This window comes from Gordonia liuliyuniae (assembly GCF_021738805.1).
Taxonomy (GTDB): Bacteria; Actinomycetota; Actinomycetes; order Mycobacteriales; family Mycobacteriaceae; genus Gordonia; species Gordonia liuliyuniae.
The window spans coordinates 1-114,837 of record NZ_JAKKOR010000009.1; the positions used below are offsets into that span (position 1 = coordinate 1).

Sequence of the window (114,837 nt, forward strand, 5' to 3'; positions counted from 1 at the left end):
AAAAAATACAAAAAAATGTGGCACAAGAAAAAATCCATCACACACTATCGAGTTCTCAAAGAACACACACCCACCAGCACCAACCCAAACAAATCAGGCCGAACTCCAGCGAACATATACTGTTGTACTGACCTGCAAGAGGCCAACTCCCCCAACCTACCAGGCCGAGGACCGCTCCGCAATACCGAATTTCTGGTCCGTAGATCGGATACGAAAGAAGGTTTGTGCCGAAGCGGCTTCCTACTGTACCTCACCGGCGTTGAGTCTTTCAACTCGCTGTCCGGCGGGGGACGGTCGGTGTCGTTGCGGCGGTGCCGCTCGGACTCGAAGAAAGTTACCCGACCGGCACCGCCGAAGACAAATCACCTGGTCGTCAGCCAATTCGGGCGCCCGCAAAGGTCTTCTTGCCCCGACGCAGAACCAGCCACCGCCCGTGCAGGAGGTCGCCGGTGGCCGGCTCCCAGTCTGCATCGGTGATCTTGACGTTGTTCACGTACGCCCCGCCTTCGTCGACGGCGCGTCGCGCGGCTTTGTTCCCCGTGGCCAGACCCGACGCGACGAGGAGTTCCACGACGGTCGGTGCCGCGCCTGCGTCGAACTCGGCGATCCCGGTCTCCGCCAGCGCTGCCGACAGGGTGCCTTCGTCGATGCCGTCGAGCTCGCCCCGACCGAAGAGCGCCTGGCTGGCCTGCTCGGCGGCCGCGGTCAGATCCGCGCCGTGGATAAGGGTCGTCAGTTCCGCGGCGAGACGCTTCTGCGCGAGACGCAGATGAGGTTTCTCCGCGGTGACCTCTTCGAGTTCGACGATCTCCGCACGCGAGAGGAACGTGAACCACTTCAGGTAGTTGACGACATCCGCGTCGGCCGTGTTCACGAAGTACTGGTACCACGCGTAGGAACTGGTCAGCTCGGGGTCGAGCCATACGCTGCCCCCACCGGTCGACTTGCCGAACTTCTTGCCGTCGGCCGATGTGACGAGCGGGACCGTCAGTGCGTGCGCCGACCCGCCGTCGACCTTCCGGATGAGATCGGCACCGCCGACGATGTTGCCCCACTGGTCCGAGCCGCCGATCTGCAGTACCGCTCCGTGCCTGCGGTACAACTGGAGGTAGTCGTTCGACTGGAGCAGCAGGTAGCTGAACTCGGTGTAACTGATGCCGTCGGACTCGAGACGGCGTTTGACCGTCTCTCTCGCGAGCATGACGTTGACCGAGAAGTGCTTTCCGACGTCACGCAAGAACTCGATGGTGCTCATCGGGCCCGTCCAGTCCATGTTGTTGACCAGGACGGCTCCGGTCGGTGAGTCATCGATGTCGACGAATCGTTCGAGTTGGCCGACGATACGCCCCGCCCAGCCGGCCACGGTGTCGGCGGAGTTCATCATCCGCTCGCCGACATCGCGCGGATCCCCGATCAGACCGGTCGCTCCGCCGGACAGGACGATCGGGCGATGGCCTGCCAATTGGAACCGCCGCAGAGTGAGCAGTGGCACCAGGTGGCCTGCGTGCAGGCTCGACGCCGTCGGGTCGAAGCCGGCGTACAAGCTGATCGAGCCGTCGTCGAGCGCGGAACGGAGAGCGTCGATGTCGGTCGTCTGCGCGATGAGTCCCCGCCACGCCAGGTCATCGAGGATGTGGTCACTCACGCGTGCTCACTCCCCCGCCGCTGCGGTGAAGGCGCGGTGTTCGTCATCGGACACGCTCCGCGCATCGTCGATGAGCATGTCGGGGATCCCCAATTCGTCGATCGCGTACGCGACACGCAACCGTGGGTTGTAGAGCTCGTCTCCCGCGTCGATCAGTTCACCGAGGTCTTGCGGGCAGACGAGCCGGTCGCGGACGACCGGGTCGAGGCGTTGGGCGCGTGTGCTCATGGGTCTCGAGATTACTCGGGGCACCGCGTCACTCGGGAGCCTGGGCGGCGGCGTGTGGCGTGCGAGACGACCAGTCGACCGACTTCGCCGCCTTGGCCGTGTACCGGCGGTAGCGCCCTTCGCCGTCGCGGTACCAGACGCGCGCGCCCGGCTTCGGTATGCCCGCGGCGACGAACCCACTGGTGATCACGCGGAACGACTCCGAGCGCGGCATCTCGTCGACGACCCAGATCAGGTCGGGACGTTCATCCGACGACAGTTCCCCGAGTCCGACGCGCAGTGCCGTCGGGGTCACCGACGACGAGCCCGCGCGGAGACTGATCACGGCGACAGCCACCTGGGTCCCCGGCTCCCCCACCCCGTAGACGGCGACCTGGTCGACGGCCGCGACCTGCGACAGCGCCTGCTGGATCGGGACAGGGTAGGCGATCCCGTGCGCCGTGCGGATCACGTTCTGCGACGAACCCACGAACCACAGGTCGCCGTCCGCGTCGGCACGGAAGAGACTCCCTGCGACCTCCCACCGATCATGCGGACGGAACACGTCGCGAAGGACGAGCCCATTGGATCCGAATCGCTGCGCCGCGTGTGCGACGAGCATCCCGACCTCGCCGACGTCCGCCTCACGGATGAAGCCGGTGTCGCCGTCCACCAGCAATTGCTCGGTCTCCGGGTCGTAGGCTGCGATCCGGACCGAGTTCGTCTCGGGCAGAGCCCGTCCCATCGAACCGACCTTCGTACCGTCGACGTTCGCCAGAATCGTCGAGCCGTCCGCCGTCGCAAAGAATTCGAGGATCCGGGCCTTCGGCAACACGTCGTCAATCTCGGTCCACAGGCCCGTCGACAGACCCGATCCCATGAACAACCGGACGGTGCTGAGCTGGGCGGGATCGAACGTCTCGCCGCGGAGGATGTCGGCGAGCATCGACCAGGTATAGGAGACGACGGTGACGCCGTAGTGGCGGACCTCGAACGCGAACGTCTCCGGGTCGATGCCGTTGGAGAGCGCGATTCGTGATCGGCCGACCACCGTCGCACCCAACGTGGTCAGCAGACCGGATGCGTGGTGCAGCGGCGGCAGGCAGTACACGGTGTCTCGGTTCGACAGGCCCGCGGCCGCAGCGGCGCCGAACGCCGACATCGCGAAACGGTGATTGGTGATCGCCCACTTGGCGATGCGGCCCTGCGTCTTTGTGAAGAGAATGAACGCGAGATCGCCTGCGAGGCCGGGATCGCGCCGATACCAGACCGGCATCCGCACGCTCTCGGGGTCGATCTGCTCCATGTCGACGACGCGCTCGCCGTCCGCGCGTTCGATGACGCGAGCGTCTGGGCTACCACCACCGAGCACCAGCACCCGATCACTGGCCGCCGAGGCGACGTCGAGGTGTGTCGGGTCGGTGATGATCGAATGCGTGTCCGAGAGTTTCAACATCTCGGGCAGGTCGTCACCGGATGCGAGGATGACGGCGACCGCGCCCAACCGTGACAGCGCCGCGACAACGACCAGCGCAGACGGCCGGGTGTGCATGAGGACGCCGATGTGTTCGCCTGGGCGGATTCCACACGAGATCAGTCCGGCCACGACGTAGTCGATACGAGTGTTGACCTGCTCATGTGTGAGGACACGGTTCTCGAACAAGAACAGTTCGTTGTGCGGGGTGCGACGTTCGTTCTCGCTCATCAGCTTGCCGAGAGAGATCCGCGTCGACGGCTGGATCTGGCCGAGCCGCAGCAGGCGCGGCACGGTTCGCACCGATTCGCTCGCGACGGCGGTAGCCGTGCGCTGGATGGACGAGACCGCGTCGATCAGTTCCTTCGACACTGCGGTGCCCGCGCCAGCCACCTGGCCGACCCCGTAGGTCAGGCGGTTCGCCCAACTGATGCCCGACCCGGTCGCCGCCGACGCGTCCATCGGCGCGGTGGTCTGTGGTTTCGGGCCGCGCCCGTCTCGCCACAGGATCCACTCGGCCGTCGTGGGCCACGACAGCCGCCCGGCCGTTGAGCCGACGACGAGACCGAAATGGCCTGCCGGGACCGGAGTCTCGTAGACGTCGGCATCCGGCGCAGCACGTTGGATCCCCCGAACGGCGACCGGCTGGCCGATGTCGTCGGTTTCGCCAACGAACGCGAGCACCGGGCACGTGATGTCGGTCATCGACACGACTTCACCGTCGATGACGAATCCGCCGGACACCATCCGGTTGTGCACGACGAATTGTCGGAGGAGTTCGGCGACGGCGGGGCCGGACCACGCAACCCAACCCTCCTGTTCGATGAATCGACGCTGGTCTTCACGGGGCAGCAATGCGTCGCGATCATGGAGCCGGCGAAGGAAGTCGATCCGACTCCTCGCCGTCTTCACCGGGTCGGCGAGCTGGAAGCCGGTACGCGCCAACCAACTCGGGACCCAGACGTTGGAGAAGAACCGGTCACCCAGGAACTCGACGCCCGGGACGACGAGATTCGCCGGTATGCCCAACGGCATCGCCGCGGTGATGTCGACCGGGCTGCCGTAGGTGATGATGCTCGCCAGGCCCTCGGCCCGTCGATACGCCGCCGTCTGGTAGGCGAACATGCCGCCCTGGGAGTAGCCGGCGAGGTGGACGTCGTGTCCGACGACGCGCCGCACGAGGTCGACGACACGGCTGATGGCCACGACGTGGTCGGTGAGAGTCCGCTCCATGCCGCCCACTTCGTGGTCGGGCGACCCGAAGTCGACCACCCACGGGATGATGCCGTACCGGTGCAGGACCGAGACGGCGCCATTCTGCTCGGTCACGTCGTAGACATTGGCCGACACCATCATCGGAGGGATCAGAATGATGTGGGGCGCGTTGTCGCCGGGATCGTCTGGAAAGTACCGGCGCAACCGGAACATCTTCTCGGTCTCGACGATTGTGAAGGGCGCGGGTTCGGTGCCAGTCTCGAGACCGCCCATCCGAATGACTTCCAGCCCGTTCTGCGTCGTCGCGACGATGCGACTCACAGCGGTGCTTATGTTCGGCAGTCCGACCACAGCAGTCCCTTTCTCCCCGCCGCGGCAGTCGTCACCGTGAAACCGGTTCCGCGACGCGGATCACCTTACCTGTATCGCCCGGTTTCACTGTAGGAGACGGCTCGTTCAGATCAGCGCGGCGCGTAACTCGGCGATCGTCGCGGTCGCGACGGAGATCTGCCGTTCGACCTGGGTCGACGCGGTGCCGCCGTGCGCGTTTCGTGATTCGATCGACCCGGTCACGGTGAGTACTTCGGCCACCTCTGGCGTCAGCGCCGGATGGATTCCGGCGAGCACATCGTCGTCGAGGTCGTTCAGTCCGACACCGCGCGACTCGGCCTCCCGCACGCACGCGCCCGCCACCTCATGCGCGACGCGGAACGGAATTCCTTGCCGGACAAGCCATTCAGCAATATCGGTCGCGAGCGTGAACCCGGCGGGCGCCAGCTCGGCCATACGGTCCGGATGGAAGGTGAGCGTGGCGACGAGACCCGTCACCGCGGGCAGGAGGAGTTCGAGCTGTGCGACGGAGTCGAACACCGGCTCTTTATCTTCCTGCAGGTCACGGTTGTACGCCAGCGGCTGCGCCTTGAGCGTCGCGAGCAGACCCGTCAGGTTGCCGATCAGTCGTCCGGACTTTCCGCGAGCGAGTTCGGCCACATCCGGATTCTTCTTCTGCGGCATGATCGAACTGCCCGTCGACCACGCGTCGGCAAGAGTGACATACCCGAACTCCGGTGTGCTCCACAGGATCACGTCTTCACCGAGCCTCGACAGGTCGACGGCCGCCATCGCGAAGACGAACGCGGCCTCGGCCGCGAAGTCACGTGAGGCTGTCGCATCGATGGAGTTGTCGGCGGCCCCGGCGAACCCGAGGTCCTCGGCGATCGCGACCGGGTCGAGCCCGAGCGAGGAGCCGGCCAGCGCACCCGCACCGTACGGCGAGACGGCGACCCGTCGGTCGGCGTCCACCAGTCGCGAGACGTCCCGCAGCAGCGGCTGCGCGTGGGCGAGCAGCGTGTGTCCGAGGAGCACCGGCTGCGCCGCCTGCAAGTGCGTCTTACCCGGCATGGCGACCCCGGGGTTGGCTGCGGCCTGCGTGACGAGCGCTTCGGCGACGTCGAGCAGACCCGAGCCCACCCGTCGCATCCCGTCTCGCAACCACATCCGGAACAGGGTCGCGACCTGGTCGTTGCGGGACCGGCCCGCGCGCAGTCGTCCGCCCAGCTCGGCGCCCACCCGCTCGATGAGTCCTCGCTCGAGAGCGCCGTGGACGTCTTCATCCGATTCGGCCGCGACGAATGTGCCGTCCGCGACGTCCGAGGCGAGCCGATCCAGGCCGGCGTGCATGGCGACCAGGTCGTCGTCCGTCAGGAGACCCGCCCGATTCAACACACGTGCGTGCGCCTTCGATGCGGCGACGTCGTACGGAGCCAACGCCCAGTCGAAGTGCGTCGACTTGCTCAGCGCCGCCATCGCCGCAGCGGGACCGTCCGCGAACCGGCCTCCCCACAGAGCGCCCTCATTGGTGCCGTCTTTGCGGGCGGTTGCGTCGTTGCTGTCTGCCATGAGCTCAGGTTCTCCTTGCGGACGGATGGTCGTCGGGTTTCATTGTGCCGGTCCAGCCGGCGGACGTAGGCGGCCGGTGGCGTGTGTCGGGCAGGGCACGGCTGCCCATCGATCAACGGCGGAGGCTGCTCGGCGGGGCGCCGGTCACACCAGCTCTTCGATCTGTTGGGAGAGGTCGGCGCCCGAGAGCGGGCGGCGGGCGAGGACGAAGACCGTGTCGTCCCCTGCGATGGTGCCGACCACGCCGGGCAGACGGGCACGGTCGAGAGCGCTCGCCAGGTAGGCCGCGGCCCCGGGCGGGGTTCGCAGGACGGCGATGTCACCCGACGAGTCCGTCGACACGAGCAGGTCCGCGAGTAGGCGGGACACGCGTCCCGTTCCACCGGACACGCCCCGGACGGGGGTGCCGTCCTCGGGCACCACGTAGACGCCCGCGCCCCCGTCTGCGGCGCGCAGCTTCACCGCGCCGAGTTCGTCGAGGTCGCGCGACAGAGTGGCCTGGGTGGCCTCCACACCGATGTCGGCCAACCGCTGCTGCAGGTCGGACTGGCTGCGCACATGATCGGCCGCGAGGATCTCGACGATCCTCGCGTGCCTACCCGCGCGGGTCGCGGCGAGGCGGGACGACTCCGCGTCGGTCACTGGTTCTCCAGCAGCCACGTCAGGAGCGCCTTCTGCGCGTGCAACCGGTTCTCGGCCTCGTCGAAGACGACACTCGCCGGTCCGTCGATCACCTCGTCGGTGATTTCCTCACCGCGGTGTGCCGGCAGGCAGTGCAGGACGATCGCGCCGTCCGCCGCATGCCCGAGCAGGTCGGAGTTGATCTGGTACGGACGGAACGGGCCGACCCTGTCGAGACCGTCGTCCTCCTGACCCATCGACACCCAGGTGTCAGTCACGAGCACGTCAGCGCCGCCCGCGGCTTCGGCCGGGTCGTCGATCACGCGCACGCTGCCGCCGGTAGCCTCGGCCTGCTGCTGCGCCTGCGCGACGATGTCGGCGTCGGGGCGGAAGCCCTCCGGCCCGCTCACGCGCACGTGCATCCCGGCGACGGCGCAACCCAGCATCAACGAGTTCGCCATGTTGTTCGCGGCGTCGCCGAGGTAGGTGATCGTTAGCCCGGCCGCGCGTCCCTTGTGCTCGATGATCGTCTGCAGGTCTGCGAGTACCTGGCATGGATGGAACGAGTCGCTGAGCGCGTTGACGACCGGCGCCGTCGAGTACGCCGCGAGATCGTCGAGGCGGTCCTGCCCGAACGTGCGCCACACGATGGCGTCGACGAACCGAGACAGCACTCGCCCGGTGTCGGCGAGCGACTCGTCGCGCCCCATCTGCGTCGTCGTGCCATCGACGACGACGGCGTGGCCGCCGAGTTGGACGATGCCGACCTCGAACGAGAACCGCGTACGCGTCGAGTTCTTGTCGAAGATGACGCCGACGGCCTTCGGCCCGGCGAGCGGCTTGGCCGCCAACGGGTCGGCTTTCATCTGTGCGGCGAGCGCGAGGACAGCGGACTGTTCGGCAGGCGAGAGATCGTCGTCGCGGAGGAAGTGGCGGGTCATGTCAGTCAGCCTTTCGCATGCGCCGCGTGCGCGGCGTCGAGGATCGCAGGCAGGTCGGCGACGAATGCCGCTGCCTGATCGTCAGACAGGATCAGCGGCGGTGCGAGCCGGAGGACATCGGGAGCGGGCGCGTTGATCAGGTAGCCCGCGTCCCGTGCGGCCGCGTCGACGTCCTTCGCGGCCGGCGCGGTGAGCACAACGCCCAGCAGCAGCCCGTCGCCACGTACCCCGGCGATCAGTGGGTGGCCGAGGCCTTCGATGTCGGCGATCAACGACTTGCCGAGCGCATCGACACGCGCACACAGATCATTCGCGTCGATGTGGTCGAGCACCGCGAGGGCCGCGGCGGCGCACGCCGGGTTGCCGCCGAACGTGGTTCCGTGGTGGCCGGGGCCCAGCAGGTCGGCGGCCGGACCGGTCGCCACGACCGCGCCGATCGGCATGCCGCCACCGAGCCCCTTGGCGAGTGTCATCACGTCGGGCACGACGCCCGCCCGCTGATGCGCGAACATCGTGCCGGTCCGCGCTACACCGGTCTGCACCTCGTCGAGCACGAGGAGAGCTCCGTGCCGTGAGGTGATCTCCCGGGCCGCCGCGAGGTAGCCGGGCGGGGGCACGACCACTCCGTTCTCACCTTGGATCGGCTCGAGGACGACGGCGGCCGTCTGCTCGGAGACTGCCGCTTCGAGCACTGCGACATCGCCGTACGGCACGAAGTCGACGCCCGGGGGCATCGGCTCGAACGGTTCCCGTTTACCGGGCTGCCCGGTCATCGCGAGCGCACCCATCGTCCGGCCGTGGAAGCCGCCCTCGGCCGCGATGATCTGCGGTCGGCCGGTGCGGCGAGCGATCTTGAACGCCGCCTCGTTGGCTTCGGTGCCCGAGTTGCACAAGAACACTCTGCCGTCGTGGCCGAACGCGGCGAGGAGCCGCTCCGCGAGTTCGACGACGGGCGGCGACACGTACAGGTTGGACACGTGGCCGAGCGTCGACAGCTGGCGAGTGACGGCGTCGACGATCTCCGGGTTCGCGTGCCCGAGCGCATTAACCGCGATCCCGCCGAGGAGGTCGAGGTACGCCCTGCCGTCGGCGTCGTAGACGACGGCTCCGTCACCACGCACCAGTGCGATCGGCGGCGTTCCGTAATTGTTCATCAGCGACGCGGACCACCGCTGCTGCAAGGGTGCGGTCATTCCCGGGTTCCTTTCTCGTCGGCGATCACCGTGGTGCCCGCCGTCGATGCGGTCAACAGGGCGGCGATGACTCCGTGCGGCTCGCGGCCGTCGATGACATGGGCTGCGCCGATGCCTGCTTCGACGGCGCGCAGACACGCCTCCATCTTCGGGACCATGCCGGTGTCGAGACTCGGCAGCAGCTGTGCCACCTCACTCGCGGTGATGCTCGAGACGAGCGACGAGCGGTCGGGCCAGTCGGTGTAGAGGCCTTCGACGTCGGTCAGCATCACCAGGTGCTCGGCGGCCAGTGCGCCTGCGATCGCTCCGGCCGCTGTGTCGGCGTTGATGTTGTGGACGACGCCGTCGGCGTCCGGCGCGATCGTCGAGATCACCGGGATCCGGCCCGCCCGGATCAGATCGTCGACCGCTGAGGTGTTGACGGCGGTGATGTCACCGACGAGCCCGATATCGGTCGGTTCGGCGTCGACCAGCACGGTGCGCCGGGTCGCGGTGAACAGGTGTGCGTCCTCCCCGGTGATACCGACCGCGTACGGGCCGTGCCGGTTGATGAGGCCGACCAGTTCGCGCCCGACCTGACCGAACAGCACCATCCGCGCGACATCCATCACCTCGGGGGTGGTGACGCGGAATCCACCGCGGAACTCGCCTTCCAGGCCTAGTCGCTTCAGCATCGTCGAGATCTGCGGTCCACCGCCGTGCACGACGATCGGGTGGCTGCCGCACGCCCGCAACAGCACCATGTCCGCGGCGAACGCCTCCTTGAGCGCGTCGTCGACCATCGCGTTGCCGCCGTACTTGATCACGACGCGTTTGCCGTGCAGCGCCTGCAGAGCAGGCAGCGATTCGGCGAGGACGGCGGCCTTCTCCAACGGGGTTCCGTCGACGACGCTCATGACGAGTACGCCGAGTTCTCTTCGACGTACGCGTGCGAGAGGTCCGTCGTCCGGACGGTCGCTTCACCGTCGCCGAGGTGCAGGTCGGCGACCACGTGGATGCGATCGCCGCTCAGGTCGACCTCACGGGCTCCCGGCACACCGGTGCCCGCCTCGCAGACGGTGAACCCGTTGAACGACACCGCGATCGAGTCTGGGTCGATGATCACCGGGGTCACCCCGATCGCGGCCAGCACCCGGCCCCAGTTGGGGTCCGAGCCGAACAGAGCGGTCTTGACGAGCGAGTCGCGGGCCACGGAGCGGGCGACGACGAGCGCGTCGTCGTCAGTCTTCGCGCCGGTCACCGTGATGTCGACGCGCTTGGTGACGCCTTCGGCGTCGTTCTGCATCTGCGCCGCGAGGTCGTCGCAGACCGCGAACACGGCGGCGTCGAGTTCGTCCTGTGCCACTTCGATGGCACTGGCTCCCGACGACAGCAGCAGCACGGTGTCGTTGGTCGACATGGAGCCGTCGATGTCGAGACGGTCGAAGGTGCGCGCCGTCGCGTTGCGCAGCGCCGTGTCGAGTTGGGCGGGCGTCACCTTCGCGTCGGTGGTCAGCACGATGAGCATCGTCGCGAGCGACGGCGCCATCATGCCCGCACCCTTCGCCATACCGCCGACGTTCCAGCCTCCCGGATGGTGCAGGGCCACCTGCTTCGGGATCGTGTCGGTTGTCATGATCGCGTAGGCCGCGTCCGTGCCGCCTTCGATCCCACCGCCCATCTCGTGGACGATCTCGGTGACTCCGGCGAGGACCTTGTCCATCGGCAACCGGTCGCCGATCAGGCCCGTCGAACAGACCGCGACCTCGCCCGCTCCGGTCTCGGTGCCCCAGTTGGACAGCGCTTGCGCGACCGCCTCGGCGGTCGCGTGCGCGTCCTGGAAGCCGCCCGGACCGGTGCACGCGTTGGCGCCGCCCGAGTTGAGGATGACCGAACGGAGCCGCCCCGCGGTAAGGACCTGCTGCGACCAGAGGACGGGGGCGGCCTTGACCTGATTGGTGGTGAACACGCCTGCGGCGTCATACTCGGGTCCCTCGTTGAACACGAGCGCGAGGTCTGTCCTACCGCTGACTTTGATGCCCGCGGCCAGTCCTGCGGCCCGGAAACCGAGGGGCGCGGTGACGCCTTGGCGGCGGACCATCCGGCCACCCGACGTCGGGTCGGTGAACTCAACGGGCTCCAACGGAGTCTGTGGCTGTCCTGCGGTCACGGTGCCACTCCCACCACGCTCAGGCCTTCGGTCTCGGTGAAGCCGACGGCGAGGTTCATCGATTGCACAGCTGCGCCGCCGGTTCCCTTGGTCAGGTTGTCGACGACGCCGACCGCGGTGAACGTCCCGGTCCGCTCGTCCACTGCGATGCCGATGAGGACGGCGTTCGACCCGATGATCGAACCCGTCTCCGGGAACTGTCCGGCCGGCAGGACGTGCACGAACGGTTCGTCGGCGTACGCCTTCTCGTACGCGTCGCGTAACTGCTGCTCGGTCGCGGTGGTCCGCGCAGTGCAGGTGGCGAGAATGCCGCGCGTCGTCGGTACGAGGACCGGTGTGAAGGAGACGTCGACGGGGGTGTTGGCCGCGTCCGACAAGGCCTGCGTGATCTCCGGGGTGTGCCGGTGAGCGCCGCCGACCCCGTAGGCCCGCACCGAGCCGATGACTTCGGCGGCGAGGAGATTCACCTTGGGCGAGCGGCCCGCGCCGGACGCACCCGACATCGCGACCACGTTGACCCGGGAGTCGACCAGACCGGACGCGAGCGCGGGAAGCAGCGACAGAATCGAGACCGTCGGGTAGCAACCCGGCACCGCGACCCTGGTCGTCGAGGACAAGGCCTCGCGATTGCCCGGCAGTTCGGGCATGCCGTACGGCCAGGTCCCCGCGTGGTCGCCACCGTAGTAGTGCGTCCACTCGGCCGAGTCGCCGAGCCGGAAGTCGGCTCCGCAGTCGATGATGATCGTCGACGGCGGCAATGCGTCGGCGATGACCGCGGACTGACCGTGCGGCAGACCGAGGAACACGACGTCGTGTCCGGCCAGGACCTCCGCCGTGGTCTCCTGCAGAACACGGGCGCTCAACGGGATCAGATTCTTGTGATGATCGCCGAGTCGGGTCCCTGCGTTCCCGCCCGCCGTCAATGCACCGATCTCCAGCTCTCCCGTGGCCACGCGGGGGTGACCGCACAGGAGCCGAAGGATCTCTCCGCCCGCGTATCCGCTCGCGCCCGCGACCGCAACCTTGATAGTCATGTCAATCATTATGCATGACAACGCAAAGTAATTCAGCGAGGGGGCGCCGCCTACTCGATCAGCGGGACCGGACGGCTGGACCAGCGAGAGAGCGAGTCAGGCGGCGGGCCGCAGGGTGATCAGGGCGATCTCCGGCGGCGCGAGCACACGGACCGGCGGGCCCCACGCACCTGTTCCACGTGTGACGTAGACGGGGATCCCGTCGACGTCGCCCCAGCCCGCGGTGACCGGCTGTTCGAATCCGACCAAGTACGTCAGCGGCCACATCTGGCCGTCGTGCGTGTGGCCGGAGAGTTGTAGGTCAGCCCCGTACTCGGCCGCGTCCTCGGCTTGGATCGGCTGATGCGCGAGCAGGATGACCGGATGCGACCGGTCGCGTCCGCCGAGCGCCGCCGCGTAGTCGGGTTCGTACGGGGCGGGTGCGGTCGCGTCGTAGACACCCGCGAGGTCGACGACCCCGTCGCCGCGCCGGAGTTCGACACGTTCGTTGCGGAGAGTCCGGACACCGAGCGTCTCCCACTGGTCGAGCCATGCACCACCGTCGTCGACGTAGTACTCGTGGTTGCCGCTGACCCCGAACACCCCGAGCGGCGCGTGCAGGTCCCGCAGCGGCTCCAGGGCCGAGCCGACCTTCGCCACGGTCCCGTCGGTCAGATCTCCCCCGAGAACGATCAGATCCGGGCGCTCGGCCATCACGTCGTCGACCACCTTGCGGACGAATCCCTCGCCGCGCGCGGGGCCGACGTGGACGTCTGTGACGAACGCGATCCGGACGCCATCGAACGACGCAGGCAGTCCGGCGATGTGGGCGTCCTCGTCGACGATCCTCGGCGATGCGGCCTCGGTGAGCCCGTAACCGGTGATTGCGAGGGCCGCCACGGCGACGACGGCGCTCGCGCAGGCGATCACCCGGCGGGGCAGGCCGTCTGCGCGCCGCCGCAGAACCAGTCGCGCCAGCCGGACCACCGCCGACACGAGCGCCACGAGCACCGTGCCCAGGAGTAGGTAGAAGACGACCGCCGCCCAGGTGAAACCGACGAAGCCGATCGGCCGCGACCACGACGGGTCGAACAGGTCGCCGACGGCGAACGAGATCGTGGTCGCAACGGCGAACACGATCAGGACGGTGTCGGCGGCCGCCGCCCAGCGTCCGCGCAGCCCCGTCGCGCGCACCAACCGACGGTGAAGCCAGAACGTGACGAGCAGCGCGGCGGCCGCCGCGACGAGCAGACGGATCACCGGAGCCGGGCGCCCACCGCGGCCGCCGCCCGTTCGACCGCGGCCAGTTTCGCGGCACTCGCATCATCCTCGGTCAGCGTGCGATCGTCCGCGCGGAACGTGAGCGCGAACGTCAACGACTTGTTGCCCTCGCCGACCTGCTCACCGGTGAACACGTCGAAGAGCGAGATCGATTCGAGGAGCTCGCCCGCACCGTCGCGCAACACGTCCTGCACCTGCTGTGCGGGGACGTCCGCGGCGACCACGACGTTCACGTCCTGCAGGACAGCCGGGAACGGCGACACCGTCGGCGACGGCAGATTCTCGACGAGGGGCAGGGCATCGACGTCGACCTCCACGGCGCACAGACGTGCGGGCAGCCCGGCGCGTTCGAGCACGGCGGGATGCAACTCGCCCGCGTGACCGACGGTGACCCCGTCGACTTCCAGGCGCGCGCAGCGGCCCGGATGCCACGGCAGGGTGTCGTCTGCGACGAGCGTCAACTCGACCCCCGACGTCGCGGCGATCACGCGGGCCGCCTCGAATGCGTCGTAGGCGTCGGCGGCGCGGCCTGCACCCCACGGTCCCGCCGGGTCGCGCAACCCGGTGAGCACAGCGGCGGCGTACAGCGGCTGACGTGGCAACGACGCGTCCAGGGCTGCCAGTTCGTCGTCCGATGGCCGTCGCGTGACGTCGAGAGCGCCGACGACCGGCCCTTGAGCGCCACCGAGCACCACCTGTCCGACCGCGTACAACGCCAGGTCGCGACGTCCACGTGCGATGTTGCGACTGGCCATCTCGAGCAGTCCGGGGAGCAGTGTGGTGTTGAGTTCGGGGCGATCGGCCTCGAGCGGATTGAGAACCGAGAGGGTGGACCGGCGCGGATCGTCGTCGGTCAGCCCCCACGTGTCGAAGACGCCCGCAGGCATGAACGGGTACGGCAACACCTCGATGAAGCCGTCCGCGGCAAGCGCGTGCCCGATTGCGCGGCGACGCCGCTGGCCTGCGGTCAGACCGCGGCCGCCGGGCGCGCTGGGCACGATGGCGGGGATGTCCTCGAGTCCTTCCAGACGGAGGACCTCTTCGACGAGGTCGGCGCCTTGGCGGAGGTCGGGACGCCACGACGGCGGGGTCACCGTCAGCAGATCGTCCGTCTCGTCGACCATGCAGCCCACCTCGCGCAGTCGCGCGGCAGTCGTTCCCGTCGGATACTCGACGCCTGCCGTCGCATCCGCGAGTCCCGGAGAGATCGCGATCGGCGCAACGGGCTCGGTGTCGGTGTGCACGTCCGACAGTTCGCCCGCGACACGTCCGCCTGCCAGTTCGACGATGAGGGACGTGCCTCGGTCGGATGCGACCGCTGTCAGCTCCGGATCGACGCGGCGCTCGAATCGCTTCTGCGCCTCCGAGCTGAGCTTGTGCCGCTTGCCCGTGCGGAACACGCGAACCTGGTCGAAGTTCGCCGATTCGAGCAGCACGTTCACGGTCTCGTCGCCGACTTCGGTCGCCGCGCCGCCCATGACCCCGGCGAGCGCGATGGGACCGGACTCGTCGGCGATCACGACGTCCTCCGGGTCGAGTGTGCGGGTGACCCCGTCGAGCGTCTCCAGGGTCTCCCCCGCCCGCGCCGACCGCACCGTGATCGTGCCCTGCACCTTGTCGGCGTCGAACGCGTGCAGCGGTTGCCCGAGCTCGATCATCACGTAGTTGGTGGCATCGACGATCGCTGAGATCGGGCGGATGCCTGCCACCATGAGGCGTTTGGCCATCCACCACGGCGACTGCGCGGTGGGGTCGACACCGGCGATCACCCGGGCGGTGTAGCGGGTGGCGGCGCTGTCGGCGTCGATCGAGACCGGCCACGGCTCGCGAGCGTCGTCGGCAGGCAGTGGGGCGCCGGGCAGCCCGGCGTCGACATAGGGCACGGCGAACGCGCTCGCGAGTTCGCGGCCGAGACCGCGCATCGAGAACGCGTAGCCGCGGTCCGGCGTCACGTTGATGTCGATCGCGGTGTCGTCGAGTCCGAGTACGTCGCGGGCGTCGGCGCCCGGCTCGGCGGTGCCCGAGGCCAGCACCAGGATGCCCGAGTGGTCGTTGCCGACGCCGAGTTCGGTGACCGAGCAGATCATGCCGTCGGACGTCTTGCCGTACGTCTGGCGGGTGGCGATCTCGAACGGTCCCGGCAGCACCGTGCCGGGCAACGCGACGACGACGAGGTCGCCGATGGTGAAGTTCCGGGCTCCGCACACGATGTCGCGGGGGGCCTCTTCACCGACCTCCACCTGACAGAAGCGGATGGGCTTCTTGAACTCGGTGAGCTCCTCGATTCCGGCGACGCGACCGACGACGAGCGGGCCGGTGATCTCGGGGAACGGTTCGACGTCCTCGATCTCGAAACCGACGCGGACGAACCCCGCGTCGATCTCATTGGTGGACGCGGCCCAGTCGGGCGTGCCCTTGCGCAGTACTTCGGTCAACCAGGACTGTGGGAGTCGCACGGGGTAACCAACTTCTTTCGTGTGGAACTCGGGTCGCGAGTCATTCCGCTCGCGGACGTCGATGTGGCTGGAGGCGGTTCGAGACGGCGGCGTCTAGAAGGCCGGACCGAACGGAGCGGTGAAGCGGACGTCGCCCTCCACCATGTCGCGCATGTCCGGCAGGTCGTTGCGGAACTGCAGAGTCCGTTCCAGGCCCATGCCGAACGCGAACCCGGTGTAGACGTCGGGGTCGATCCCGTTGGCGCGAAGCACGTTCGGGTTGACCATGCCGCACCCGCCCCACTCGACCCAGCCTGCGCCGCCCTTCTTGCCCGGGAACCAGACGTCCACTTCGGCGGACGGCTCGGTGAACGGGAAGTACGACGCCCGCATCCGGGTAGTGGTCTCCGGACCGAACAGTGCCTTGGCGAAGGCTTCAAGAGTGCCGCGCAGGTTCGCCATCGTCAGGCCCTTGTCGACAGCGAGCCCTTCGATCTGGTGGAAGACCGGCGTGTGGGTCGCATCGAGCTCGTCGGTGCGGAAGGTGCGGCCAGGGCACGCGACGTAGATCGGGACGTCGCGGCTGAGCATCGACCGCACCTGCACCGGCGATGTGTGGGTGCGCAGGACGAGCCGGGAGTCGGCGTCCGACCCGTCTTCGGCCGCGACGTAGAACGTGTCCTGCATCGATCGCGCCGGGTGGTCGGGAAGGAAGTTCAGCGCGTCGAAGTTGTGGTGCTCGGTCTCTACTTCGGGGCCCTCGGCGATCTCCCAGCCCATCGCGACGAAGACGTCGGCGACCTGCTCGGCGATGACCGTGATCGGGTGGCGCGCGCCCTGTGGCCGCCGACCGGCAGGCAACGTCACGTCGATGGATTCGGCGATGAGGACCGCGGCATCGCGTTCGGCGGTCAGGACTGCGGTCCGCTCGTCGAGCGCCGCCGCGACGCGACCGCGCACCTGGTTGACGAGCTTGCCTGCGGATGACCGCTGGTCCTTCGGGATAGCGCCGAGGGCACGTCTCGCGAGGGCGATCGGCGAGCGGTCACCGACGTGCGCGATCTTCGCCTGCGCGAGATCGTCGAGGTCGGACGCGGCGTCGAACGCGGTGACCGCGGCGACGACGGCGGCTTCGAGCTGCTCGTCGGTCGGGAACTCGTTGCCCGAGTCGGGGACTTCTTTGGGGTTCTGCGCGTCGGCCACCTGGCTCGCATCTCCTGCACCTGCGACGGAAAAGGACACTCACAGCGTAATCGACCTGGCCCAAGGCTCAGAGGCCAGCCCGGATGGGGACTCGCCACGCCGACACGCGTCATTCGCGGAACCTAACGCGATACCGACATTTTGATGTGCGGCAGGATACATTTCTGTTGGTCGCACCGCCACCGCCGACGACGCCGCCCCGCAGTCGCCGACAACGAACTTCGCCCATGGAGGAACCCGTGTCAGCACAACCCGGAACCGTCATCGCTGGATACCGCGTGGTCTCCCTGCTCGGGTCGGGCGGCATGGGCGACGTGTACGTCGTCGAGAATCCGCAACTGCACCGCAAAGAGGCGATGAAGGTCATCTCGGTCGCCGGGGCTTCCAACTCGGACTTCCAGCAGCGGTTCGCCAACGAGGCCCGCACGGCCGCATCCCTCGACCATCCGAGCATCATCACGGTCCACAGCTACGGGGTCGCAGATCAGGAGGGATCGGACCAGGCGGCCGGACTCCCCTGGTTCACGATGAGCTACCTCGACGGCCCGGACATGGCGTCGACGCGGCTCACACCGGCAGAGACAGTCGAGGCCGTCGCTCAGGTCGCGAGCGCCCTCGACTACGCCCACGCTCGGACAGTCGTCCACCGCGACATCAAACCGGCCAACATCGTCATCACACGCGACAACGACGGCGGTCTCGCCCGCGCGGTGATCCTCGACTTCGGCATCGCGAAGCTCGCAGACTCCCCGCACCTGACCGCGATGAATTCGGTGGTCGGCACCATGGCCTACACCGCACCGGAGATCATCTCCGGGCAGCCGGCCTCCGCGAAGTCCGATCAGTACGCACTCGCGTGCACCACCTACCAGGTCCTGACCGGACATGCGCCCTTCGAGGCCGACACCGCGACCGCGTTGATGATGGCCCACGTGCAGAAGCCGCCGCCGCCGCTGGGGCAGGCTCGTCCCGACCTCGCGTCGCTCGGCCCGGTCCTCGCGCGCGCCATGTCGAAGGATCCGACCGCGCGTTTCAAGGACTGCCGCGAGTTCGCGGCCGAGCTCCGCCGCGCGTTCACACAGACCGCGGCGGGCACGGCGACCTCGATCGCACCGACACCGCAGCGTCCCCATACGCCGACGCCCACACCGATGCCGGGGCCGGTGCCCGGACCACCGCCGTCGAATCCCGGTTCCGGGCCGTCGAACCCGGGTTTCGCCCCGGTCCCAGGCATGACCCCGTACCCCGGCGCGAACAATCAGCCCGGGTACACCTCGAATCCGCAACAGCCCGGCTTCGGCCCGAGCGGCCCCGGCATCCCGCCGTCGGGGCCGTGGAACATCGGCCCGGGCGGAATGCCGCCGCAACCGCCGAAGAAGAACCGACGCCCCCTGTTCATCGCCCTCGCCGTCGTCGCCGTAGCGATAATCGCGGTCGCGGGCACATCGCCGCTGTGGTGGCCGTCGTCCAACGACGGGGCCGATCAGACGATCGCGACCGAGACCCTCGAGGTGTCGTTCGGCGTCGCCTGCTCGATCCGCGACAGCGAACTGTACTGCTGGGGCGGCAACGACGACGGTCAACTCGGGGACGGCACCACGACCGACCGGGCGACTCCCGCCAAGGTGAACGGGCTCACCGACGTGACCGCTGTCGCCGTCGGTGGATTCCTCGACACGGAAGATCGGATCAAGGCGACGACCTGTGCCATCGCGTCCGGCGAAGCCTACTGCTGGGGCGCTGCAGGATCGGGCCAGGTCGGGAACGGATCCGACTCGCAGGAGACGCAGACGACACCGTTGAAGGTGTCGAACCTGACGAATGTCACCGCGATCGCGACCAGCTACGCCGCGACCTGTGCCGTATCCGACGGCGACCTGTACTGCTGGGGCTACGGGACCACCGGTCAGATCGGCAACGGCGGCACCACCGAACGAGTTCTCTCCCCGACGAAGGTCTCCGGGATCTCCGACGTGAAGTCGGTGTCGATGGGCTCGGGCACGGTGTGCGCGATCGGCGGGGAATCCGACCTGTACTGCTGGGGCAGCAATCAGGACGGACAACTCGGTGACGGGTCAACCTCACAGCGAAATTCACCGGTCAAGGTGAATCTACTCAAGGACGTGGACGACGTCTCCGTCGGCATGAGCCGGGACAGTGACAAACGGCTCCACATCGAGACCTGCGCGATCGCGGACGGCAAGGTGTACTGCTGGGGCAATGGACTCGGGACCGATTCGACCGACCGCTCGGCACCCGCCGAAGTCACCGGTCTCACCGACCCGAAGCAGATCTCGGCCGACGTCGACACCGCGTGCGTGGTCGAGGAGGCAGGCGACGTGTACTGCTGGGGCAACAACACCAAGGGCCAGGTCGGCAACGGCACCACCACATCGGTCGACAAGCCGACGAAAGTCTCGAGCCTGCGTGACATCGACGTCGTGAAGACTGGTGGCAGCACGACCTGCGCGAGCACCGACGCGAATGAGGTCTACTGCTGGGGCACCAACTCCAGTAAGCAAGTCAGTTCGTCGGGGGACTCGACCGGCTCGACGACCCCGGTCAAGATCAACTTCTGACCCGTACGCGCGCCCGACGAGCTCCATGCTTGCGTCTGACCGGTCGGCAGCTGACCGGAACCGCCGCTACGCGGGCCGACCGCGGTTCTGCACGCGAGCGCTCGCGTAAAGGCAGATCGCGCTCGCGGCCGCCAGGTTGAGACTCTCGGCGCGACCGTGAATCGGGATCGACAACCGGTGATCGGCTTCGGCGAGGATCTGCGCGGGCAGACCGTGCGCCTCGTTGCCGAACAGCCAGGCGTGCGCCGCGCGCAGCGTCTCGTCGGCGTCCTCGAGCGACAGTTCGCCGTCCATCGTCGTCGCGATGAGGGCCGCGCCCGCGGCACGGATGCGGGCGAGTGCGCCGACGACGTCGGCGTCCCGCACCACCGGAATGTGGAAGACGCTGCCTGCCGAGGCGCGGACGCTCTTCGCGTTGTGCGGGTCGACGGCGTCCCCGAGCAGGATCACCGCATCGGCGCCCATCGCGTCGGCACACCTCGTCAACGTCCCGACGTTGCCGGGCTCCCGCGGTTCGACGGCCACGACCAGCAGCGCAGGTCGCCGATCGAGTACGGCCTCGAGGGTGGACGTCACGAGATCACAGACCGCGAACACGCCAGGCGACGTCGTCGCCTCCGACAGTTTCGATGCCGCACGGTCGTTGAGCAGATGAACCGGCAGGCCCGCGTCGACGGCTCGCTGCACGAGTGTCTCGTGCCGGTCGACGTCGGCCTCGCGGACGAGCAGCGCGCCCGCGCGCCCCGTGGCGAGTGCCGCGTCCACCGAGTTGAATCCTTCGACGAGGAACCGGCTCTCGGCGCGCCGCACCGACGCCCGGTGAAGCTTCGCCAACGAGACGACCCGCGACGAACGTTCGGTGAGAACGTTCGTCGCGGGTCGTTTCTCGATCATGTCTCGCTCCGCTCGGCAGGCGAGCTCATACCTCGAGTGCGCTCAACTGGTCAGGCGACCGGAGCGTTGACGTCGGCAGGCAGTGCCGCGCGAGCGACCTCGACGAGACCGGTGAAGGCCGCAGGGTCGGTGATCGCGATGTCGGACAGGACCTTGCGGTCGACCTCGACGCCCGCGAGCTTCAAGCCCTGGATGAGGCGGTTATACGTGATGTCGTTCGCGCGGGCCGCAGCGTTGATGCGGGTGATCCACAGCTTGCGGAAGTCGCCCTTGCGCTGACGACGGTCACGGTACGCGTACGTCATCGAGTGGAGCTGCTGCTCCTTCGCCTTGCGGTACAGGCGCGACCGCTGTCCGCGGTAGCCCTTCGATGCCTCGAGAGTTGCGCGGCGCTTCTTCTGGGCGTTGACCGCCCTTTTCACACGTGCCATTAGTCAGTAATCCTTTTACGTCGTCTCAGGGGAAATCAGCGGTTGAGCAGTCGCTTGATGCGCGGGGCGTCGTTTTCGCTCACCACGGTGGTGCCGTCGAGACGGCGGGTGACGCGCGACGACTTGTGCTCGAGGAGGTGGCGCTTGCCTGCCTTCTGACGAACGATCTTGCCGCTGCCGGTCACCTTGAAACGCTTCGCGGTGCCCTTGTGGGTCTTGCTCTTCGGCATGGGTTTTCCTTAAATCAGGCGAACTCCAGCCGCACCGGATCACCGGTGCCGCTCGAATCCACTTAGGTACGGAGTTCTTCTTATGGACCTATTCGGATGACTGCTGGGCCTTGGCCCGCGTCTTCGCGCCCTTGTGCGGGGCCAGGACCATCGTCATGTTGCGGCCGTCCTGCTTCGCCGATGTCTCGACAAAGCCGTATTCCGCGACGTCGTTGCCCAACCGCTGCAGCAGACGGAAACCGAGTTCGGGACGCGACTGCTCGCGGCCACGGAACATAATGGTCACCTTCACCTTGGAACCCGCTTCGAGGAACCGGACGACGTGACCCTTCTTGGTCTCGTAGTCGTGGTCGTCGATCTTCGGGCGGAGCTTCTGCTCCTTGATGACGGTCATCTGCTGGTTGCGGCGGGATTCGCGCTTCTTCTGCGCCGCCTCGTACTTGAACTTGCCGTAGTCCATGATCTTGCACACGGGCGGGCGCGCGTCAGGCGCGACCTCGACCAGATCCAAGTCGGCGTCGTAAGCCAGGCGGAGCGCATCTTCAACACGCACGATGCCCACCTGCTCTCCCCCGGGTCCGACCAGACGGACCTCGGGAACGCGGATGCGCTCATTGATGCGGGTTTCAGTGCTGATGGGGCCTCCTCGATAAATGGTTACTCACGTGGCCGGCCAGGAGAACTGGCAGCTCGAGGAGATCGAGACCGAATGAACACCGTCGTGCGCAGAGCTTCACCTCTGCGATCGCTCGCAGGTGACGCTCCGTCGTCTCGCGACGGTGTGACCGGAACCGGACAACAGCGGGCGTGTCGGCCTGCGTCGTACGGTGGGACTCGAGTTCCTCTTGCTACCCCGGCGTCAACCGGAGCGGTCATGCTGTGAAAGTCTAACAGGCGTGAGCGCTAACTCCTATTCGACCGGCGACCCCTCCTCCGACAACACGCATGCGCATGTCGCGCCGGGTGGGGCTGCTGATGACAACGTCCGCGAACTCGCGACGATTCCCGCCGTCGAGGTGACCACTCGCGCGGCGATCATGCTGATGAGCGCTGCCGCCGAGAAGATAGGCCCCGAGGCGGGCGGTGAAGCCCAGCACCAGGATCTTCCCGAAGCCCGCGCGCTCGTCACCGCGCTCGCCGGTCTGGTGACCGCCGCGTCACCCGACCTCGGCCTGCACCGAAAGCCGATCATGGACGGACTCAAGGCGCTGCAGTCGGCGTTCCGCGAGGCGTCCGCCTACCCGGACGAGCCCGGCGAGGGGCCCGGCGAGAAGTACACGGGTCCGGTCAAGGGCTGATCCGGCTAGCCTGGGGACATGACCACTCCAGGCGGGCCCGAATACATCGACGCCGAGATCGTCGAGGCCGTCTCCTCCCCCGACTTCACGCCGACCGTGCACGCACCGTCTGCCGCGGAGGTTACCGGGTACACCGACTCCGGCGTCCCGACGTTCGACTTCGTCCGCGACAAGATCGAGCATCGCACCGCCACCGCGGACGGCGGTCAGTTCCTCGCCGAGTCCGGCCAGGAGGCCGCCGCGATCGACGAGGCGATGGCCGCACGTGACGACGCCGCGAAGCGCAAACTCGACGAGATCCGCAAGTCGATGGGGCTGTAGCCTCAAACCCCCGGGCAGCCTCACCCCAGGCAGCCCCCCTGCCGGTCTCACCGCGTCCGGCACCGGCCGGCCTCACGCTCCGGTGACCGGCGGGACGGCGATGCACGGAACCGGCCTCGAATGCGCCGGGTCGAGGGCGTTCAACACAAGAGCCGCACTCCGCCGGTTCGCGACGATCGACATGTGGTCGGAATAGTCCTTCGCGCACCCGTCCTGCACCGTGATGTTCCGGACGTCCGTGCCCGCCGGACCATCGAGGAGCCCCACACTGTACGGCGTGACGATCGTGTCGTGGCTGGTGACGATGTTCGTGTAGCGCACCCCGGGCAGATACGGTGTCGGGAGCCGGACCGCACGATTGAAGTTGAGATCGGCTGGCGGCGCCGTACAGTCTCGGCAGTCGGGTCTGGGTTCTTCCTTGACGCCCAATAGCTTTCGGATCCGGGCGACCGCGTCGCCGAGTTCGTCGTCCTGGTCAGGCCCCTGCCTCCAGTACGGCGCGAGAGAGATGTACGCGTTCACGTGCCCGGCCCCGCCGAGGTACTTCATCCAGTAGGTGGGGTGCTCCGTCCCCTGCGAGTGCCCGACCACGTCGAGTTCGTCCGAGCCGGTCGCTGCCAGGACACGGTCGGCGAACGACTTGATCTGCCACGAACTGTCGACCTTCGGGCCGAGCCCACCGATCGCCGACGCCGGCCAGAGCGCGCTGAGCGCCCCGTACGTCGGCGCGAACACACAGTAGCCGTCGCCGACGAGAACCGCGGCAAGCGTCGCCCAGTTCGTCTGACGTCCCCCACCGGTCCCGTGTACGAGCATCACCGGGCGGGGATGCTTCGCTGTCGGTCGGCAACCGAAATCGTTGGTCCCCGGCAGCGAACCGCCGGGGTTCGCGAGTTCGGCGCGGATCCCGTCCAGGAAGCTGTAGGTGATCGGCGCAGCATGCGCGGGCGAGGCCACCAGCCCGGTCAGACCGAATCCCGTCCAACACAGTGCGGCGACCACGACGACGATCCCGGAGACCAGCGAACGACCCATGACGTCACGCTAGAGCATCGCGAACGGCAGGCGAAGCCTATCGCCAAGGCATGCCGCGAGAATCCCGCGCTACGAGAACGACCGTCTGCCCGTCGTCGCCGTCGACGATGCGCGTCCGGTAACCGATCTCGTCCGCAAGCGCCGCGGCCGCGGTGACCTGACCGCGATGCATCTCCAGCGCGACGGCTCCGCCCGGAACCAGAACCTCACGCGAGGCTCCGATGAGCCGTCGCACCGCGTCGAGCCCGTCGGATCCACCGAACAGCGCCGCAGGCGGTTCGTGGTCGACGGCTTCGGCGGGCAACAGCCCGGCGTAAGAGTCGGGCACGTACGGCGTGACGGCGGCGACGACAGCGACTCGTCCGAGTGTCGGCTCCGGCAGCGCCGCGAGCAGGTCGCCGCGGTGGGCGTCAGCGGTGGGGACGTTGCGGCGTGCGAAGTGCAGCGCACGCTCATCGGTGTCGGTGAGTATCACCGGCGTGCCCGGTGACGACCTCGCGACCCAGGCACCGATCGGTGCCACCCCACAGCACGCCTCGACAAAGATGCCGTCGATGCCGCGAATCAGTTCTGTGCCGAGCAGTTCTGTACTGACCAGTTTCGCGGCGACCGCCGCCAACAGCAGCGACCGCTGTCGAGGCACGAAGACTCCGGTGCCGACGTGCAGGTCGAGACCGCCGAATTCGACGCGTCCGACGATGTGCTCGAGCGGCTCCCCCGCCGCCCGGCGTCGAACCCACGCGTCCAGCTGCCCGTCATCGCGAACCCAGCGGCGCAGGACACGCGCCTCGTCGTCCGCGAACACGCAGCCCGCGGACTTCAACGCATCGACGACGGGGTCGATCAGCCGGCCTCTTCGACCGGTGGGAGGACGTCGGCGATGAATCTGCCCGTGTGCGACTCCGGAACAGCCGCGACCGCCTCCGGCGTGCCCTGTGCGACGACGGTGCCGCCACCGTTGCCGCCTTCAGGGCCCATGTCGATGATCCAGTCGGCCGTCTTGATGACATCGAGGTTGTGTTCGATGACGATCACCGTGTTGCCCTTGTCAACGAGTCCGTTGATCACCAGCAGGAGTTTACGGATGTCTTCGAAGTGCAGACCGGTGGTCGGCTCGTCGAGAATGTAGACGGTGCGGCCCGTCGACCTCTTCTGCAGTTCGGACGCCAGCTTCACACGCTGCGCTTCACCACCGGACAGGGTCGGGGCAGGCTGACCGAGTCGGACGTAGCCGAGCCCGACCTCGACGAGTGTCTTCAAGTAGCGGTGGATCGACGTGACCGGCTCGAAGAAGTCAGCGGCCTCGTCGATCGGCATGTCGAGCACTTCCGCGATCGTCTTGCCCTTGTAGTGCACTTCGAGCGTCTCGCGGTTGTAGCGCGCGCCGTGGCACACCTCGCACGGGACATACACGTCGGGTAGGAAGTTCATCTCGATCTTGATGGTGCCTTCGCCCATGCACGCTTCGCATCGTCCGCCCTTGACGTTGAACGAGAAGCGCCCCGGCTGATAGCCGCGGACCTTCGCCTCGGTCGTCGCCGCGAACAGCGTGCGGATCTTGTCGAAGACGCCCGTGTAGGTCGCCGGGTTCGAGCGCGGGGTACGCCCGATCGGCGACTGGTCCACCTGGACGAGCTTGTCCAGGTGTTCGAGGCCCTTGATCCGGGTGTGGTGTCCGGGAACCTGGCGGGCGCCGTTCAGCTTGTTTGCCAACACGGTCGCGAGGATGTCGTTGACGAGCGTCGACTTGCCCGACCCGGACACGCCGGTGACCGCGGTGACAACACCGAGCGGGAACGAGACGTCGATCCCGCGCAGGTTGTTCTCACGCGCTCCGACGACGGTGACCTGACGCTTCTTGTCGATCGGACGTCGGACGGCAGGAACGTCGAGCGCTTCCCGACCGGACAGGTAGGCGCCCGTCAGCGAAGCCTCGTTGGCCAGGAGGCCCGCGTAGTCGCCGCTGTGCACCACCTGTCCGCCGTGCTCGCCCGCACGCGGACCGATGTCGACGATCCAGTCGGCTGCCCGAATCGTGTCCTCATCGTGTTCGACGACGATCAGCGTGTTGCCCAGGTCACGCAACCGGACCAAGGTGTCGATAAGCCGTCGATTGTCACGCTGGTGAAGGCCGATCGACGGCTCGTCCAACACGTAGAGGACGCCCGCCAGACCAGCACCGATCTGCGTCGCGAGACGGATGCGCTGCGCTTCGCCGCCCGACAGCGACCCCGCCGCGCGCGAGAGCGACAGGTATTCGAGGCCGACGTCGAGCAGGAACCGGATGCGGGCCTGCACCTCTTTGAGGACGCGGCCCGCGATCGCGGCCTCACGCTCACCGAGCCGCAATCCGTCGAGGTATTCGGCGCATTCGGCCACCGACAACGCGGTCACGTCGGCGATCGACTTCGCGCCGTGCACCGGATTGTCGATGGTGACAGCGAGGATCTCGGGACGCAGCCGGGTGCCGCTGCACGCCGGGCATGGCACGTCGCGCATGTAGCCCTCGTACCGGTCCTTCATCTGCTCGGACTCGGTGGCATCGGCGCGGCGCGACAGGAACGACATCACACCCTCGAACTCGGTGTAGTACGACCGAACACGTCCGTAGCGGTTCTTGAACCGGACGTGCACCTGGTGGTCGGACCCGTTGAGCAGGGCCGAACGCGCGTTCTTCGGCAACGACCCCCACGGGGTGTCGACGTCGAACCCCATCTGTTCGCCGAGCCCCTCCATCAGACGGAGAAAGTACGCCGCGTTGTGGCCGGTGGACCACGGCGCGACCGCGCCGTCGCGCAGAGTGCTGTCCGGGTCGGGGACGACGAGCGACTCGTCGACCTCCTTCTGGACGCCGAGACCGTCGCACGACGGGCACGCTCCGTACGGCGAGTTGAACGAGAACGCGCGCGGCTCGAGGTCGTCGATGGCGATCGGATGGGCGTTGGGGCACGCCATCTTCTCCGAGAATCGACGTTCGCGGTCCGGGTCGTTCTCGTCGAGATCAACGAAGTCGAGGACGATGATGCCGTCCGCCAGTCGGAGCGCGGTCTCGATCGAATCGGTGAGGCGCTGTTTGGCAGACGCCTTGACGACGAGTCGGTCGACCACGACGTCGACGTCGTGCTTCTCCTGCTTCTTAAGCTTGGGCGGGTCGGCCAATTGGTGGACGACACCGTCGATGCGCGCACGCGCGAAGCCCTGGGTCTGCAGTTCGGCGAAGAGGTCGACGAACTCGCCCTTGCGCGTCCGTACGACGGGAGCGAGCACCTGGAACCGGGTGCCCTCGTTCATCTCGAGGATCTGGTCGACGATCTGCTGCGGCGTCTGCCGCTCGATGCGTTCCCCGCACACCGGGCAGTGCGCAGTCCCCGCGCGGGCGTACAGCAGGCGGAGGTAGTCGTACACCTCGGTGATGGTGCCGACCGTGGACCGCGGGTTGCGGTTGGTCGACTTCTGGTCGATCGACACCGCGGGCGAGAGCCCCTCGATGAAGTCGACGTCCGGCTTGTCCATCTGTCCGAGGAACTGCCGCGCGTACGCCGACAGCGATTCGACGTAGCGGCGTTGCCCTTCGGCGAAGATCGTGTCGAACGCCAACGACGACTTGCCCGAACCCGACAGTCCCGTGAACACGACCAGCGAGTCGCGGGGCAGGTCGACATCGACGCCACGCAGATTGTGTTCGCGCGCGCCACGGACGATGAGCCGATCAACCACTACTTTTCCCTTACATCTGACAACAGTTCCCCCAGGGCGCCAGAGTACGCGGCCCCTCCGACAATCTGCCGTTCGAAGTGACCACGACGGCGGCCGACGGTGTCGCACACAACAGTTAGCCTGGAGACATGAACCCGCAGATCACCGTCTCCGACCAGTACACCGGCAACGTCTCCCCGGGCGGCGACGACCAGCAGCACAAGGCCCAGCGACGTGACCTCGACAACGCGACCGTCGTGAAGCTGTCGGTCGGGCCGATGGACAACAACGCCTACGTGATCACCGACAAGGCCACCGGTGAAGCGTTACTGATCGACGCAGCCAACGACGCAGGCGTCCTGTTGGCGCTCGCCGAACAGATCCCCGGCACCATCGGGCAGATCGTCACCACGCACGGCCACCCAGACCACTGGCTGGCACTCGACGAGGTCCGCACCGGACTCGGCGTGCCGCACGCGGTCGGCGTGGAAGACGCCGAGGCCCTCCCCATCACACCCGACCGACTCCTCTCCCACGGTGACACGGTGACCGTCGGTGAGCTGAAACTGGACGTGATCGGCATCGTCGGCCACACCCGCGGGTCGGTGACGCTCGCCCTCACCGAAGACTCCGGCCGCGTTCACCTGTTCACCGGAGACTCCCTGTTCCCGGGCGGTGTCGGAAAGACGTGGGAGCCGGGTGACTTCGACATTCTCCTCAACCATGTCGAGACCAGACTGTTCGACCGCTACGGCGACGACACCGCCGTCTATCCCGGTCACGGCGTCGACACATCGCTCGGCGCCGAACGCGCGAATCTGCCCGAGTGGCGTGCCCGCGGTTGGTGATTCGTCTCGACAGACGACGTGGGATCGGTACCGTCGAAGAAGACGGCGCGTTCGGATCGATGGTCTTGCGACCTCTGATCGCTTCGAGCACGGTGTCTTTCAACTCGACGAGAAGAAAGGCAGATCTCATGTTCCTTCGACGAATCGCCCGCCCACTGCTCGGCGCAGCCTTCATCGCGTCGGGCGTCGATGCGGTGCGCACGCCGTCCGGGCCTGCTCGTACCGCGGAGCCCCTCCTCGAATCGGTTCCCGCAGATACGGAGAACGTGATCCGCGCGACCGGTGTCGTCCAGATCGGCGCAGGCATCGCTCTCGCCGCCGGTAAGGCGCCGCGCGTCGCCTCGACCGTGCTTGCCGGCACGCTCGTCCCGACCACTGTGTTCGCCAGCGACTTCTGGAACGAGACCGATCCGGACCGCAGACGGGCCAAGCAATCGGACTTCATCAAGAACATCGGCCTCCTCGGCGGCGTGTTGATCGCATCGGCGGACACCGAAGGCAAGCCGTCTCTCGGCTGGCGTGGGCGACGTGGGCTCGACCAGGCGCAAGAGCGAGTCGTCGGTGCGCTACCCGCCCGGTCTGAGGCCGCACACGCCTGGGACGGAGCCGCCGAGCGTGCCGAGCACTGGGCGCACGACGTCGCAGACCGGCTGCCACTGGACGCGGTGGCCGCCCGTGCCTCGCACGCGGCCGATGTCGCGAAGTCGCAGGCGCACGACGTCGCGGAGACGGTGGCGCACCGGGCTCCGGAAGTCCTCGACGCTGTCCGCGGCCGCGCCGAGCACATCGCGGGCGAAGTGAGTGACCGGGCCCCGGATGTCGCGGCGCACGCACGGGACGTCGCCGAGCAGACCGGCGAGAAGGCTGCTCGACGCGCAGCCACGTGGCGCAAGTCGATCGCAGGCTGACCTGTTCGGCGCGCCCCCAGTCGGATCCGAGGCCGCTGGGGGCGACGCCACTCGTCGGCGAACGTCGGTAATATGGAACGACTGTGAGCGCGCCCAAGCCCGATACCCCCAATCCCGACCCAGTTCCGCACATCCCAGTTCCGAACCAAACTGTTCCGGATCCCCGTCTGGCTGACGAACAGGTGCATCTCGATGCCGTGTATGCGCGCCTCGACCGCATGCGCGCGACCACACGCCGTCGGCTGAGCGAGACGCTCCGCGAATCAGCGGGAACCCCGCAGGCGCTGTCCGAGCGCGAATCGTACGAGCGCATGTACAGCGACGATCTGACCAAGATCGACGCAGCCGAACACAACCTGTACTTCGGTCGGCTCGACATGGCCTCCGACTCGGTCGACGACGAAGTCCGGCGCATCGGCCGTATCGGCATCCTCGACGATGACGAACGCGACACCACTCTCCTCCTCGACTGGCGTGCTCCGTTGGCGCGACCGTTCTACCTCGCGACCCCCGCAGCCCCCGAGGACGTCGAACGCCGACGCCACATCCGGACCCGCTCGCGCACGGTCCGGAGCGTCTCCGACGAGAACCTGCTGTCGGGAAGCATCGACGACGCCGCGGCGGGCGCCAACGTGGTGAACGAGTCCGCGCTCGTCGACGCGTTGAACGCCGCGCGCACCGGCGAGATGACCGACATCGTCGAGACAATCCAGCGCGAGCAGGACGAGATCATCCGGTCGACACACCGCGGGGTGGTCGTCGTCCAGGGCGGGCCGGGTACCGGCAAGACCGCCGTCGCCCTCCACCGCGCGGCGTATCTCCTGTACACGCACCGCGATCTGCTCTCGCGCAGCGGCGTGCTCATTCTCGGCCCCAACGAAGACTTCCTGCGGTACATCGGTCAGGTGCTGCCATCCCTCGGCGAGACCGGTGTGCTGTTGTCGACGGTCGGCGACCTGTTCCCGGACGTCACCGCTCGCGGACACGATTCACGTGAAGCGACCGCGCTCAAAGGCGACCAGCGGATGCTCAACGTCCTGCGCGCGGCCGTCAGGGCCCGCCAGTCGCTGCCGGGAAGAGACGTCGTCGTCCGATTCGACGGCTACGACCTGCCGATCGACGCCGAGGTCGTCAAGACGGCGCGGGCGGACGCCCGTTCGACGCGCCGGGCGCACAATCTCGCGCAGCGCGCGTTTCTACGCGCGGCGCTCGACGAGCTCGCCGACGTCCACGCCCGCCGCATCGGCGCGAGTGAACTCGACGGCTCGCAACTGCTGACTGCCGCCGACCTCGAAGACATCCGAGCCGAACTCGAAGCGGACCCGCACGTCGTCGCCGCCGTGACCGAGTACTGGCCGACGCTCACTCCGCAGGGTGTGCTGCGCGACCTGTACGACGATCCGGGCTTCCTGCGAAAGGCGACCCGCGGGTGGACCGATGCTGAACGCGACGCCCTGCACCGTCCTGCCCGGCCGCTCGCGAACGATGCCGACCTGTCGCCCGGCGATGTCCCTCTCCTCGACGAGCTCGCCGAACTCATCGGCTACCGAACCGACGAGGCGGACCGGATCAATCGCGCCCGCTGGCGTCAGAAGCTGTCCGAGGCGCAGGACGCTCTCGACATCCTCACCGGTTCCGCGCCACAGGACCTCGAGGACGACCTCGACCCTGAGATCCTGATGGCGTACGACCTGATCGACGCCGAGCAACTCGCGGAACGCCAGGTACACGTCGAACGTCGGACCACCGCCGAGCGTGCCTACGAGGATCGCACATGGACATTCGGCCACGTGATCGTCGACGAGGCGCAGGAACTGTCGTCGATGGCGTGGCGAATGGTGATGCGGCGCATTCCTAACCGGTGGATGACCGTCATCGGCGACACCGCACAGACCGGCGACGCCGCGGGAGCCACCTCGTGGCGCGAGGTGTTCGAACCATACGTCGCCAATCGGTGGCGGCTGCACGAGCTCACCGTCAACTATCGGACTCCGTCGGAGATCACGCGGTACGCCAACCGGGTACTGGCGTGGATCGACCCCGACTTGGAGGCGCCGACGTCGTTGCGGTCCAATGGAATCGATCCGTACGCCGTATCCGGCGACGACATCGCGGCGACTGTCGCTGAGCTCGTCTCCGCCAACGAGTGGGCCGGGCTGACGACAGTGATCGCGTCGGACGGGACCGCCGATGAGATCCGCGCAGGGCTCACCGACCTCGGGTCGGACGTCTCAGTCCACGCGATCACCGCGGCGAAGGGTCTCGAGTTCGATTCGGTGATCCTCGCCGAACCGGCCGATCTCGTCGCCGAATCGCCCCGTGGGTACAACGACCTGTACGTGGCGCTGACTCGCGCGACCCAGCGGCTCGTCGTCGTACACGCGAGGGCGCTGCCGCCGGACCTCGCCGACATGCCTCGTCTCCGCTAAATCAGCGGAGACGAGGCACACGGAGACGCAGTGAAGTGAACTACGTGGTGTGCACGATCAGGACGTCGCAGGCCGCCTTGCGGGCGACGTCCGCGGGGACCGAGCCAAGGAGTCGGCCTGCGATCGAGTTCAGGCCACGGTTGCCGACGACCAGCAGGTCGGCTTGCACGTCGACGATCAGCTGGAGCAGCGCGTCGACGGGCGCGCCCTGGACGGCTCGCTGCACGACGGTCGTCGCACCGGCTCCGAGCGCGCGCTCCTTCGCGGTCCGCAGGATCTCTTCGGTCGGCGATGACCCCATCACCTGGTATGCCTCGTCGCGCAGGGCGTCGGACGCTCCGGTCGCCGACTTCCCGTCGTTCGGGAAGTACGCGCACGCGATGACGACAGTCGCGTCGCCTGCGACCGCACCCGCGCGTTCGACGGCCTTCAGCGACGATTCCGATCCATCGGTGCCGACCACGATCGTCGAGTATCCGCTCATGTGTGAATTCCCTCCAGTGATGTCACAGGGGTTTGGCCGGGAAAGTCCAGGCGAACCCTTTTCCGACACCGAACATACCCTGTTGTAACCCGGAAACTCTCCTAGTTGGTAGCCACTGTCGTCGAGGAATCACCGGCGACGACGATGAAAGCGGCGTCACTTGATGCCTGCGGCATCCATTCCGCGCAGTTCCTTCTTCAGATCCGCAATCTCGTCGCGGAGTCGTCCGGCGAGTTCGAACTGCAGATCTCGCGCCGCATTCATCATCTGGTCGGTCAGTTCGTGAACCAGATCTGCGAGTTCGGCGCGCGGCATCGACGACGTGTCCCGCTGCTCGTACACTCCGGCACTGACCGCCTTGGACACTTCGCCTTGCGCTCGGCGTCCGCGACTGGAGTTGCGTCCGGACCCGCCGATCTCGACGGTGTCGTCGGCCTCGGCGTACACCTTGTCGAGAATGTCGGCGATCTTCTTCCGCAACGGCTGCGGGTCGACGCCCTTCTCCGTGTTGTACGCGATCTGCTTGGCGCGACGACGCTCGGTCTCGTCGATCGCGTTCTGCATTGAATCGGTGATCTTGTCCGCATACATGTGGACTTGTCCCGACACATTTCGGGCCGCGCGGCCGACCGTTTGAATCAGCGAGGTGGTGCTTCGCAGGAAGCCTTCCTTGTCGGCGTCGAGAATCGCGACGAGTGACACCTCGGGAAGGTCGAGGCCTTCGCGGAGTAGGTTGATGCCGACGAGGACGTCGTACTCGCCGGTGCGGAGTTGACGGAGGAGTTCCACACGACGCAATGTGTCGACCTCCGAATGCAGATACCGCACTCTGATCCCGAGTTCGAGGAGATAGTCGGTGAGATCTTCGGACATCTTCTTCGTGAGAGTGGTCACCAGGACGCGCTCGTCACGATCGGTGCGCTGACGGATCTCGTGCACGAGGTCGTCGATCTGTCCCTTCGTGGGTTTGACCACGATCTCCGGATCGAGAAGGCCGGTCGGTCGGATCACCTGCTCGACGAACTCGCCGCCGGACTGGCCGAGCTCATACGCACCGGGGGTCGCGGATAGGTACACGGTCTGCCCGATCCGGTCGACGAACTCATCCCAGGTGAGGGGCCGGTTGTCGACGGCCGACGGTAGCCGGAAGCCGAACTCGACGAGGTTCCGTTTACGAGACATGTCGCCTTCGTACATCGCGCCGATCTGCGGGACCGTCACGTGAGACTCGTCGATCACCAGGAGGAAGTCGTCGGGAAAGTAGTCGATCAGGGTGGCGGGCGCGGTCCCCGGGCCACGTCCGTCGATGTGGCGCGAATAGTTCTCGATCCCCGAACAGAACCCGACCTGCCGCATCATCTCCAGGTCGTAGGTGGTGCGCATCCGCAGACGCTGCGCCTCCAGGAGCTTGCCTTTCGCCTCCAAGTCGGCGAGCCGCTCCTCGAGTTCGGCTTCGATGCTCGCCATCGCCTTCTCCATGCGCTCTGGTCCGGCCACGTAGTGCGTGGCCGGGAAGATCCGCAACGAATCGACCCGGCGGACGACGTCTCCGGTGAGCGGATGCAGATAGTAGAGCGCTTCGATCTCATCACCGAAGAACTCAATCCGGACCGCCAACTCCTCGTACGACGGGATGATCTCGACGGTGTCACCGCGCACGCGGAATCCGCCGCGCGTGAAGGACATGTCGTTGCGCGTGTACTGCACGTCGACGAGGAGCCGGAGCAACGCGTCACGGTCGACCGTCTCGCCGACGCCGAGCTCGATCGATCGATCGAGGTACGACTGCGGCGTGCCGAGACCGTAGATGCACGACACGGATGCCACGACCACGACGTCGCGCCGCGACAGCAGGTTCGACGTCGCCGAGTGCCGAAGTCGCTCGACGTCGTCGTTGATCGAGCTGTCCTTCTCGATGTAGGTGTCGGTCTGCGCGATGTACGCCTCGGGTTGGTAGTAGTCGTAGTACGACACGAAGTACTCGACGGCGTTGTTCGGCAGCATCTCGCGCAGCTCGTTCGCCAACTGCGCGGCGAGCGTTTTGTTCGGCGCCATCACGAGTGTCGGTCGCTGCACCTGTTCGATGAGCCACGCCGTGGTCGCCGATTTGCCGGTACCAGTCGCACCGAGGAGGACGACGTCCTTCTCCCCCGCCGCCAGCCGCTGCTGGAGGTCGGCGATCGCCGTGGGCTGGTCACCTGCGGGCTCGTACTCACTGACGACCTCGAACTCGCCGTCGGTTCGTTCGATGTCACCGACCGGCCTGAACTCCGAGTGCGCGATGACCGGTTTCTCCGCAGGGAATGCCATGCCACAAGGGTAGACACCACCACCGACATTCTGCCGATCCTCGGCGCGGACAGCGTCGGGCTGATGAAATCGAAACCGCACCGTTTGACTCCGCCCCTCCACAGCCCCGAGACGAGATGACCCAGGAGACGAGATGACTCAGAACCGAACTGATCTTTCCCGCCGCACCGTTCTCATCGCGGCGCCCATCACCGCCGTCGCGCTGGGCGCGGCCGCCTGCGGCAGCGACGACTCAAGCGGGTCGGACGGCGGGTCCACCGGGCAGACCTCCACCGGTCAAATGCTGACCGAGACGTCGAAGGTACCGGTCGGTGGCGGCATCGTGGTCGGCGACGTCGTCGTCACACAGGCGAAGGAGGGCGAGTTCGCGGCGTTCTCGACGAAATGCCCCCACCAGGGGTGTGCCGTCGCACCGAAGGGCGACAAGCTCGACTGCCCTTGCCACGGAAGCGAATTCAATCTCGATGGATCGCTGGTGCGCGGCCCTGCGACGGAACCGCTGACGCCGGTCGCCGTGCAGGTGCGCGGGGTCGACGTCGTCCGAGGCTGACCGCTCAGACTCCGGTCACCTCACCGGTGTCGGCCACTCCGAACGCCGGATTGTAGACGAAGTCCCAGCGGAACCCGTCCGGGTCGGCGACGCATGCGCTCACGCCGCCCCACGGCTGCGCGGTCGGCTCGGTGATCGACACGGCTCCCGCATCGACCGCACGACGATGCCACTCCGCGACGTCGTCAGCGGCGGACACGTTGTGGCCGAGGGACACCGGCGGCGCGAGTCGGCCGTGCCCGACCTCACCGTACTCAGACGGCATCTGCTCGACGTCCCACAATGCGATCATCAGGCCGTGCCCCGCCTGCACGAACGCGATCTCGTCGGCGACACGGTCGAGCAGTACGAAACCGAGTCCGGTCGTGTAGAACGCCGCAGACGCAGCCACGTCCCGAACACCGAGAGTGATCGCGGTGACGCGCGGTCCGGCCGGCGGAGGTGACGGGGGCGGGGAGTTCGTCATGGCCCCACGATAGAGGCCGGTTCCGACGCTCGTCGCCGAGTCTGCGCCGACGCACCGTGATCGCAGACGCACCGCACTCGTCGGCGGCTGCCGCTATGGTCGGCTCATGAGTTCATCCGGCGCCGTTGACGCGCACATCCATCCGCCGAAGGTGGAGGTGTTCGACGTTCCGGCGATGACAAACACCGACAACAAGGGGTTCCGGCGACCGGTGCTGGAGTACCGCGAGACGTCGTACGGGTTGTATATGTCGCGCACCGCCGATCATCCGCGGTTCACCCACCTCGAGGTCTGGCTCCTGCCCGCGCTCGGGCTGCGCGCCAACATCTTCCACTTCGTGGACGGGTACCGCCCGAACCAACGCCTGTACCTGGACGTCGGTGAGTTCAGCGGCCCCGACGCCGACGGGCGTTGGCACGCGGTCGACTGGTATCTCGACCTGATCGATGAGGCCGAACGCCCCCTTCGACTGGTCGACGTAGACGAGATCTTCCAGGCGCACGCGGCAGGGCTGTTGACCACGGCCGAGTGTGCGAAGGCCGTGGAGATCTCGGCGATCACGATGACCGGTTCGGCCGTCGCAGGCGGGGTTCAGGCCTGGCTCGACATGCAGATCGGCGAGCCGCTGACGTGGATCGACACCGCGTGACCTCCGAAACTCGCATGGACCGTCAACGGCCCATGCGGCTCTCGATCCCGTCGAGCAGCGCGGCGAGGCCAAGTTCGAATCCGTCCACCCCGCTTCCAGGTGCCCCGTACCGCTCACCGACGGCGGTCCCGACTCGGGTGGCGAGCGGGTAGCGGCCGTCCGGCATCACCGCGGCCAGCTCCGGGCCGACCACGCCCCACCACTGCGGGTCGGTCATCGCACCCTTGGACGCCGCCCGTGCGCCGACTGCGTCGCGTGCGCTTCCGGCGGCAAACGATTCTACGAGCGTGATGAGCGCGTCGCGTTCGACGTCGTCGACCGGCAGTTCGTCGATCGCCGCGAGTTGCGCCTCATATCGCTGCAGCCTGCCGGGGCCGAGCGCATCCCGCCACGGCGAGACCTCCAGCAGCCAGGGGTGCTCGAGATAGCCGGCCCGCAAATCGCGAGCCGTGGCCGTCAGTGACTCGCGGACAGTGGCACCCGGCGCAGGCACGCCGCGTTCGAGCGCGACGGCGTCGACCATGAGCGCGATCAGGACATCGCGTGTCGGCACGTATGTGTACACGCTCATCGCGCCGATGCCGAGACGCCTCGCGAGCGTCCGGACAGTCATCGCGGCGAGCCCGTCGGCGTCGGCGAGCGCGATCGCCTCGGCCACGACCTCATCGACGGTGAACCGTTGCCTCGGCCCCTTTCGCGGGCTCGCAGGCTCCGATTCAGCACGCCACAGCAGCCTGACGAGCGCTTTCGCTTCCTCTTCGGGACTCATGGCACCTCTTCCCCGTACGGTGTACACTGCGGCGGTACTCCGTACACCGTACTCCACAGTGTTCGACGAAGAGGATGAGCCCTGAGTCTCGAAGTCACCTATCTCCCCGATCTCCACCAGTTCGCCGTCTGGTCGTCGCACCATACCGACGACCCGGCCCGTACTACATCGTTGCCGTTAGTCGTCCCGGTGGACGGGGCTCTCGGCGTCGTCCCGGTCCGCTGTGACCTCATCGACGTGGCGGATCTGCCGACGCGGCCTCGGCCCTCTGACTCCCTCAGCGCGTGGCGGACTCTGCGCGACGACCCGACGGCGTCGCCTCGGCTGCCGGTGGCCGCGCATGCCGAAGCCGACCCAACGACCACCGCCGTGACCTCCGCCGACTACGCGGCGACTGCGCTGCGCGAGTCGCTGAACGTCGCCGAGTCGCTCGCCGGCATCGACGCGATGCTGCGGCCGTATCAGGTCGCGGGTGTGGCGTGGCTGCTGCGGACCGTCGCAGCCCACGGTGGCGCCCTTCTCGCCGATGAGATGGGCCTGGGCAAGACGCTGCAGACGATCGCCGTCCTGGACCGACTCGACGACGGACGTCATCTGGTGGTCTGTCCGACGAGTCTCATCACCAACTGGCGCCGCGAGATCGACCGCTTCGCACCGTCACTCGTCGACCGCGTCACCATCGTCTCGTACGCCCGACTGCGACTGTCGGCGACGGAGCTCGCCGAAACTCGTTGGAGTGCAGTTGTGTTCGACGAGGCTCATGCGCTGAAAAATCCTCGAACCCAGGTGTCGCGCGCCGCACGCGGCCTCGATGCCGCGGCGAGGATCGCCTTGACCGGCACGCCGATCGAGAACTCGCTCGACGACCTGTGGGCCATCCTGCGAGTCGTGACGCCGGCGATGTTCCCGGTGAAGGCGGTCTTCCGCCGTCGATTCACAAAGGCCGTCGCATCCGGCGACGACGGCGCCCTGCACCGACTACGAGCAGCCGTCGCCCCGGTGATGTTGGCTCGCACCAAGGACCGGGCGGCCGCGGCTCTCCCCCCGAAGATCGACAATCCGGTCGTGTGCGATCTGACCGCCGAGCAGGCTCGGCTGTACGACGCGTGTCTGGCGCGCGCAGCCGACGACGGGTTCGGGTCCGGCCTGGCGCGGCACGGGAGGCTCCTCGCCGTGCTCACCACGTTGAAGCAGATCTGCAATTATCCCGACCTCGCCGATTTCGATGCCCCGAGCGGGACCGCGTACGCCTGGGAGCCGGGTCGCTCCGGCAAGCTCGACGTCACGATGGAGATCGTGGAGGCGAACGCCGCGGCCGACCGGCCCACACTCCTTTTCACGCAGTACCGCAGGACCGGCGAGTTGCTCGCGTGCGCCGCGTCGGACGTCGTCGGCGGCGACGTCGAGTTCTTCCACGGTGGTGTGTCGCCGGACGAGCGGGCTCGGATCGCCGACCGCTTCCAGTCCGGCGACGGGCCGGCCGCTCTGGTGGTCAGCCTCAAAGCGGGCGGTTCGGGTCTGACCCTGACCCGCGCCTCCGACGTCGTCCACTTCGACCGGTGGTGGAATCCAGCGGTCGAAGCGCAGGCAACCGATCGAGTGCACCGCATCGGTCAGGACCGTCCGGTCACGGTCACCACGTTGACGACCGCGACGACGTTGGAGGAGCACATCGATCAGATGCATCGCCGCAAGGCGTTGCTCGGGGTGCACGCAGACGACTCGTCGATCGTCACCGAACTCGCCACCCTTGACGACGACAGGCTGTTGGACGTGCTGAGACGGAACCGAGAGGACTGAACCGACGATGGCAACGGATTTCGGATTCACGACCTGGGGCGCGGACATCGTCCGGATCGCCGAGCCCATCACGGCGTCTGTCCCAAACGCTTCGGCGCCGAGCGCTCGCCGGATCGCGCGGAACAACGGGGTCACGTTGGAGATCGACGGCAGGCAGGTCACCGCACGCGTCCACCGAGGCGGCGAAGCATCGGTTGCACGCCTGGAGATCGCGGCGATGGAGTCCGCCGTGGTGGTGGCGCTCCGCGAGGAGATGGGGTCGCGGACCGAGCCCGACGACACGGTCCACGCGGCTCTGCGCGCGCGGGGACTGCGCCCGGCCGCCGCCCTCGAAGCCGCCGACTGCTCGTGTCGGGCGCGGAAGACGATGTGCGTTCACGTCCTCGCCGCCCTCTACGCGCTCGCCGCCCTCGTCGACCATGCACCGTCGACCGTGCTCGGCATGCAGTCCGGCCAGGGCTCCGCGGACGACGCCGACACGGACGCCGTCGACGGTCCGCCTCCCCGGTGGACGCCGATCGCCGCCCTCTCGGTCCGCGACTACTACGTCGCGGAACGCTGAACCACGCGGATTCGGACGCCGCGGCCGGGGTCGGCGCTGCCGTGCAGGCGCTGCGCAGGGTCGGTGGACTGGACAGCCGGAAAACCGCCTGCCGCGAGCGGGGCGGCGAGGGCGTTGGCTGCGGCGAGGTCGGCGACGGTGACGGTCATGTCCAGCACCGGGCGGGCCGGATTGTCGTCGGACAGAGTCGTCGCGGTGTGTTCGACAGCGTGCGCTCCGGCACCGACGAGCGCCCACAGGCGATTGACGACGCGCGCGCTGAGCGCGGCCCATTCCGGGTCGTCGGCGGTGTCGTCGATCGTCGGCGCCACGGCGCGTCCCGCGGACACATTGTCGCGGAACGGCGCCAGTCGCTCGTCCCACACGGCGACTGCGGCGGCAGCGAGCACCTCGGGGGCCCCGGAGTTGTCGAGCCAGACGTCGGCAACGGCGCGTCGCTGGTCGTCGGTGGCTTGTGCCGCAATGCGCTGGCGGGCATCGCTGATTTCCATCCCACGCAGATCGACGAGTCGGTCCAGCCGGACATCGGCGTCGGTGTGGACCACGACGACCAGGTGGTAGAACGGCGCCATATGCCCTTCCACCAGCAGGGGGACGTCGTGGAGGATGATCGCGTCGTCGGGGGCCGCGTCGGTGAGCTCTTGGGTGCGTGCGCCGATCAACGGGTGGGTGATCGAGTTGAGGAGCTGCCGGTTCTCGTCGCTGACGAAGGCCTTCGCGGCGAGCGCCGGACGATCCAGGCTGCCGTCGGCGGACAGGATCTCCTCGCCGAACGCCTCGGCCAGCTGCGCGAGGCCGGGGGTGCCGCGGTCGACGACTTCGCGAGCAATCTTGTCCGCGTCGACGTGGTAGGCACCCTGGGAGATGAGCGTCTGAGCGACTGTCGATTTTCCAGCGCCGATACCGCCGGTCAGGCCGATTCTGATCACGAGTTCTACTGTGACAGATCAGCCCGACCGGCGGGACGTCAGACTCCCGCCGGTTCGGCCTGAGCCGTTTCGCGCTCCTCGACGAGGGTCAGCGCGATGTCGACGATCATGTCCTCCTGACCGCCGACGAGCCGACGCTCGCCACAGACGGTCAGGATGTCGCGCACATCCAGCTCGTAGCGCTGAGCGGCGGCTTCGGCATGTCGCAGGAACGACGAGTACACGCCCGCGTAGCCGAGGGTGAGGGTCTCGCGGTCGACGCGGACCGGGCGGTCCTGCAGCGGTCGGACGATGTCGTCTGCCGCGTCTTCCAGTGCGTTGAGGTCGCACCGATGCTCGAACCCGGAGAGGTTGGCGACGGCGATGAACGGCTCGATCGGGCAATTGCCTGCGCCCGCACCGTGTCCGGCGAGCGACGCGTCGACCCGGTACACACCGTTCTCGACGGCGACGACGGAGTTCGCGACCGACAGCGACAGGTTCTCGTGGGCGTGGATGCCGATCTGGGTGGCCGGATCGAGAACGTCACGGTACGCCTTGATGCGAGCTTCGACGTCCGTCATCGTCAGGCGGCCGCCCGAGTCGGTGACGTACACGCAGTGCGCACCGTAGGACTCCATCAGCTTGGCCTGCTGCGCGAGCGTCTCGGGCTCGGACATGTGCGAGAGCATCAGAAAGCCCGACACGTCCATGCCGATCTCGCGGGCCGCGGCGATGTGCTGTGCAGAAACGTCGGCCTCGGTGCAGTGGGTCGCGATGCGGACCGACCGGACTCCGAGGTCCCAGGCCCGCTGGAGTTCGTCGACGGTGCCGACACCCGGTAGCAGCAGTGTGGTCAGTCGTGCGTTGTCGATCACGCCGGCCGCAGCTTCGATCCACTCCCAATCGGTGTTCGATCCGGGACCGTAGTTGACCGACCCGCCGGACAGACCGTCGCCGTGCGCGACCTCGATGGCGTCGACGCCTGCCGCGTCGAGCGCGGACACGATGCGTTTGACGTCGTCCGTGCTGATCTGGTGGCGGATGGCGTGCATGCCGTCGCGCAGGGTGACGTCCTGGACGAAGATCGGTGTCCCGCCGGGGTTCTGGGTCTGGTGGGTACTCATGCGGTTGGCTCCTTCTCGGCCGCGAGCGCGGCGATCCGCTCGGCATACTGCAGGCCGGCTGACGTCATGATGTCGAGGTTCCCGGCGTACGCGGGAAGGTAGTGAGCGGCGCCCTCCACTTCGAGGAACACTGAGACCTGGTGGGTGGGAGCCGATTCGGGCTCCTCCTTCATCAGCGTCTCGACGGTGGCGCCCTCGGCGATCGGATTGATCTGGACCTTTTGCTTGAGCCGGTAGCCCGGCACGTAGGCCGACACGTCGGCGACCATCTTCTCCACCGAGTTGCGGATCTGCTCCTGGGTGTCGAGATCGGGGGCGTCGACGAGCGCGTACACCGTGTCACGCATGATCAGCGGCGGCTCGGCCGGGTTCAGGATGATGATCGCCTTGCCGTTGCGCGCTCCGCCGACCTTCTCGATCGCGCTGGACGTCGTTTCGGTGAACTCGTCGATGTTTGCGCGAGTGCCCGGGCCCGCCGACTTCGACGCGATGGACGCGACGATCTCGGCGTAGGCGACAGGCGCGACGCGAGAGACGGCAGCGACGATCGGGATCGTCGCCTGGCCACCGCAGGTCACCATGTTGACGTTGGGCGCGTCGAGATGGTTGTCGATATTGACTGCCGGGACGACGTAGGGTCCGATCGCGGCGGGCGTGAGGTCGACGAGCCGTTTGCCGAGCGGCTCGAGGATCGATGCGTTGTACTCGTGGGCCTTGGCCGAGGTCGCGTCGAAGATGATCTCGATGTCCTCGAAGCCGGGGAGCTCAACGAGCCCCTCGACGCCCTTGCTGGTGGTCGGCACGCCCATGCGGTCGGCGCGTGCGAGGCCGTCCGACTCTGGATCGATGCCGACCATCGCGCCCATCTCGAGGTGCTTGGCGGTGCGGATCACCTTGATCATCAGGTCGGTACCGATGTTGCCGGACCCGATGATGGCGACCTTCGTCTTCTTACTCATGAGTGCTTTCCTTCGCTGAACTTCGCGACGACGGTGCCGAGTCCGGAGATCTCGACCCTCACCTCGTCACCGGATTCGATCGGTCGCATGGGGCCGAGGGCGCCGGACAGGATCACCTGTCCGGCACGGAGTGGTTCGCCGAAGTCGCGGGCCGACTTGGCCAGCCAGGCGACAGCGTTGAGCGGATCGCCGAGGCATGCCGCTCCGTCGCCTGCGGAGACCTCCTCGCCGTTGATGAGCATTCGCATGCCGACCTCGACCGGCGCGAATTCGTCGAGCGTCTTGCGGTGCGCACCGAGCACATAGACACCGGACGAGGCGTTGTCCGCGACGGTGTCGGCGAAGGCGATGTCCCAGCCGTCTATGCGGCTGTCGCACACCTCGATCGCGGCGACGCCGTAGTCGACGGCCGCCCGGATCTGGGCGATGTCGAGAGGCCCGTCGGCGAGGTCCTCCTTGAGGACGAACGCGACCTCCGCTTCGGCTTTGGGCTGCAGGAGTCTGCCCATCGGCACTTCGTCGCCGCTGGCGTACGCCATGTCGTCGAAGAGAACGCCGAAGTCGGGCTGGTCGACTCCCATCTGGTCCTGGACTGCCTTCGAGGTGAGGCCGATCTTGCGACCGACGATGCGGGCGCCGTCGGCCAGCCGGCCTGCGGTCAGACGTTCCTGGACGCGGTACGCGGCCGGCAGGTCGACGGGGCCGATGAGATCTCGGACGGGTGCGCAGGCAGCGCGGGTCTGCAGAGCGGTGAGGAGCCTGTCGGCCGCTTGTTGTTCGGCGGCCAGCGAGTCGGTGCTGGTGGTCATGGTGACCATGCTGCCCGCCCTCGCACCACCGGCGGAAGCACATCGTCTCGCTGAGCGATACGCGGCGTAGAGTTGCCTCATGGCCAGCGACTCCGGAGCGATCCCGGACACCGTGATCGGCAAAGTGATGCTGATCCTCCATGCGTTCGACGTCGACGATCACGAGCTGACGCTGGCCGAGATCGTCCGCCGCACGGGCCTGCACAAGGCGACCGCGCACCGACTGTCGCGGGAACTCGTCGACGTACGGATGCTCGACCGGACGGACACGGGCTACCGGCTGTCCGGCGGTCTGTTCGAACTCGGCATGCGGGCGTCGGTCGAGCGCAGCCTGCTGGAGATAGCGATGCCGTTTCTGCAGGACCTGTACGCCCGCACGCGGGAGACCGTGCATCTCGGCGTCCTCGATGGCCACGAAGTCCTCTACGTAGCCAAGATCGGCGGGCACCGCCAGGCGAGCGCGCCGTCCCGGACTGGCGGCCGGATGCCGCTGCACTGCACCGGGATCGGTAAGGCCCTACTCGCTCATGCCGATCCCTCGTTGCGTCAGCAGGTGTTGTCCTCGCCGCTCCCCCGGCGCGCACCGAGGACCATCGTCGCTCCGGGACTTCTCGCCGCACAGCTCGACACGGCCCGGGAGAACGGCGTCGCCTTCGAGTTCGAGGAGTCGACGATCGGCATCGCGTGTGTCGCCGCCCCGATCCTCGACGTCGGGTCGAACGAGGTCGTAGCCGCCGTCAGCGTCACCGGCCCCTTGACGCGCTATCGCCCGGAGCCGCACGCGGACGCCGTGCGCGCCGCCGCGAGCGGAATCGCCGCGACACTCCATCGACGACACGCCTTGCAGACGTGAACGACGGACGGCGACTGCTCAGGCCGATGTCGCTGCCACCGGCACCGTCTCGGGCGCACCGCTGGATGCGCTTCGAAACAGTACTGTCGCACACGCGAGACTGATGAGGCAGACGATCACCATGTACACCGTCACCCCGAACGACCCGCCTGCGTCGCCGACGAGAGCGGACGAGATGATCGGTGCCAATCCACCGCCGAGGATCGCACCGATCTGCAGTACAAGCGAGGTCCCCGAGTAGCGGACGGCGGCCGGGAAGATGTCGGCGATGATCGCTCCCTGCACGCAATGGGTGACCGGCACGATGAGCCCCATTCCGAGGAATGCGATCGCGGTCACCACTTCGCTGCCGGTGTCCAACATCGGCAGGAAGGCGATGCACCACACGAGCAGCGCGACCGAGCCGCCGAGGAACATCGTGCGTCGCCCTCGCCGGTCGGCGACGCCGGTCCAATACGGGATCGCGAGGAACCAGATCACTGCGGCGACCGACACACAGATGATCAAGAAGTCCCGGTCATAGTCGAGATGCTCGGAGCCGTACGAGAGCGTGAACACCATGAACACGTATGCGACCGCCGAGTTCGCGATCATCAGCCCCATGGTCAACGTCATCCGGCCGACTCCCACTCGAACGGCCTCGCGCAGCGGGAACCGTTCGACCGAGTTCCGGCTGACCACCTTCGCGAACGACGGGGATTCCTCCACGTGCAAGCGAATCACCAGACCGATGATCACGAGTAGTCCGCTGAGGAGGAACGGGATGCGCCAGCCCCACGAATCGAACGACGTGGAGGGCATCAGCGCGTTCGTCGACAGAAAGACGAGGTTCGCCAGGACGAGGCCCGCCGGAGTCCCCATCTGCGGAAAGCCCGCGTAGAGGTTCTTCTTGCCCGCCGGTGCATGCTCCATGGACATGAGCGTCGCGCCCGCACCCTCACCGCCCAGTCCGATGCCCTGCACGATGCGGAGGAGAACGAGCAGGACCGGAGCCCACACACCTATCGACCCGTAGTTGGGGACGAGCCCGATCAACGTCGATGCGATGCCCATCATCAGGAGCGAGACGATCAGCGTGTTGCGACGACCGATCCGGTCACCGAAGTGACCGAACACCAAGCCACCGACGGGCCTCGCAATGAATCCGACGGCGAACGTGCTGAACGCGGCGAGCGTTCCCGCCCCTGGGCTCAGTTCCGGAAAGAACTGCTTGTTGAAGATCAGTGCGGCGGCGGTGCCGTACAGGAAGAAGTCGTACCACTCGAGCGTGGTGCCGACGAGCATCGCCGCCCCTACTCGACGGCGTGCTTGCGACTGGTTCACCGTCGCGGAGCTGACTGGAGGTGTGGTCATCGGAGAAGCCTTTCTCGACACCGCGGCGGTAGGCTCGCAGGGCGTCTGATGATTGCTGTGCCACATCAAGACAACGACAGTGCGCCATGCCACACAAATACTCTTCGCTGGCCCCGCCATAGCCGTTTGAGCATGACTCTTTCGGGTGCACGCCGGACGGCCCCGAGCGCGCTGCACTCGGGGCCGTCCGGCGGGTGCGTCAGCTGCCGATGAACCGCTCGGCGTTCCCACGCAGGATCAGTGCGCGCGTCTCCTCGTCGAGGAATTCGCTCGTCCGCACCACGCCACCGGCTGGCCGCTCGCCCAGCGGATACGGGTAGTCGCTGCCGACCATGACGCGTTCGGGTCCGACGGTGTCGACGAGCAGGCGCAACGCGCGGTCGTCGAACACCACCGAGTCGACGTAGAACCGCCCGAGGTAGTGCGACGGCGGATACTCGGATGTGCCGATGATGTCGTTGCGGCGATGCCACGCGTTCTCCATGCGTCCGAGCCAGAACGCGAACGAGCCGCCGCCGTGCGCGAAGCCGATGCGCAGCCGGTCATCCACCCGGTCGAACACGCCGCCTAGAATCATCGCGAGAATCGACAGATGAGACTCGGCAGGCATGCCGACGAGCCATTTCGCCATCCACCGGTCGAGTCTCGGCGAACCGGTCATATCCCACGGGTGCACGAACACCGGGACCTGCCGGGTCGCGCAATGCTGGAGGAATTCCACGACTCCCGCGTCGTCGAGGTCGCGGTCGCCGACGTGGTTGCCGATCTCGACGCCACGGTGCCCGTTGGCCAGGCAGCGGTCGAGTTCCTCGCAGGCGAGTTCGGGATCCTGCAGCGGGACTTGGCAGAACGGAATCATCCGCTCACCGGCCGGGCCCGTGATGTCGAGTGCGAGGTCGTTGAAGATCCGTGAGATCTTCGCCGCCTGATCGCCGGTCCGTGCGTAGTTGAAGAACACCGGTGTCGGCGAGACGACCTGTGTCGCGACACCGTCGGCGTCCATGTCGGCCAGCCTCACCTGCGGGTCCCACGCGTCTGATTGGATCCGGCGAAACTCCGTACCGCCAGTCATCATCATCGCTTCGCGTTCGGACTCCACCCGCAGCCACGGGGCGTCCGGCCCGGCGGTATCGGTGACATCCGGCCAACCGTGCGGAACGTAATGGGTGTGGACGTCGATGATTCCGGTCATCTCACCCCTTCCCCGGATGCACGGCGCCGCATCGGTCGCAGGTGCGCGCCTGCAGGTCGGCGTGGAACCGGGTAAACACCGGCGGCATGTCGGTCACGAGATCACGCACCTGCAACCGCACCTCGTGGACGAGGGCGTCGCATTCGAGGCAGTACCAGCGGAAATTCTCCAGCGTGCCCTCGTGGCGCACACGTTCGATCACTACACCGATCGACTCCGGATCCGGGCGTTGCGGAGAGTGCGGGATGTTCGCAGGCATCAGCCACGTCTCGCCCTCCCGAATGTCGACCCGGACCGGACCGTCGTCCGTCATGAGATTCACGTGGATATCCCCCTTGACCTGGTAGAACCACTCTTCGAACGGCTCGTAGTGATAGTCGTAGCGCTCGTTGGGTCCGCCGACCACCTGGACGATGAAGTCGTCGCCGAGCGCCATCATGCGGTTGTTCACCGGGGGCTTCAACAGGTGTCGGTTGGCCGCGATCCAGCCGTGGAAGTCGATGACCGGGGGAATAGTCGTCATGGTCGTCTCCTGTCGTGCGAATTCGTGTCGGACGAATGAGCGGAATCATCGCGGCGCGAGCCACCCGATCGGTGAGCGATCGCCTGGATCTCGATGAGGAGGTGCGGATGCGGCAACTGGTGGACGGCGACCGTCGTCCTCGTCGGCCCGTTCTCATCGAAATACTCGCCGTACACCTTGTTGTAGCCGCCGAAATCGTTCATCGACACCAGATACGACGTCACTTGGCACACGTCCTCGAGTCCAGCGTCGACGTCGCTGAGGATGGCGCGGATGTTCTCGATCACCGCACGGGTCTGCTGCTCAATCGACAAGTCGGTGGTGCCCATCGCGTCGACCTCGACACCGACGAACGTGTTGTCGGGCCGACGCGCACTCGTCCCCGACACGAAGATCAAGTCGCCGACGACCTTCACGTGCGGAAACCGGCCGCGAGGGGCGGCGCGTCCGGGAAGGACGCCTCCGGTGTTCTGTTCCTGGCTCATCATCGCTCTCCCATCGATCGAGTGGCGTGGAATCCGACCGTGCCGATCCGGTCGACCGCACATGTCACGTCTCCGTCGTCGAGCGGGATCGCCGCCGTCGCCGCACCGGCCAGCACGATGTGGCCGGCCCGAAGCTCGATGCGGTGGCGTCGACACATGTCGGCGAGTGCGTGCAGGGCGTTGACCGGGTCGTCGAGGATCGCGGCGGTGGAACCAGTGGTCTCGACGTCACCGGCCCGGAGCGTCACCGCTCGATCGCCCGCGTCGCCCAGCGGAGTCCACTCGCCGACGGCGAACCCGGCGGCCGACGTGTTGTCGGCGACGACGTCGGCGTAGGTGAATGAGAAGTTCAGGTACCGGGAATCGATGACCTCCAGCGCCGCAGCCATCGCGTCGATGTGGGCGAGGATGTCGAGGCTCGGGTCGTCGATGTCGACGTCACGCGAAATACGATAGGCGACTTCGGGTTCGACCTTCGGATGGATGTATCGCGAAAGGTCGGTGACACCATCGTCGGCAATCTGCATGGCATCGGTGAGCCGTCCGACGATCACATCGGACACCCCCATCTGCGCCATCTTCGCCTTACTCGTGAACCCCAGTTTCACCCCGACGACGCTCTCGCCGCGCGCCCGCCGCAAGTCGACCAGGTGGTCCTGCACTCGGTACGCGCCCGCGACGTCGAGCCGGCAGTCTGCTTCGATGCTCGTCGTCTCGATACCGCTGGTCTGTGCCACGTCAAGACGTCGTGCCAGTCCGGCGACGTCGACCGTCATATCGCTGTCCTCACTCTCGGGTCCTGTTTCACTCTGCCGTTCAGCCTTGAGGGTCACAGCTGAACGCAGACGTTGGTCGGTTCGGTGTAGAAGTGGAGCGACGACTGGCCGCCCTCGCGTCCGATCCCGGACAGCCCCATCCCACCGAACGGCGAGCGCAGGTCGCGCAGGTACCACGTGTTGACCCAAGACAGTCCGACGTTCATTTGCTCTGCGACGCGATGTCCACGACGTAGATCATTGGTCCAAACCGCGGACGCGAGACCGTACTCCGTGTCGTTCGCGAGGGCGACGGCCTCCTCTTCGGTGTCGAACGGCACGAGCCCGGCCACTGGACCGAACACCTCCTCGCGCATCACGCGAGCTTCGTTCGTCAGACCGGTCCACAGGGTCGGCGAGATCCACGATCCGCCTGCCAGCTCACCGCCGAGATCCGGTGCACCTCCGCCGGTCAGCACGTTCGCGCCCTCCTCCACCGCGAGATCCAGATAGCCCTGGACTTTGTCGCGATGCTTCGCGGAGATGAGCGGCCCCGTCGTCGTCGACTCGTCCGTCGGACGACCGAGGACCAACTGCTCGGCCGCGCCGACGAGACCGGAGGCGACCTCGTCGAACACGTTCCGCTGGATGTACACGCGCTCAGTGCACAGACATACCTGCCCGGTGTTCGTAAAGATCGATCGACTCAGCCCGTTGACTGCCTCGGCGATATCGACGTCGTCGAACACGACGGCCGCGTTCTTTCCGCCAAGTTCGAGCGACACCGGCCGCACGCGGGGCGCGACCGTCTGCATGACACGCGTACCGGTGGCAGACGAGCCGGTGAAGGTGACACCATCGATCCCAGGGTGGCCGGTGAGGAAGGCCCCGGCCGAGTCCGCGCCGAAACCGTGGACGACGTTGTACACGCCGTGAGGAAGACCGGCCTGTTCGAGGACCTCTGCGAGGAGTGATGCCCCGCCGGGCGTGTCTTCACTCGGCTTGACCACGACGGCGTTGCCGCACGCCAGTGCGGGCGCGACCTTCCACGTGAGAAGGAGGAGCGGGAGGTTCCAGGGCACGATCACCGCGACGACTCCGAGGGGTTTGCGCACGGTGTAGTTCAGTGCTGCACCCCCGTCGGCCGTCTCCGTCCGAAACGACTCCTGTCCGGCAGTCGAGACCATGTCCGCGAATGCCCGGAAATTCGCTGGAGCGCGAGCGATGTCGAGCGTCCGCGCCTGGGTGATCGGCTTACCGGTGTCCGCGAGTTCAGCTGCGACGAACTCGTCGAATCGCTCCTCAATGAGATCAGCGGCCCGGCGTAGGATCGCCGCACGATCGGAGACAGGTCGCGCGGCCCACCCGTCGGAGAGCGCGGCACGGGCGGAGGTCACCGCCCGGTCGACGAGGTCGTGGTCGGCTTCGTGCACCCGGGCGTACGCCCGGCCGGTCACGGGGTCGACGGCGTCGAATGCGCGGTCGGGGTCCGGCTCGACGAATGAACCGTCTACGTAGTTGCGGATCCACTGTGATGGAGCTTCGATCATGCATCCACTGTGATGCAGCACAGGAATGTCTAACAAATACCAATCCTCGATAGAGGCATAGCACAATCGGCATACCGGAATCGATTCCGTGATCCTGATATACCGTTTCAGGAATATCTTGTTCGCCGTCAGGCATTGGACACGCATAGATTCTGGAACGCACGCTGGCTGGTGTCGCGACGAGAGGACGACCATGCCGAATCAGATCACCACGACCGACTACGACGCGCGGGCGACGGTCACCGAGGCCCAGTTCGACGCCATCATGGCCCGCTATCTCGCTCGGTCCGCCGATGCCGTGCGCGATCTGCACGGTGCCCCCGGTGTGATCTACGACGCCACCAGCCGGCAGCGTCTGGACGTCTGGGGGACGGGCAGCACGCCTCGGCCCGCCTTCTTCGTCGTGCACGGCGGCTATTGGCGGGCCCTGTCGCGCCACCACACATTGTTCATGGCGGACGTCCTTGCCGAAGCGGGGATCGCCACGGTGGCAATCGATTACGGACTCGCTCCCGCGACACCGCTGAGGGAGATCGTCCGACAGACCCGGGCGGCGTATGCACACGTGCTTCGCCACGGCGCCGACTACGGGCTCGACGTCGACCGCGTCGTGGTCGGCGGCAGTTCGGCCGGCGCCCACCTCGCGGCGATGACGATGGTTGGCGGCGGCTGGACCGACAGCCTCGGGATCGGCGGCCGAACCGCACGAGCCGGACTGCTCATCAGCGGCTTGTACGATCTGCGCCCACTCGTCGACACCCCCGCGAACGACTGGCTGTCACTCACCGAGCAGTCCGCGACGGCACTCAGTCCGGCTTTCGCTCCCGACCCGCCACCAGGCACGACGGCGTTCATCGCCGACGCCGAGATCGAGGCAGCCGGTTTCGCTCGGCAGAGCTCCGACCTCCGCACACGGTGGTCCGACAGCGTCACGATCGGCGGAACGACCGTCACCGGGCGCAACCATTTCGACGTGTTCCTCGATCTCGCCGACCCCGCAAGCGAACTGACCGCAGCCGTGATCGACCTGGTCGACGCGGCCGGTGCGCATGAGGACATGTGAAGATGGATCTTCCTAGACTGCTCGACGGCCGACTCAAGATCCGCCATCTCGTCCTGATCGACGCGCTCAGTCGTCAGGGCAGCGTCGTCGGAGCCGCCGCGGAGTTGCACATCACCCAACCGGTGGCGACCCGCAGCCTGCGGGACATCGAGTCACTGCTCAGCGTCGAGTTGTACGAACGCGGGCCGCGCGGTATCACCCCGACGATCTTCGGAACAGCCTTCACCGAGCATGCACGTGCCGTGCTGGCCCAGCTCAACCAGGCGGGACGCCACGTCGTCGAATTGGCCGACGCGGATCGCGGGACGGTCTCGGTCGGCACTCATCTCGCGGGTTCCAATGTTCTTCTCCCCCAAGCGATCGCAAACTTGAAGTCAACACGTCCGCTGCTCACCGTTGTCGTCCGCGAAGGCACCCCCGACGTGTTGCTGACCGAGTTGGAGGCCGGCCGAATCGACGTGATCGTCGGCCGCCTGACCTCACCGAGCACATCGACCGTCCTCCGGATACCGCTGTACGAGGAGTATGTCGAAGTGTTCGCGGGCGCCGGGCATCCCCTCTGCGACGCCGCCGAACTCGACCTCGCGGACCTCGCCGACTACCCGTGGATCCTTCCCGGAAGTGAGACCGCGCTTCGCCACGAACTCGAGGAAAGCTTCGCCCGCGCGGGCGTCCGACTCCCCGACAACCGCGTCGAGGCCACGAGCTTCCTCACCGTTCGCGAGCTGCTGCGGCGCACCGAGACAGTCGCTGTTCTGCCCGGCCTGATCGGGCGCGGCGATGCCCTGCTGCGGCCGCTGCCCGTCGAACTGAGCCGCGTCGGCCACAGCGTCGGACTCACCCTCGCGGCCGGACGATCGCTCAGTCCGGCTGGACGAGCCCTGCTCGACAGTCTTCGCCGGGTCGCCGAGCAGCAACTAGCAGGCGAAAGCCACGCCCCCGGGTGACCTGTCCGCCGTCACATCTCAAACAGGTTCATCTTGTATGTCCGCACCGGCGGCGCGAAACGGCCGAGGACGGTCATCAGGAACCTCGTCGTCGACGGCCACCGGCGCGCAACCGACCGCTGAGGCGTGCCGAACGTTCGACTGTCAAGGAGCTTGATGCCGAGCGGCTCGAGCGCTCTCGGGTCGCCGCAGGTCCAGACCATCCGCGCAGGAAGCGCCCGGAACACCGGATTGGAGTCCTGTGACTTCATCATCAGCGCGCCGCCGGTGTCGACCGCGAGACGTCCGCCGGCGAAGCGACGGGACAGCCGCCGCAGGACATCGTGCACCCGCTCCTCGTCGAAGTACAACAGCACGGCTTCACTGAGTAGGAAAATCGGCCCGCCCCGCGCAGACACAGCGTCATACCAATCCTCGTCGAAGATCGAACCGGTGATCATCGTGTACCGGTCGGTGTCCTCGAAGTACTTACGCCGCAACGACATAGTGTCCGGGACATCCAAGTCGAACCAGCGCACACGACCGTTGTCGACGCGATGGAACCGTGTCGACAGCCCGCATCCCAGGTCGACGACAGTCCCGTCCGGATGCTCACGCAGAAAGTCCCGGACGAACTCGTCGAAGATCGCAGCGCGCAACACCGACCCGGCCAGCGACGGCCCCCGGAACTTCTCGAAGTCGTAGTCGATCGCGTCGACCAAGTCGATCGCCGTGTGATCGTCGAGCACACTCGTCGTGGCCTGCGCATCGCGGGCCCGCCCGTAGAGCGGAATGAGCAACGTCTCCTGAATCTCGCCTAGATCCACCGATTCAGCCATGAGACCACCTTTAGTTAGGTTTACCTAATTTCACTGGACCGATCGTACGAGGCCCGCCACACGGGCGTCAACGGGCACACACCCGGCGGCGTCTGCCGCGACCGTTGTGCTTCGAGCACAAAGACCTCCGACAAGTCTGGCCCGGCAGGCCGTATCCAATCACAGCGACGATTCATAGTGTCAGTGGTCACAGCCGAAAGGATTCGACCCAGTGACCACACTCGCCTACTTCGCGTGGGAACTCGCCCACCGCGGTGACACGCCTTGCGTCCGCGACGACCACACAGCCCTCACCTACCGGCAGTTCGCCGACCGCGTCGACGCGGCCGCCGCGCATCTGCAGTCGATCGGCGTCAGGCGCGGTGACGTCGTGGCGACGATTCTGCCCAACCGCGTAGAGCTGCTCGTCTGTCTGATGGCGGCCTGGCGGCTCGGCGCGGCGGCGACTCCCGTCAATCCGGCATTCACCGCCACCGAGGCCGGCTACCAACTCGACGACGCGGACGCGCGGATCGTCGTCGGACGCACCCCCGGCGGGCCGATCGGCGACCGCATCGAGATCGGTCCCGAAGAGCTACGCACCGAACCGGATACGGCATGGAGCGCCCCCGAGCCACCCGAGCCGGACGACGTCGCACTGCTCATCTACACCTCGGGCTCGACCGGGTCCCCGAAAGGCGTCGAGCAGACCCACGGCAACGTCGCGTACATGACGACGGCCGTCGCCGAGCACATGGAGGTTGGCGCCGACGACCACGCCCTCCTGATCCTGCCACTGTTCCACTCGAACGCGATCTTCGTCAGCTTCCTGCCGATGATGGCCGTTGGCGGCAGGCTCAGCGTCACCGGAACGTTCTCGGTCCGGCGATTCTTCACCGACGTCGCTACGCTGCGCCCCACCTATTTCTCCGCGGTGCCCACCATCTACGCATTGCTGACGTCGTCACCGGACATCACCGATGCCGATGTCGACAGCCTCCGCTTCGCGATCTGCGGCGCCGCCCCCATCTCGAAGGAACTCCTCGACGCCGCCGAATCTGCCCTCGGCGTCACCATCGTCGAAGGTTACGGCCTCACCGAAGGCAAGTGCGTGTCGGCGTGCAACCCCCGGTCGGACGTTCGCAAGCTCGGCACGGTCGGCATCCCGCTGCCCGGCCAGCGAATCGACGTGGTCGATTCGACGGGAGCGCCCGTCCCGACCGGAGAGAGCGGAGAAGTCGTCATCTCCGGACCGAACGTCATGCGCGGCTACCTCCACCGCCCGGACGCGACAGCGGCCACCGTGATCGACGGCCGCCTGCACACCGGCGACATCGGCGTGCTTGACGCCGACGGCTATCTGTCGATCGTCGACCGCATCAAGGACATGATCATCCGCGGCGGCGAAAACGTGTACCCGAAGGAGATCGAGGCCGCGATCACCACCCACCCGGACGTCCTCGAATGTGCGGTGGTCGGGGGTCCCGACCCGATCCTCGGCGAAGTGCCCATCGCCTTCGTCGTGACCTACCCGAACACCACCCTGCACCGCGACGAACTCGCAGCGCATCTACGCGACATCGTCACCAAGGCTAAGCGGCCCACCGAGATCCACCTCGTCGACGTCCTCCCCCGCAACCCGGTCGGAAAGATCGACAAGCCGTCGCTGAGACAGCAGACCCGCATCCCGGCTCGCACTACCCCCGCCCGCCTGACGTCACCCGCCTGACGCAGTCACCCGTCCACAACTCCCAGAAATCGGAGAGAATCATGGGACTCCTCAAACCCGACTTCCCATCGGTCGACCCCGCGACCTTCCTCGAACGACCGTTCATGGAACGTGTCCGCGTGCTCGGCACCCATTGGGCCGAACACGGATTCGGAACGCCGAAGATCATCAACCTCATCTACGTGGTCAAAGTGGCGGTGTTGCACATCGCACTCGGCGTGACGATCGCGACGCTCTCATCGAGCCTCGGCGTCTTCGACATCGGCGACTGGTGGAATCAGCCGATCGTCTACCAGAAGCTCGTCCTGTGGACGATGTGCCTGGAGATCCTCGGATTCGGCGGCTCATGGGGCCCGCTCGCAGGCCACTTCAAACCGATGACCGGCGGCTTCCACTTCTGGCTCAAACCCAATACCATTCGGATGGCGCCGTGGCCGGGAAAGGTCCCGTTCACCGGCGGTGACCGTCGCACCCTGTTCGACGTGGTCTTGTACGCCGCGATCATCGTGAACCTCGTCGTGGCGCTCCTGCTTCCCGCCGTCCACGACACGACGCTGGAAGCGCTCCGTCCCGGGTCTGCGGGCCTGGTGAATCCCGCGGCACTGTTCCCGCTGATCATCATGGTGATCGCAATCGGCTTGCGCGACAAGGTGATCTTCCTCGGCGGACGTTCCGAGCAGTACCTGCCCGCCGTCGTGTTCTTCGCGGTGATGCCGTTCATCGACATGATCGTCGCGTTGAAGCTGCTGATCGTGATCGTGTGGGTCGGCGCAGGCATTTCCAAGCTCGGCCACCACTTCGCGATGGTGATTCCCCCGATGCTGTCGAACACGCCGTGGCTGCCGATCAAGGCGATCAAACGCGCCCACTACCGCCGCTTCCCGGACGACATGCGACCGTCCGTCCTCGCCGGCGGCGTCGGCCACGTGCTCGGCACCGTCGTCGAGATTATCGCTCCGCTCGTCCTGCTCTTCTCCACCGACCGGACGCTCACCCTGTGCGCGGTGGTTCTGATGGTCGCGTTCCACCTGTTCATCTTCTCGACGTTCCCGCTGGCCGTGCCGTTGGAGTGGAACATTCTGTTCGCCTACGCCGCGATCTTCCTGTTCATGGGCTTCCCCGCCTGGGACGGTTTCGGCGTCACCGACGTCACCACACCGTGGGCCGTCGTGTTTGCCGCCGCGGTCATGTTGTTCTTCCCGATTCTGGGCAACCTTCGACCCGACCTGGTCTCGTTCCTGCCGTCGATGCGGCAGTATGCAGGTAACTGGGCGGCCGCCACGTGGGCGCTCGCTCCCGGTGCCGAAGAGAAGTTGGAGGAGTTCGTTGTCCGCGGTGCACAGAACACTCGTACACAACTGCTCGGCACCTACGAGCCCGATGTCGCCGACGTCGTCATGCATCAGCTGATGGGCTGGCGGTCGCTCCACAGCCAGGGCCGCGCGCTGATCTCCCTGATGCAACGCGAACTGGGCTCGGACATCGACACCTACACGCTCCGCGAAGCCGAATTCTCGTGCAACTCGATCCTCGGGTTCAATTTCGGCGACGGACACTTCCACAACAAGAACCTCATCGACGCGCTGCGGCTTCGCGCCCGGCGAATTCATCGTCGCCTGGATCGAGTCGCAGCCGATCCACAAGGGCACCCAGGAGTACCAGGTCATCGACGCGGCACTGGGCATCGTCGAACGCGGCACATACCGGGTGACCGACGCGGTCAACGCGCAGCCGTGGCTGCCGGACGGTCCGATCCCGTTCGACGTCCATTACCGCGCCGATGTCGCACCGCACGCGGGTAGCCGGTTCGCTCAGGCGAGCGCACCCCAGGTCGCGCCCGCCGACACGACGCCGGCCCGATGACCAAGGCGGTCATCGTCGGCGGCGGGCCCAACGGGCTCGCCGCGGGCCTCCACCTCGCCCGCAACGGCGTCGCCGTCCAGGTCCTCGAAGCAAACGAGGACGTGGGTGGCGGCGCCCGCTCCGCGGAACTCACCGTACCCGGCGTCGTGCACGACGTCTGCTCGGCGTTCCATCCGATGGGCGTTGGCTCACCGTTCTGGAGGGAGGTCGATCTCACCCGTCACGGTCTGCGGTGGCGCTGGCCGGAGATCGACTGCGCACACCCGCTCGACGACGACTCGACGGCCCTTCTCTACCAGTCGATCGAGCAGACCGCCGACGGTCTCGGCGCCGACGGCAGACGATGGAAGGCCGTCTTCGGCGACCTCGCCCGCAACTTCGACGACCTCGGCGCCGACCTGCTGCGCCCGATCGCGAACGTGCCGTCGCATCCGATCAAGCTAGGACTGTTCGGTCCGCGCGCGCTGCTCCCCGCGAGCGTCCTGGCGAAAGCGTTCCGCACGCCTCAGGGTCGCGCACTGTTCGGCGGTATCGCCGCGCACGTCTACACCCGATTGGACCGACCGTTGACGGCCTCACTCGGCCTGATGATCGGAGCGAGCGGCCATCGTTACGGGTGGCCGGTGGCCGAAGGCGGGTCCGGCGCGATCACCGACGCGCTCGTACGCGCGCTCACCGAGGCGGGCGGTTCCATCGCCACCGGCGTCCCGGTCACGTCCCGCCGCGACATTCCCGACGCCGACATCGTGATGCTCGACCTGTCTCCTGCGCAGATCGTGTCGCTTTACGGCGACGCGCTGCCCGGGCGGATCCGCTCAGCGTACGAGAAGTACCGGATGGGATCATCAGCGTTCAAGGTCGACTTCGCTGTCCGCGGCGACATCCCGTGGCGTGACGCGCGCTGTGCTGCTGCGGGCACCGTGCACCTGGGCGGGACCTTCAGGCAGATGCGTGAGGCCGAGCGACTGCGGGCGACCGGCGTCATGCCGGAGCGTCCGTTCACTCTCGTCGGGCAACAGTATGTCGCCGATCCGACGAGGTCGAACGGCCAGATCAACCCGATCTGGGCGTACGCTCACGTTCCGTTCGGATACGACGGCGACGCGACGGAAGCGATCGTCGCGCAGATCGAGCGATTCGCTCCGGGCTTCCGAGACATTGTGGTCGCCAGGTCCGTGACGTCCGTGGCGGACATGACGGAGAAGAACCGGAACTACATCGGTGGCGACATCCTCGGCGGCTCGAATGCCGGCCTGCAGATGCTCCTGCGGCCACGACCGGCGATCGATCCGTATCGGGTCGGGATCCCCGGCGTGTACATCTGTTCGCAGTCGGCTCCACCCGGAGCGGGCATCCACGGTATGTGCGGATACCGCGCCGCGGAGTCCGCCCTGCGCGGCCTGCCCGGGAGTCGCCGATGATCGACGATGCCGCGCTCACCGAGCGCCTTCACGAGATCGCGCGGCGACTACGCGACGAAGAGGTTGAGGTCACTGCGGCCATCATGAACGCGATCGTGGCCGGCATCGACCGCCTCGGCGACGATCCCGGGCTGACGGAGATGCTCCAAGCGAGCGTCCACGGGAACGTCACGACGATCATCCACGTGTTGGCCAACGACATTCCCGTCGATCGCCTCCAGCCGACGACGGCCGCGGTCGAGTACGCGTTGCGTCTGGCTCAGCGAGAGGTCCCCTCGAACTCGCTCGTCCGCGCCTATCACATCGGACAGATCGTTCTGCTGCGCGACGTCTTCGCCAAAGTCGACGAGCTCGGGTTGAACACGAGCGACTCGATGGAGGTGCTGCGGCGAGTGTCCGATGTCGTGTACCGCTACATCGACTGGATCACCCGCTACGTGTTCGACGCGTACGAACAGGAGCGGCAGCGCTGGATGGGCGTCCAGAGTCACATGCTCACGTCGGCGATCCACGCCCTCCTCGGGTCGACGCCTCCGGACGAGGCACGCCTGCAGCGCGAGATCAGATACCGTCTGGACCAACGTCACTCGGCGCTGATCCTGTGGTCGACGGACGACGACGTGTCCGTCCGCGACTTGGATCGAACGGCTCGATCGCTCGCTGCCCGGCTGCACGCCGACGGAGACCCGCTGATCACCGCGATCGATCGGCGGACCGTGTGGATGTGGGTACCGCACGGCGCTCGGGCGAAGACGATCGGCGCCGACACCGTGCGGTCCGCCCTGACGTCCGAGGCCGGTATCGGAGCCGCGGTCGGACTGCCAGGAGTCGGAGTCCCGGGCTTCCGGCGCAGTCACCAACAGGCGCAGTCGGCGTTCACCGTCGCCACTATGAAAGCCGACCACGGGGGGACGACCGACCCCGTGGTCGCGTACGGCGACCGCGGGGTGGCCGTCGTCGCTCTCCTCGCGCGGGATGTCGACTCGACTCGCGCGTGGGTCCACGACGTCCTCGGGCCGCTCGCCACCCCGGGCGAGACAGCCGCCGTCCTCCGGGAGACGCTGAGCGCCTACTACGCGACGGGCGACAGCCACCTGCGGGCTGCGGAGCGGCTCACCGTCCACCGCAACACCGTCAAGTACCGCGTCACCAAGGCGCTCGCGGAGGCACCAGCCTCCGACCGACTGGACATCTCCGTGGCACTCATCGTGTGCGAGTTCCTCGGTGATGCCGTCCTCGGCGACGGCCCTCGCTGACGATGATCCGACTGTCGACAGAACTCGGGTGCCTCGACGCGGTCATGCGCACCGTCGTGGTCACCCGGTGACTGCAACGGTCTCGGTGACATCGACGTCGAGGCTGGTCCGCGCGATCTCCGACCCCGACAGCACATCGAGCGCGATCATCGTGTCGCTGGCCGGGTCGCTGACATACGCGGTCCCGCCGAGCACCTCGACGAGCGGCATCGGCTGCTGCCATTCGGCGGGCTCGGTCCACTCCCCGATCACTTGGTGACGCGCGATCTGTCGCCCGGTCGCCGGGTCGTAGACGTACAGCGCCCCGTCGGTGCCGAGGACCACGGCTTCGCCGTCCTGGCCTCGAGCGAGCGAGCGGAAGCTGTAGCTCGCCGGGAAGTCGACCACCCGCAACTCTCCGGTCCGGGTATCGGTGAGCGAGAACTTCCGCGGCCGCTCGATCTCGTCGTCATCCAAGTTGTCGGACGGAATCGTCTTGTAGTCGCCGAGTATGAAGGGAGAGCGGTCGTCGCCCGCCTGATTTCCGATACGCGCGTACGCGTCGGGCGCCGTCACCTTCGTGATCTCGCCGCCGCGGACCAGCAGAATGCCGTCCTCGCATCCGAACGCCAACACACCGTCGCCGGCCGCGGCCTCACCGTGGACGCCTGGGCACCGGTCGTCGGTCGCGATCTCCTCACCGTCGGCTCCGATGATCGCCACCCCGGTGCGTGAGTCCTCGTCGCCGCGGGAGACGACGAGGGACCCGTCAGCGCGTGCCACCGCGACGCCGTGGTGCGCTTGCGGTGCTTGATAGTCGGAGGTCTCCGGCTGGCCATCCGCCAGCGCGTCACCGGGCATCGTCTTCGCTTCACCGTTGCCGTCGAAGAACAGTGTGATCGTGTCGTCGTGGACCACGACGTGGCCCGGTTTGGGGCCCTCGAACGCGATCTCGGTCATCCGCGGCGTCGCGGTGAAATAGTGGCTGTGGTCGCCGTGCGATTCACGCCAGGTGCCCGAGTCCAGCACGTCGAACCCGTTGTCGGTCGTGACGACGACGTGCCGCGAATCGCCTGCGGAGTTCAGCCGGAGGAAGCCGTCGAGGTCCAGGTCGGCCACCTGCTGGAGGCTCTTTCCGTCCAGCACCCGGAGGCCGCCGTCGTGGGCGACCACGAGACGTGGTGTCGCACGGGACTTCTCGTTCGGCGACGAGGCTCCCTCGTCGTCCGACTCGCCGGAACATGCGGTGAGGATGGCCGCACCCGCTACAGCGAAGGCGGCCAGACGTAGTGTCATCGATTTGTGCATGACGGACAGTGAACACTCTGTTGAAAATTATTGTCAACAACGCATGGGTTTGCGGCCTCGCTGCACCACCTCGTCAGTCGCGGACCGACGTCGACTCGCTTGCGTGCGGGGGCCGCCCCGGGTCAGCGGCGGCGGCGGGCCGGGGCCTGGTGTCGACCAGTCTGCTGCCCGACACGAGGGCGGGCAGACCCCGCCCGTGCGACGTGAACAGCATCGTCAGCACCGCGACCCCCACGAACACCCAGGCGACGGCACTGTACGGAGCAGGCAGCAGCGTCAGCGCGAAGTACGTTCCGATGCCGCCGACAAATCGCATCACACGCACGAGCACAGTCGGCAGCGGACCGCCCCGGTACTCGAGTTCGACGCAGAGGTCGCCGACGGACCGTCCGGTCCACACGATGACGACGAACCACACCACGGCGGGGACGACGGCGCCGACGACGGACGCGAGGCTGCCCGAAAGAACAGCCGCCCGGTCGTCCGAGACGTACTGGAGCCATAGCTGGACCGCGATCGACACCGTTCCCGACAGCAACGTCGCGGCCAGGACGTCACACCCGGCTCCGACGAGACGCCGTGGTTTCGTGACCGGCCGAGCCAGTTCGCTGCCCGGCTGTCTGCCGACGCCACGCATCCGTCTCGGAACCACCAGAGCCGCGACGGACCCGACGAGCGCACCCACCGTGTTCGTGATGACGTCGTCGACGTCGAATACGCGATAGGCGCAGTCGTAGATGCCCCACATCCCGGTGAGCTGTGTCGTCTCGATGAACAGGGACACACCGGCGCCGGTGAGCAGAGCGGTCGGCAGCCCGCGGCCACCGAGAACGCGAACGAACGCACCGAACGGCACGAACAGCAGAACATTGAGCGCGAGTTGCAGGGTCGCGGGGTCGGTGAACGGGTGGCCGCGGTCGCGAGCGCCCTGCACGTCGCGCACCGCCTGCCACACGTCCGTGTTCATTCCGACGCACACCAGATGGTCGGGGTCGGGCAGCGGGAACAGCGTGTACGTCCAGATGGCGCAGAAGTAGATCAGCGCCGCGACCCACAGTAGTGATCTGCCGACCGTCAACCCGCCGCGTCTGCGGTAACTGACCGCGACGAACGGCACAAACAGCAGTAGCCCGATGACAGCGCCCGAGCCGATCGCCAACGCGCCAGAGAACACCTCGTTGCCCACGGCAGCAATGATATTCGGGCACTAACGCCGCGCGACACCAGGATGCACTGCACCCCGGGACCGTGCGGTCCCGGGGTGCAGTGTGATGTCGCTAGGCGACGACAGATCAGGCGTTGCCCGACAGCTTCTCGCGAAGCGCGGCGAGCTGCTCGTCGCTGGCGAGCGACCCACCGGTCGACGGAGCGCTGGCCGAGGACGACGACGATGCCTCGCTGGCACTGGCGCCGGCACTGGCCGACGACGACGAGTAATCGGTCGGAGCGTTCTCCGCCTCGGCGGCAGCCGCGGCGAACTTCTCCATCTGAGCCGTGTGCATCTTGTGACGACGCTCGGCCTCGGCGTACCGGGCCTCCCACTCTTCACGCTGCTTGTCGAAGCCTTCGAGCCATTCGTTGGTCTCGGCGTCGAAGCCCTCCGGGAAGATGTAGTTGCCCTGCTCGTCGTAGCTGTCGGCCATGCCGTACTTCGACGGGTCGAACTCTTCCGCGTAATCCTCGTTGGCCTGCTTCAGCGACAGCGAGATACGACGACGATCCAGGTCGATGTCGATGACCTTGACCATCGCGTCGTCGCCGACGGAGACGACCTGGTCCGGAACCTCGACGTGGCGCTCGGCCAGCTCGGAGATGTGGACCAGACCCTCGATGCCCTCTTCGACGCGGACGAACGCACCGAACGGCACCAGCTTGGTGACCTTGCCCGGAACGATCTGGCCGATCGCGTGGGTGCGGGCGAACTGACGCCACGGGTCTTCCTGTGTCGCCTTGAGCGACAGCGAGACGCGCTCGCGGTCCATGTCGACGTCGAGGACCTCGACGGTGACCTCGTCGCCCACGGTGACGACCTCGGACGGGTGGTCGATGTGCTTCCACGACAGCTCGGAGACGTGGACCAGACCGTCGACGCCGCCGAGATCGACGAAGGCGCCGAAGTTGACGATCGACGAGACGACGCCCTTGCGGACCTGGCCCTTCTGCAGCTGGTTGAGGAACTCGCTGCGGACCTCAGACTGGGTCTGCTCGAGCCATGCGCGACGCGACAGGACCACATTGTTGCGGTTCTTGTCGAGCTCGATGATCTTGGCCTCGACCTCCTTGCCGATGTACGGCTGGAGATCGCGGACGCGACGCATCTCGACGAGCGAAGCGGGCAGGAAGCCGCGGAGCCCGATGTCCAGGATCAGGCCGCCCTTGACGACCTCGATGACGGTGCCCTTGACGGCCTCGTCCTTCTCCTTGAGCTCCTCGATCGTGCCCCAGGCGCGCTCGTACTGTGCGCGCTTCTTCGACAGGATCAGACGGCCTTCCTTGTCCTCCTTGGTGAGGACAAGGGCTTCGACCTCGTCACCGACGGTGACGACTTCGCTCGGGTCGACGTCGTGCTTGATCGACAGCTCGCGCGAGGGGATGACGCCTTCGGTCTTGTAACCGATGTCAAGCAGAACCTCGTCGCGATCGACCTTGACGATGGTGCCCTCGACGATGTCGCCATCGTTGAAGTACTTGATCGTGGAGTCGATGGCGGCGAGAAAGTCCTCAGCCGAGCCGATGTCATTGACGGCTACTTGCGGCGAGGTGATCGTGGGGGACGACATATGGTGAGTTGCTCCGGACAGGTAGGTAGTAGGTACGGCTTCCGAGACTGTCCGTGCAGGCCAGACCCGAAATCCGAGAATTGTGTGCGCGCATGACGGACATGCGCGGTTCCTAGCCTACTACCCGCCGCTGGCCTGCACAAATGGGACTCTCGCGCTCCTCGACTCCACATGTGCGAACCGCTCGGCGCCGTCGGGGATGGGATGATCGTACGCGTGGCTCATTCCATCGAACTGCTGCTGGACGATGCCGCGGACTCACGGGTCCGCGACGTTTGGGGCGCCCTGGGCACGATCGGCCTTCGGACGCCGTGCGCGATCGACGCCCCGACCGTCCGACCGCACTGCACCCTGTTGGCCGGGACGTCGATTTCCGGGGTCGACGCGTCGATCACCATGGTCGCGCAACGGTTGCCGTTCACTGTCGTCGTCGGGCCTCCGCTGCTCTTCTCTGCACAGGCGGGTTTCACTGTCGCGGCGTCGGTCGTGCCGTCCACAGAACTACTGGCGGTGCACGCGAGAGTTCACCGGTTGTGCGGCGACGCGGTGACCGGTCTCGACCCGCACTGTGTCCCGGGTTCATGGACGCCGCATGTCACCCTCGCGCGGCGGGTGCCCGCCGAACTGGTCGCCGAGGCCGCCGCGCTGGTCGACGAGCCGGTCGTCGCACGCGTCACCGCGATACGGCGTTGGAACGGCGATACGCGGACCGAGACGGTGGTGCCCGGCCGTGCCTGCTGATTCTCCGCGCCCGCCGCGCGTCCTCGGCGACGTCGACTCTCCCGCCAGCGAGCGCGCCAACCGTTCGTGGTGGGACGCCGAGGCCGACGAGTACCACGTCGAACACGGCACGTTCATCGGCTCGACCACGCCCGGCGGCGAGTTCGTCTGGGGTCCGGAACGTCTACGCGAATCGGATGTGCGTCTGCTCGGCGACGTCGCCGGACGCGACGTTCTCGAGATCGGGTGCGGCTCGGCACCGTGCGCACGGTGGCTAGCCGCCCGCGGCGCGCGTGTCGTGGGCCTAGACGTGTCCGCAGGGATGCTCGCGCACGCCGTCGACGCGATGCGCCTCGACGAGCGCCGCGTCCCACTTGTGCAGGCCGGAGCCGAACAACTCCCGTTCGCCGACTCGTCGTTCGACATCGCGTGCTCGTCGTTCGGCGCCATACCGTTCGTCGCCGACTCGGCGCGCGCCATGCGCGAGGTGGCGCGCGTGCTGCGGCCCGGCGGACGCTGGGTGTTCGCGACGAACCACCCGATGCGCTGGATGTTCCTCGACGATCCTGGGCCCGAAGGCCTCGTCGTCCGCATGTCGTACTTCGACCGCACCCCGTATTCCGAGGCGGACGACGATGGCGTCATCACCTACGCCGAACACCATCGAACGATGGGTGATCGGATCCGTGAGATCGTCGCTGCGGGGCTAGTTCTCGACGATGTCGTCGAACCCGAGTGGCCGGACGACCTCGACCAGGAATGGGGACAGTGGTCGCCGTTGCGCGGCTCCCACTTCCCCGGCACCGCCGTGTTCGTGACGCACAAGCCGGAGTGACCGCGATGCCCGACGACCCAGTCGCCCGTCCGCTCGACCCGACGACTGCGTTAGCGCTCGCGGTGGCGCAACCCACGTTTCGTCCTGACCGACACGACCGCGGTAGGCGCTTTCACACGCTTCGCAGAGACCGTGTGATCGGCTCTGGCGCGGGCGATTTCAACGCTGCGCGTGCCGCCCTGTTCACGTGGCAGGTCCAACTCCGTTCCGGTGTCCGCGTCGAAGCCGATTCCCCGATCGTGCGTCTGGGTGGCGTCGCGGTCGTCTCCGTCGGCGTCGGGCCACTGCGGATCGGCGGCCCCGTCCGGATCGTGGACGTCGTCGATGAACCGGAGCGTGCCGGCTTCACGTATGTGACATTGCCCGGGCACCCGGAGGCAGGCGAGGAGTCGTTCCGTATCTCGACCGACGACGGTCTCGTCCGCTTCGAACTCACCGGGGCGTCACGACCCGCCACCCTGCTGACACGGGTGGGCGCACCGTTCGCCGCGCTCGTACAGCACACCATCACCGATCGCTACGTACGGTCCCTCGAATCACCCCGTGAGTGACCGCCGACTGAGTTACCGGAGTTTTGCGGTCACAGGAGCTTCGAGAGGAAACTCTGGGTGCGTTCGTGCTGGGGATCGGACAGGATTCTCCTCGGATCGCCCTTCTCGACGACGACGCCGCCGTCCATGAAGACCAACTGATCGGCGACCTCGCGAGCGAAACCCATCTCATGGGTGACGACCACCATCGTCATACCGTCCGCGGCGAGGCCGCGCATCACCTCGAGAACGTCACCGACCAGTTCGGGGTCGAGCGCGGACGTCGGCTCGTCGAATAGCATCAACTTCGGCTTCATCGCGAGCGCTCGGGCGATCGCCACCCGCTGCTGCTGACCGCCGGACAGCTGCGCCGGGTAGGCCTCGGCTTTGGCACGCAGGCCGACCTGATCGAGCAGTTCCATCGCGTGGTCGGTCGCCGACTCCTTGGACTCGCCCGCGACCAGCACCGGCGCCTCGATGATGTTGTCGACTACCGTCCGGTGCGGGAACAGGTTGAAATGCTGGAACACCATCCCGATGTCGCGGCGTTGGCGTCCGGCTTCCCGCGGGCTGAGTTCGTAGAGTCTGCCTGCCTTCTCCCGGTAGCCGATCAGGTCGCCGTCGACGAGGAGCCGTCCCGCGTTCACCTTCTCCAAGTGATTGACGCACCGCAGGAACGTCGACTTGCCAGAGCCCGAGGGGCCGATCAGGCACGCCACCTCGCCGCGCTGAACCTCCAGGGACACTCCTTTGAGGACCTCAAGCGCACCGAAGTTCTTGTAGACGCGGTCGGCCGAGACCATCGGGGTCACGTCGGCGCTCACTTGCCCTCCTCGACGATCGGTTCGTTGGCCGCGGCGAGCGCCGCCAGCTGCCTGCCCGACAGTTCGCGCGACGAGCCCTTCGAATAGTGCTTCTCCAGATAGTGCTGGCCGACCATCAGGACGCTCGTCACTACGAGGTACCAGGTCGACGCGACGAGCAGCATCGGAATCGGCTGGAAGTTGACTCCCGAGATGTCCCGTTGGCGGCCGAACACGTCCAGCGTGAACGGCACCGCGGAGACGAGGCTCGTCGTCTTCAACATCGAGATGACCTCGTTGCCGGTCGGCGGAATAATCACCCGCATCGCCTGCGGCAGCACGGTGCGGCGCATCGTCTGCCACCACGACATCCCCAACGCGGTCGACGCCTCCATCTGCCCTTCGCCCACCGACGAGATGCCGGCTCGGACGATCTCGGCCATGTAGGCCGCCTCGTTCAACGCCAGCCCGATCACCGCGATGACAAAGACATTCGTGAGACTGAACTCTTGGATATTGAGTTCGACGAACGTCGGTCCCCACGGCACACCGAGATTGACAGTCTGGTAGATCGACCCGACTAGCCCCCACAGCACCAGCTGGACGTACACCGGGGTGCCGCGGAAGATCCACAGGTACACCCACGACGTCCACCGGAACACGGCGTTGGGCGACATTCGCATGACCGCGATGACGACGCCGAGGATCACGCCGAAGAACATCGCCAGCACGGTGAGCGCCAGCGTGTAACCGACACCTGAGAGGATGCGCTCCTCGAACAGATAGTCACCGTACGTGCCCCACTTGTATGCGTCGTTCGTCGCCGCACCGTAGACGAACAGCGCCGCGAGCACGACGATGACCACGCCCGCCACCCACTGCCCGGGGTGCTTCAGCGGCACCGCTTTGATCGGCGCCGGTGCGTCCGATGTCTGGTTCTCCGCCATCCGAGCTACTCCTGTGCCCCGTTGATCTGTGATGTCTGGACCATTCCCGCCTGCACACCCCAATGTTCAGAGATCTTTCGATACTGTCCGTTGTCCATCAGATACTGCACCGCCTGGCGGACCGCCTCGCTGAGCGCGGAGCCCTTCCGGATCGGGAACCCGTAAGGCGCCGAATCGTAGGTGGGTCCGATCTGCTCGAGCTGACCTTCTGTCTTCTTCACCGCGTACGCGGTGACCGGGGAGTCGGCGGAGAACGCGTCGACCTGGCCAAGCAGCGCGGCGTTGACCGCCTGGTCCTGGGTGTCGAAGGAGACCTTGACGATCGGTTCCTCGCCCCGCGCCACACATGCTTCGCTCTTCGCGGGCACCTCGTCGGTGTCCTCGGTCGTCGACACCTGGACCGCGACACGCAACCCGCACGCGTCATCCGGGTCGATGTCGCGTCCGGGTTTCGCGGCCCATTGGATGCCTGCCGAGTAGTAGGTGACGAAGTCGACCTGCGTTTCCCTCTCCAGCGAGTCGGTGAACGACGACATCCCCATGTGGTAGCTCCCCGACTGGACCGACGGGATGATCTTGTCGAAGTCGGACTGCGTGTACGACACCTTCAGGCCGAGCACGTCGCCGATCGCGTCGACGAGATCGACGTCGTAACCGATGATGTCGCCGTTCCGGTCCTTGAACTCATTCGGCTGGTACGGCGGGTTCGTGCCGACCTTCAACACACCGCCTGCGCGGATGTCCGGCGGGACGAGGGACGCGATCTGCGGTTGCTCGTCGACGTGGATCTCGATCGGCTTGGTGTCGAACGCCGACTCGTCGACCACGCAGCCCGACAGCAGCAGCGCCGCGCACGCTGTCACGGCGGCGAACAGTCGCATACGCCCCGGCATCGTCGATGTCCTCTCGTCGGTCTGCACGAAACCTACTTGGTCCGAGAAACGAGTATGGCGGAATCATCGACGGCGACACGCTCGCGGGTCCCTTAACGGAACCGGCGGGTCGGCCGACGCGTCTAACTGTATGTGGGGGACTTCGGAGCAGTCGCGGCTCAACTGGCGACACACGACGGCGTCATCAATGCTGCGCAGGCGCACGCGTGCGGCCTCAGCGACGGTGACATCCGCGGGCGGCTCAAGCGTGGTGAATGGCTCGTTCTGAGTCGAGGCGTCTACCGGTCGGCCGCCCACCCGTACACCGAAGCGGCTATGGTCCGTGCCGCGGTCCTCACGTATCGGGGCGTCGCCGATCGGGCGACCGCGGCATGGTGGCACGGGATGCTCCGCGAACTCCCGGTCGGCATCACGTTGTCGGCGCTGCACCGGCGAGCGACGCCCGGTTGGCCGGTCGACGTGCGCGCTACCCGGCGGCAGTACCGCGCCGAATCGGTCACCGACGTGCTCGACCTCCCAGTCACATGTCGGCCGTTGACTGCGTTGATGACAGCAGTCGAGCTGCCGACGGGCGCCCAATTCCTCGATCGGATGCTCCAGACCCGCGCAGTCGATCTTGACGGACTGCGGCGCGCGGTCGACGACAACGCCGGCGTACAGGGCATGGTCGCGGCCCGCCGACTCGTGAACGTCGCGGCGTCCGACAGTGAATCCGAAGCGGAACGACTGTTCGTCCGGCTCTTGCAGAGCTGGGGCGTGACCGGTTGGACGCAGCAGCATCCGATCGGCGGGTGGCGACTCGACTTCGCGTGGCCCGAACTCAGGCTCGGAGTCGAGATCTCCGGTTGGGCTTTTCACCGAGACACTCGTCGACACGGCAACGACCTGGCCAAAGCCAACTATCTCGAACGAAACCGATGGAGCGAACTCCAGTACAACTGGCACATGCTCACCGACGACCCCGCCCGGTGCATCCAGGAGGTCATCGACACGATCAACCGACGATCTATCGCCTCGGACTGGTGACGCCGCAATATTTCGGGGTTCTATCGTTCACCACGAACGATAAGACACCAGAATATTCGAGCCCAGCCTCACAGGGCTTCGATGACCGCTCTCGTGAACTCCGCGGTACTCGCGGAACCACCCAGGTCAGCGGTCAGCACACCGTCGGCGAGTACGTGGGACACGGCCCCGTCGATCGCATCGGCGGCACGCAGCGTCGCATCGTCGGCTGATCGCTCTCCATGCCACCGCAGGAGCATCGCAGCCGAGGCGATCGTCGCGACGGGATTCGCGAGGCCGCGGCCCGCGATGTCCGGCGCCGCACCGTGGACTGCTTGCGCCATCGCGCGATCGGCCGACGAATTTAACGACGCGGCCAGCCCCAGCGACCCGGAGAGCTCGGCAGCCAGATCCGAGAGGATGTCACCGAACAGGTTCTCGGTGACGATCACGTCGAAATCCGCCGGGCGGCGGACGAGCAGTGCGGCCATCGCGTCGACGTGCTCGGTGTCGACGCGAACGTCCGGGTAGCGTTGCGCGACCTGCAGGCAGACATCGCGGAACAAGCCCGTCGTCATCCGCAGCACGTTGGCCTTGTGCACGACTGTCACGTGCCCACGACGTCGCCGCGCCGCTTCGAAGGCTTCGACGGCGATCCGTTCGGTCGCCGTCCGCGTGATCAACCCGACGGACAGCGCGACATCGGGCGTCGGCATGAACTCACCGCTCCCGACAGCCATGTTGCGGTCGGCGTACAGCCCTTCACTGTTCTCACGGACGATCAGGACGTCGATGTCAGGAGTCGTCGCGGGCACCCCGGACACCGCCCTCGCCGGCCGCAGGTTGCTGAACAGATCGAACTGCTTACGCATCACCGCCCCCGGCGCCGGATGTCGCAACTCCGCTGGATAAGCCGCACTGTCGTGTGGACCCACAAGCCACAGATCGAACTCGGCGAGCGCGTCGAGCGTGCTCCCCGGGATCGGGACGCCATGCGAGTCGATGGCCGCGGCACCGAACGGGAGCCGGGTGACCTGAACCCCGATCCCCTGCTTGTCGAGCGCGCGTTCGGCGACCGACACGGCCGCGGGCACGACCTCGGGACCGATACCGTCGCCGTCGAGCACTGCGATTCTCATGCGACCTTCCTCCGAATCACTCATCAGTGCGCGGCAGCATCCCACGTCCGTCCGACACCGACCGAGACCTCGAGTGGAACAGACAGTTCGATCGCACCGGACATCTCCTCGCGCACGAGTGCCTCGATTGCGTCGCGCTCTCCGGTCGCGACGTCGAAGACCAGTTCGTCGTGCACCTGCAACAGCATGCGTGAGCGGTGCCCCTCATCGGTCAGCCGTCGCTGCACGTTGATCATCGCGACCTTGATGATGTCGGCGGCGGTCCCCTGGATCGGCGCGTTGAGCGCCATCCGCTCGGCCGACTGTCGACGCTGAAAGTTGTCGGAGTTCAGGTCCGGCAAATAGCGCCTGCGCCCGAACAGTGTTGCCGTGTACTCGTTACGCCGGGCCTGCACGACGATGTCCTGCAAGTAGTCGCGCACCCCACCGAAACGAGTGAAATACTGTTCCATCTGCTGTTTGGCTTCTTCGCGGCCGATCCCCAACTGTGCGGCAAGACCGTACGCGCTCAAGCCGTACGCGAGCCCGTACGACATCGCCTTGACGCGCGACCGCATCTGCGCGTCGACCTGGTCGACGGGAACCCCGAAGGCGCGCGAGCCGACGAAGTTGTGCAAATCCTCCCCTGACCGGAACGCCTCGATCAAACCGGCGTCCTCCGACAGGTGCGCCATGATCCGCATCTCGATCTGCGAGTAGTCGGCGGTCATCAAACATTCGAACTCGGAACCCTGAGCTCCCGGCGCCGGCGCTCCCGCTGCCACGACGAAACCACCACGGATCTGGCGGCCTGCCTCGGTCCGTACCGGGATGTTCTGCAGGTTCGGGTCCGTCGACGACAATCGACCCGTCGCCGCAACTGTCTGATTGAACGTCGTGTGGATGCGGCCGTCGTCGGCGACCGACTTCAACAGGCCGTCGACGGTCACCTTCAGTCGCGTCGCGTCCCGATGCTCGAGCAGGAACTTCAAGAACGGATGCTCGGTCTTCTCGAACAGCCCGGCGAGCGCGTCGGCGTCCGTGGTGTACCCGGTCTTGGTCTTCTTGGTCTTCGGCATGTCGAGCTTGTCGAAAAGGATCGCTTGCAGCTGCTTCGGCGAACCCAGATTGACCTGCTCGCCGATCACTTCGTACGCAGACTCGGCGGCGTCGCGCACCCGCTGCGCGAACTCGGACTCCAGTCCGGCGAAGTGGTCGATGTCGACGCCGATACCGAGCTGTTCGAGGTCGGCGAGCACGAATGCGAGCGGCAGCTCCATCTCGGTGAGCAGCGCCGTCGAATCGATTCGCTCCAGTTCGACATCCAGTGCGTCGGCGAGTTCGGCGACGGCACGCGCCGAAAGCATCAACGACTCCGCGGCTCGCGCCGAATCGGCGTCGTCGTCGAGAAGCGACAGCTGGCCGCCGTCATCCACGCCGTCATCGGCCTTGAGCTCACGCCGCAGGTATCGCAGCGCGAGGTCGTCGAGGTTGAAAGTCCGCTGCCCGGGGCGCACCAGGTATGCGGCGAGCGACGTGTCGGAGGTGACTCCCGCGATGCTCCACCCGCGACCGCGCAGCGCGTGCACTGCCCACTTCACCTCGTGCACCGCCTTGACGACCGTCGGGTCGGCGAGCCACGCGGCGAGCGCGGCGTCGTCGGCCGCCGACATCGCCACCGGGTCGATGAACGCGCCCTCGCCGTCTGCCGAAGCGATAGCCAAACCGTCGACGTCCGAACCGACCACGATCCGCCGCGCGTCCACCGCGATGCCCGAACGTCCGGTGCGGGCGTGCGCGTCGAGCCACGCCGCGACCTCGTCGGCGCCCAGCCGTGCGCCGCGCACTTCCATGCCCTCCTCGGCCTCGGGCTCGGTCGAGGTCAACGTAGCGAACAGTCGGTCCCGCAGCACCTTAAACTCGAGGTCGTCGAACAATGCGTGGATCCGGTCCCGATCCCACGCGTGCAGCTTCAGGTCGTCCGGTCCGGCAGGAAGATCCATGTCCCGGATCATCTCGGTAAGTGTCCGATTCATCTGCACGGACGCGAGGTTCGCGCGAAGCGAGTCGCCCGTCTTGCCGCGGATCTCGTCGGCGTGGTGGAACAGCTGCTCGAGCGAACCGTATTCGACGATCCACTTGGTCGCCGTCTTGTCTCCGACACCGGGAATGCCCGGCAGGTTGTCGCTCTTGTCGCCGCGCAGCGCCGCGAAGTCCGGATACTGCTGCGGCGTCAGCCCGTACTTCTTCTCGACCTCCTCCGGCGTGAAGCGGGTGAGAACCGAGACACCGGTCTTCGGGTACAGCACGGTGATGTTCTCGTTGACAAGTTGCAGCGAGTCGCGGTCGCCGGTCACCACGAGCACGCGGTAGCCCGCCGCGTCGGCCTGTGTCGCCAGAGTCGCGATGATGTCGTCGGCCTCGTATCCTTCGACGGCCATCACCGGAATGCCCATAGCGTCGAGCACATCCTTGGTGATGTCGACCTGGCCGCGGAACTCATCGGGCGACTTGCTGCGCTGCGCCTTGTACTCCGGGAACATCTCCGCACGGAACGTCTTACGGGACACGTCGAACGCGGCGGCGATGTGGGTGGGCTCCTCGTCGCGCAGCAGATTGATGAGCATCGACGTGAATCCGTAGACCGCGTTGGTGTGCTGGCCAGTGTTGGTCGTGAAGTTCTCTGGCGGAAGGGCGAAGTGGGCCCGATAGGCCAACGAATGCCCGTCGAGCAGCATGAGGGTTGGTCGGGTCTCGGTCTTCTTCGCTGCACTCACAGGAGTGAGTCTAAGGCGTGGCCCCGACAGTCCGGGCGGCCCGTCAGCCGAGGGTCTCGACTACGACCTGTGCGACGGCCTTCATGGTGACGCGACGGTCCATAGCGTTGCGCTGAATCCAACGGAACGCATCCGGTTCGGTGAGTTCCTGCTTGGCCATGAGCAGCCCTTTGGCCTGCTCGATGAGCTTGCGCGTCTCGAAACGCTCGGACATGTCGGCGACTTCGTTCTCGAGCAGTTTGAGTTCGCGGTACCGGCTCAGCGCGACTTCGATCGCGGGCACGAGATCGGCCTGGGTGAACGGCTTGACCAGGTATGCCATCGCTCCGGCGTCGCGAGCGCGCTCGACGAACTCGCGCTGACTGAACGCGGTCAGCATCACGACGGGGGCCAGTCGCTTCGTGGCGATCTCACTCGCCGCGTCGATGCCGTCACGCACGGGCATTTTGACGTCCATGATCACGAGATCCGGCAACAACTCTTCGGTGAGGTCGACGGCGATCTGACCGTTCGGCGCTTCACCGACGACCTCGTAACCCTCTTCGCGCAGCATCTCGATCAGGTCGAGTCGAATGAGCGAATCGTCTTCTGCGACGACGACCCGGCTCGCCTGTCGGCCGCTCGGTGTCTCGTCTGTCATCGCGTGCGTCGCTCTCGTCCTCGTCTGTGCGGTGGCCTGTCGCGGTTACTGGTGCCCCGGGCCGGACTCGAACCGGCACCCCTTTCGAGACCGCATTTTGAGTGCGGCGCGTCTGCCTATTTCGCCACCGGGGCTGGTGGATCAGTGCGAGGTGAAAGTCTACTAGGACCGTTCCACGCGAACACAACTCGGGTCGTCCGAAGCGTTCACCGAAGCCTGAGATCCCCCCTCGACAGTGACTGATCGAACCCTTATGGTTACTTGAGAGTCAGGTCACGGAAAGATGTCGACAGCGCATCGCTCGCACCAGATCTGGCCCCTCGGGGAAGGTTTGTGAACGAGTGATCACTCGATTGCGCCGGAGGATCCGGCACTTGTCCATCGCAGCGGTCGCGGCGACGACTCTCGTCGCCGGGGCCGGGTTCGTGCCCATCGCGTCGTCCGACGCGAGCGCCGACGTCTACGGCGCGCTCGGCGCGAAGTGGACGCGCACGCACGACGGACCGCAGAAGTATGCGGGCTACACCGCGAAACCCGATGTGCCGATCCGCATGAGTGACGGAACAGTGTTGCGCTCCAACGTGATCCGTCCGACGGACCGCTCCGGCAAGGTGGTCGACACCAAGCTGCCGACGATCGTGACGATGACCCCGTACACCAAGATGGTGTCCGCGCTGGCGTCCGAGGTCATGAACTACCCGGTCCTGGTCCCCCAGCTCATCGATCTGCTCAACGGGATCAACGCCCGGGGAACGTTCCTGTCCGGCTACAACGAGTTGGTCGGCGCGCTGCGCGGCGGCCTGGTCAACACGTTCGCGTACGACCCCCAGCTGGTGAAGAGCGGGTACAACATCGTCGTCGTCGACGTCCGCGGGACCGGCTTCTCACAAGGCACCTGGCAGGTGTTCGGCGACCGCGAACGCAAGGACACCGTCGAGGTCGTCGACTGGGCGAAGAAGCAGAGCTGGGGCAACGGAAAGGTCGGCATGTCCGGCGTCTCCTACTCAGCCATCAACCAGTTGCAGGCCGCCGCTGACAAGCCGGGCACACTCGACGCGATCTTCCCCGTGGTCCCGGGAGCCGACCTCATCCAAGACGTCATCGCCCCGGGCGGCGGCGTCGGATTCGGATTTCTCGCACCCTGGTTGACCCTGGTGAACGTCTCGAAAATGATTCCGAACGTCGCGTCCATGCTCAACGGAACCTTCGACTGGCGCTGGTTCGCCGACCGGGTCAAAGATCCGCTCACCTACTTCGACGTGCTGATCGAAGCGTTGACGACTCAGTCGCCGACGTCGCTGCACGGCACCACCCGACAGCTCGTGACGGCAGACTCGAACCGTCGGAGATCACTGTTCACCGACGTGTCGAAGGTGACGACGCCGACCTTCGCGATCGGCGGCTGGAACGATCTGTTCACCAACAGCGAGTCACGTCTACTGACGGGACTGTCGCAGTTGCCGAGCAGCCAGAAGAAGCTGATCATGGACGACGGATACCACATCACGTCCAGCTCGAACTTCGGTCAGAAGGGCTACCCGCCGCGCATCGACGTGCTCGCTCGAGCCTGGTACGACAAGTGGCTCAAGGGGATCGACAACGGCGTCGACCGCTACTCCTCCGCGACTCTCGCGTCCGAGCCGAACGGCTGGTTCGTGCAGGGCCAGACCTACCCGCTCCCGGGGCACCGATACCAGCGGCAGTACTTGTCGGGCCGTTCGTCGGGCACCACCCGAACACCGGTCGCTGGCGACGGGTCGCTGTCGGCGACCGAGCCCGCGACCCGCGCCACCCGTCAGGTGAAACCCGGTCTGTCGACGCTGTGCAGTCGTGACTCGGCCCAGGCCGCGGTCGGCATCACCGCGATGTTCGACTTCTGCGGTAAGGACTCCCGGGTCTCGGAGATCGCGGCGCAGACGTTCACATCCGCACCGGCGAAGGTCTCGACGAGCGTCAGCGGCACCCCGGTCGTCCATCTGCGGCAACGTCTCACCGCGACGGACGGCTACTGGCATGCGACGGTCAACGTCGTCTCGCCCGACGGCCGGTCGACGACCGTGTCGATGGGGCAGCTGATGGTGTCGCTGCGGGCAATGGACACCGAACGGAGTTCGTACGGCCCGAACGGTGACCTGACCGATGCGATCCCGAAGCTGTCGCTCTCCGACTACCAGAAGGTGAAACCGGGACAGGTCCTGGACGTCGACATCCCGATGACGGCGACTCAGGCGAAGCTGCGGCCGGGCGACCGCCTCCGCATCGACGTCTACGCCTTCAACTTCCCGAAGTCGGTTCCGCTCGGGCCGGAGCTGTGGTCGTCGCAATTGCGTCCGCAGTACATTGAGATCGATCCGGCGCATCCGAGTTGGGTCAACGTCCCGCTGTCGCATCCGCTGCGGTGACAGCTCTGGAGATCGCGGTCCAGGACGCGGCGGGCGCGGCGATCGCGCTCGCCGGCGGAGCGGATCGTGTCGAGCTGTGCGCCGCGCTCGGTGCGACGGGAGGACTGACTCCCACCCTCGGCTCGCTGGAGGCGACCACCGCAACCGGGGTGGGCGTCCATGTGCTGATCAGGGGGCGTCCAGGCGGATTCGTCTACACGCGGGCGGAGGTCACGACGATGGCTGCCGACATCGGTCATCTCGTAGGCGCGGGGGCATCCGGCGTGGTGATCGGCGCCCTGAACGAGGACGCCGCCGTCGACCGTGACGCGACGGCCTCCCTGATCGCCGCAGCGCGGGGCGCCGGTGCTGTCGACGTCACGTTCCACCGAGCCCTTGACGCCGCCGCCGACCCGCTCGTCGCCCTGCAGGTACTCGCCGAACTCGGTGTCGATCGGGTGCTGACGTCTGGAGGTGCGCCGACGGCCGGTGACGGCCTCGACGTGCTGGCCGCGCTCGTCGAGGCCGACAGCGGTGTGCAGATTATGGCGGGCGGCGGTGTCCGACCAGACACCGTGCCCGAGCTCGTAGCGATCGGTGTCGACGCCGTGCACCTGTCGGCGCGGACGCTCGTCGCCGATCCGGGCAAGTCGGGACCGGGCGGCGGTGTGTCCGGCGGCCTGGAGGCGACCGACCCCGACGTCGTCGCAGCGGCGCGGCGGGCACTCGGCACTAGGCACTAGGCACTAGGCGAACAGGTAGCCGTTCGACAGCGCGGCCGGGGTCACCACTTGGCGGTAGCGCTCGCCGATCCGCACCACATAAGCGTCCACCACCGGGAGGTCCCGGACTTCGAACTCGGCGAGACACGTCTCACCTGCCAACCCTTCGAGTCGTGAGAGACGGGTGACGGCGAGCGGCTCGTCGGGGCCGGCCTCGCGACCGGTCGCATCGTAGATCGTCACAGCGTCGCCGAAGGCCACCGGGATCGAGCCGGCGACTGCTCGAGTGCCGCAGTCGACGGTGACCGCTCCGGTCGCGGTGATCGTGGACCGCTCGTGAAAGCCTTCGATCACTGCGACGGTTCCCGCGATGATCGCGGCGAGGACGACGACGATGCTGGCGATCCGGATCGGCCACTTGTACCGACGCTGCCAACGCTTCGGTGTCAGTGGCGGCCCCGGAGGAAGGTGGAACCGGACGTCCGACGCGTGAGCGGTCACGAGCGCGGCGGGAAGTACTTGATCAACGCCTCCTGCACGACGGACGCGGCGAGCACGCCGTCGCGGGTGAAGAGACTTCCGGATCCGATACCGCGCGAGCCTGCGGCGACCGGCGACTCTGTCGCGTACAGCAGCCACTCGTCGAAACGGAACTCGCGGTGGAACCACATCGAGTGGTTGACGGTCGCCGCGAACAACCGGTCGAATCCCCACGACAGTCCGTGTGTGGTGATGATCGAGTCGAGGACCGTCGTATCGGACGAGTACGCGAGTGCCGCGACGTGCATCAGCGGGTCGTCGGGCATCGGGCCGTCTGTCTTCATCCACGCCCGATTGTGGTTCAGATGCTCGCCTGTCCCCTTCAACTTCCATGCGGGCGCGTTGACGAACCGCACGTCGATCGGATGGAGTGCCTTCACGAACGCTTCGACGGTCTCCTCATAACCTTCGAAGTGATCGCTGATCGGCGGTAGATCCTCCGGGTACGCGACCTCGGGGATGGCGACGGCGTGTTCGAGGCCGGCCGCATTGTTCTGGAAGGCGACGAGCATCGTGAAGATCACCTCGTCGTCCTGGAACGCGGTGACCTGCCGATTGGCGAACGGCTTGCCGTCGCGGAATCGGTCGACCCGGTATTCGAGCGGCTTGGTGACATCACCGCCGCGAACGAAGTGCGCGTTCACCGCGTGGACGGGTGGGGCGCCCTTCGTCAGCGTGCGACCTGCCGCGACGATGCCCTGCCCGAGCAGCTGACCGCCGAAGGTCCGCGGGCCGACCTGCTCGGGATGCTGCCCGATGAACACGTCGTCGTCGACGCGCTCCACATCGAGCAGCTTCAACAGGGTCTGCAGGTCGGCCGACGCTTCGGCGGCCACGGAGTCTCCGGCGGTCTCGGTGCTCATAGGGCTCCACCCTATGCGACACCCGGCCCGGCGGCCGTAGTCGCCAGCGGCGCTGTCGTATTCAGTGGTCCTGTTCGCCGATGCGGTGCACGTGGACGAAGTTGGTCGAACCGATCACGGACGCCGGGGCACCCGCGACGATCACGACGGTGTCCCCGCGTTGCAGCCGGCCGTTGGCGGTCAGGACCTCGTCGACCTGATCGATCATCGCGTCCGTGTTCTTCATCCGCGGCACGAGGATCGGGTCGGCCCCCCAACTCAGCGCGAGTTGATTCCGGGTGGCCTCCGTCGCGGTGAACGCGAGGAGAGGAGCGCGCGGGTGCAGGCGGGCTACGCGACGCAGGGTGTCGCCGGACTCGGTGAAGGTGATGATCGCCGACGCGTTGAGACGTTCGGCGATGTCGCGGGCGGCGAACGTCACGATGCCGCGGCGAGTACGAGGGACGTGCGTCAGTTCGGGCACGTCGCGGGTGCCCTCCTCGACCGCGGTGACGATCCGCGCCATGGTCTGCACCGTCTCGTTCGGGTATCTGCCGACCGACGTCTCACCGGACAGCATCACAGCGTCGGCGCCGTCGAGCACGGCGTTGGCGACGTCGGATGCTTCGGCGCGCGTCGGCCGCGAGTTCTCGATCATCGAGTCGAGCATCTGTGTCGCGACGATGACGGGCTTGGCGTTCTCACGCGCCATCTGGATCGCGCGCTTCTGTACGAGCGGCACCTGCTCGAGCGGCATCTCGACGCCGAGATCACCGCGCGCGACCATGATCGCGTCGAACGCGAGGACGATCGCTTCGAGATTGTCGATCGCCTCGGGCTTCTCGAGCTTCGCGATGACCGGCACACGGCTACCGACTCGATCCATTACCTCGTGCACGAGTTCGATGTCGGCGGGACTCCGGACGAACGACAGAGCAACCATGTCGACGCCGAGTTCCAACGCGAACTCGAGGTCGGCGACGTCTTTCTCCGACATCGCGGGCACCGAGATATTCATCCCGGGCATCGACAGGCCCTTGTTATTGCTGACAGTGCCGCCTTCGGTGACGTTGCAGACGACGTCGTTGCCGTCGACGTGATCGACGGTGAGTCCGACCTTCCCGTCGTCGACGAGCAGCCGGTCACCGGGACGAGCGTCCTGGGCGAGCTGCGAGTACGTCGTCGACACGCGATCGTGGTTGCCGATCACGTCGTCGACCGTGATCCGGATCTGCTCACCGTTGTTCCAGTCGACCGCCCCGTTAGGGCGTCCGTTGTCTTCGAACTTGCCGAGACGGATCTTCGGGCCCTGAAGATCGGCGAGGACACCCACGGCTGTACCTGTGTTGACGCTGGCCGCGCGTACCGCCTCGTAGACACTGCGATGGTCGCTGTGCGCACCATGGCTGAAATTCATTCGGGCGACGTTCATTCCGCACTTGACGAGCGCGGTGATCCCTTCTTCGGTGTTGGTAGCGGGGCCCAGAGTACAAACGATCTTGGTTCGACGAGTCACACCCCAAGGCTATCCGGCGGGCGCGCACAATTCGAACCTACTGGCGCGTACCCCAGGTGGTTAACCCCTTGTTCGCTTGCCGACGCCCGTCAGGCGTCGCCCTTGTCGGATTCCTCTGAATCGTTCGACCGGATCTCGATGGCCCCGATGTCGTGCCCCGACGTGCTTTCGACGACGGCGATCTCGTCGAGATCAAGCCCGTCCAGGCTCGACACGATCGTGTATCCGCGTCCGGATTCGGATTTGGCCTCGGATTCGGATTCGGTTTCGGCAGCCTGTTCATCGGCTTCCGGATCGGACACGTCGGACTCGCCAGTCTCCGACGCGCCAACCTCGGACTCGGCGGTCTCGGGGTCGACAGTCTCGGGCTCGACAGCCTCAGATGTGGCAGCCTCGAGCTCCGCCGCTTCACTGTCAGGAGCTTGGGTGTCAGGGGCTTGGGTGTCAGGAGCTTGGACGTCAGCCAGCTCAGCGTCGGCGTCGGCGTCGGCGATCGTGCCGTCCGCTACTGGGTCGACCTCTACTGGGTCGACCTCTACTGGGTCGACCTCTACTGGGTCGACTTCTACTGGGCCGTCCTCGAGCACGTCGGGGTCAGTCCCATCGTGGGTCGTTCCGGTCTGGTCGTCGACACTCTCCGCATCATCGTCCAGTTGATCGAACTCGTCGAATTCGTCCCTGGTATCGGTCCCCCTCGCAGCCCAACCCGCGTCCAGCTCATCTGACTCGTCGAGCTCATCAGGCTCGTCAGGAACCGCGAATTCTCCGTCCTCATCATCTGGATACTCGTCATCTGGATACTCGTCGTCGTCCAGTGCAGGCGGGACATATCCGAGGTGCCCCTCGTCGGCGAGCTGTTCGGCACGGTCTGGCCAGAACATCGATAGCCCGGTCTCGCGGCCGCGCGGTGCCATCACGACGTAGAGCGCGGCGCCGAGGAATACCAGTGCGGAGACCAGCACGTTGACGCGCAGACCGAGAATGTGAGTCGCCTCGTCGGTGCGCATCAGCTCGATGCCGAACCGGCCGACACAGTAGCCCGCGACGTAGAGGGCGAACAGCCTGCCGTGGCCGATCTGGAATCGCTTGTCGAGAAATACCAGCAGCGCGACGACGAGCAGGTTCCACAGCAGTTCATACAGGAACGTCGGGTGAGCGACTTCCAGAACGTTGCCGTTCGAGACGCCGTCGATCACGGCGATACCGCTACGTCCGGTGTCCGGGTCGACGCGTTCGAACAGTTCCAGACCCCACGGAACGGTCGTCGGCTCGCCGTAGAGTTCCTGGTTGAAGTAGTTGCCTAGCCGGCCGATGGCCTGGGCCGCCAGGATCGCCGGAGCGATGGCGTCGCCGAACGACGGAAGTTTGATGCGCTTCCACCGGCAGCCGACCCATCCGCCGACGGCGCCGAATGCCACCGCGCCCCAAATGCCGAGACCGCCGTCCCACACTTGAAATACGGCGCCAAGCCCCTTCCCGTCGTCCCCGAAATACCGCCACCAGTCGGTGATGACGTGGTAGATCCGGCCACCGATCAGACCGAACGGAACGGCGATGAGCGCGACGTCGAGGACGTCGCCCGGCTGCCCGCCCCGGGCACGCCACCGACGGTCGCTCCACCACACGGCGACGACGATGCCGATGATGATGCACAGCGCGTACGCGCGGACGGGCAGCGGTCCGAGAGTCCACACGCCTTGCGGCGGGCTCGGCAGGTAGGCAAGAACGTGTCCGGCAGTCACACGTGCCACAGTAGTGCACCGGGCGAGACCTCCTCGAACGCGACGCCGCGTTCGACGCCCGGCACTAGAGGATCGTCAGATTCGCGCGCGCCGTACGCCCCGCGCGAGGTCGTCGATCAGGGCGGCGACGGCCGGCTGACCTTCGTCGACCGCGGACACGATCGCCGAGCCGACGATCACACCGTCCGCGTATGCGCCGATCTCCGCGGCCTGGTCGCCGTTGCGGACGCCCAGCCCGACGCCGATCGGGATGTCCGAGTACTCACGGACTCGCGCACACAGGTCGGGTGCCAGGTTCGACACCGACGACCGGGCGCCGGTCACGCCCATCGTCGACGCCGCATACACGAACCCTCGGCATGCGTCGACGGTCGTCGCGATCCGCTCGGGCGTCGACGACGGCGCGACGAGATAGATGCGGTCGAGGTCGTGGGCGTCGGACGCGGCGTGCCATTCGTCGCCCTCCTCCGGAATCAGGTTCGGGGTGATGACGCCGACTCCGCCTGCTGCAGCGAGGTCCCGCGAGAACGCGTCGACACCGTACTTTCCGATTAGGTTCCAGTAACTCATCACGACCGGCTTGGCGCCTGCGTCGGCGACCGCTTCGGCCGCGGCGAAGACGTCACGCACGCGGGTGCCGCCGGCGAGCGCGTGCACGGCGGCCTTCGCGATCGTTGGCCCGTCCATGACCGGATCCGAGTACGGGATGCCGATCTCGACGATGTCGCAGCCCGCCGAGACCATGGTGCGCAGCGTCTCCAACGACGTCGGCAGGTCCGGGTAGCCGACCGGCATGTAGCCGATCAGTGCGCTGCGGTTCTCCGCGCGGCAGGCCGCGAAGGTCTCGCCGAGGCGGCTGGCGGGTGCGGTGGTCACTGGTTGTCCCCTGCGATAGAAGCGGCGTATTCGGTCTCCGACGGCGGCTTGCCGTATAGCCCGAACCACGTCGCCGCGGTGTCGACGTCCTTGTCGCCGCGACCGGACAGGTTCACGACGATGATCGCCCCCTCGCCCAGTTCCTTGCCGAGCTCAAGTGCGCCCGCGACCGCGTGCGCTGACTCGATCGCCGGGATGATGCCCTCGCGGCGGGACAGCAGCTTCAGCGCGTCCATCGCCTCGGTGTCGGTCACCGGGCGGTACTCGGCCCGTCCGATGTCTTTGAGGTGAGCGTGCTCGGGTCCGACGCCCGGATAGTCGAGACCCGCGGAGATCGAGTGCGATTCGACGGTCTGGCCGTCCTCGTCCTGCAGGAGGTACGAGTAGGCGCCCTGGAAGGCCCCCGGGGTGCCGCCGGTGAAGGTCGCGGCGTGGCGACCGGTCTCGACGCCGTCGCCCGCGGCCTCGAAACCGACGAGTCGTACGTCGGCGTCGTCGACGAACGGGTGGAAGATGCCGATCGCGTTCGAGCCGCCGCCCACGCACGCGGTGACGGCATCGGGCAGACGTCCGGTCTTCTCCTGGATCTGACGACGCGCCTCCATCCCGATGATCCGCTGGAAGTCGCGGACCAGCATCGGGAACGGGTGCGGCCCGGCTGCGGTGCCGAAGCAGTAGTAGGTGTCGTCGGCGTTGGTCACCCAGTCGCGCAGCGCCTCGTTGATCGCGTCCTTGAGGGTCGCCGAACCGGATTCGACGGCGACGACCGTGGCACCGAGCAGCTGCATTCGGGCGACGTTGAGCGCCTGGCGTTCGGTGTCGACACGCCCCATGTAGATCAGGCAGTCGAGGCCGAGGAGCGCACATGCGGTGGCGGTGGCGACACCGTGCTGACCCGCGCCGGTCTCGGCGATGACACGCTTCTTCCCCATCCGCTGAGCGAGCAGTGCCTGGCCGAGGACATTGTTGATCTTGTGCGAACCCGTGTGGTTCAGGTCCTCGCGTTTGAGGAACAGTCGTGCGCCGCCCGCGAGTTCGCTGAGTCGCTCCGCCTCGTACAACGGTGACGGCCGCCCGGCGTAGTCGCGCTGCAGCCGGTCGAGTTCGTCGAGGAACTCCCGGTCGCTGCGCATCTTCTCGTAGGTAGCGGTGACCTCGTCGATCACGGCCATCAAAGCTTCGGGGACGTGGCGTCCGCCGTAGACGCCCCAATGGCCGTTGTCGTCGGGTCCGATCGGCGAGACGTTCGCGACGCCGTCGCTTGCCTTGGGAAATTCGGTCGGATCGGTCACGGGGTCAATCATCCTCGTCTGGGTCGCGGAACGGCAATTGAATATCGGCGCGGTTCGGTGGACGCGACCGGTGTGCGGGCTGGGCGAACCGGAGTCAGCGCGCAGGCTTGGGGCACGACGGGTGTGCGCCGGCCGCCACCAGGTCGGAGACTGCGGTGCGCGGATCTCCGGATGTCACGAGGCCTTCACCGACGAGGACGGCGTCGGCGCCCGCCCCCGCGTATGCGAGGAGATCGGCGGTGCCGCGGACACCGGACTCGGCGACGCGCACGATGTCGGACGGCAGGCCCGGCACGATCGACGAGAAGACGTCACGGTCGACCTGCAGGGTCTTGAGGTCGCGGGCGTTGACACCCACGACAGTCGCTCCGGCTTCGAGGGCGCGGTCGGCTTCGGCTTCGGTGTGGACCTCCACCAGTGCTGTCATCCCGAGCGACTCGGTCCGGTCGAGCAACGAGGCGAGCGCCTTCTGTTCCAGAGCCGCGACTATCAGCAGGATGACGTCCGCGCCGTGCGCGCGAGCCTCGTGAATCTGGTACGGGCCGACGATGAAGTCCTTGCGCAGCACCGGAATGTCGACGGCGGCGCGGACGGCGTCGAGGTCGGCGAGCGATCCCTTGAACCGGCGTTCCTCGGTGAGCACGCTGATGACGCGCGCTCCCCCGGCCTCATACGCTTTCGCCAGTTCCGCCGGGTCGGCGATGTTCGACAGCTGGCCCTTCGACGGACTCGCTCGCTTGACCTCGGCGATCACCGCGATGTCCGGTTGCCGCAGCGCAGCGGTCGCGTCGCGGGGGTCGGGAGCCTTGGCCGCGAGCTCCTTCACGGCAGCGAGATCGAGGACAGCTTCGCGCGCAGCGACATCCGCCTTGACCCCGTCGATGATGGAATCGAGCACTGACTGATCGCTCACTGCGACGCCCCTTTCTCGCGCTGTGCCTCAAGAGTAGGCAAGCCGTTCTCAGGGCCACAGTCCGGGGTGTGTCCGCACGGGACGGGCGGGGTCAGACCCCGGTCAGTGACGCTCCAGAGTTCCATGCGTCGAGCAACGCGGACTCGAGACGGTCCTCGACGACCTGCAGCGCGGCGATGCCGAACAACACGTCGTCTTCGAGCGACGGTTCGTCTGCGAGCAGCGGCGCGACGACCTGATCTCGCATCACGAGTTCGTGGACGGCGTCGGCCTCGACGTGCTCGCGGTAGAACCGTCGAGCCTCCTCGGGCGCACCGATCCGCTCCAGTCCGGCAAGCAGTCGCGCCGACCCGAGCGGCGACGTCACCTCGGTCGCCGCGAAGTGTCCGACGGTCGCGCCTCGGCGGGAACGACGCAGCCCGAGGCACGACATGAGGTTCACCGGCGCGAGCGCGAGTGCGGGAGCCGTCGACAGATATCCGAGATAGGCGTCGTTCAAGCCCATCGCCGACAGAAGGTCCGCGAACAACTCCTGGTGGACGCGGTCTCCGTGGCCTGCGCCGTACTCGTCGAACTCCACAGCGACGAACGCAGCCTTGGCCTGGCCCCGCAGACGAGGGATCGCCCAGGCGTGCGGATCGGCTTCCTTCAAGTGATAGAGCGACCGTACGGCGAAGTAGTCGGCGAACTCGCTCTCGGTCCCATGCCTGCGCAGGAACTCGGACGCGCCCGTCGGCACCGAACTCGCGAGAGCACCAAGTTCCGCGTCTGCGGTCCGGCCCTCCGCGGACGGCGGGCATTCCTGTTCGACGGCGTCGAGAAAAGCCTCTTCGAGGCGGACCCGGGCCGCTATGACGACCGGATCCCATTCACAATCACGGCCTGCGTCCACCCAACCCCGATAGTGGAGTTCGTGGCATACGGTCAACGCGAGCTGGACGTCATCGCTCCACGGGTCGACGTCGTCCGGCACCCGAACGTGCGCTGGCGCGTGCGCGGAGTCCGCTCGCACAGCGTCAACGAGTTCCTCCGACACCGGGCCGCGCGGAGCGGGCAGCAACGCCTGGCCGATCCGCGACGCCGACACTGCAACCATCTATGCCACCTGTCCTTCCTCGGGCCGTCCGTCCTGCGCTTTCCAGGGGGCGCCACAGACGTATGGGCTCCACAGACGTAAGTTACCCCGGCTCAGCAACATTCAAACTCCGAACGCCCAGCGGCGCGCGATTGACATTCCGCGAAATGGGTACTCCACATCAGCAACGCCGGACACTATGGACGGTGTGGCCGCACGTACCGGCACGAACTGGAGGTCCACTCATGAACTCGTCAACGTTCGCCTCAGTCGTCGATCCCGTGATCGACAGACTCACTCCGGACGAGGGCGGTCGGATGCTGCACCGCAACGGTCTCGTCTTCGCCGGGCACTTCGTCGCCGAATCGAGCGACCTGCCGATCGCATCGGGTCCGGTGACCGTGCGCGTATCGAAGGCTCTCGGTCTTCCTGGGAAGGCTCCCGACGTCGTAGGAGCCGCGGTGCGATTCCTGCCCGAGGCGGCCGGTGACAGCGGCTGGGATCTGATGTTGGGCGGGCCGGCAAGACGAATCGTCAGGCTGCCGATCGTCCGACCCGCTATCGGCTGGGGCCGGGTCCCGCTCGCTGCGGACTGTGAATACAACTACGGGGAATATGACTACGGGGAATATGACTACGGAGAGTCACGCTGGCGCATATCCGGGGAACTGCTGGCCCCGACGACCGGAACGGGACTCGACACGCACGCGTTGACGAGGGCACTGTCTCAGGCGCCCGCCGTCCTCACACTCGCCGCGAAGTGCGAGGGTGCGCCGACCGCCCCGATCGGCACTGTTGAGTTCGGTGGCGCACAGTTGCCCGACGACATCGACTTCGACCCGATGCGAACGCCGCAGCGAGTGCGTCCCGTGCGGGACTGGTGGGACGACGTCTGCCGAGCCGGCTACCGCGGGAGGAACGGCTGACTCATGTCTGTCCCCCTCGCCGCGACCGGATCTACCCGGCCCGAATCTGCCCCGTCCGAATCCGCCCCGTCCGCATCTGCCCCGTCTGCATCTGACGCGTTTAGGGCGCACGCCGTCCCGGACGACGTGTATCAACCGCAAGAGGACACCGCGTTGCTCATCGACGCGATGACCGATAGGGACCTGCGCGGTGTGCGAGTACTCGACCTCTGCACCGGTTCGGGTGCGGTCGCGGTCGCCGCCGCACGTGCAGGCGCCCAGGTCACTGCGGTGGACTCGTGCCCGAATGCGGTCGCCGCGACCCGTCGGCGCGCAGCCTACGCCGACGTGGAACTGAACGTCGTCCACGCCGACCTGGCCGGGATCGACCTGACTGGATTCGACCCAAAAGGATTCGACCCGAAAGGATTCGACCTGGTCACCTGTAATCCACCGTATGTGCCGACACCGCCGGGCAGTGCGAGCTCCGCGGACGGACCGAGTCACGCGTGGAACGCGGGCCCCGACGGTCGCGCCGTCCTCGACGTGCTGTGTGTCGTCGGCCCCCGCCTGCTCGCGCCCGGGGGCGCGATGCTCATCGTGCAGTCCGAACTCGCCGACGTGCCGCGTTCGCTCGACGCGTTGCGCGCGGCCGGTCTGCACTCCACGGTGGTGCGCGAGCGAGAGATCCCATTCGGCCGCGTCATGACCTCGCGGCGCAGCCGCCTCGTCGCCGCTGGCCTGTTGGATCCGCACGCGGGCACCGAGTCGATCGCCGTGATCGGAAGCGAGGCTCCGAGATGACCGGCGAACAGCCGAGAAGAATCAGGGTGATCAAGAAGGGGCCGATCCTGGTTGACGGTCCGGTAGACATCGAGGGACCCGACGGATCGCTCGTCCACTGCGACCGATTCCAGGTCGCGATCTGCGCATGTGGGCTCAGCGCGAACGCGCCGCTGTGCGATGCGAGCCATCGCCGGCTGCTGCGCCCTCGTCGGCGGTGACGCACTCCGACGTTTACCCCACCCGCTGTCGCGGGTACCCCGGCACACACGTGTGGCGATGAACTGACACATGGTGAAAGGAGAGGACGATGGCCGATAACAATCAGACGCATCACGGCGCGACGACGCACGGAGGCTCGACCGATAAGCCTCTCGACGGAAAGACGATCGCGATTCTCGCCGCCGACGGCGTGGAGCAGGTCGAGTTGACTGCGCCCCGCGATGCCGTCGAAGAAGCTGGAGCGACCACTGTGCTGGTATCGCTGCGGCCCGGAGAAGTGCAGGCGATGAACGGCGACGTGGAGGTGGCCGACCGATTCCGTGTCGATCGTGTGGTCGCCGACGTCGCCGTGGCCGACTTCGACGGACTCCTCCTACCCGGTGGTACGACGAACCCCGACAAGCTTCGTCAGGATGCGCATGCGGTCGACTTCGTCCGCGGCTGCATGCATGCGGACCGACCTGTCGGCGTGATCTGTCACGGCCCGTGGACCCTGGTGGAGGCCGACGTGGTCCGAGGCCGCACGTTGACCGGATATCCGAGTGTTCGCACCGACATCAAGAATGCGGGCGGTACAGTCGTCGACGGCGAGGTCGTCGTCGACGGGTCGTTGGTGTCGAGTCGGAACCCGGACGACCTGCCTGCGTTCTGCGCGAAGATCGTCGACGTTTTCGCCGCAGGGTAGCCGCGCATGACTTCTGTTCGCGCGAAGCTCCTCATCGCACGGATGAGGATCCAGCGAAATAAGCGCTTCTACGCGGACCCGGCGACCATGCGTAGGAGGCTGTCCGCGCACCAGTCGCCGCGTCGCGCCCGGCCCCCGGCATGGATGCGTCGGCGATACCGCGTGGAGGAAGTACTGGTCCACGACCACCACTGCTTCACCCTGTCACCGCGCGACGGCGTGACGTCGGACTGGCATTTGTTCCACATGCACGGAGGGGGTTTCGTCGAATCCCCGGAGCCCCACCACTGGCGTTTCGCCGCGTGGATGGTCGATCGGCTGGGGTGCCGATACACGATGCCGATGTACCCGTTGACGCCGAGCCACGATCACCGGACGATCGTTCCGATGGTCGAGGAGGCTTATCGGACGCTGATGGCGCCGACCGCCCCGAAGAACCGACTCGTCATCGGCGATTCGGCTGGCGGCACCCTCGCGTTGGGTCTGACGCGGCATCTCCGGGAGCAGGATCTCGAACAGCCCGCCGGAGTCGCGTTGTTCTCGCCGTGGATCGACTTGGCGACCGACGACGCGATGTCGGTCGAGATCGACCCCAGCGATCCTGAGTTGGGGGTGACGGGCCTGCGCCAGGCCGGACGCTGGTTCGCCGGCGCACGTGCGCTGGACGATCCGGAGGTGAGTCCGGCGTTCGCCGATCTCGACGGTTCGGCCCCGGTCGTCGTGTTCATCGGACACCGCGACATCCTGCTTCCGGACGCTCGGCGGATCAAACAACTCGGCGACGATGCGGGCGTCCGCATCGAGTTGAACGAGTACCCGGGCATGTTCCACAACTGGATCATGCAGCCGATCCCCGAAGGGCAGAGTGCCCGCGCGGAACTGCTCGACTTCATCGGCTCACTCGAACGCTGAGCGGTCCTCATCCCCGCCAGCCCTCAAGCCGTCTCGCGGGGGCTGGCGGGGTGTCGGAGGCCGTGCGCGTCAGTGGTTCAGTCGGTCGCCGCCTCGGCCGCGAGCTGGGCCAACGTGTCCTCGAGTTGGGTTTCGGTCACGAGCGGGAACTTGACCTTCTCCAAAAGATCCTTGTCGGTGACCTTCGACCAGTCATAGGTGTGCCGGACCAATGTGCTGTCCGGGCCTTGGGATTCGAGTTCCCACACCCATTCCCAGCCAGGAGGCTCGGTGCCTGCGGGTGCCGTCTGCCAGGCCAGCAGCTTGTCCTTGGCGTAGCCCGTCACGTGGTTGTCCGTCTGGTACTCGCCGCCCATGTGCGGACCCTCCATGTTCATCGTGAACACCTGCCCGACCTGCTGGATGCGGTCGGCGTGGTCGACGCTCCGAACGAATCCCGACCCGTCCAACCGCTGGTGGCGCTCCGGGTTGCTGAGCACGTCGAAAACGTGATCGACCGGGGCCTCGATAACTCGCTGCACTGTGACACTCGTTTGATCGCTCATGACTCCACCGTGCCGAAGGTCGACCAGACTGGCAACCCCGAGAACTGATGTGCTCTCCGATGTTTGGCCAGACTCGTCACGGGTACTCAGCCCGGCAGATGTATGTCGAAGCGGTGGATGCCACCGGAAGGGAGCACTCGGCGATGATCGTGCGAACAACGGCGGAGATCACCGGCACCGGCCGCCAGGTGAGCGGTGAGACGTGGACGTCCAAACGAATCGTCCTGTCCGACGACGACGCCGGATTCTCTTATCACGAGACGACGGTCGAACCGAACACCCGGACGCCGCTTCACTACCCGGACTATGTGGAGGCGGTCTGGTTGATCGAGGGCCACGGGACTCTCGCCGATCACGACAACGACCGCACGTACCCGCTCGCTCCCGGAACGATGTATCTGCTCGACAAGCATGAGCGGCACTCGATCATCGCGGACACGCGTCTACGGATGTACTGCGTGTTCGCCCCGGCGGTGCCGCCGGGCAGTGACTGACCAGTCCGCTGGTCGCCGACCGCAGCACCCCGAACACAACAGGAGACGATCATGTCCGAATACCAGCTCGCGGCAACGGAGATCCTTGCCCGCTCGTCCACGTTCACGTCCGTCGGATGGATCGGCTACATCATTATCGGCGGACTGGCCGGCTGGCTCGCCAGCAAGTTGACGGGCGCCGACGCCCGGATGGGCATCCTGGCCAACATCGCCGTCGGCATCGTCGGCGCGCTGCTCGGCGGCTACATCCTGAGCTTCTTCCTCGACACCGCAAGCGGCGGAATGTGGTTCACCTTCGCGACCGCCTTATTCGGCTCCCTGGTGCTGCTCGGCATCATCGGCGCCATCGCACGACGACGCTGACGCCGCCTCGCCGACGCGCTACCGGTGTGGCCGATCGGGCACGAAACCGTGCTGTGCTCCCCACAGCACCGCCTGTGCCCGAGTGGCCACGCCGATACGGCGATAGCAGGTGCGGATGTAGGTCTTGACCGAGTTGATGGAAAGTCCCGTGTGGTCGACGATGTCGGCATTGCTGAGGCCCTGGGTGATGAGCGCCAGGACTTCGGCCTCACGTTGAGTGAGCCCTTCCTCGCGTCCGGGCCAGTCGCCCGAGTTGAACGCCGCGGTGTCGGCGCGGTCGGCGAAGACCTTCGCTGAGGGGCCACCACGGTGAATCTCCTCGAGCGCATTCACGAGTTCGGCCGCAGGCAACTTCTTCGAAAGGAGCGCGGCGGCTCCGGCGGCGAGCGACCGCGAGACGGCGGAGTCGGAGATCTCCCACGAGTACACGGCGACCTTGCCGACCCGATCGTTCATGGCCAGCCCGGCAATGACTTCCCGATCCGACAGTGGATTAGCGAACGAGTCGTAGAGCGCGATGTCGACGTAGTCCACCACGTCGCCTGACGTGGAGAGCGTCTGAACCTGTACCCGACCGGTGTAGAGGCGAAGCATGTTCGCCAGGCCCCGCACGACGACGTCGTAATCGTCGATGAGCGCCACTCGAACCGGTTCCATACCCAAACCCTATCTTTGCCGAATACACCCCAAAGGGTGAACCGTTTAACCCTTTGTGTCGCCTAGTGTCTGTAGCGGCGGCGACCGCCCGTCCCCGCCCGTATGCCGCCGACACTGAAGTAGGACGCCCAGACCATGCCCGACCACGATGACGCGGTGTCGACCGTCGAGGACACAAACTTTCGGTTCGGCAGGTTCTGGTACTACATCGACGAGGACCGCTGGCAGTGGTCAGACGAACTGGCCCGCTTGCACGGCTACGAATCGGCCGCGGTGGTCGTGCCCACCAGTGATGTTTTGCTCCGGCACAAGCATCCCGATGACAAGGAGCGGGTCGCTGAACTGATCGAGCGGGTGAGGCGCGGGGACGAACCGTTCAGCAGTCGACATCGGATCGTCGACCTGATCGGGAACGTCGTTCCGGTTATCGTGCTCGCCGAACTCATCGTCGACCCGACCACCGGCAGGCGACGTGGCACGTCCGGCTTCTACGTGGCCGAACCGCCGACGAGAGCCATGACAGCGACGACAGACGCGTACGTCAAGAAGATCCCGGGTAGCGGCGGCATGGACATCGACGAAGTCGTGCGCAGGCGTGCAACGATCGAGCGCGCCAAGGGCGCGCTGATGCTCGTCTACCGACTCGACGAGCAGCAGGCGTTCGACCTTCTCGTATGGCGATCCCAGGAGTCGAACACCAAACTGCACACTTTGGCTGCGGTGATCGAGACGCGGTTCGCCGAGGTGGACGTGTCGTCCGCGACACGATCGAGTTTCGATCAGGTCCTGTTGAGCGCGCACGAGGAGTACTCGGCCTCCCGCCGGGATGAACTCGACGTTTGACCTTCGACGCCGCGGGGAACCTCGTCTCACAAGAGTCATCCGACGATGTGAGGAGTGAGCTGATGCGTGCCGTCACATGGCAGGGAAAGCGCGACGTGCGGGTCGAGGACGTCCCCGATCCCAGAATTCACGAGCCTACCGATGCAGTAATCGAAGTGACCTCCACGAACATCTGCGGGTCCGACCTGCACCTGTACGAAGTGCTGACCCCGTTCATGGAGTGCGGCGACATCCTCGGGCATGAGGCCATGGGCACTGTCGCGGAGGTAGGAAGCGAAACCGGTGACCTGCGCGTCGGGGACCGTGTGGTGGTGCCGTTCCAGATCTCGTGCGGCGACTGCTTCATGTGCGATCGCACCCTGTACACCCAGTGCGAAACCACCCAGGTCCGCGACCAGGGCACCGGTGCCGCGCTGTTCGGATACTCAAGTCTGTACGGTTCAGTCGCAGGCGGCCAGGCGGAGTACTTGCGCGTCCCGCAAGCCCAGTTCACTCACATCAAGGTCCCCGATGGGCCGCCCGACAGTCGATTCGCCTATCTCTCGGATGTCCTTCCGACCGCCTGGCAGGCGGTCGAGTACGCGGACGTTCCCGACGGCGGGTCGGTGACAATCCTCGGACTCGGCCCGATCGGCGACATGGCCGCCCGCATCGCCGCGCATCGCGGAATGCGCGTGATCGGTGTGGACCGAGTACCCGAGCGTCTCGCTCGAGCAGACGCACACGGCGTCGAGACCGTGTCGACCGATGAGGACGTCGCCGCCTTCGTCCGTGATCGAACCGACGGTCGGGGAACCGATTCCGTGATCGATGCGGTGGGGATGGAAGCGCACGGGTCGCCGGTGGCCGAGACGCTGCAGAAGGCCGTCGGCTTCTTACCTGATCCCATCGCGCGTCGGGTGAACACCACCGCTGGAGTCGATCGGCTGTCCGCGCTATACATGGCGTTCGACGTCGTACGTCGAGGAGGGACCGTATCTCTCTCGGGCGTCTACGGCGGCGCCGCCGATCCGATCCCGCTGTTCAAGCTCTTCGACAAGCAGGTTCAGATCCGAATGGGCCAGGCCAACGTCAAGAAGTGGACCGACCAGATCATGCCGCTGCTGAGCGACGCCGACCCGCTCGGCGTCGACACCTTCGCGTCGCACGAACTGCCGCTAGCCGACGCCGCCGATGCGTACGACAAGTTCCAACGCAAGGCCGACGGCTATGTCAAAGTGATGCTTAAGCCGTAACGCACACACCAGCGAAGGACTGTAGATCAGCGATCGACCGTCGAAGCAGTCGGGAGACGTGCATCTGAGACATCCCCATGCGCTTTGCGATCGCACTCTGCGACAGGTCCTCGAAGTAGCGGAGACCGATGATCTTCCGCTCACGAGGACGCAGATGTGCCAGCGCGGGACGGAGCGTCTGCGCATCGTTCACGAGATCGTAGTGCGGGTCCTCGCGGCCTACCCGTTCGCTCGTCGGCCGATCGTCGTCACCGCCCGCCGGGCTGTCGAGCGACACCGTCGCCGTCGCGGCCGCGGCGCGTCGCGCCTCCTCGACCTCCCAGAGGTCGACACCCAGGTCGGTGGCCAACTCGCGTCGCGTCGGCGTCCTACCGAGGACCTGTGTCATCCGACTCTCACTCTCGCGCAGCTGAACCGAGAGGTCCTTCAGGCGGCGAGGAGCCCGCAGCATCGCGGTTCGATCCCGGAAGTGCCTGCGCACCTCGCCCATCACAGTCGGGACGGCGAACGACAGGAAGTCGGCGCCGCGAGAGGGCTCGAACCGATCGATGGCCTGCACCAGGCCGAGGCGCGCGATCTGCAGGAGATCATCGCGGTTCTCGCCTCTGCCCGAAAACCGCTGCGCGATGTGCTGGGCGAGCGGGAGGCCTGCCACGACCGCTTCATCTCGCAGCGTCTCGCGGCGTGGGTCGTCATATCGTAAGGACGCACGTTCGGTCAGCAGAGCTCTCACGTGGTCGTACTCGTCATTCGTCATTCCAGAGTCCCTCCTACGTCGACCGCACAGATCGCGACGCACGCGGCGTCGCCTGCGGTGCGGTGATGTGAATGCCTGGACGCTGTCAGCAGCGTCTCTATGGTCGGCATGGGAACTCGGCTGTTGGTTGAACCGAGTGACTTCGACGTTACCCGCTGGCCTGCCCGCTGGCCAGGGACTGGAGAACCGAGGGAAGAGCCTAGGGCACCAGGCAAAGAGATTAGGGAGCCAGGCGAAGGAACTACGGGCGTTCGTCGGTGGGATCCACCCCGTTGTCCAGCGAGTCCCACAGGAGGCGTTCATTGCCGTCGGACTCCGTCTCCTCGCCGCGAGCCGCGCGCTCGCGTTCGGCGAACACCTTCTTCTCGAGCTCCTCACGGCGCGCGGCCGGAGAGGTGTACTTCGACGACATGCCGCCCGCCGTCGCGCCCCGCATCATGAGGACCGCGGCGATCGCCGCACAGACCGCTCCGACGAGCAACAGGTAGGCCGGAGTGTTCGACGTCAGGATCACGCGAACGTCGTACTTCGGGTCCAGATCGATGGCGTCGGCCGCGAACATATTGTTTTGGCCGTTGTTGATCAGCGAGATCGCCGGAACCGCTGACAGAACCGCGGCGAGCGCGAGAATGAGTGCGACGAGCCGGAGCACCCATCCGCTCACCGCGAACTGCGCGACGATGCCGGCGACGAACAGCAGCGCCACGGCTACCAGCCATGGGCTCCAGTCCGAACCGTTGACATCGAAGGTGCGCGGGACGCCGAGCCCATCTTCGGCGATGACCTCCGCCCATCGCATCCGGGACACGGTCCACAGAACGATCGCGGCGATCGCCAGTAACAGTCCGGCGATCCCCTGCCTACGGCGGCCGCCCGACCTCGAGCCTCCGGTGGCCTGCTCGCTGTCGGTCATACCCGATCCTCTCCGCCGACCCTGGTCACGGTGCCGGCTGCGGCGACCGCGTTGAGTACCGCCGTCGCCTTGTTGCGTGCCTCGTTGAACTCGTATTCGGCATCGCTGTCTGCGACGACGCCGCCGCCCGCCTGTACGTAGGCCGTACCGCCGGACATGAGGGCGGTGCGGATGGCGATCGCGGTGTCGGCGTCGCCCGCGAAGTCGAGGTACCCGACGATGCCGCCGTATAGGCCGCGACGCGTGAGCTCGTGCTCTTCGATGATCTGCATCGCCCGGACCTTCGGCGCGCCGGTCAGCGTCCCCGCCGGGAAGCAGGCGGTGACCGCGTCGAGCGCCTGCCTGCCGTTCCGGAGACGACCCGACACGGTCGACACCAGATGCATCACGTGACTGTAACGTTCGACCCGTCGGTAGTCGGTGACGCGAACGGTGCCGGGCTCGCACACCCGCCCCAGATCGTTGCGGCCGAGGTCCACGAGCATCAGATGCTCCGAGTTCTCCTTCTCGTCCTCGAGCAGGCCCTTCGCGAGAAGCTGGTCCTCCTCCTCGGTGGTGCCACGCCAACGAGTGCCTGCGATCGGGTGCGTCGTCGCCACACCGTCGGCGACGGTGACAAGAGCCTCCGGCGACGACCCGACGATCGTGAACGGATCACGTTCGACGCCGGGTACCCGCACGAGATACATGTACGGACTCGGGTTCGATGCGCGCAGCACGCGGTACACATCGATCGGGTCGGCGTCGGTGTCGACGGCGAACCGCTGCGACGGCACCACCTGGAACGCCTCCCCCGCCTCGATCGCCTCGACCACGTCGTCGACGATCCGCGAATACTCGTCGAGCGTGCGCTGCGAAGTGTAGTCGGGGGTCGGCCGCTCGAACGTCGAGACCGTCGACGGCGCCGACGCCGCCAACGCCGCCGTCATCACGTCGAGTCGGCCGACCGCGTCCGCGTACGCCTCCTCGGCCCGCTCGTCCGAACCGTCCCAGTTGATCGCGTTGGCGATCAGCGTGATGGTGCCCTCGTGGTGGTCGAACGCGGCCAACTCGGAGGTCAAGAGCCAGAACATGTCCGGCAGGCCGAGATCATCGTCGGTGATCGACGGCAGACGTTCGAGTCGTCGAACGAAGTCGTAGGCCATGAACCCGACGAAACCCCCGGTCAGCGGCGGCATGTCGGCGAACGCCTCAGTCTGCAGCAGACGGAGCGACTCAGCGAGCGCCGCCAGCGGGTCACCGCCCACGGGCGCGCCCGCCGGGACGGTCCCCCACCAGTGCGCCTGATCGTCGACGACCGTCAGACCCGACGAACCCGCGCCGATGAACGACCACCGCGACCACGACTGCCCATTGGGCGCCGACTCCAGCAGGAACGTCCCGTCCCGGTCGCCGGCCAGCTTGCGATACGCCGACAGCGGCGTCTCCGAGTCGGCGAGCACCTTCCGGGTCACCGGGACCACCCGGTGGGCGGCCGCCAGGTCGAGGAACTCCGCCAGCGACGTCGTGTGCGCGCTCATCCGAGCGGTTCCCCGCCGACGCCCCACTGACTACGCGGAATCTCGGTGATCGTCACCCACACCGAGTCGGGATTCTTACCGGTCGCCTTGGCGTATGCCTCGGTCACCGCGGCGATCGTCTCGCGTTTGACGGTGTCCGACAGCCCCTGAGTCTGCGAGATTTGAATGAGCGGCATGTCAACGCCTTTCGTCGTCGGAGACCGAGTCGGCGAAGGCGAGCGACTCGGTGTCGAAACAGCTGTGGTTTCCGGTGTGGCAGGCGGGACCGACCTGGTCGACGACGAGCAGCAGTGCGTCGCCGTCACAGTCGAGACGGACGTCGTGGACGTACTGGGTGTGGCCGCTGGTCTCGCCCTTCACCCAGTAGTCCTGTCTGGACCGCGAGAAATAGGTGCCCTGACGAGTGGCGAGCGTGCGTTCGAGCGCTTCATCGTCCATCCACGCCATCATCAGGACGATACCGGTCTCGCGTTCCTGTGCGATGGCCGCGAACAGCCCGTCCGGGCCGCGTTTGAGTCGCGCCGCGAGCTCTGCGGGCAGTGCCATGGGAGGCTCCTTGGTCGAGAGAATGTATGAACGGTCAGCGGACGGTGATGCCGTCTGCGCGCATCGCGTCCTTGACCTGACCGATGGTGAGGTCGCCGAAGTGAAAGACCGACGCGGCCAGGACCGCGTCAGCGCCCGCGTGGACGGCAGGCGCGAAGTCGTCGGCCGTGCCTGCGCCTCCGGATGCGATGACCGGGATAGAGACGGCCGCGCGGACCGCGCGGATCATCGCCAAGTCGAAACCGTCTTTGGTGCCGTCGGCGTCCATCGAGTTGAGCAGGATCTCGCCGACGCCCAACTCGGCGCCGCGCGCGGCCCACTCGACAGCGTCGATGCCGGTACCGCGCCGACCACCGTGCGTGGTGACCTCCCAACCCGACGGCGTCGCTTCGCTCCCGGCGCCCTGCCTATCGGGCACCGTCCTCGCGTCGACCGACAGGACGATGCACTGCGAGCCGAACCGGCGACTCATCTCGTCAAGCACGTCGGGACGAGCGATCGCCGCGGTGTTGACGCTGACCTTGTCGGCACCCGCCCGCAACATCGCGTCGACGTCGTCGACCGTGCGGATACCGCCACCGACGGTCAACGGGATGAAGATCTGGTCGGCGGTCCGGCGAACCACGTCAATCATCGTCGACCGACCCGAGCTCGATGCGGTCACGTCGAGGAATGTCAGTTCGTCCGCGCCTTCCGCGTCGTAACGCGCCGCGAGTTCCACCGGGTCGCCGGCATCCCGCAGATTCGCGAAGTTGACGCCCTTCACCACTCGGCCGTCGTCGACGTCCAAGCACGGGATGACACGCACCGCCACACTCACTGGTCCACCTTGCTTTCAATCGTGTCGTCCCCGGCCACACCGCTGTCGGCGATGACCTCGAGTAGTTCTGCATGAAGCTGCGGATCGCCGGTCACCAGCGACCCCGAGCCGACCCGCCACGGCTGCCCGTGCACATCGGTCGCCACACCGCCCGCGGCACGTACGAGTGCGGTGCCCGCCGCGTTGTCCCACGCGTGATAGCTGAACGACACTGCGCCGCCGAAGATTCCCGCAGCCACGTACGCCATGTCGGTACCGGTGGAACCGGTCATCCGCAGGCGACGGGCCCGGTGACTCAACGCCGAGTACAGCGCCGCCCGACCGGTCCCCGGGTACCGTCCGCCCGACCGCACGTTGAACGCGCCGCAGCCGATGACCGCCGACGACAACGGTCCGGGTTCAAGCCGCGGAGTCTGCTCCCCGTTCACCGTGAACGACTGCCCGACGATCCCCGTGTAATGCTGGTTCAGCAAGGGCAGCCGGGTGATGCCGAGGACCGGTTCACCGTCGACGGCGAGAGCCAGCAGCATCGCGGCGACCGGCAGGCCGACCGAATAGTTGAAGGTGCCGTCGATCGGATCGAGGATCCAGACCGGTCCGGAGTCGGCGGCGGGACCGCCGTACTCTTCGCCGTGCACCCCGATCCCCGTCCGATCGACGAGTTCGGCCCCGATCCGACGCTCCAATGACAGGTCGACGTCCGTCGCGAAGTCGTCGCCCTTCTTGCGCACCGACCCGGGCGAGCCCAGACCGTGGACGAACTCGCCGACCACCGAGCCGAGGATGCCGTCGGCGACGCCGAGCAGACGCGGCAGGTCGATGTCGGCTGCGGAAGCGGGCACAGTGGTCACTTCGTCGCGGACACCGCGGCCAGCGCTTCGGGCAACGTGAACCGGCCCGCGTACAGCGCTTTGCCGATGATCGCTCCCTCGACTCCGAGGTCGGTCAGTTCGGCGATCGCGACCAGGTCGGCGACCGTCGACACGCCGCCCGAAGCCACGACGGGCGAATCGGTCGCGCGCGCCACCTGCGCGAGCAGTTCCAGGTTGGGCCCGCTCAGCGTGCCGTCCTTGCTCACATCGGTCACCACGTAGCGGGCGCAGCCGTCCGCGTTGAGGCGCTCCAGCGTCGTCCACAGGTCTCCGCCGTCGGTCACCCAGCCGCGGCCCCGCACGCGCCACGCTTCACCGTCGCGCAACACATCGAGGCCAACGGCGATCTGGTCGCCGTATTCGGCGATCGCCCGGGCACACCACTCGGGGTTCTCGATGGCGGCCGTCCCCAGATTGACGCGCGTCGCACCCGTCGCGAGCGCCGCTTCGAGCGTCGCATCATCACGGATGCCGCCCGACAACTCGACCTTGACATCGAGTTCGCCCGCGACCTCGGCGAGCAGCGCACGGTTCTCGCCGCGACCGAACGCCGCGTCCAGATCCACCAGGTGAACCCACTGTGCTCCGCCTGCCTGCCACGCCTGAGCGGCGTCCCGCGGCGAACCGTACGAGGTCTCCGACCCCGCCTCACCCTGGACCAGGCGAACCGCCTGCCCGTCCACGACGTCGACCGCAGGGAGCAGTTCGAGAGTCTTACCCATTGCTTTCAGTTTCCCGCTTCCTCATCGCGTGCCGCCGCGCGGGCACGCCGTTCGTCTATCTCGGCCTGCACACCGGACATCATCCGCCTCGACACCAAGGCGATCGCCGCGACCACCCCGACCACCGCGACGAGCGCGACAATGAGAGCCGCAGTCGGCGACACTTGCGCGACGAACAGGATCACGATCGCCGCGACGATGATCACCCCGGTCGCAGCGCCGAGCGAGTACGCCACCATCTTCCCGAACGAGAAGTCGGCAGCTGCCGGTCGTCTGGTCCCCGCCATCTACAAGCTCCCGATCCAGTTGGTCAACAGTTGCGCCCCCACGTCACCTGACTTCTCCGGATGGAACTGGGTGGCCGACAGCGGCCCGTTCTCGACGGCGGCCAGGAACCGACCACCGTGATCGGACCAGGTCAGGAGCGGCGGAGCGATCTTCGATCCCGTCGAATCCATCGTCCACTCCTGCGCCGCAAACGAGTGAACGAAGTAGAAGCGCGCGTCGTCGTCGATGCCCGCGAACAACGTCGAGTCCTCGGGCGCCTGCACCGTGTTCCATCCCATGTGTGGCAGCACATCGGCCTGCAGTCGCGTCACCGATCCAGGCCACTCGCCGCAACCGGGCGTCTCGGCGTCAAACTCGACACCGCGGTCGAACAAGATCTGCATACCGACACAGATGCCCAGGACGGGGCGTCCACCGGCGAGCCGGCGACCGATGATCCGGTCGCCGCGCACCGCGAGCAGACCCCCCATGCACGCCTCGAACGCACCGACACCGGGAACCAACAGCCCCTCGGCGTTGAGCGCGGTGTCGAAGTCGGACGTGATCTCGACGTCGGCGCCCGCACGCTCCAGCGCTCGCTGCGCCGACCGGAGATTTCCCGACCCGTAGTCGAGCAGCGCGACCTTCCGCATCACAGGTCACACCCAGCAGTCACTCGGCTCATAGTGTCCCCTTCGTCGACGGCACACCGCTCACTCGCGGATCCGGTTCGACGGCTTCACGCAGCGCACGGGCGACGGCCTTGAACTCGGCCTCGGTGATGTGGTGCTGGTCGCGACCGTACAGAACACGCACGTGCAGGGCGATGCGCGCGTTGAGGGCGATCGACTCGAAGACGTGGCGGTTGATGACCGTCGAATACGACGTGTACGGGCGGTCGCCGCCGGAGTAGCCGCCGATCGTGGCGGTCAGCAAGTGCTCTGGTTCGCCGGTGTGCACGATATACGGTCGTCCAGAGACGTCGACGATCGCCTGGGCGAGCGTCTCGTCCATCGGGATCCACGCATCGCCGAAGCGGCGGATGCCCTTCTTGTCGCCGAGCGCCTGCCCGATCGCCGTGCCGAGGACGATCGACGTGTCCTCCACCGTGTGGTGGGCGTCGATCTCGATGTCGCCCTTCGCGTGGACCGTCAGATCGAAGCTGCCGTGCGCGCCGAACGCCGTCAGCATGTGGTCGAAGAACGGCACCCCGGTGTCGATGTCGGTGACGCCGGTGCCGTCGAGGTTGATCTCCACGACGATCGACGACTCACGCGTCGTCCGTTCGACGCGAGCGATCCGATCCTGGCCTGCATTGCTCACACTTACTGCTTTCGCTCGGTGGCGGCCAGCTTCTCGCTGACCGCCAGGAAGACGTCGTTCTCGGCGGGCAGTCCAATCGTCGCACGCAGCCGCCCCGGGATGCCCACATCTCGGATCAGCACACCGTCGTCGAGGTATCGCTGCCAAGTCGCGGGAGCATCCGCGAACTCGCCGAACAGGACGAAGTTGGCATTCGACGGGCTCACGTCGTACCCCATGTCGGTGAGTGCGGCCACGACCCGGACGCGTTCGGCGACGAGTGCGGCCACCGAGTCGAGAGTCTCGACGCTGTGGCGCAATGCGGCGCGCGCTGCCGCTTGGGTGATCACCGACAAGTGGTATGGCAGACGCACCAGCAGCAGGGCTTCGATCATCGCGGGCGCTGCGGCCAGATAACCGAGTCGGCCGCCCGCGAACGCGAATGCCTTACTCATGGTGCGCGAGACGATCAGCTTGTCGCCGTACTCGTCGAGGAGGCCGACCGCGCTCGGCTCGTCAGAGAATTCGGCGTACGCCTCGTCGACGATCACGATGCCGGGCGCCGCGCGTACGACGGCGGCGACATCGGCTGCGGCGAGACTCTCCCCCGTCGGGTTGTTCGGCGACGTCACGAAGACGACGTCGGGACGGTGTTCGGAGATCGCGGCGATCGCGGCGTCGATGTCGAGACGGTAGTCGTCGGCGCGGTGCGCCGGGATCCACGTCGTCTGCGTGCCGTCGGCGATGATCGGATGCATCGAGTACGACGGGACGAAGCCCATAGCGGTGCGGCCCGGGCCGCCGAACGCCTGCAAAACCTGCTGGAGGATCTCGTTCGAGCCGTTCGCCGCCCACAGGTTATCGACAGTCAACGCGACCCCCGTCGCGCCCGATAAATACGCGGCGAGATCGGTGCGTAGGTCCACGGCGTCCCGATCCGGGTAGCGGTGGAGTTCCTCGGCCGCGCTGCCGACGGCTTTCGCGACGTCATCGACGAGCGCCTGGCTCGGCGGGTGCGGATTCTCGTTGGTGTTAAGGGCCACCGGGACCTTGAGCTGCGGCGCACCATACGCCGACTTGCCGCGAAGGTTCTCGCGCAGCGGAAGGTCGGCGAGGGTGAACCCGGAGCCGGGCGCGCTCACCGGTCGCCCGCGAATCGTGCAGTAACGGCTTCGCCGTGCGCGGGCAGGTCCTCGGCGTTCGCGAGGGTGACGACGTGGCCTGCGACGCCTGCGAGCGCGTCGCGGTCGTAGTCGATCACGTGGACGCCGCGCAGAAACGTCTGCACGGACAGTCCGGACGCGTACTTGGCCGATCCGGTGGTCGGCAGCACGTGGTTCGATCCGGCGCAGTAATCGCCGAGGCTGACTGGAGAGAACGCACCGACGAAGATGGCACCGGCGCTGGTGATGCGGTCGGCGACCGCGGCCGCGTCGCGCGTCTGGATCTCAAGGTGTTCGGCGGCGTACGCGTCGACGACGGCGATGCCGACTTCGAGGTCGTCGACGAGGACGATGCCCGATTGCTTGCCCGCGAGAGCCTCCCGCACCCGCTCGGCGTGCTTGGTGGCGTTCGCGGCGTCGTCGACGGCTGCGTCGACCGCGTCGGCGAACGATGCGCTGTCGGTGACCAGTACCGACGCCGCGAGGACGTCGTGCTCGGCCTGGCTGATCATGTCGGATGCGACGATCGCCGGGTCGGCGGAGTCGTCGGCCAGGATCGCGATCTCGGTGGGTCCGGCCTCCGAGTCGATGCCGACGACACCGCGCACCAGACGCTTGGCGGCGGTCACGTAGATGTTGCCCGGACCGGTGATCAGGTCCACCGGATCGAGGATTCCGCCGTCGGTATCGGTGCCGCCGTAGGCGAGGAGCGCGATGCCCTGCGCACCGCCGACCGCCCAGACCTCATCGACGCCGAGCAGCGAGCACGCGGCGAGGATCGTCGGGTGCGGCCAGCCGCCGAAGTCGGCCTGCGCGGGCGAGGTGACGACGAGGGAGCCGACGCCCGCCTCCTGTGCGGGAACGACGTTCATGATCACGCTCGACGGGTAGACGGCGTTGCCGCCCGGCACGTAGAGGCCGACGCGACGGACCGGAATCCACTTCTCGGCGACCGTCCCGCCGGGAACCACCTGGGTGACGACGGTCTGTCGTCGCTGCTCGGCGTGGACGAGTCGTGCTCGGCGGATCGACTCCTCGAGTGCCGCGGTGACATCGGCGTCGAGGCCCTCGCGAGCCTGCGCGATCACGTCGGCGGGGACCCGCACGCCGGCCGGCCGGATCTTGTCGAACTGCTCGGTGTAGTCGAGCGCGGCGCTCGATCCATGCTCGGCGACCGCTTCGACGACCGGTGTGATGCGAGGCAGCACGGCGTTGACGTCGGTTCCGCCACGGGGCAGCGCGCGACGCAGTTCACTCAGCGTCGGGACCGTGCCCCGCAGGTCGGTACGGGCAAGCATGGGTATCTCCACTCAAGGTCTGCAGATTGGGCTCCCACCAGGATATGCGGTGGGCGCAAACCGTTTGCGGTCGCCTCACACGATGCGAGTCGACTTCGCGGGCACAAACCTCACAACCTCGACCCGATCCGCCCGGATCTACGGCTCTGGGTCCATATAGGTGAGAGTTGTGCCGGAGCGGTCAGACGATCCGTTCGTCCGGGTGAGCGTGGCCCGCCCGACGATGCCGTGCGCGCGGCGCTCACCCCCGGCTCAGTGCCCTCACTCGGCGGGCGCCGCCGGTCGACGCATCGGCACGTGCGGGACCCCGTCTTCGACGAACTGCGGCCCGACGACGACGTACCCCCACCGTGCGTACATGTCCCGCAGATGGGCTTGGGCGTCCAACACGCTCGGCCGGTCCCCGATCTCGGCGACGACCGCGTCGAGGATCGCACTGGTCAATCCGGTGCCGCGCAGCTCGTGGCGGGTGCAGACACGTCCGATGCGCAGCTCGCTCCGTCCGTCTGCGAGTCCGTCAACGAGAAGGCGAGCCGTCGCGACCGGCGAACCGTCGGGATCTGCACACCAGAAGTGGATCGTCGACGGCTCGGCGTCGCGCCCGTCGATCTCCGGATACGAACAGTTCTGCTCCACGACGAATACGTCGACACGGAGTCGGAGGATTCCGTGGAGCGTCGCGGGGTCGAGGTCGGCGAGCGGTCCTGAGTGCACGTAGTGGGCCACGACTCCTATGATGCCGAAGTCCCAGCACGATCGTTGCCGATGGCGCGATGGCCGACGGTTCGCAAAGGGTGATACGACGGCAAACGGCATGTCGCGTTCACACAACGACGTCACATGTCGAGGCCGAAGTCGAGCACGGTCACCGAATGGGTGAGCGCGCCGACGGCGAGGTAGTCGACACCGGTCCTCGCGTAGTCCATGGCGACCTCGAGCGACAGTCCGCCCGACGATTCGAGCTTTGTCTCGGGCGCCGTCGCATCCCTGCGTTGCACCGCCATCTGCGTCTCCCACGGCTCGAAGTTGTCGAGCAGCACGAGTTGCGGATTCAACGGAAGCACCTCGTCGAGTTGGGTGAGGGAGTCCACCTCGACCTCGACCGGGACGTCGGGGGCAACAGCACGGACAGCTTCGAGCGCCTGCGCGACTCCCCCGGCAGCGACCACGTGGTTGTCCTTGATGAGCGCGGCGTCGCCGAGGCCCATGCGGTGGTTGACACCGCCGCCCGCACGCACGGCGTACTTCTGGAGGGCGCGCATGCCCGGCAGGGTCTTGCGGGAGTCACGGATCTTCGCGGTTGTCCCGTCGACAGCGTCGACCCATGCCGCCGTGGCAGTGGCGACACCGGACAGGTGGCACAGGAGGTTCAGCGCCGTGCGTTCGGCGGTCAACAACGCACGGGCCGGCGCCGTCAGCGCGAGGGCGACGGTCCCCGACTCCACACGGTCGCCGTCGTCGATGCGCGCGGTCACCTCGTAGCGACCGGAGCCGATCACTTGATCGAAGACCGCGAGCACAACGGGTAGGCCCGCGACCACGCCGTCCTGACGCGAGACGATCCGAGCCTGGGCGACGTCGTCCTCGGGCACCGTCGCCAGCGACGTGATGTCCGGGCCGTACCGGAGGTCCTCGATCAGCGCGGTCCGGATCAGCGCCAGGAGATCCTCCTCCGCGACGTCGAGGACGAGTTGGCTTGCCGTCGTCTCGTCGCCGATGAACGTCCCGGTCATTCGCCGCCACCCGGGTTGCCGATCGCGATCATCCGCTCGACTGAGGCACGCGCACGGTCGGCGACGTCGGGCGCAACCCTGACCTCGTCCTTGCCTTCGCTGAGGCACCGCAGCAGCGCGGCCGGCGTGATCATCTTCATGTACGGGCAGGCGGCACGCGAATTCACGGCCTGGAAGTCGACCTCCGGCGCCGCCTTCCGCAGCTGGTGCAGCATGCCGACCTCGGTCGCCACCAGCACCTGCTTCGACTCGGTGGCTTTCGCCGCGTCGATCATGCCGCCCGTCGACAGGATCTGCACCCGGTCCTGCGGCACGGTGCCCTCACCCGCGAGGTAGAGGGCGCTCGTCGCACATCCGCACTCCGGGTGGATAAACAGGGCCGCGTCCGGGTGCGAGTCGACCTGATCGGTCAACTCGTCACCGTTGATGCCTGCGTGGACATGACATTCGCCCGCCCAGATGTGGATGTTGTCGCGTCCGGTCTCGCGCTTGACGTGGGCGCCGAGGAACTGGTCCGGCAGGAACAGCACGTCGCGGTCGGGGTCGATCGATGCGACGACGTCGACCGCGTTCGACGACGTGCAGCAGATGTCGGTGAGACCCTTCACCTCCGCCGTTGTGTTCACGTACGACACGACGAGCGCGTCCGGGTAGTCGGCCTTCCAGTCGCGCAATTCGTCCGCGGAGATCGAGTCAGCCAGCGAACAACCCGCACGCTCGTCTGGGATCAGGACGCGTTTCTCCGGACTGAGGATCTTCGCGGTCTCGGCCATGAAGTGGACGCCGCAGAACACGATCTCGTCGGCGTCGACCTCGGCCGCGATACGGGACAGGGCCAGGGAGTCGCCGACATGGTCGGCGATGTCCTGAATCGCGGGCAGCTGGTAATTGTGCGCGAGGATGGTCGCGTTGCGCGCCTTCGCGAGCCGCTTGATCTCGGCCGCCCAGGCAGCGTCAGGCTCGACGCCCCCGTACGCGGCAGGGATTCCGTGGCGCGGGTCGGGCATCCCGAGATCGGTCTCGGTACGGGTGATGACAGTTCCAGTTGTCATGGCGGGAACTCCAATTCGCAGCGTCCGGCGTCGACTGGGCTGAGTCGACGCACTAGATCCGACGGTTTCCGATCTATGGTCGATAACCTCGTGGCCATCGTATCACTCAGCGGTGTGACCCTGTTCTCACCGGTGTGGCCACCCGACGCGCCCGACCGTCGAATCACCCCACGAACGGCCGACATAGACTCACTGCCATGGCCGAATCCGTGCGTGTGGAAGTGCTGACCGCAGTGTTCCAAGTCCGCGAGTGCGACGACGCCGGTCACACACTCCATGTGCTCCTCGCTCGCCGAGACGAGGAATGGTCACTGCCCGGAGGTGCAATCGGCGACCGCGACACCCTCTCCACGGCCGCGCAACGTCACCTCGCCGAGCAAGCCCGGCTCACGCGCGTCGCGCATCTCGAACAGCTGTCGGTGTTCTCCGACCCCGACCGCGTCCCGGAAACGCGAACCATCGCATCGACGTTCCTCGGTCTGGTCCCCCGCGACATCCCCACCGACGCGACGTCCAACGACGCGGCCTGGGTGAACGTGACCGCGTTGCCGCCGCTCGCATTCGACCACGCCCAGATCGTCCACCAGGCTCGACGCCGACTCGCCGCGAAACTGTCGTACACGAACATCGCGTTCGCGCTCGCGCCGGGAACCTTCTCGATGTCGGAGCTGTCCGAGATCTACGGCTCCGCGCTCGGCTACACGGTCGACGCCACCAACCTGTTACGGATCCTGTCGAGGCGCGGGGTGGTCGTGGCCACCGGCACCGTCGGACGCACCGGTCGGGCCGGCGGGCGGCCACCCAGCCTCTATGCCTTCGCCGACGCCAGCCTGCGGGTGACCGACGAATTCGCCACCCTGCGGCCGCCACTCTGAACTCTCCGTCGACGGCGTGGCCGCCGGACGATTCGTAGCGGGATGACTCGTCGCGGCCGCGCCCTGGAACGACCAGTCTGGCGTCGGGACGTCCGGCCGCAGTGTCGGATTCTTCGCCGTGAGCACACAGAGGAGGTAGACGAGGACCGCGGTGGTCGGCGCGCAGACCACCAGCAACCAGGGCGGGGACACATCCGAGTCGAACCACAGCCGGACCGTCAACTCATAGTCGCCCGGCACGTTCTCATCCAGCGCCGGACGCACCGCCTTGGCGATCCGGGTACCGATGTCCATCGCGAGCCCGGACGAGACGATCGCGATCACCGTCGTCAACAACAGGCCTGGCACACCGCGCATGGACCGCAGGCCGAACCACGACGCCAACGCCAGGACGACGCCGAGGCCGAACGCGAGGAACGCGAACGTGGCGACCCCACCGAACAGGTTCGCCGCTGCACCCTCACCGAACTGTGCTTCGCCCGGTGCGGTGACCGTCGCAGTCACCGTCGGCGACAACCACACCCACAATGCGCCGACCAGCACAGACAGCGCAAGCACGACGACGATGAAGATGACCGGTTCGCGATAGCGGACGGCTGACGACGGTGCCAGCCGGGACGGTGACTCTGCGAGTGTCATCGTCGACCGAGTTCCACCGAGTCGATGGTTCCGTGACGGGAGCATCGCGCGCCCCACCCGTCCGGGACGATCTGTACGACCATGCGGCGACCGCATTGCCCGCAGAACCGCGGCGGCTCCAACCCGAGGCAGGCGGCCGCCGGGACGGCGTCGTCGGTCTGCAGGTCGAGTTCGACACCCGTGTAGACGCCGTACTTGAGCGGCTCAGCGAGTGGTCCCGGAACCACTCGGGTTCCGATCGAGTCCATGCCGATCATCTAATGCCTCCTGTCGACGCCGGTCGCGACCACGACGGTACACCCCGCCCCGTGGTCGTCAGATCGTGTCATTGAGCACCTTTATGGGCATCGACAGGTCAGCCAGCAGATCGAGGTCGCTCTCCGCGGGACGGCCCAACGTCGTCAGATAGTTGCCGACGATGACGGCGTTGATGCCTCCGAGGATGCCCTGTTCGGCTCCGAGGTCGCCGAGTGTGATCTCGCGTCCGCCCGCGAACCGCAGGATGGTGCGCGGCAACGCGAGTCGGAACGCGGCGACCGATTTGAGGGCCTCGGACGCAGGCAGGACGTCGAGATCGCCGAACGGCGTGCCCGGCCGCGGGTTGAGGAAGTTCAACGGCACCTCGTCCGGTTCGAGAGCGGCGAGGTCGGCGGCGAACTCGGCCCGCTGTTCGAGAGACTCCCCCATCCCGAGGATGCCGCCGCAGCACACTTCCATCCCGGCGTCGCGGACCATGCGCAGCGTGCCCCACCGCTCCTCCCAGGTGTGGGTGGTGACGACGTTCGGGAAGTGGCTGCGCGCGGTCTCCAAGTTGTGGTTGTAGCGGTGCACCCCCATCGCCGCGAGCTCGTCAACCTGCTCTTGGGTCAACATGCCGAGGCTGCACGCGATCTGGATGTCGACCTCGTTGCGGATCGCTTCGATCCCCGCCGCGACCTGGGCGAGCAGCCGTTTATCCGGTCCGCGGACGGCGGCGACGATGCAGAACTCGGTGGCTCCGGTCTTGGCGGTCTGCTTCGCGGCCTCGACGAGCGACGGGATGTCGATCCATGCGCTCCGGACGGGCGATGCGAACAGCCCCGACTGGCTGCAGAAGTGGCAGTCCTCCGGGCAGCCACCGGTCTTCAGCGAGACGATGCCCTCGACCTCCACCTCCGGCCCACACCAGCGCATCCGAACGTCGTGGGCCAGCGCCAGGATCTCGGTGAGTCGGTCGTCGTCGAGGCGCAGGACCGACAGCACCTGCTCCTGGTCGAGTCCGATGCCGCGTTCGAGCACCTGCTCTCGCGCGATGTCGAGAATGTCGGCGGTCTGCGACGCGGAGCCCTGCGGCTGTTCGGTGGTGGTCACTGGTCGATCTCCTGTCGATAGGCTGATTGATCGCCTGTCAGTTCGTGACGGGCGGGCGGTTCTTGACGGCCGGGTGGTTCATGACGGCCGGGTGGTTCATGACGGCTGGGTGGTTCATGGCGGCGAGACGGTTCATCACAGCTAGACGGTTCATGGATCGCCTCGCCGCCGACGACGGTCGCCGACGACGATCGCCGATATCCACCCGGGCGCAGAACGCTGGAAGTCGGTCGGGGTGCGCGATCCCGCGCCGGCCGGCACGACCCCGATGACCGGCACACCGGTGAGCCGTTCCAGGTCCGCGCGATTGCATGCCGTCGCCAGATCCGGTTCGACTGGCCAGGACCCAATGACGAGTCCGGCCACCGCGACGGCCGCGCGCCCGAGCTCACGGATGGTGAGCTCGGTGTGGTTGAGAGTGCCGAGTCCGGCGTCGGCGACGACGACGACCGGTGCGTCCAACTCTCGGGCGACATCGACGATCGTCAGGTCCGGAGCGAGCCGAACCAGGATGCCACCCGCGCCTTCGACGATCACCAGATCGCAGTCGGACGCGAGTTCGCCGACCGCCGCACGGACCGCGTCCATGCTCAGGAAGGGCGTCGACGCCCGGAGCGCGGCCGTCTCCGGTGCAAGGGGGTCCGGATAGCGGACCGGTTCACGGGTCGGCAGGTCGCCAACGAGACCGACGACGGTGGCGAGGTCTCCGCGCTCACCTCCGGTGACGCCGGTCTGCGCGGGTTTGCACACCCCCACGCGCAGGCCCGCTGCACGGGCGGTCGCCGCGAGGGCGGCGACCGCGATGGTCTTGCCCACGTCGGTGCCGGTTCCGGAGACGATGAGGATGCGGGCGCTCATCGGGCCGCGACCTCACTCGAGCAGCGCGCGGTGTCCAGCGCGGCGTGGACGACCGCGGCCACGGTGTCGATCGTCGCGTCGTCGAGGTCGGCGCGCACGGTGAGACGCAGCCGTGAGGTCCCGTCGGGCACCGACGGCGGGCGGAAGCATCCGACGAGGACTCCTCGATCTCGGCAGAAGGCGGCCGCGGCGACGGCGTCGACCGGGTCGCCGACGATGAGCGAGACGACGGCCGAGTCGGGTGCCGGAGCGTTCAGTGCGCCAGCGAGCCGCTCAGCGTTGCGTCGTAGACGCAGCGGCAGTCCCGGGTCGGCGACCAGGACTCGGAGCGCGGCATGTGCGGCGCCGACGGCCGCTGGGTTGAGGCCGGTGTCGAAGATGAAGGTCCGCGCATGATCGATCAGGTGGTCGCGCAGCAGGCGCGATCCCGCGACCACTCCGCCTTGCGCGGCGAGCGACTTCGAGCAGACGGCGGTCACCACCAGGTCGTCCGCGCCAGCCAGTCCGCTGTCGGCCACGACACCGCGACCGCCCGGCCCGCGGACGCCGATCGCGTGCGCCTCGTCGACGAGAAGCATCGCGCCGTGCTCACGGGCCGCCGCAAACAACTCGCGCACCGGAGCCAACCGTCCGTCAACGCTATACACCGCGTCGGTCACGACCAGCGCGCGCCGCTCGGCGCGCTGCGCGAGTACCCGCCGGACGGCGTCGTGGTCGCCCCGGTCGACGACCACGACACGAGCCCGCGACAGCCGGCATCCGTCGATCAGCGAGGCGTGGGATCCGGCGTCGCTGACGATGAGATCGCCACGTCCGACGAGCGCGGTGATCGCGCCGACGTTCGCGAGGTACCCGGACGAGAACAGCAGCGCCGCGTCCGTACCGAGGAAACGGGCGACGTCGTCCTCGAAGTCGAGGTGGGCCTGTGTCGTCCCGACGACGAGGCGCGACGACGTCGACCCGGCGCCCCACGTGTCGATCCCGGCGTGGGCGCCCGCGATCACCGCGGGGTGTCGGGACAGACCGAGGTAGTCGTTGGACGCGAGATTGATCCCGCTCGCGTGCGATCGGCGTGCGATCGGTGTTCGGTGCAGACCGGCCGCGACCGTGCGTTCGGCGACGTCGGCGAGCCATGCGGTGCTCATACGGCCTCCAGAGTCGCGTGGACGCCTGCGGCGATTCCCGCGGTGACGGTCGCGAGATCGGCGTCGTCGATGACGAACGGCGGCATCGTGTAGATCATGGTCCGGAATGGCCGCAGCCAGACGCCTGCGTCGAGGACGGCGTCGGTGGTCGCGCGCATGTCGACCGGCCGATCGAGTTCGACGACGCCGATCGCCCCGAGCACCCGGACGTCGACGACGCCGTCGACGTCGGCGAGCCCGGTGAGCCCGGCGCGCAGCCGGGCCTCGATCTGCGGGATGCGTCGGCGCCAGTCCGACGCGGCCAGCACCTCCAAGGACGCGCACGCGACCGCGCAGGCCAGTGGGTTCGCCATGAATGTTGGCCCGTGGGCGAGACCACCCGCTTCGCCTCGGCTGATGACGTCGGCGACCGCATCGGTCGTCAGCGTCGCGGCGAGCGTCAGGTATCCACCGGTGAGAGCCTTGCCGACACAGAGGATGTCGGGCGCTATCCCGGCGTGGTCGACGGCGAACAATGCACCGGTCCGGCCGAAACCGGTCGCGATCTCGTCGCAGATCAGGAGCACGTCGTGGGCGTCACACAACTCCCGCAGTGCACGGACCAGACGCGGATCGTGAAAGCGCATGCCGCCGGCACCCTGGACGACGGGTTCGATGATGACGGCGGCGAGCCGATCGCGGTGCCGGGTCAACGCGTCGTCGACGAGCGCGACGTACCCCTCGTCGTAGTCGACGGGCGGCGCGGGCACGAACACCTGCTCGGCGATCACGCCGCGCCACATGGCATGCATGCCGCCGTCCGGGTCGCACACGCTCATCGGCGCGAACGTGTCGCCGTGGTAGCCGCCGCGCCAGGTGAGGACACGGTTGCGCATCGTCCGCCCGAGGCTCCGCTGATACTGGACGGCCATCTTGATGGCGACTTCGACGGACACCGACCCGGAGTCTGCGAAGAACACCTTGGTCAACGACTCGGGGGTCAGGTCGACGAGCGCGGCGGCCAGTCGCGCGGCGGGCTCATGGGTCAGACCGCCGAACATGACGTGTGACATCTTCCGCAGTTGGTCGGTCGCGGCCGCGTCGAGCACCGGGTGTCGGTAGCCGTGGATCGCCGCCCACCACGAACTCATGCCGTCGATGGCGGTCGTTCCGTCGGCGAACGTCAGGCGCACGCCGGACGCCGATTCCACGACGCGGGGCGGCGTCGTCGCGGGGAAGCCGCCGTACGGATGCCACACGTGATCGGCGTCGATCGTTTGGATGGTGGCCTGATCCATACCGTCCTCCTCGCCTGCTCCCCGTCACAGCACCGTGCCGCAATCCTGAACACTGTACAGGTGAACCTGTACGACGTACAGGACGGGCGTGTTCCGTGTACCGGACGACGTGTTCGAGGCGGCTACCCTGGCCGAGTGAGCAACTCCCGGTCCGACGTCCTCGCCGCCGCGCGCGCCATCCTGGCCGAGCACAGCCTCGCCGACCTGACCATGCGGCGGCTGGCCACCGACCTCGGCGTCCGACCGAACGCGCTCTACTGGCATTTTCCGAATAAGCAGACAATGCTCGCCGCCCTCGCCGACGACATCCTCGATGCAGTAGCGGTGCCGGCGGAAGGCTCCGCGCCCGAACGGATCCGACGTGTCGCGACCGCCATGCGCGCAGCCCTGCTCGCCGTCCCCGACAGTGCCGAGATCGTGTCGTCGGCGTGGGCGTCCGGACTGTCGACCAGATCGACGGTCGAGACGATAGTCACCGTCGCCAGCGACGGTGGGCTCGACGAGCGGACCGCGGCGGGCGTCGCGACCGCTGTCTGCCAGCTGACGATCGGGCTCACCATCGAGGAGCAGACGCGCACCCAGATGGAGCGCCTCGGAGTCACCGGGCCGTCGGGTCGTGACTTCGACGGTGAGTTCGAGGACGGTCTCGACGTCATCGTGTCGGGTGCGCACGCGCGGACCACTCTCACCGCCGATTAGAGGTCGCCGATTAGAGGTCGCGCCGCCCGGTTGAGTAGATTCATCAGTCGTTCATGAAGAAGGACGCGATTGTCCGCCGACCGAAACGACCGAGACCGTGGCAGCCACCGACCCGACGCCTGATTTGAGGCCCGTATATCGCACAGACCTGGACGGCCTGCGCGGTGTCGCGATCGCCCTCGTCGCCTGCTTCCACATCTGGTTCGGCAAGGTCTCCGGCGGCGTCGACGTCTTCCTCACCCTGTCGGGCTACTTCTTCATCGGCTCGCTGCTGCGGCACGCGATCGCATCCGCCGACCCGGTCGCGTCGTTTCGCGACACCTTGAACCCGTGGCCGCGCCTGTCACGTCTGCTGCGCCGCCTGCTGCCCGCACTGGTCACTGTGCTGATCGGCGTCGCGATCCTCACAGTGACGATGCTGCCGCAGACCCGGTGGGTCAACGTCGGCCGAGAGATCATCGCGAGCGCCCTCTACTACCAGAACTACTATCTCGCCTGGAACTCGCAGGACTACCTGGCTGCAAGTTCGGCGAACAGCCCGCTGCAGCATCTGTGGTCGATGTCGATGCAGGGCCAGTTCTTCGTCTCGGCCATGTTGTGCGGGCTGGTGCTCGCCGCGCTCCTCAAACTTCTCGGCACCGTGCTGCGCGCGTTCACTCGACCCGCTGTGATCCGCGCCGTGTTCGGCGTCGTCGTCGCACTGGTGGCCGCCGCTTCGTTCACCTATGCGACCATCCAGCAGGGCATCAACCAGCCGTACAACTATTACGACACGCTGGCGCGCCTGTGGGAGCCGCTCGTCGGCGGGCTCCTGGCGATCTGGATGCCGCGGGTTCGCGTGCCGTCGTCGCTGCGCAGCTTCGTTACCGTGGGCGCGCTCGCCCTCATCGTCTCGTGCGGCTGGTGGCTCGACGGCGTCGCCGAGTATCCGGGGCCGATGGCCTGGATCCCGGTCGGTGCGACGCTGCTGATCATCGCCTCGGGCGGCGGCCCGGGAACGCTGCCGTCCGCCAACCGGATGCTCGCCTCCCGGCAGGGCGTCTGGTTGGGCAACCTGGCGTACGCGCTGTACCTGATCCACTGGCCGCTGCTCATCTTCTATCTGAGCTACGTCGAGTCCGACGACGCCTCGATCGTCGCCGGGACGTGCATCCTCGCCGTCTCACTCGGGCTGGCGTGGCTCACCAAGCGGTACATCGAGGATCCGTTGCGGGGTGGTCAGCGGTCACCGCTGACCACCCGATACTGGCCCGGACATCCCCGGATCCGGTACGCCGCCGTCCTCACTGTGCTCCTGGTGCTCGGCGCCGCGTGCGTGGGCACCGGCGTGAAACTGTGGGAACGGCACATGTCGACCGTCGCCGTCGACACCACCGAGCTCGACCCCCACCTTTATCCAGGCGCCCGCGCCTGGGCCGACGTCCCGGTGCCCGCCCTGGATCCGCAGCCCACTCCGCTCGCCGCAGAGTTCGACCTCGCGCCGACAACCGCAGACGGTGTGATGGCCGACTTCACGGACCTCGACTTCCACGTCGGCGTCTACGGCGACCCGACTGCGACGCGGACTCTCGCGGTCGCGGGCGGATCGCATGCCGAGATGTGGGTTCCCGCCCTCGACATCATCGGGAAACGCAACGGCTTCAAGGTGACCACCTATCTGAAGATGGGCTGCCCGCTCACCCTGGAGGAGACTCCGACTCGCAGCGACGGGACGCCCTACCCCGAATGCGCGCAGTGGGTCCGCACGGTGCTCGACGAGCTCGAACGTATCCGACCCGACGCCGTCTTCACCAACTCGACCCGCCCGAACCCCGACGGCCGCGCCGACTATGTGCCGCCCGGCTACCTCGAGGTGTTCGACGAACTGACTGCTGCGGGTCTGCCTGTGGTCGGCGTCCGCGACACGCCGTGGCCGCACCGCGACGACGGGCAGCCGATCACGACACCCGGATGTCTGGCCGCGGGCGGCGATGCACAGAGTTGCGGCTCGAACCGCGCGTACTCCCTCGCCCCGCACGACCCGATC

109 protein-coding genes, 1 tRNA gene and 2 pseudogenes (1 of these 112 only partly in view) are annotated in these 114,837 nt (G+C 67.0%); 35 read left to right on the forward strand and 77 right to left on the reverse strand.

From position 1 onward, the window contains the following. Window positions 1–373: 373 nt before the first annotated feature. From tyrS to pheS, 13 genes are all read right to left on the reverse strand, one after another. Window positions 374–1,645, reverse strand: a complete 1,272-nt coding sequence (gene tyrS, locus L5G33_RS11815; protein ID WP_236998388.1) for a tyrosine--tRNA ligase — start codon at window positions 1,643–1,645, stop codon at window positions 374–376. Between the two features lie 6 nt (window positions 1,646–1,651). Next, a complete protein-coding gene (locus L5G33_RS11820; RefSeq protein ID WP_236998389.1) occupies window positions 1,652–1,873 on the reverse strand; it encodes a Trm112 family protein in 222 nt (73 codons plus the stop codon). A 28-nt stretch (window positions 1,874–1,901) separates the two neighbouring features. Next, entirely contained in the window at window positions 1,902–4,892 is a 2,991-nt protein-coding gene (locus tag L5G33_RS11825) for an AMP-binding protein (protein WP_236998390.1), read from the reverse strand. Window positions 4,893–4,997: 105 nt separating this feature from the next. Next, a complete protein-coding gene (argH, locus tag L5G33_RS11830; protein ID WP_236998391.1) occupies window positions 4,998–6,440 on the reverse strand; it encodes an argininosuccinate lyase in 1,443 nt (480 codons plus the stop codon). A gap of 144 nt (window positions 6,441–6,584) precedes the next feature. Next, window positions 6,585–7,082 (reverse strand): arginine repressor, encoded by a 498-nt coding sequence (locus tag L5G33_RS11835; RefSeq protein WP_236998392.1) that lies wholly within the window; start codon window positions 7,080–7,082, stop codon window positions 6,585–6,587. Beyond that, window positions 7,079–8,002: an ornithine carbamoyltransferase gene (argF, locus tag L5G33_RS11840; RefSeq protein WP_236998393.1), complete on the reverse strand. Its 924-nt coding sequence runs from the start codon at window positions 8,000–8,002 to the stop codon at window positions 7,079–7,081. Before argF ends, L5G33_RS11835 begins: the two co-directional genes overlap by 4 nt. Before the next feature lie 5 nt (window positions 8,003–8,007). Continuing rightward, the gene (locus tag L5G33_RS11845; RefSeq protein ID WP_236998394.1) at window positions 8,008–9,195 is read right to left on the reverse strand and encodes an acetylornithine transaminase; all 1,188 of its coding nucleotides are present in this window, start codon (window positions 9,193–9,195) and stop codon (window positions 8,008–8,010) included. After that, window positions 9,192–10,091: an acetylglutamate kinase gene (gene argB, locus L5G33_RS11850; protein WP_236998395.1), complete on the reverse strand. Its 900-nt coding sequence runs from the start codon at window positions 10,089–10,091 to the stop codon at window positions 9,192–9,194. Before argB ends, L5G33_RS11845 begins: the two co-directional genes overlap by 4 nt. Then, window positions 10,088–11,317, reverse strand: a complete 1,230-nt coding sequence (gene argJ / locus L5G33_RS11855; RefSeq protein WP_236998741.1) for a bifunctional glutamate N-acetyltransferase/amino-acid acetyltransferase ArgJ — start codon at window positions 11,315–11,317, stop codon at window positions 10,088–10,090. Before argJ ends, argB begins: the two co-directional genes overlap by 4 nt. A gap of 23 nt (window positions 11,318–11,340) precedes the next feature. Next, entirely contained in the window at window positions 11,341–12,378 is a 1,038-nt protein-coding gene (gene argC / locus L5G33_RS11860; protein ID WP_236998396.1) for an N-acetyl-gamma-glutamyl-phosphate reductase, read from the reverse strand. Between the two features lie 96 nt (window positions 12,379–12,474). Then, entirely contained in the window at window positions 12,475–13,617 is a 1,143-nt protein-coding gene (locus L5G33_RS11865) for a metallophosphoesterase (RefSeq protein WP_236998397.1), read from the reverse strand. Continuing rightward, complete coding sequence (pheT, locus tag L5G33_RS11870; protein ID WP_236998398.1) at window positions 13,614–16,094, reverse strand: phenylalanine--tRNA ligase subunit beta; 2,481 nt, start codon at window positions 16,092–16,094, stop codon at window positions 13,614–13,616. The genes L5G33_RS11865 and pheT overlap by 4 nt, the downstream gene beginning before the upstream one ends. A gap of 93 nt (window positions 16,095–16,187) precedes the next feature. Next, window positions 16,188–17,276: a phenylalanine--tRNA ligase subunit alpha gene (gene pheS / locus L5G33_RS11875; RefSeq protein ID WP_236998399.1), complete on the reverse strand. Its 1,089-nt coding sequence runs from the start codon at window positions 17,274–17,276 to the stop codon at window positions 16,188–16,190. A 239-nt stretch (window positions 17,277–17,515) separates the two neighbouring features. Here pheS and L5G33_RS11880 point away from each other — a divergent pair, with 239 nt between their 5' ends. Further along, complete coding sequence (locus L5G33_RS11880) at window positions 17,516–19,855, forward strand: RCC1 domain-containing protein (protein WP_236998400.1); 2,340 nt, start codon at window positions 17,516–17,518, stop codon at window positions 19,853–19,855. A 66-nt stretch (window positions 19,856–19,921) separates the two neighbouring features. On the opposite strand, the gene L5G33_RS11885 is transcribed toward L5G33_RS11880, so the two are convergent. From L5G33_RS11885 to infC, 4 genes are all read right to left on the reverse strand, one after another. Beyond that, entirely contained in the window at window positions 19,922–20,749 is an 828-nt protein-coding gene (locus L5G33_RS11885) for a TrmH family RNA methyltransferase (RefSeq protein WP_236998401.1), read from the reverse strand. A gap of 50 nt (window positions 20,750–20,799) precedes the next feature. After that, window positions 20,800–21,180, reverse strand: a complete 381-nt coding sequence (gene rplT / locus L5G33_RS11890) for a 50S ribosomal protein L20 (RefSeq protein ID WP_236998402.1) — start codon at window positions 21,178–21,180, stop codon at window positions 20,800–20,802. 35 nt (window positions 21,181–21,215) lie between these two features. Further along, window positions 21,216–21,410, reverse strand: a complete 195-nt coding sequence (gene rpmI, locus L5G33_RS11895; protein ID WP_009678672.1) for a 50S ribosomal protein L35 — start codon at window positions 21,408–21,410, stop codon at window positions 21,216–21,218. Window positions 21,411–21,498: 88 nt separating this feature from the next. Beyond that, window positions 21,499–22,065: a translation initiation factor IF-3 gene (gene infC / locus L5G33_RS11900; protein WP_236998742.1), complete on the reverse strand. Its 567-nt coding sequence runs from the start codon at window positions 22,063–22,065 to the stop codon at window positions 21,499–21,501. Between the two features lie 241 nt (window positions 22,066–22,306). On the opposite strand from infC, the gene L5G33_RS11905 reads away from it, so the two are divergent. Together L5G33_RS11905 and L5G33_RS11910 are read left to right on the forward strand one after the other, a co-directional pair. Continuing rightward, window positions 22,307–22,708 carry a DUF1844 domain-containing protein gene (locus tag L5G33_RS11905; RefSeq protein WP_236998403.1) on the forward strand — a complete coding sequence of 134 codons (402 nt, stop codon included), beginning with the start codon at window positions 22,307–22,309 and terminating at the stop codon, window positions 22,706–22,708. An 18-nt stretch (window positions 22,709–22,726) separates the two neighbouring features. Then, window positions 22,727–23,029, forward strand: coding sequence for a hypothetical protein (locus L5G33_RS11910; RefSeq protein ID WP_236998404.1), 303 nt, complete (start codon window positions 22,727–22,729; stop codon window positions 23,027–23,029). A gap of 72 nt (window positions 23,030–23,101) precedes the next feature. On the opposite strand, the gene L5G33_RS11915 is transcribed toward L5G33_RS11910, so the two are convergent. From L5G33_RS11915 to uvrA, 3 genes are read right to left on the reverse strand one after another with little or no spacing between them, the layout of a single operon-like run. Next, window positions 23,102–24,064 carry an esterase/lipase family protein gene (locus L5G33_RS11915; protein WP_236998405.1) on the reverse strand — a complete coding sequence of 321 codons (963 nt, stop codon included), beginning with the start codon at window positions 24,062–24,064 and terminating at the stop codon, window positions 23,102–23,104. Between the two features lie 37 nt (window positions 24,065–24,101). Continuing rightward, window positions 24,102–24,887 (reverse strand): N5-glutamine methyltransferase family protein, encoded by a 786-nt coding sequence (locus L5G33_RS11920; protein ID WP_236998406.1) that lies wholly within the window; start codon window positions 24,885–24,887, stop codon window positions 24,102–24,104. 20 nt (window positions 24,888–24,907) lie between these two features. After that, window positions 24,908–27,781, reverse strand: coding sequence for an excinuclease ABC subunit UvrA (gene uvrA, locus L5G33_RS11925; RefSeq protein WP_236998407.1), 2,874 nt, complete (start codon window positions 27,779–27,781; stop codon window positions 24,908–24,910). A gap of 128 nt (window positions 27,782–27,909) precedes the next feature. On the opposite strand from uvrA, the gene L5G33_RS11930 reads away from it, so the two are divergent. From L5G33_RS11930 to L5G33_RS11940, 3 genes are all read left to right on the forward strand, one after another. After that, on the forward strand, window positions 27,910–28,608 hold the full coding sequence (locus L5G33_RS11930) for an MBL fold metallo-hydrolase (protein ID WP_236998408.1): 699 nt from the start codon (window positions 27,910–27,912) through the stop codon (window positions 28,606–28,608). Between the two features lie 128 nt (window positions 28,609–28,736). After that, on the forward strand, window positions 28,737–29,516 hold the full coding sequence (locus L5G33_RS11935) for a DoxX family protein (RefSeq protein ID WP_236998409.1): 780 nt from the start codon (window positions 28,737–28,739) through the stop codon (window positions 29,514–29,516). 218 nt (window positions 29,517–29,734) lie between these two features. Then, a complete protein-coding gene (locus L5G33_RS11940) occupies window positions 29,735–31,945 on the forward strand; it encodes a HelD family protein (protein WP_236998410.1) in 2,211 nt (736 codons plus the stop codon). A 40-nt stretch (window positions 31,946–31,985) separates the two neighbouring features. On the opposite strand, the gene L5G33_RS11945 is transcribed toward L5G33_RS11940, so the two are convergent. Both L5G33_RS11945 and uvrB read right to left on the reverse strand, forming a co-directional pair. After that, window positions 31,986–32,429 (reverse strand): universal stress protein, encoded by a 444-nt coding sequence (locus tag L5G33_RS11945; RefSeq protein WP_236998411.1) that lies wholly within the window; start codon window positions 32,427–32,429, stop codon window positions 31,986–31,988. A gap of 156 nt (window positions 32,430–32,585) precedes the next feature. Beyond that, on the reverse strand, window positions 32,586–34,739 hold the full coding sequence (gene uvrB, locus L5G33_RS11950) for an excinuclease ABC subunit UvrB (RefSeq protein WP_236998412.1): 2,154 nt from the start codon (window positions 34,737–34,739) through the stop codon (window positions 32,586–32,588). Between the two features lie 133 nt (window positions 34,740–34,872). Here uvrB and L5G33_RS11955 point away from each other — a divergent pair, with 133 nt between their 5' ends. After that, the gene (locus L5G33_RS11955) at window positions 34,873–35,289 is read left to right on the forward strand and encodes a QcrA and Rieske domain-containing protein (RefSeq protein WP_236998413.1); all 417 of its coding nucleotides are present in this window, start codon (window positions 34,873–34,875) and stop codon (window positions 35,287–35,289) included. Between the two features lie 4 nt (window positions 35,290–35,293). Here the strand turns inward: L5G33_RS11955 and L5G33_RS11960 are convergent, their stop codons facing one another. Next, entirely contained in the window at window positions 35,294–35,755 is a 462-nt protein-coding gene (locus L5G33_RS11960) for a VOC family protein (protein ID WP_236998414.1), read from the reverse strand. 106 nt (window positions 35,756–35,861) lie between these two features. Between L5G33_RS11960 and L5G33_RS11965 the strand changes: the two genes are divergently transcribed. Beyond that, window positions 35,862–36,404: a DUF402 domain-containing protein gene (locus L5G33_RS11965; protein WP_236998415.1), complete on the forward strand. Its 543-nt coding sequence runs from the start codon at window positions 35,862–35,864 to the stop codon at window positions 36,402–36,404. 22 nt (window positions 36,405–36,426) lie between these two features. Here L5G33_RS11965 and L5G33_RS11970 read toward each other — a convergent pair whose 3' ends face one another. Further along, window positions 36,427–37,173, reverse strand: coding sequence for a TetR/AcrR family transcriptional regulator C-terminal domain-containing protein (locus L5G33_RS11970; RefSeq protein WP_236998416.1), 747 nt, complete (start codon window positions 37,171–37,173; stop codon window positions 36,427–36,429). Window positions 37,174–37,362: 189 nt separating this feature from the next. Here L5G33_RS11970 and L5G33_RS11975 point away from each other — a divergent pair, with 189 nt between their 5' ends. Together L5G33_RS11975 and L5G33_RS11980 are read left to right on the forward strand one after the other, a co-directional pair. Continuing rightward, window positions 37,363–38,973, forward strand: a complete 1,611-nt coding sequence (locus L5G33_RS11975; RefSeq protein WP_236998417.1) for a DEAD/DEAH box helicase — start codon at window positions 37,363–37,365, stop codon at window positions 38,971–38,973. A gap of 7 nt (window positions 38,974–38,980) precedes the next feature. Next, window positions 38,981–39,535: an SWIM zinc finger family protein gene (locus L5G33_RS11980; RefSeq protein ID WP_236998418.1), complete on the forward strand. Its 555-nt coding sequence runs from the start codon at window positions 38,981–38,983 to the stop codon at window positions 39,533–39,535. Here the strand turns inward: L5G33_RS11980 and coaE are convergent. From coaE to L5G33_RS12000, 4 genes are read right to left on the reverse strand one after another with little or no spacing between them, the layout of a single operon-like run. Then, window positions 39,517–40,464, reverse strand: coding sequence for a dephospho-CoA kinase (gene coaE, locus L5G33_RS11985; RefSeq protein WP_236998419.1), 948 nt, complete (start codon window positions 40,462–40,464; stop codon window positions 39,517–39,519). The genes L5G33_RS11980 and coaE overlap by 19 nt on opposite strands. Before the next feature lie 38 nt (window positions 40,465–40,502). Next, complete coding sequence (dmpG, locus tag L5G33_RS11990; RefSeq protein WP_236998420.1) at window positions 40,503–41,570, reverse strand: 4-hydroxy-2-oxovalerate aldolase; 1,068 nt, start codon at window positions 41,568–41,570, stop codon at window positions 40,503–40,505. Then, complete coding sequence (locus L5G33_RS11995) at window positions 41,567–42,529, reverse strand: acetaldehyde dehydrogenase (acetylating) (RefSeq protein WP_236998421.1); 963 nt, start codon at window positions 42,527–42,529, stop codon at window positions 41,567–41,569. Before L5G33_RS11995 ends, dmpG begins: the two co-directional genes overlap by 4 nt. Further along, on the reverse strand, window positions 42,526–43,338 hold the full coding sequence (locus tag L5G33_RS12000) for a 2-keto-4-pentenoate hydratase (RefSeq protein WP_236998422.1): 813 nt from the start codon (window positions 43,336–43,338) through the stop codon (window positions 42,526–42,528). Before L5G33_RS12000 ends, L5G33_RS11995 begins: the two co-directional genes overlap by 4 nt. A 79-nt stretch (window positions 43,339–43,417) precedes the next feature. Between L5G33_RS12000 and L5G33_RS12005 the strand changes: the two genes are divergently transcribed. Then, window positions 43,418–44,191, forward strand: a complete 774-nt coding sequence (locus L5G33_RS12005) for an IclR family transcriptional regulator (RefSeq protein ID WP_236998423.1) — start codon at window positions 43,418–43,420, stop codon at window positions 44,189–44,191. Window positions 44,192–44,209: 18 nt separating this feature from the next. On the opposite strand, the gene L5G33_RS12010 is transcribed toward L5G33_RS12005, so the two are convergent. From L5G33_RS12010 to L5G33_RS12035, 6 genes are all read right to left on the reverse strand, one after another. Beyond that, window positions 44,210–45,544, reverse strand: coding sequence for an MFS transporter (locus tag L5G33_RS12010; protein WP_372476895.1), 1,335 nt, complete (start codon window positions 45,542–45,544; stop codon window positions 44,210–44,212). Between the two features lie 199 nt (window positions 45,545–45,743). Then, the gene (locus L5G33_RS12015; RefSeq protein ID WP_236998424.1) at window positions 45,744–46,736 is read right to left on the reverse strand and encodes an amidohydrolase family protein; all 993 of its coding nucleotides are present in this window, start codon (window positions 46,734–46,736) and stop codon (window positions 45,744–45,746) included. A 1-nt stretch (window position 46,737) separates the two neighbouring features. Continuing rightward, window positions 46,738–47,259, reverse strand: coding sequence for a 3-hydroxyanthranilate 3,4-dioxygenase (locus L5G33_RS12020; RefSeq protein ID WP_236998425.1), 522 nt, complete (start codon window positions 47,257–47,259; stop codon window positions 46,738–46,740). Continuing rightward, window positions 47,256–47,744: a RidA family protein gene (locus L5G33_RS12025; RefSeq protein WP_236998426.1), complete on the reverse strand. Its 489-nt coding sequence runs from the start codon at window positions 47,742–47,744 to the stop codon at window positions 47,256–47,258. The genes L5G33_RS12020 and L5G33_RS12025 overlap by 4 nt, the downstream gene beginning before the upstream one ends. Next, window positions 47,744–48,520, reverse strand: coding sequence for a 2-keto-4-pentenoate hydratase (locus L5G33_RS12030; protein ID WP_236998427.1), 777 nt, complete (start codon window positions 48,518–48,520; stop codon window positions 47,744–47,746). The genes L5G33_RS12025 and L5G33_RS12030 overlap by 1 nt, the downstream gene beginning before the upstream one ends. 53 nt (window positions 48,521–48,573) lie before the next feature. Continuing rightward, on the reverse strand, window positions 48,574–50,049 hold the full coding sequence (locus L5G33_RS12035) for a 2-hydroxymuconic semialdehyde dehydrogenase (protein ID WP_236998428.1): 1,476 nt from the start codon (window positions 50,047–50,049) through the stop codon (window positions 48,574–48,576). 193 nt (window positions 50,050–50,242) lie between these two features. Between L5G33_RS12035 and L5G33_RS12040 the strand changes: the two genes are divergently transcribed. Both L5G33_RS12040 and L5G33_RS12045 read left to right on the forward strand, forming a co-directional pair. Next, the gene (locus L5G33_RS12040) at window positions 50,243–51,112 is read left to right on the forward strand and encodes an alpha/beta hydrolase (protein ID WP_236998429.1); all 870 of its coding nucleotides are present in this window, start codon (window positions 50,243–50,245) and stop codon (window positions 51,110–51,112) included. A 2-nt stretch (window positions 51,113–51,114) separates the two neighbouring features. Next, a complete protein-coding gene (locus L5G33_RS12045) occupies window positions 51,115–52,059 on the forward strand; it encodes a LysR substrate-binding domain-containing protein (RefSeq protein ID WP_236998430.1) in 945 nt (314 codons plus the stop codon). Between the two features lie 11 nt (window positions 52,060–52,070). On the opposite strand, the gene L5G33_RS12050 is transcribed toward L5G33_RS12045, so the two are convergent. After that, the gene (locus L5G33_RS12050; protein ID WP_236998431.1) at window positions 52,071–52,877 is read right to left on the reverse strand and encodes a class I SAM-dependent methyltransferase; all 807 of its coding nucleotides are present in this window, start codon (window positions 52,875–52,877) and stop codon (window positions 52,071–52,073) included. 211 nt (window positions 52,878–53,088) lie between these two features. On the opposite strand from L5G33_RS12050, the gene L5G33_RS12055 reads away from it, so the two are divergent. From L5G33_RS12055 to L5G33_RS12070, 4 genes and pseudogenes are all read left to right on the forward strand, one after another. Continuing rightward, entirely contained in the window at window positions 53,089–54,585 is a 1,497-nt protein-coding gene (locus L5G33_RS12055; RefSeq protein ID WP_236998432.1) for a class I adenylate-forming enzyme family protein, read from the forward strand. Between the two features lie 41 nt (window positions 54,586–54,626). After that, window positions 54,627–56,448 (forward strand): annotated as a pseudogene (locus L5G33_RS12060) (DUF3556 domain-containing protein). Then, window positions 56,445–57,869: a phytoene desaturase family protein gene (locus tag L5G33_RS12065; RefSeq protein WP_236998433.1), complete on the forward strand. Its 1,425-nt coding sequence runs from the start codon at window positions 56,445–56,447 to the stop codon at window positions 57,867–57,869. The pseudogene L5G33_RS12060 and the gene L5G33_RS12065 overlap by 4 nt, the downstream one beginning before the upstream one ends. Continuing rightward, window positions 57,866–59,125 carry a PucR family transcriptional regulator gene (locus tag L5G33_RS12070; protein WP_236998434.1) on the forward strand — a complete coding sequence of 420 codons (1,260 nt, stop codon included), beginning with the start codon at window positions 57,866–57,868 and terminating at the stop codon, window positions 59,123–59,125. The genes L5G33_RS12065 and L5G33_RS12070 overlap by 4 nt, the downstream gene beginning before the upstream one ends. A 60-nt stretch (window positions 59,126–59,185) precedes the next feature. On the opposite strand, the gene L5G33_RS12075 is transcribed toward L5G33_RS12070, so the two are convergent. The 3 genes from L5G33_RS12075 to rpsA form a co-directional block, all read right to left on the reverse strand. Continuing rightward, the gene (locus L5G33_RS12075) at window positions 59,186–60,400 is read right to left on the reverse strand and encodes a hypothetical protein (RefSeq protein WP_236998435.1); all 1,215 of its coding nucleotides are present in this window, start codon (window positions 60,398–60,400) and stop codon (window positions 59,186–59,188) included. An 85-nt stretch (window positions 60,401–60,485) separates the two neighbouring features. Continuing rightward, on the reverse strand, window positions 60,486–61,598 hold the full coding sequence (locus tag L5G33_RS12080; protein WP_236998436.1) for a VanZ family protein: 1,113 nt from the start codon (window positions 61,596–61,598) through the stop codon (window positions 60,486–60,488). A 106-nt stretch (window positions 61,599–61,704) separates the two neighbouring features. Next, window positions 61,705–63,192 (reverse strand): 30S ribosomal protein S1, encoded by a 1,488-nt coding sequence (gene rpsA / locus L5G33_RS12085; protein ID WP_236998437.1) that lies wholly within the window; start codon window positions 63,190–63,192, stop codon window positions 61,705–61,707. A gap of 216 nt (window positions 63,193–63,408) precedes the next feature. Here rpsA and L5G33_RS12090 point away from each other — a divergent pair, with 216 nt between their 5' ends. From L5G33_RS12090 to L5G33_RS12100, 3 genes are read left to right on the forward strand one after another with little or no spacing between them, the layout of a single operon-like run. Continuing rightward, on the forward strand, window positions 63,409–63,933 hold the full coding sequence (locus L5G33_RS12090; RefSeq protein WP_236998438.1) for a 2'-5' RNA ligase family protein: 525 nt from the start codon (window positions 63,409–63,411) through the stop codon (window positions 63,931–63,933). Continuing rightward, on the forward strand, window positions 63,923–64,747 hold the full coding sequence (locus tag L5G33_RS12095; protein WP_236998439.1) for a class I SAM-dependent methyltransferase: 825 nt from the start codon (window positions 63,923–63,925) through the stop codon (window positions 64,745–64,747). The genes L5G33_RS12090 and L5G33_RS12095 overlap by 11 nt, the downstream gene beginning before the upstream one ends. A 5-nt stretch (window positions 64,748–64,752) precedes the next feature. After that, window positions 64,753–65,298, forward strand: coding sequence for a DUF1990 domain-containing protein (locus L5G33_RS12100; RefSeq protein WP_265742853.1), 546 nt, complete (start codon window positions 64,753–64,755; stop codon window positions 65,296–65,298). A gap of 29 nt (window positions 65,299–65,327) precedes the next feature. Here the strand turns inward: L5G33_RS12100 and L5G33_RS12105 are convergent, their stop codons facing one another. From L5G33_RS12105 to L5G33_RS12115, 3 genes are read right to left on the reverse strand one after another with little or no spacing between them, the layout of a single operon-like run. Beyond that, on the reverse strand, window positions 65,328–66,080 hold the full coding sequence (locus L5G33_RS12105) for an amino acid ABC transporter ATP-binding protein (protein ID WP_236998744.1): 753 nt from the start codon (window positions 66,078–66,080) through the stop codon (window positions 65,328–65,330). A gap of 17 nt (window positions 66,081–66,097) precedes the next feature. Beyond that, on the reverse strand, window positions 66,098–67,027 hold the full coding sequence (locus tag L5G33_RS12110) for an amino acid ABC transporter permease (protein ID WP_236998441.1): 930 nt from the start codon (window positions 67,025–67,027) through the stop codon (window positions 66,098–66,100). A 5-nt stretch (window positions 67,028–67,032) separates the two neighbouring features. Further along, window positions 67,033–67,920 (reverse strand): ABC transporter substrate-binding protein, encoded by an 888-nt coding sequence (locus tag L5G33_RS12115; protein ID WP_236998442.1) that lies wholly within the window; start codon window positions 67,918–67,920, stop codon window positions 67,033–67,035. A gap of 132 nt (window positions 67,921–68,052) precedes the next feature. On the opposite strand from L5G33_RS12115, the gene L5G33_RS12120 reads away from it, so the two are divergent. Further along, window positions 68,053–68,946, forward strand: coding sequence for a type IV toxin-antitoxin system AbiEi family antitoxin domain-containing protein (locus tag L5G33_RS12120; protein ID WP_236998443.1), 894 nt, complete (start codon window positions 68,053–68,055; stop codon window positions 68,944–68,946). A 68-nt stretch (window positions 68,947–69,014) separates the two neighbouring features. On the opposite strand, the gene L5G33_RS12125 is transcribed toward L5G33_RS12120, so the two are convergent. The 4 genes from L5G33_RS12125 to L5G33_RS12140 all read right to left on the reverse strand — a co-directional run bounded on the left by L5G33_RS12125 (window position 69,015) and on the right by L5G33_RS12140 (window position 73,594). After that, complete coding sequence (locus L5G33_RS12125; protein WP_308191571.1) at window positions 69,015–70,064, reverse strand: isocitrate/isopropylmalate dehydrogenase family protein; 1,050 nt, start codon at window positions 70,062–70,064, stop codon at window positions 69,015–69,017. 23 nt (window positions 70,065–70,087) lie between these two features. Next, complete coding sequence (polA, locus tag L5G33_RS12130) at window positions 70,088–72,781, reverse strand: DNA polymerase I (protein WP_236998745.1); 2,694 nt, start codon at window positions 72,779–72,781, stop codon at window positions 70,088–70,090. Window positions 72,782–72,863: 82 nt separating this feature from the next. After that, complete coding sequence (locus tag L5G33_RS12135) at window positions 72,864–73,460, reverse strand: ANTAR domain-containing response regulator (RefSeq protein ID WP_236998445.1); 597 nt, start codon at window positions 73,458–73,460, stop codon at window positions 72,864–72,866. A gap of 49 nt (window positions 73,461–73,509) precedes the next feature. Beyond that, window positions 73,510–73,594: transfer RNA gene (locus L5G33_RS12140), tRNA-Leu, on the reverse strand. A 240-nt stretch (window positions 73,595–73,834) separates the two neighbouring features. Between L5G33_RS12140 and L5G33_RS12145 the strand changes: the two genes are divergently transcribed. Continuing rightward, a complete protein-coding gene (locus L5G33_RS12145) occupies window positions 73,835–75,862 on the forward strand; it encodes a CocE/NonD family hydrolase (protein WP_236998446.1) in 2,028 nt (675 codons plus the stop codon). Further along, window positions 75,859–76,584 carry a copper homeostasis protein CutC gene (locus tag L5G33_RS12150; RefSeq protein WP_236998447.1) on the forward strand — a complete coding sequence of 242 codons (726 nt, stop codon included), beginning with the start codon at window positions 75,859–75,861 and terminating at the stop codon, window positions 76,582–76,584. Before L5G33_RS12145 ends, L5G33_RS12150 begins: the two co-directional genes overlap by 4 nt. A gap of 3 nt (window positions 76,585–76,587) precedes the next feature. On the opposite strand, the gene L5G33_RS12155 is transcribed toward L5G33_RS12150, so the two are convergent. The 8 genes from L5G33_RS12155 to L5G33_RS12190 form a co-directional block, all read right to left on the reverse strand. Then, window positions 76,588–77,064, reverse strand: a complete 477-nt coding sequence (locus L5G33_RS12155; protein ID WP_236998448.1) for a hypothetical protein — start codon at window positions 77,062–77,064, stop codon at window positions 76,588–76,590. Continuing rightward, window positions 77,061–77,966 (reverse strand): acyl-CoA thioesterase, encoded by a 906-nt coding sequence (locus L5G33_RS12160; protein ID WP_236998449.1) that lies wholly within the window; start codon window positions 77,964–77,966, stop codon window positions 77,061–77,063. The genes L5G33_RS12155 and L5G33_RS12160 overlap by 4 nt, the downstream gene beginning before the upstream one ends. Window positions 77,967–78,027: 61 nt before the next feature. Beyond that, entirely contained in the window at window positions 78,028–79,461 is a 1,434-nt protein-coding gene (gene pyk / locus L5G33_RS12165) for a pyruvate kinase (protein ID WP_236998450.1), read from the reverse strand. Between the two features lie 89 nt (window positions 79,462–79,550). Next, window positions 79,551–81,212, reverse strand: coding sequence for a prolipoprotein diacylglyceryl transferase (gene lgt, locus L5G33_RS12170; protein ID WP_443669347.1), 1,662 nt, complete (start codon window positions 81,210–81,212; stop codon window positions 79,551–79,553). A gap of 66 nt (window positions 81,213–81,278) precedes the next feature. Continuing rightward, window positions 81,279–82,079 carry a tryptophan synthase subunit alpha gene (gene trpA, locus L5G33_RS12175; protein WP_236998452.1) on the reverse strand — a complete coding sequence of 267 codons (801 nt, stop codon included), beginning with the start codon at window positions 82,077–82,079 and terminating at the stop codon, window positions 81,279–81,281. Continuing rightward, window positions 82,076–83,383, reverse strand: a complete 1,308-nt coding sequence (trpB, locus tag L5G33_RS12180) for a tryptophan synthase subunit beta (RefSeq protein ID WP_236998453.1) — start codon at window positions 83,381–83,383, stop codon at window positions 82,076–82,078. The genes trpA and trpB overlap by 4 nt, the downstream gene beginning before the upstream one ends. A gap of 82 nt (window positions 83,384–83,465) precedes the next feature. Further along, the gene (gene trpC / locus L5G33_RS12185; RefSeq protein WP_236998454.1) at window positions 83,466–84,284 is read right to left on the reverse strand and encodes an indole-3-glycerol phosphate synthase TrpC; all 819 of its coding nucleotides are present in this window, start codon (window positions 84,282–84,284) and stop codon (window positions 83,466–83,468) included. 91 nt (window positions 84,285–84,375) lie between these two features. Next, window positions 84,376–85,380 (reverse strand): iron-containing redox enzyme family protein, encoded by a 1,005-nt coding sequence (locus L5G33_RS12190; RefSeq protein WP_236998455.1) that lies wholly within the window; start codon window positions 85,378–85,380, stop codon window positions 84,376–84,378. Between the two features lie 224 nt (window positions 85,381–85,604). Here L5G33_RS12190 and L5G33_RS12195 point away from each other — a divergent pair, with 224 nt between their 5' ends. The 5 genes from L5G33_RS12195 (at window position 85,605) to L5G33_RS12215 (ending at window position 88,866) form a co-directional block, all read left to right on the forward strand. After that, the gene (locus L5G33_RS12195; RefSeq protein WP_236998456.1) at window positions 85,605–86,285 is read left to right on the forward strand and encodes a catalase family protein; all 681 of its coding nucleotides are present in this window, start codon (window positions 85,605–85,607) and stop codon (window positions 86,283–86,285) included. 3 nt (window positions 86,286–86,288) lie between these two features. Beyond that, complete coding sequence (locus L5G33_RS12200) at window positions 86,289–87,068, forward strand: HemK2/MTQ2 family protein methyltransferase (protein WP_236998457.1); 780 nt, start codon at window positions 86,289–86,291, stop codon at window positions 87,066–87,068. Next, window positions 87,065–87,268, forward strand: a complete 204-nt coding sequence (locus L5G33_RS12205; protein WP_236998458.1) for a CDGSH iron-sulfur domain-containing protein — start codon at window positions 87,065–87,067, stop codon at window positions 87,266–87,268. The genes L5G33_RS12200 and L5G33_RS12205 overlap by 4 nt, the downstream gene beginning before the upstream one ends. An 89-nt stretch (window positions 87,269–87,357) precedes the next feature. After that, on the forward strand, window positions 87,358–87,954 hold the full coding sequence (locus L5G33_RS12210; RefSeq protein ID WP_236998459.1) for a DJ-1/PfpI/YhbO family deglycase/protease: 597 nt from the start codon (window positions 87,358–87,360) through the stop codon (window positions 87,952–87,954). Window positions 87,955–87,960: 6 nt separating this feature from the next. After that, window positions 87,961–88,866, forward strand: coding sequence for an alpha/beta hydrolase (locus L5G33_RS12215; RefSeq protein ID WP_236998460.1), 906 nt, complete (start codon window positions 87,961–87,963; stop codon window positions 88,864–88,866). A gap of 77 nt (window positions 88,867–88,943) precedes the next feature. On the opposite strand, the gene L5G33_RS12220 is transcribed toward L5G33_RS12215, so the two are convergent. Continuing rightward, window positions 88,944–89,411 (reverse strand): SRPBCC family protein, encoded by a 468-nt coding sequence (locus L5G33_RS12220; protein ID WP_236998461.1) that lies wholly within the window; start codon window positions 89,409–89,411, stop codon window positions 88,944–88,946. Between the two features lie 143 nt (window positions 89,412–89,554). On the opposite strand from L5G33_RS12220, the gene L5G33_RS12225 reads away from it, so the two are divergent. Next, complete coding sequence (locus L5G33_RS12225; RefSeq protein ID WP_236998462.1) at window positions 89,555–89,905, forward strand: ectoine synthase; 351 nt, start codon at window positions 89,555–89,557, stop codon at window positions 89,903–89,905. A 51-nt stretch (window positions 89,906–89,956) separates the two neighbouring features. Next, complete coding sequence (locus tag L5G33_RS12230) at window positions 89,957–90,268, forward strand: GlsB/YeaQ/YmgE family stress response membrane protein (RefSeq protein WP_236998463.1); 312 nt, start codon at window positions 89,957–89,959, stop codon at window positions 90,266–90,268. A gap of 18 nt (window positions 90,269–90,286) precedes the next feature. On the opposite strand, the gene L5G33_RS12235 is transcribed toward L5G33_RS12230, so the two are convergent. Further along, the gene (locus tag L5G33_RS12235; protein WP_236998464.1) at window positions 90,287–90,925 is read right to left on the reverse strand and encodes a response regulator transcription factor; all 639 of its coding nucleotides are present in this window, start codon (window positions 90,923–90,925) and stop codon (window positions 90,287–90,289) included. 135 nt (window positions 90,926–91,060) lie between these two features. Between L5G33_RS12235 and L5G33_RS12240 the strand changes: the two genes are divergently transcribed. After that, window positions 91,061–91,768, forward strand: a complete 708-nt coding sequence (locus tag L5G33_RS12240) for an ANTAR domain-containing protein (RefSeq protein WP_236998465.1) — start codon at window positions 91,061–91,063, stop codon at window positions 91,766–91,768. A 62-nt stretch (window positions 91,769–91,830) separates the two neighbouring features. Beyond that, window positions 91,831–93,003, forward strand: a complete 1,173-nt coding sequence (locus tag L5G33_RS12245) for an alcohol dehydrogenase catalytic domain-containing protein (protein ID WP_236998466.1) — start codon at window positions 91,831–91,833, stop codon at window positions 93,001–93,003. On the opposite strand, the gene L5G33_RS12250 is transcribed toward L5G33_RS12245, so the two are convergent. The 16 genes from L5G33_RS12250 to nadA all read right to left on the reverse strand — a co-directional run bounded on the left by L5G33_RS12250 (window position 92,993) and on the right by nadA (window position 105,923). Next, complete coding sequence (locus L5G33_RS12250) at window positions 92,993–93,760, reverse strand: SigB/SigF/SigG family RNA polymerase sigma factor (RefSeq protein WP_236998467.1); 768 nt, start codon at window positions 93,758–93,760, stop codon at window positions 92,993–92,995. The genes L5G33_RS12245 and L5G33_RS12250 overlap by 11 nt on opposite strands. A gap of 241 nt (window positions 93,761–94,001) precedes the next feature. Beyond that, window positions 94,002–94,673, reverse strand: a complete 672-nt coding sequence (locus L5G33_RS12255) for a TIGR02234 family membrane protein (RefSeq protein WP_236998468.1) — start codon at window positions 94,671–94,673, stop codon at window positions 94,002–94,004. Beyond that, window positions 94,670–96,193, reverse strand: a complete 1,524-nt coding sequence (locus L5G33_RS12260; protein ID WP_236998469.1) for an anthranilate synthase component I — start codon at window positions 96,191–96,193, stop codon at window positions 94,670–94,672. The genes L5G33_RS12255 and L5G33_RS12260 overlap by 4 nt, the downstream gene beginning before the upstream one ends. Next, window positions 96,190–96,369, reverse strand: coding sequence for a tautomerase family protein (locus L5G33_RS12265; protein ID WP_236998470.1), 180 nt, complete (start codon window positions 96,367–96,369; stop codon window positions 96,190–96,192). Before L5G33_RS12265 ends, L5G33_RS12260 begins: the two co-directional genes overlap by 4 nt. A gap of 1 nt (window position 96,370) precedes the next feature. Beyond that, window positions 96,371–96,739 (reverse strand): phosphoribosyl-AMP cyclohydrolase, encoded by a 369-nt coding sequence (hisI, locus tag L5G33_RS12270; RefSeq protein ID WP_236998471.1) that lies wholly within the window; start codon window positions 96,737–96,739, stop codon window positions 96,371–96,373. Window positions 96,740–96,773: 34 nt separating this feature from the next. After that, complete coding sequence (hisF, locus tag L5G33_RS12275; RefSeq protein WP_236998472.1) at window positions 96,774–97,559, reverse strand: imidazole glycerol phosphate synthase subunit HisF; 786 nt, start codon at window positions 97,557–97,559, stop codon at window positions 96,774–96,776. After that, the gene (locus L5G33_RS12280; RefSeq protein WP_236998473.1) at window positions 97,556–98,410 is read right to left on the reverse strand and encodes an inositol monophosphatase family protein; all 855 of its coding nucleotides are present in this window, start codon (window positions 98,408–98,410) and stop codon (window positions 97,556–97,558) included. Before L5G33_RS12280 ends, hisF begins: the two co-directional genes overlap by 4 nt. Beyond that, window positions 98,407–99,153, reverse strand: a complete 747-nt coding sequence (gene priA / locus L5G33_RS12285) for a bifunctional 1-(5-phosphoribosyl)-5-((5-phosphoribosylamino)methylideneamino)imidazole-4-carboxamide isomerase/phosphoribosylanthranilate isomerase PriA (RefSeq protein WP_236998474.1) — start codon at window positions 99,151–99,153, stop codon at window positions 98,407–98,409. The genes L5G33_RS12280 and priA overlap by 4 nt, the downstream gene beginning before the upstream one ends. A 5-nt stretch (window positions 99,154–99,158) precedes the next feature. Continuing rightward, the gene (locus L5G33_RS12290; protein WP_236998475.1) at window positions 99,159–99,440 is read right to left on the reverse strand and encodes a hypothetical protein; all 282 of its coding nucleotides are present in this window, start codon (window positions 99,438–99,440) and stop codon (window positions 99,159–99,161) included. Next, window positions 99,441–100,073: an imidazole glycerol phosphate synthase subunit HisH gene (hisH, locus tag L5G33_RS12295; protein ID WP_236998746.1), complete on the reverse strand. Its 633-nt coding sequence runs from the start codon at window positions 100,071–100,073 to the stop codon at window positions 99,441–99,443. A gap of 28 nt (window positions 100,074–100,101) precedes the next feature. Then, complete coding sequence (gene hisB / locus L5G33_RS12300; RefSeq protein WP_236998476.1) at window positions 100,102–100,743, reverse strand: imidazoleglycerol-phosphate dehydratase HisB; 642 nt, start codon at window positions 100,741–100,743, stop codon at window positions 100,102–100,104. 2 nt (window positions 100,744–100,745) lie between these two features. Beyond that, complete coding sequence (locus L5G33_RS12305) at window positions 100,746–101,864, reverse strand: histidinol-phosphate transaminase (protein ID WP_236998477.1); 1,119 nt, start codon at window positions 101,862–101,864, stop codon at window positions 100,746–100,748. Then, window positions 101,861–103,183: a histidinol dehydrogenase gene (hisD, locus tag L5G33_RS12310; protein WP_236998478.1), complete on the reverse strand. Its 1,323-nt coding sequence runs from the start codon at window positions 103,181–103,183 to the stop codon at window positions 101,861–101,863. Before hisD ends, L5G33_RS12305 begins: the two co-directional genes overlap by 4 nt. 261 nt (window positions 103,184–103,444) lie before the next feature. Next, window positions 103,445–103,897 (reverse strand): GNAT family N-acetyltransferase, encoded by a 453-nt coding sequence (locus L5G33_RS12315; protein ID WP_236998479.1) that lies wholly within the window; start codon window positions 103,895–103,897, stop codon window positions 103,445–103,447. 122 nt (window positions 103,898–104,019) lie between these two features. Further along, window positions 104,020–104,916, reverse strand: coding sequence for a carboxylating nicotinate-nucleotide diphosphorylase (gene nadC, locus L5G33_RS12320; RefSeq protein ID WP_236998480.1), 897 nt, complete (start codon window positions 104,914–104,916; stop codon window positions 104,020–104,022). Further along, the gene (gene nadA, locus L5G33_RS12325) at window positions 104,913–105,923 is read right to left on the reverse strand and encodes a quinolinate synthase NadA (RefSeq protein WP_236998747.1); all 1,011 of its coding nucleotides are present in this window, start codon (window positions 105,921–105,923) and stop codon (window positions 104,913–104,915) included. Before nadA ends, nadC begins: the two co-directional genes overlap by 4 nt. Window positions 105,924–106,165: 242 nt before the next feature. On the opposite strand from nadA, the gene L5G33_RS12330 reads away from it, so the two are divergent. Next, on the forward strand, window positions 106,166–106,843 hold the full coding sequence (locus tag L5G33_RS12330; protein WP_265742854.1) for an NUDIX hydrolase: 678 nt from the start codon (window positions 106,166–106,168) through the stop codon (window positions 106,841–106,843). Between the two features lie 123 nt (window positions 106,844–106,966). Here the strand turns inward: L5G33_RS12330 and L5G33_RS12335 are convergent. From L5G33_RS12335 to L5G33_RS12360, 6 genes and pseudogenes are all read right to left on the reverse strand, one after another. After that, window positions 106,967–107,578: pseudogene (locus L5G33_RS12335) on the reverse strand (DUF2567 domain-containing protein); the annotation flags it as partial. Beyond that, complete coding sequence (bsaP, locus tag L5G33_RS12340; RefSeq protein WP_236998481.1) at window positions 107,479–107,739, reverse strand: biotin synthase auxiliary protein BsaP; 261 nt, start codon at window positions 107,737–107,739, stop codon at window positions 107,479–107,481. The pseudogene L5G33_RS12335 and the gene bsaP, both read right to left, overlap by 100 nt. Window positions 107,740–107,797: 58 nt before the next feature. Beyond that, entirely contained in the window at window positions 107,798–108,832 is a 1,035-nt protein-coding gene (gene bioB / locus L5G33_RS12345) for a biotin synthase BioB (RefSeq protein WP_236998482.1), read from the reverse strand. Between the two features lie 150 nt (window positions 108,833–108,982). Beyond that, complete coding sequence (bioD, locus tag L5G33_RS12350) at window positions 108,983–109,690, reverse strand: dethiobiotin synthase (RefSeq protein ID WP_236998483.1); 708 nt, start codon at window positions 109,688–109,690, stop codon at window positions 108,983–108,985. Continuing rightward, entirely contained in the window at window positions 109,687–110,835 is a 1,149-nt protein-coding gene (locus L5G33_RS12355; RefSeq protein WP_236998484.1) for an 8-amino-7-oxononanoate synthase, read from the reverse strand. The genes bioD and L5G33_RS12355 overlap by 4 nt, the downstream gene beginning before the upstream one ends. Beyond that, window positions 110,832–112,112 (reverse strand): adenosylmethionine--8-amino-7-oxononanoate transaminase, encoded by a 1,281-nt coding sequence (locus L5G33_RS12360; protein ID WP_236998485.1) that lies wholly within the window; start codon window positions 112,110–112,112, stop codon window positions 110,832–110,834. The genes L5G33_RS12355 and L5G33_RS12360 overlap by 4 nt, the downstream gene beginning before the upstream one ends. Window positions 112,113–112,247: 135 nt before the next feature. On the opposite strand from L5G33_RS12360, the gene L5G33_RS12365 reads away from it, so the two are divergent. Together L5G33_RS12365 and L5G33_RS12370 are read left to right on the forward strand one after the other, a co-directional pair. Then, on the forward strand, window positions 112,248–112,811 hold the full coding sequence (locus tag L5G33_RS12365; RefSeq protein WP_236998486.1) for a TetR family transcriptional regulator: 564 nt from the start codon (window positions 112,248–112,250) through the stop codon (window positions 112,809–112,811). 97 nt (window positions 112,812–112,908) lie between these two features. Next, window positions 112,909–114,837, forward strand: partial view of an acyltransferase family protein gene (locus tag L5G33_RS12370; protein WP_236998487.1) — the 5' portion only. 219 nt of this gene lie beyond the right edge of the window; only the first 1,929 of its 2,148 coding nucleotides appear in the window; its start codon is at window positions 112,909–112,911; the stop codon falls past the right edge of the window.

What these genes read in the sequence shown, in the direction of transcription:
- argB (WP_236998395.1), bottom strand. Translation starts at nt 10,091, where the DNA reads ATGAGCGTCGTCGACGGAACCCCGTTGGAGAAGGCCGCCGTCCTCGCC.
- L5G33_RS12075 (WP_236998435.1), bottom strand. Translation starts at nt 60,400, where the DNA reads ATGACACTACGTCTGGCCGCCTTCGCTGTAGCGGGTGCGGCCATCCTC.
- hisI (WP_236998471.1), bottom strand. Translation starts at nt 96,739, where the DNA reads ATGGCACTGCCCGCAGAGCTCGCGGCGCGACTCAAACGCGGCCCGGAC.
- hisH (WP_236998746.1), bottom strand. Translation starts at nt 100,073, where the DNA reads ATGCGGAAGGTCGCGCTGCTCGACTACGGGTCGGGAAATCTCCGGTCG.
- L5G33_RS12245 (WP_236998466.1), top strand. Translation starts at nt 91,831, where the DNA reads ATGCGTGCCGTCACATGGCAGGGAAAGCGCGACGTGCGGGTCGAGGAC.
- L5G33_RS12045 (WP_236998430.1), top strand. Translation starts at nt 51,115, where the DNA reads ATGGATCTTCCTAGACTGCTCGACGGCCGACTCAAGATCCGCCATCTC.
- polA (WP_236998745.1), bottom strand. Translation starts at nt 72,781, where the DNA reads ATGCTGCTCGACGGGCATTCGTTGGCCTATCGGGCCCACTTCGCCCTT.
- argC (WP_236998396.1), bottom strand. Translation starts at nt 12,378, where the DNA reads ATGACTATCAAGGTTGCGGTCGCGGGCGCGAGCGGATACGCGGGCGGA.
- L5G33_RS11955 (WP_236998413.1), top strand. Translation starts at nt 34,873, where the DNA reads ATGACTCAGAACCGAACTGATCTTTCCCGCCGCACCGTTCTCATCGCG.
- L5G33_RS12160 (WP_236998449.1), bottom strand. Translation starts at nt 77,966, where the DNA reads ATGAGCACCGAGACCGCCGGAGACTCCGTGGCCGCCGAAGCGTCGGCC.
- argF (WP_236998393.1), bottom strand. Translation starts at nt 8,002, where the DNA reads ATGACCCGCCACTTCCTCCGCGACGACGATCTCTCGCCTGCCGAACAG.
- L5G33_RS11915 (WP_236998405.1), bottom strand. Translation starts at nt 24,064, where the DNA reads ATGGGTCGTTCGCTGGTCTCCGGGATCGTCGTCGTGGTCGCCGCACTG.
- L5G33_RS12105 (WP_236998744.1), bottom strand. Translation starts at nt 66,080, where the DNA reads ATGGTCTCGGCCGACCGCGTCTACAAGAACTTCGGTGCGCTTGAGGTC.
- L5G33_RS12005 (WP_236998423.1), top strand. Translation starts at nt 43,418, where the DNA reads ATGGCCAGCGACTCCGGAGCGATCCCGGACACCGTGATCGGCAAAGTG.
- L5G33_RS11820 (WP_236998389.1), bottom strand. Translation starts at nt 1,873, where the DNA reads ATGAGCACACGCGCCCAACGCCTCGACCCGGTCGTCCGCGACCGGCTC.
- L5G33_RS11945 (WP_236998411.1), bottom strand. Translation starts at nt 32,429, where the DNA reads ATGAGCGGATACTCGACGATCGTGGTCGGCACCGATGGATCGGAATCG.
- L5G33_RS12250 (WP_236998467.1), bottom strand. Translation starts at nt 93,760, where the DNA reads ATGACGAATGACGAGTACGACCACGTGAGAGCTCTGCTGACCGAACGT.
- L5G33_RS11965 (WP_236998415.1), top strand. Translation starts at nt 35,862, where the DNA reads ATGAGTTCATCCGGCGCCGTTGACGCGCACATCCATCCGCCGAAGGTG.
- rpsA (WP_236998437.1), bottom strand. Translation starts at nt 63,192, where the DNA reads ATGTCGTCCCCCACGATCACCTCGCCGCAAGTAGCCGTCAATGACATC.
- L5G33_RS12125 (WP_308191571.1), bottom strand. Translation starts at nt 70,064, where the DNA reads ATGAGAATCGCAGTGCTCGACGGCGACGGTATCGGTCCCGAGGTCGTG.
- L5G33_RS12200 (WP_236998457.1), top strand. Translation starts at nt 86,289, where the DNA reads ATGTCTGTCCCCCTCGCCGCGACCGGATCTACCCGGCCCGAATCTGCC.
- trpB (WP_236998453.1), bottom strand. Translation starts at nt 83,383, where the DNA reads ATGATTGACCCCGTGACCGATCCGACCGAATTTCCCAAGGCAAGCGAC.
- L5G33_RS12235 (WP_236998464.1), bottom strand. Translation starts at nt 90,925, where the DNA reads ATGGAACCGGTTCGAGTGGCGCTCATCGACGATTACGACGTCGTCGTG.
- L5G33_RS12355 (WP_236998484.1), bottom strand. Translation starts at nt 110,835, where the DNA reads ATGAGCACCGCATGGCTCGCCGACGTCGCCGAACGCACGGTCGCGGCC.
- L5G33_RS12330 (WP_265742854.1), top strand. Translation starts at nt 106,166, where the DNA reads ATGGCCGAATCCGTGCGTGTGGAAGTGCTGACCGCAGTGTTCCAAGTC.
- argH (WP_236998391.1), bottom strand. Translation starts at nt 6,440, where the DNA reads ATGGCAGACAGCAACGACGCAACCGCCCGCAAAGACGGCACCAATGAG.
- priA (WP_236998474.1), bottom strand. Translation starts at nt 99,153, where the DNA reads ATGGGTAAGACTCTCGAACTGCTCCCTGCGGTCGACGTCGTGGACGGG.
- rpmI (WP_009678672.1), bottom strand. Translation starts at nt 21,410, where the DNA reads ATGCCGAAGAGCAAGACCCACAAGGGCACCGCGAAGCGTTTCAAGGTG.
- L5G33_RS12225 (WP_236998462.1), top strand. Translation starts at nt 89,555, where the DNA reads ATGATCGTGCGAACAACGGCGGAGATCACCGGCACCGGCCGCCAGGTG.
- L5G33_RS12290 (WP_236998475.1), bottom strand. Translation starts at nt 99,440, where the DNA reads ATGGCGGGGACCAGACGACCGGCAGCTGCCGACTTCTCGTTCGGGAAG.
- L5G33_RS12195 (WP_236998456.1), top strand. Translation starts at nt 85,605, where the DNA reads ATGAACTCGTCAACGTTCGCCTCAGTCGTCGATCCCGTGATCGACAGA.
- L5G33_RS11940 (WP_236998410.1), top strand. Translation starts at nt 29,735, where the DNA reads ATGCGCGCGACCACACGCCGTCGGCTGAGCGAGACGCTCCGCGAATCA.
- dmpG (WP_236998420.1), bottom strand. Translation starts at nt 41,570, where the DNA reads ATGAGTACCCACCAGACCCAGAACCCCGGCGGGACACCGATCTTCGTC.
- L5G33_RS12000 (WP_236998422.1), bottom strand. Translation starts at nt 43,338, where the DNA reads ATGACCACCAGCACCGACTCGCTGGCCGCCGAACAACAAGCGGCCGAC.
- L5G33_RS12265 (WP_236998470.1), bottom strand. Translation starts at nt 96,369, where the DNA reads ATGCCGCTCATTCAAATCTCGCAGACTCAGGGGCTGTCGGACACCGTC.
- L5G33_RS12015 (WP_236998424.1), bottom strand. Translation starts at nt 46,736, where the DNA reads ATGACCGGAATCATCGACGTCCACACCCATTACGTTCCGCACGGTTGG.
- L5G33_RS12025 (WP_236998426.1), bottom strand. Translation starts at nt 47,744, where the DNA reads ATGAGCCAGGAACAGAACACCGGAGGCGTCCTTCCCGGACGCGCCGCC.
- L5G33_RS11845 (WP_236998394.1), bottom strand. Translation starts at nt 9,195, where the DNA reads ATGACCGCACCCTTGCAGCAGCGGTGGTCCGCGTCGCTGATGAACAAT.
- uvrB (WP_236998412.1), bottom strand. Translation starts at nt 34,739, where the DNA reads ATGGCATTCCCTGCGGAGAAACCGGTCATCGCGCACTCGGAGTTCAGG.
- L5G33_RS11930 (WP_236998408.1), top strand. Translation starts at nt 27,910, where the DNA reads ATGAACCCGCAGATCACCGTCTCCGACCAGTACACCGGCAACGTCTCC.
- L5G33_RS11910 (WP_236998404.1), top strand. Translation starts at nt 22,727, where the DNA reads ATGACCACTCCAGGCGGGCCCGAATACATCGACGCCGAGATCGTCGAG.
- L5G33_RS12360 (WP_236998485.1), bottom strand. Translation starts at nt 112,112, where the DNA reads ATGGATCAGGCCACCATCCAAACGATCGACGCCGATCACGTGTGGCAT.
- L5G33_RS12030 (WP_236998427.1), bottom strand. Translation starts at nt 48,520, where the DNA reads ATGACGGTCGACGTCGCCGGACTGGCACGACGTCTTGACGTGGCACAG.
- L5G33_RS11935 (WP_236998409.1), top strand. Translation starts at nt 28,737, where the DNA reads ATGTTCCTTCGACGAATCGCCCGCCCACTGCTCGGCGCAGCCTTCATC.
- L5G33_RS12190 (WP_236998455.1), bottom strand. Translation starts at nt 85,380, where the DNA reads ATGGTTGCAGTGTCGGCGTCGCGGATCGGCCAGGCGTTGCTGCCCGCT.
- L5G33_RS11980 (WP_236998418.1), top strand. Translation starts at nt 38,981, where the DNA reads ATGGCAACGGATTTCGGATTCACGACCTGGGGCGCGGACATCGTCCGG.
- L5G33_RS12220 (WP_236998461.1), bottom strand. Translation starts at nt 89,411, where the DNA reads ATGAGCGATCAAACGAGTGTCACAGTGCAGCGAGTTATCGAGGCCCCG.
- L5G33_RS12255 (WP_236998468.1), bottom strand. Translation starts at nt 94,673, where the DNA reads ATGACCGACAGCGAGCAGGCCACCGGAGGCTCGAGGTCGGGCGGCCGC.
- L5G33_RS12100 (WP_265742853.1), top strand. Translation starts at nt 64,753, where the DNA reads ATGCCCGACGACCCAGTCGCCCGTCCGCTCGACCCGACGACTGCGTTA.
- bioD (WP_236998483.1), bottom strand. Translation starts at nt 109,690, where the DNA reads ATGAGCGCCCGCATCCTCATCGTCTCCGGAACCGGCACCGACGTGGGC.
- L5G33_RS12020 (WP_236998425.1), bottom strand. Translation starts at nt 47,259, where the DNA reads ATGACGACTATTCCCCCGGTCATCGACTTCCACGGCTGGATCGCGGCC.
- L5G33_RS12135 (WP_236998445.1), bottom strand. Translation starts at nt 73,460, where the DNA reads ATGACAGACGAGACACCGAGCGGCCGACAGGCGAGCCGGGTCGTCGTC.
- rplT (WP_236998402.1), bottom strand. Translation starts at nt 21,180, where the DNA reads ATGGCACGTGTGAAAAGGGCGGTCAACGCCCAGAAGAAGCGCCGCGCA.
- L5G33_RS12205 (WP_236998458.1), top strand. Translation starts at nt 87,065, where the DNA reads ATGACCGGCGAACAGCCGAGAAGAATCAGGGTGATCAAGAAGGGGCCG.
- L5G33_RS12110 (WP_236998441.1), bottom strand. Translation starts at nt 67,027, where the DNA reads ATGGCGGAGAACCAGACATCGGACGCACCGGCGCCGATCAAAGCGGTG.
- L5G33_RS12070 (WP_236998434.1), top strand. Translation starts at nt 57,866, where the DNA reads ATGATCGACGATGCCGCGCTCACCGAGCGCCTTCACGAGATCGCGCGG.
- L5G33_RS11960 (WP_236998414.1), bottom strand. Translation starts at nt 35,755, where the DNA reads ATGACGAACTCCCCGCCCCCGTCACCTCCGCCGGCCGGACCGCGCGTC.
- L5G33_RS11970 (WP_236998416.1), bottom strand. Translation starts at nt 37,173, where the DNA reads ATGAGTCCCGAAGAGGAAGCGAAAGCGCTCGTCAGGCTGCTGTGGCGT.
- L5G33_RS12010 (WP_372476895.1), bottom strand. Translation starts at nt 45,544, where the DNA reads ATGACCACACCTCCAGTCAGCTCCGCGACGGTGAACCAGTCGCAAGCA.
- L5G33_RS12115 (WP_236998442.1), bottom strand. Translation starts at nt 67,920, where the DNA reads ATGCCGGGGCGTATGCGACTGTTCGCCGCCGTGACAGCGTGCGCGGCG.
- L5G33_RS12050 (WP_236998431.1), bottom strand. Translation starts at nt 52,877, where the DNA reads ATGGCTGAATCGGTGGATCTAGGCGAGATTCAGGAGACGTTGCTCATT.
- L5G33_RS12230 (WP_236998463.1), top strand. Translation starts at nt 89,957, where the DNA reads ATGTCCGAATACCAGCTCGCGGCAACGGAGATCCTTGCCCGCTCGTCC.
- hisD (WP_236998478.1), bottom strand. Translation starts at nt 103,183, where the DNA reads ATGCTTGCCCGTACCGACCTGCGGGGCACGGTCCCGACGCTGAGTGAA.
- nadC (WP_236998480.1), bottom strand. Translation starts at nt 104,916, where the DNA reads ATGACCGGGACGTTCATCGGCGACGAGACGACGGCAAGCCAACTCGTC.
- L5G33_RS12240 (WP_236998465.1), top strand. Translation starts at nt 91,061, where the DNA reads ATGCCCGACCACGATGACGCGGTGTCGACCGTCGAGGACACAAACTTT.
- L5G33_RS11885 (WP_236998401.1), bottom strand. Translation starts at nt 20,749, where the DNA reads ATGATCGAGAAACGACCCGCGACGAACGTTCTCACCGAACGTTCGTCG.
- L5G33_RS12210 (WP_236998459.1), top strand. Translation starts at nt 87,358, where the DNA reads ATGGCCGATAACAATCAGACGCATCACGGCGCGACGACGCACGGAGGC.
- L5G33_RS12040 (WP_236998429.1), top strand. Translation starts at nt 50,243, where the DNA reads ATGCCGAATCAGATCACCACGACCGACTACGACGCGCGGGCGACGGTC.
- bsaP (WP_236998481.1), bottom strand. Translation starts at nt 107,739, where the DNA reads ATGATCGGCATGGACTCGATCGGAACCCGAGTGGTTCCGGGACCACTC.
- L5G33_RS12260 (WP_236998469.1), bottom strand. Translation starts at nt 96,193, where the DNA reads ATGAGCGCGCACACGACGTCGCTGGCGGAGTTCCTCGACCTGGCGGCC.
- L5G33_RS12035 (WP_236998428.1), bottom strand. Translation starts at nt 50,049, where the DNA reads ATGATCGAAGCTCCATCACAGTGGATCCGCAACTACGTAGACGGTTCA.
- L5G33_RS11995 (WP_236998421.1), bottom strand. Translation starts at nt 42,529, where the DNA reads ATGAGTAAGAAGACGAAGGTCGCCATCATCGGGTCCGGCAACATCGGT.
- nadA (WP_236998747.1), bottom strand. Translation starts at nt 105,923, where the DNA reads ATGCCCGACCCGCGCCACGGAATCCCTGCCGCGTACGGGGGCGTCGAG.
- L5G33_RS12065 (WP_236998433.1), top strand. Translation starts at nt 56,445, where the DNA reads ATGACCAAGGCGGTCATCGTCGGCGGCGGGCCCAACGGGCTCGCCGCG.
- L5G33_RS12215 (WP_236998460.1), top strand. Translation starts at nt 87,961, where the DNA reads ATGACTTCTGTTCGCGCGAAGCTCCTCATCGCACGGATGAGGATCCAG.